Here is an 84675-nt window from a genome sequence, read left to right on the forward strand (position 1 = left end):
TGCTCCTCCGTCGGATATAACCTGAACTTGTAGGTTATCATTTCGCTTCCTGCCTCTCCATATGATAGCTATATTATAAAAACCTACCCACCCACCTCCCCTGCTGTATCCTACCTTTGAAAAAGTAGGAATTAGCAGCAACGTCTTCTTAAAGGTATATCTCTTGACAACGAGATGTGCCAGCTCATGAGCGATGACATATTTTAACACCTCTCCCTGTGCTCCTGAACCGTAAACTCTAAGAAATTAAACCTGTCTAAGATCCCTTTTAGCTCCTCGTTGAGCTCGGCAACCTCCCTTAAGGCATTTGAAAGGTTTTCTGGAAGCCTCCTAACGTCCTTGGTCACCTCCTCCCATAACAGACCTCTCCGCAAGTTGTAAGTGTGATAAACCTCTTTTTCAGCTTCCTTTTCAGCAACATCCCTGTCTAACTTAAATTTCTCAATAAACTCCTTCTTTTTCTCCTCAAACTCGCCCCTCCAGACGTCACTCATCCTTTTCATGAGAAGCAGGACGAGAATGAACTTGTAATCGGTTGCAGTCCTGATGATGTCCGCCGCCTTATCAACGAGGGCGTTAAGCTCCCCCCTCGAATCCAACGGCTTCTGAAATAACGTGCGTTGGGTCATCCAATCACCGCATAATAGGCAACCTTCATCATTTTCCTTTTTCACCCATAAATATGCCCTCTTCCCAAAGCCCAAGCCATTGCCTGGGATGCTTCAAGCGGAGCATAAAATTTCTTAAGACATTAGTATCATGTAGCATTTCTTACAAAAGTAGGTGACTTTATTAAGATGGTCTCCCACTTTATGGTGAGGTTTGAGGTGCGAGGATGAGGCTCAGGAAAGGGGTGCTCCCGTTCGCTGCGATCGTCGGGCAGGATCAAATGAAAAAGGCGTTGATATTTAACGCCATAAATCCGAGAATCGGAGGCGTCCTGATAAGGGGCGAGAAAGGCACTGCGAAATCAACTGCGGTGAGAGCACTGGCGGAACTCCTGCCAGAGATCGAGGTTGTGAAGGGCTGTCCGTTCAACTGCAACCCGCGAGACCCGACGGAGATGTGCGACGCCTGCTACGAGAGGTTTTTGCGAGGTGAGACGCTCGGGATTATGCGTCGTAAAATGACGGTCGTGGACCTCCCGCTGGGCGCCACCGAAGATAGGGTGGTCGGGACGCTGGACGTGGAGCGTGTGATCAAAGAGGGAATAAAAGCGCTGGAACCGGGCATTCTGGCGGCGGCGAACCGTGGGATTCTTTACATAGATGAGGTTAACCTGCTTGATGATCACGTTGCTGACGTTCTTTTGGATGCGGCGGCGCTCGGCGTGAACGTCGTGGAACGTGAAGGGATCTCCGTTGCACATCCTGCGAAGTTCATCCTCGTCGGCACAATGAACCCAGAAGAGGGCGAGCTCCGCCCGCAGCTCCTCGACAGGTTCGGGCTTCAGGTCGAGGTCGAGAGCATAGAAGACGTGGAGAAGCGTGTTGAGATCGCGAAAATCGCCGAGGAGTTCGAGCAGGACTCCGAGGGCTTCCGCCGGAAATACGAACGACAGCAGGGACTATTACGCTCGAAAATTCTGAAAGCGAAAGAATTGCTGAGCGACGTGAAGATAAGCGACGAGCTTTTACGCATAATCGCAGAGGCGTGCATCGAGCTTGGCGTGCGGACACATCGTGCGGAAATCACGACGGTGCGGACTGCGAAGACCATCGCCGCTTTTGAAGGACGGACTGAGGTTACGCTTGAGGACGTGGAGGAAGCCATGCAACTCGCACTCCCGCACCGCATGCGTAAAAAGCCCTTTGAGCCGCCGAGACTTGATGAAGAACGTCTTAAGGAGACGTTAAAACAGGCACAAGAAAAACATGACCACAAACATCAAAAGGCGGATGAGCCTGAAAAACGAGAACAACAGCAACAAGAGGAGGAAAGCGGAGGTGAGCACCATAAACATGAGCATGAGTCTCGGGAACAAAGTAGCGGACAGCCTACGGAGGAGTATTTGTTCGGCGTGGGCGAGCCTGTAGACACGAGCCAAATTTCTTTTAAGCGAAGGAAGCCGCCGCTCGGCGTGAAAAGTGGCAGGAAGCTTGAAACTTTCTCGACGAGGGGCAAATACGTCGGGTATCGCATCCCGAAACGCATGCCTCCGAGCATGAACGTCGCTCTTGACGCTACGATAAGAGCCGCTGCACCAAAGCAGAAAGAGCGTCGGGGCGGGAAAAACGCCATCTTGATAGAAATGGAAGATATAAGAGAGAAAGTTTTCAAGAGAAAGGCGTCCGCCGCCGTCGTCTTCGTGGTGGACGCCAGCGGCTCGATGGCAGCAATGCGAAGAATGGAGGCGGCGAAGGGTGCCGTGCTTTCGCTGCTGCTTGACTCCTATAAGAGCAGAGATCGGGTAGGGCTCGTAGCTTTCAGGGGCGCATCCGCAGAGGTTCTACTGCCGCTGTGTTCGAGCGTGGATCTTGCGTTGAAGCAGCTCGAGGAACTCCCGACTGGCGGGAGGACGCCCCTCGCCGCAGGTTTCGAACTTGGACTCCGCATGCTTGCCGCCGAAGGGCAGAAACACAACGCAGACGCAAAAATGCTTGTCCTCGTCTCCGACGGCAGAGCGAACGTTCCTTTATGGGGTGGCGATATATACGAGGAGCTGGCGACGCTCGCAGAGCTCGCCCATAAGGAGAATATTTACGTCGTCGTCATAGACACGGAGGCGGCTGAAGGGAGCTTGATGACCGTGGCAACGGAAATAGCTACGGCGGCGATGAATGGACAGCAGAACTTTAAGCTCGGCTATTGCCGCGAAATCGCCGAACTCTCAGGCGGCAGCTACTACTCGCTCTCACAGCTCTCCTCTGAGGAGATAAGCGGAATAATTTCTAACGAGATGTGGCGGCTTTAGATGCACTTCTATTTAGGAAGATGTTGCTACTACTCCCCTCCTTAAGGAGGCGGCAGCAGGGGAGATGGGTAGGAAAGTATTTATATACTTGCGTTCTATGAATATGTGACGAAGCTGTGGGTATAACCTGCGGTCAGGAGCTGCGTGCTCAGCTCGAAGGGGAGCGCCGCAGCAATCGGGCACACTCCCCAACCTCGTGCATCCGTCGGATGCCCCTTCAGTGAGGGGAGGAGGTCACGCAGCCGCCTCTAAAAACCGTCTTTTAACAAACTTCTTATCCAACGATGCTAAGAACCAGCCGGCCCTTGGTCCCGACGGCTTCCCTAAGAGCGCAATGTAAACCGCCCGGAAGGCGTCGGTGCCTTTTATCCCGGCGCCCTTCGCCGCTGCATAAATGGCGTCGTGCAGCTCCTCCGCCGTCATGCCCTCCTTGAGCATCGAAGCCAACGCCTGCAGCGCCGTTTTCTGCTCTTCGGTCAGCGTCTTCGCTTCCGGCGGCAGCGCCGTCTTCAGCTCGAACTTCATGCTCTCGGGCGCAAAACGTTGCAGCCAGCGCTCCGCATACCTCGCTTTCCTCGCAAACGCCTCTTTGTCCTTGACGGCGTAGCCGCTCCGCTCCGCCGCTGCCCTCACTAACGAAAGATTCACTTCCTCGGAGTGTGGACGCCGCCCCAGTTGGACGAGCATCACCATGTGCCTAAACGGAACCTCGTCCGCTGCAAATCTCCGCTCGTACTCATCAATTATGCTGAGAAGCCCTAGCGACGGGTCGAACTCGATGTGGCGCTCGGGTTTCGTCCTCAGAATCGCATACTTTAAAATTTCGGGCGGAACGACCTCCAGAATCTCTTTCACTGGGATATTGACGCCTGCAGAACTCGACATCTTCGCCAGCTGCCCCCCTAACTTCAGGATGATGTGCTCGAAGGGAATGGGGAACGGCGGCTCGTAGCCGTAGATTTCCTTGGAGATGCGGACGCCGGTGTCGTAGGAGCCGCCCGCCACCGCATGGTCCTTACCGAAAGGTTCAACCGTGACGCCTAAAATCTTCCAGCGTGCCGCCCAGTCCACACGCCACGTCAGCTTCCCGCCGCCCTTGAAAGAGGCGAAGCCGCCATGCCCACACTCGCACTCGTAAAACGCACCGTCAGCATCGAATCCCTTAACCTTCGTCGTCGTGAGGCGCCCGCAACTCTCGCATATCGGGTTGAACGGGCTCCAGTCCTCGGGAGACCGCCGCTTTGTAGCCTCATCGATTATCCTCTTTATATCAGCACGCTGCTCCAACGCCGTTTTTATTGCGTCGGCGTATGCGCCACGCTTGTAAAGCTCGTCCGCTCTGTAAAGCTTTATTTTTATACCAAGCTCCTCCAAAGATTCCAAAAACGGGTTAAGAAAATGCTCTGCGTAGTTTTTACAGCAACCTTCAGGGTCAGGAATCTCAGACAGCGGCTTCCCGATGTGCTTCTCATAGCCCTCTGGCAAAAATCGGTAACGGCGCCGCAGCGGGTCATAGGTGTCTCCCACGTATATCATTTCGGCATCTACGCCTTGCTTCAAAAGTGCATTACGAACGGCATCCGCTATTATTATTTCACGGAGGTTTCCGATGTGGATATGTCCCGAAGGTGTTATTCCCGTAGCTACGACGTGCTTTTTTGCGCTACGCCGCTTGAACACCTCCTCAGCTATTTCCTCCGCCCAATGTTTGGTAGTCTTCTCGCCGCTCATCACCGTCACCTGCTATTCGCCGCTATTGAAGAAAAGATTTTCTTGAGAGAAGCCGCAAGAGCCTCGACGCCCGCCCGCACTTCGGGCGAAACTTCGGCGCTGAAAGACGTGTTTTTGGGCTGTATTCCTACCACTATAACCTCACAGCCGTATTGCATCCTGATGTATTTTGCAAGCACATTTAAAGAGACGGTATGTGTTGAGGGCGTCCCTTCCATGATTTCGCCCTCTCCAATGACCCTCGCCTCGCCCGCATAGCCACTGAAATCTGCAGCGTCCACAAAAATAACATGCGATGGCTTTAGCTCCCTCAGAATACCAGTGAAGTTCTCAGGGGCGGCACCTACCGCAAAGCTCTTTACCTCGATTCCACACTCGAAACCCTTAAGGCGTTCGGCTACGAGCCGCCCAGCGGCATCGTCGCCCCGAAGCTCATTGCCCACGCCGAACACGACTACGCTGCGGGCGTTCTTTAGCCGCACCACTAACGTGCTTTCAAACTCAGAGCCTTCGCTCCCCACTGCAAGGAGATTATATGATAAAAATTAAGGGGTTGTCGGATTACAGCCCAATGGTGTAGCAAACTGCAAATCTATCACTCCCACCACCAACTAACGCCCCTTGAACTTCGGTTCTCTCCTCTCCAAGAATGCTTTTATACCCTCCTCCACGTCTTCAGTCTGGAAGCAAATGCTCTGCGCATGGACTTCATATTCCAAACCCGTCTTGATATCAGTGCCGAGCCCTTTGTTAATTGCGATTTTCGCAAGCCCGATAGCCACGGTTGGACCTTTTGCAAGGCGTAGCGCAAACGCTCTTGCTTCGTCCATGAGCTTGTCCTTCGGAACGACCTTATTCACCAAGCGTATCCTTTCTGCCTCCTTTGCGTCTATCATTTTGCCCGTAAATATCAGCTCTTTCGCCTTTCCGACTCCTACGATTCGGGGGAGGCGTTGCGTCCCGCCCATGTCGGGGACGAGCCCGACACGCACGTAAAACTCGCCGAACCCCGCATCTTCAGAAGCAATCCTGATATCGCACGCCAGCGTCAGGTCGCAACCTAAACCTAAAGCGTAGCCGTTAATCGCCGCAATTACAGGCTTCTCCATATCTTCAAGAGCGTTCAACGTGCCTTGCGCCCTTCTTATGAAGTCTCTTATCGCCGCTAAGCCCATTTTCTTGAACTCGTCGAGCATCGTGATGTCGATGCCCGAACTGAATGCGCGACCGGCGCCGGTTATGATTACGACTTTCACGTTGCGGTCAGAACGCACGTCGCTCACCGCAGCCGAAAGTTCCTCAAACATCTTCATGTTGAAGGCATTCAACGCTTTGGGGCGGTTCAGCGTGATCGTCGCCACCCCTTCATCATCTTTCTCCAGAAGAATCGTTTCCATGCTATCTCTTTTGATAATTATATTTTGTAAGATTATGGGAGGGCAAATAGTAGTGGCTGTGGGCGCCGTGATAAAAGACCGCCGTGGGAGAATTCTGCTCGTGAGGCACGTCCCCGAGCATAAAAGCTTCTGGTCCGGGAAGTGGATATGCCCCGGCGGGAGACTGAAATTGGGAGAAAGCATAGAGGATGGAATTTTGAGGGAAGTGGCAGAAGAAACGCACCTACATATAAAACTAACACGCCCTCTCATCCCGTTCGAGCGAATAGTCAAGGAGAATGACGAAACGAAGCTCCACGTCATTTATATAGATTATTTGGCGGAAGTTGTCGGCGGGGAGCTGAAGCCCGATGACGACGTTGGTGAGGCGCTTTGGGCGAGCAAAGAGGACATACTGCGGCTCTGGGACGAGCTTCATGAGGACACGAAAAAACTGCTGAAGATCGCGGGCGTTGTTGATTAGCACGGTGTTGCGTGTCGTGCTGCGGCATCATGCGGCGCCAGCGTATCCGACGAGCGGTGTAAAGCGGTCATCAGCCACGTGCGGCACTATAGCCTTCTCGTCAACCAACAAGCTCTATGGCGCCGGTTGGGCAGTGCTCAACGCATGCCCTGCAGAAAACTGGCGTTTTGAACGTCCGCTTGCACTTTTCAGGACTCACGAGCTTTATCACGCCGTCTTCAACACGAAGGACCACGGCGGCGTCGAACCTCGGACCCTTGCCTGCGGCGATTTCCTCGCTCGCCCTGTTCTCCTCGCAAACGACCACGCAGACGCCGCAACCTATACATCGCTCCTCCGTGATTATCAGCCCTGTTTCAGCCTTCTCGCCCGTCGGCAGCAACTCTTTTATCTTTTTGAGGTTCTCCGCAAACTCAGGCTTCAGCAACTCAGGGCAATCTTCGGGCCGCGCCTCCATCGAAGCGAGGGCGGCGGCAAAACCCATACAGATGTAACCACACTTCTTGCAGTTCGTCTTCGGCAGCAAGGTATAAATCTGAAACGGCGAAACCGGCATACTTCTCTTTTGGAAAGAATGTCAAAAAAACTTTGAGGAAATGACGAAAATCTGCAAGCTTGCCCGGTATAAGGACATAATTCCGGACTTTGACGGCTTCATGAAGGCAGCGCAACGAAAACTTCCGACGACAATACGAGTGAACACGCTCAAAACCACGACGAAAGAGGCGAAACGCAGGCTGCGGGAGAAAGGCATTGAGTTTCAGGAGTTTAGCTGGTATGCGCACGGGCTTCGTATTAAAGCCTCGATAAAAGCGCTCGCTTATGACTACCTCGTCGGGAACATCCACGGGCAAGAGGAAGTTTCGATGATTCCGCCGGTCGTCCTCGAGCCCAAAGCGGGCGAGCTTGTGCTGGACCTCTGTGCGGCGCCCGGCAACAAGACGACGCAAATCTCGCAAATCATGCAGAACAGGGGCTTCATCGTCGCTAACGATAAAAGTAGCGGCAAGGTCCCGGCGCTGCGCTGGAATTGCGAGCGGCTCGGCGTCGTGAACGTCGGAATCACGACGTTCGACGGCAGGAGTTTTCCCCTAAAAGTCAAATTCGACAAGATACTTGTTGATGCGCCTTGTTCTTGTGAGGGCAATGTGCGCAAGGACTGGAACGTCTTCGAGGGCGTGCCCCTCGGCGCGATTAAGAGCCTGAGTCGGCTGCAGAAGGGACTGATGCTGAGAGCCGTTCGTCTCTTAAAAAAAGGCGGCACGCTCGTGTATTCTACCTGCACTTTTGCGCCCGAAGAGAATGAAGAAGTCGTGGATTTCATCCTCAGCAGATTCGAGGGCCTGCGGCTGGAGCCCGTGAACGTCGCATTAAAACACGAGCATGGTGTGGAAGAGTGGCAAGGCAAGAAATTCAGCAGCGAAGTCCAGAAGTGCGCCCGCTTCTACCCGCATCTCAGCGACTCCGGTGGCTTCTTCGTGGCTAAGTTCAAGAAAGTGAGCTGAGAGCTCTGCCATCACACGTCACAAGTTGATATGAACAAATAACCACGTAACTTTGATTCATAATTTGGACTCTCCCAGCCTACACCTCGAATAAACGGACTCTTGTTAAGAGACTCCCCTGTGCATGAGGAGCGATTCTCCAAATTCAAATGCAACTCGTTCTTTATATTTCTCTCTTCTCTTCGTAGATTCCGGTGATTCTTTACCGTTTTACTTTGCTCTTCCACTATTCTCCTATGATTTGTATCGTTAGCCGTCTCGAGCGTGGTCCGTCGAGTTCCACGAAGAACACTCTTTGCCAAGTGCCGAGCTGTAGCTCACCATCGTTTATCGGTATAGCTTCACTGACGCCAAGGAGCATCGCCTGTATGTGCGCATGAGCGTTATCGTCAATTTCATCGTGCTTGTAGCCCGCACCTTTAGGCACGAGTTTTTGGAGCACGGAAAGCACGTCCTGCTTCAGCCGTCTCTCGTTCTCGTTTATCGCAACGGCAGCTGTTGTGTGCTTCGTGAACACAACGACAACGCCATTACGCACGCCGCTCCGCCGAACGACGCTTAAAATCTTTTCGGTCACATCCAAGATGTCCACAGGCGTCTCGCTCCGCACACCTATTTCTTCAACAAACACTTTCATGAATTCAAGTTGGGAAGGAAAAAAAATAGGAAGTTACCAGAACCTTGCGGTTTCTGTGAATCGGGCTTTGCCAGAGAGCATTTCCAAGAACATTTTTCTTGCAGCCTCGCTTGCCTTCAGCCCCTCTATAAGCATTTCACGACCCTTCACGTCGAAGGTCTTCGCCCGCATCTTCATGCCTAGCTCCAAATACTCGCCTATTTCCTCCTTGACGAGCCTGTCCCCCTCGCTAAGCGCCGCCTCGCTGACGTCGTCCTTTTCCAAGGCGTTCGCCACTGCCGTAGCTGCGTGCTCCCCGCCGACCATGCTCCAGTGTATGCCGGCGCCCGTCGCCGCAACAGTGTGCCCAGCGGCTTCACCTGCGAGTATCGCGCCGTTGTAGTGGGGTTTTGAGACAGTCCCAGGATAGAAAATCATGGACGGCTGCTCAAGGACGGTCTTCGCATTCTTCAGTTTCTCCGCCATTATTGGGTGGTGTTTGATCATGTAGCTGACCAGCTCCCGCAACGTCATCTTCATCTCCGCCATTTCGGAAAGCATGATGCCTGCCGCTACCGAGACCCCCTCTTTTTTCGGCGATATCCACATGTTTGCAGGATATTCCGGCGTTCCATAATAGCTCTCGAAAACATCCCCGATTTTCTCATCTATCTCCCTTTCAGGCATCGCCATGTGGAACGAATACTGAGCGGCGATTCTATCCAACTTTGTCTGAAGAAGTCCCAAGCGTCTTGCTACGAACGAGTAGAAGCCATCAGCGCCTATCACCACGCCCGCCTCAAGGTCTTCAGTCTTGCCTTTGGACTTTACAACCACGCCACGCACGAACCCCTCCTTTATTATTAGGTCGCTCACTCTGGTAAGCTCTCTCGTCTCAGCCCCTTTGTCGTGCGCCCACTCCACAAGCGCTTTATCAAAGCGGCTCCGCCACACGAACTTTCCTAAAGGCTCCTCGCTGAGAACCTTGACGTAATTGCCGGAGGGCGCGCAGAGAAAAGCACCCATAGCGTTCCTTTCAAAAGTCTCCTTAACTTTCTTGGGCAGGTCGAACCTCTCAAGTGTTATGCCCTGGACCACGCCGCCGCATGCTTTCTCTCTGTCAAACTTGAACTTCTCAAGGAGCAAAACGGAAAGCCCCTTCTCAGCAGTTATCCTCGCAGCGGTGGCGCCCGCAGGACCCCCGCCCACAACTATAACGTCATATCTCATGCCGACGCCTCCGCGGCTTCTACATCAGTCCCTAAGACTTCCTCAACTACCTCTATGGCGCCTTCCGGGCAGACGACCTCGCACGCATGGCATACCAAGCACAAATCCTTATCCGTAACCTTAGCAACGCTGCCTTCCACCACGAAACATCCACGGGAGCAGATTTTCACGCACAAGCCCTCGCCCTCGCATTTCTGCTCGTCTATCCTTATCTCCTTGGCTTTTATGGGGTAAGAAAGCCGTAGTCCCATACCAACCCCCAATCTTTCATAAAAATCGTTACATTTATAGTGTGCAGTTTTTTCTTCGCCGCCCGAAAATTGTTAAACATGAAGTTTATAGGCTCGCTCATAGGTAAAGACGCAAGCAAGGCTGAATATGGGATATTCGGGATTCCGTTTGACAAAAATTCGTTCATAAAGGGGGCTAAGGAGGGCGCTGCCGCCATACGTGCGGCGTCACACAGGCTTGAATCTTTTCTGTGGCGGCAGAAGCTTGAAGTTTCGATGGCACGTTTCTACGACTTTGGTGACGTGCGTGCTCTCAGCTACAAAAGATTGCATAAACGCCTGAACGCCCGCACAGGCAACTTTAAAGGACGTTTGATATTCTTAGGTGGCGACCACTCCGTGACGCTGCCCGTCGTGAAGAGTTTAACAGCGAAAACGGGAAAAGTGAAAGTAATCTCGTTCGATGCGCACGTCGACCTTCGGGATTCGTATCTGAAAAACAGGTTTTCAAATGCGTGCGTGATGCGACGTGTCGCCGAGGTCGTAGGCTTCGAAAACATCGCAGAGGTTGGCGTGCGTTCGTGTTCGCATGAGGAGTTCGGCATCATCCAGAGCGGCTCGTTGCACATTTACGGCGCTGATGTCACTAAAGGCGAAGGGCTCGGTCGTGTTGCTGAGGAACTTGCCGACTTCGCCGCTTCCGGCGGCATCGTGCACCTCTCTGTGGACATGGACGTGCTCGACCCGTGTTATGCGCCGGGCGTCGAAGACCCCGAACCCGAAGGACTTAGCGTCTCCGAACTGATTTATCTGATAAGGGAGATAATAAAAGCGGGGAATGTAGTTTCGTGTGATGTTGTAGAGGTGAATCCGAGGCTGGATGTAAATGAACTCACGAGCATCATCGCTGCGAAAATCGTCTTGGAAATCCTTGCATGCTTTTGGGAACGAGAGGCAGAAGGGTAGTTTTAACTATTATGAGTTGCTAAGCAGCAGGCTTAAGCGTGAGCTTGGAATCGCAAAGGCGGCTCGCAGCCGCGGCTACGACCTCGAAACCACGCCTGAGATAAAAGTAGCAAAAGACTTAGCCGAAAGAGTAGAGGCGCTCGTCGGGATAAGCGGCATAGCGGATAGAATAAGAGAGCTTGAGCGAGAGCATGGTAGAGAAGTTGCAGCGCTCAAAATTGGATTGGAAGTGGCTGAAGGTAAGTTTAAGAGGCATAGCTCCAAGATAGAGGCTGTCGAGGACGCCGTGCGGGTTGCGGTTGCTGTGCTCACCGAGGGCGTGGTTGCCGCTCCCATCGAGGGCATTTCAAGAGCTGCCGTAGGCAAAAACGACGATGGCACACAATACGTCCGAGTTTTTTATTCAGGCCCGATAAGGAGCGCCGGCGGCACCGCTCAGGCACTTTCTGTGCTCGTCGCCGACTACGTCCGCAGGGCGCTCGGTTTCTCGGAATACAAACCAAATGAGGAGGAAGTGGAGCGCTATGTCCTTGAAATTTCCATGTATCGCCGCTACAAAACGCTGCAATACACGCCGAGTGACGATGAAGTCCGCTTAATTGTCAGGAATTGCCCTGTCTGCATAGACGGCGAGCCGACCGAGGAGCAGGAAGTAGAGGGCTACAGAGACCTCAAAAGGGTCGAGACGAACAAGATAAGGGGAGGAATGGTGCTCGTCATCTCGGAGGGCATAGCGCTGAAGGCGCCGAAGCTGAAGAAGTATGTAGAGGCGCTCGGGATTGCGGGGTGGGGCTGGCTTGAAAAGATAAAGGGCAAAACAGGCGAGAGCGACGAGGCAAGCTTCTTGAAAGACATTATCGCAGGAAGACCGGTCTTAGCGCATCCCTCACGTAAGGGTGGCTTCCGCCTCCGCTACGGGCGTGCTCGCAACACGGGACTTGCAGCTATCGGCTTAAACCCCGCAACCATGGAGATTCTGGGCTTTACTGCTGTCGGCACGCAACTCAAAGTCGAACTTCCTGGGAAGGGCGCTTGCGTCGCCCCCGTGGACTCCATAGAGGGTCCGACGGTAAAAATAGGTGAAAGTGTAGTCCGTATAGACGGTGTCGAGGAAGCCTGCCACCTCAAGGACAAAATCACTGAGATTTTGGACTTAGGCGAGATTTTGATAGATTATGGCGATTTCCTCGAAAACAACCATGTTCTATTGCCCGCTGCCTACTCTCACGAGTGGTGGCTTGCGGAACTGGAAAGAGTCTCGAAGAAGGAGGCTTTACGTTTCAAGAGGAGGATGCCGACGCCCGAAGAGGCTGTTTTCCTCTCTGAGAGGTATGGAGTGCCTCTGCATCCGAAATACACGTTCCTCTGGGACGACCTTTCTCCTGAGGACAAAGCATTCTTCGCCGAGTTTATAGTCAAAAACGGGAATTTCAACGGCAAGAACTTACACATCCCTCATGAGAGGCGGGTAAAAAGGATATTAGAGGACTTGCTCGTCCCGCACAGGGTGAAAGATGGCATCATTTTTGTAGAGGACGCATTACCACTGCTGAAGTGCTTAAATATAGAGTCTGAAAACGGCAGGCTGAAAGCGAACTTAGCGTGGTTCGGCTCCTGCATAAACGTGAGGAACAAGGCGCCGACGAGGGTCGGAGCGCGAATGGGGCGTCCTGAAAAGTCTAAAGAGCGAAAGATGAAGCCAGCGCCGCATGTTCTCTTCCCACTTGGCGACTACGGCGGCGTCAACCGTTCGCTAAGAGAAGCTCTCGAAAAAAGCGAGAACGGGACGATTGTGGTTGAAATAGGGGCTTACCGCTGTTTAAAGTGCGGAGACGTTGCATTTTCGAGGGTTTGCGAGCGTTGCGGAGCTGCCACGAAGTTTGTGAGCAAGAAGCAACGCATTGACCTCGAAAGTATCGTAAGGCGAGCTTCTGAGCGCGTGGGTGTGCACATCGGCGATAACGAGAGAACCGAAATGAAGACCGTTAAGGGCGTCAAAGGCTTGATTTCAGAGGACAAGGCAGCGGAGCCTCTCGAAAAGGGTTTATTGCGGGCGAAGCACGGCGTCTTCGTCTTTAAGGACGGCACGATAAGATACGACCTCACGAACATGCCGCTCACACATTTCCTCCCGAGGGAAGTAGGGTTAGACGTCGAGACCGCCAAGGAACTAGGCTACACATACGATTATCTGGGAAGACCGCTGGAGAGCGATTGCCAGATTTTAGAGCTGAAGCAGCAGGACATCATCATTTCTGAGGACGCAGCTGAATACCTGTTGAAAGTCTCGAAGTTCGTGGACGAGCTTCTCGTGAAGTTCTACGGGCTCGAACCTTACTACAATGCGGAGAAGAAGGAGGACTTGATAGGGGCGCTCGTGATTGCGTTGGCGCCGCACACGTCTGCTGGCGTGCTCGCCCGCATCGTCGGCTTCACGAAGGCGCAGGTGTGCTACGCTCACCCATTTTTCCATGCAGCTAAGCGTCGTAACTGCCTGTATCCAAAAGAAAAGGTGCTAATTAAGGACAAAGAGGGCATCAAGCTTCTGGAAATTGAGAAGGTCGTTGAAAGCTACAAGCCTGACGAGATCGAGGTCCTTCACTACGACAGCAACGGTGGCGGGCGGCTCGTCTGGAGAAAGCCTAAGGACTTCGTCAAGCTGGAGGCGCCGGACAGGCTCGTGCGGGTGGAGACCGATTACGGGCGGCGCATCACCGTGACGCCCGATCACAAGTTTCTCGTCTTCGACGGAGAGCGGTTCGTCGAAGCTGAAGCCATGGACCTCTGCGTCGGCGACATCGTCCTCGCCGCCGCTAAAATCCCGACAGAAGACAGCGTTCACGAAATTCGCACGTTAGACGGCTTCCTGAAATCGAAGGATTGCGATGAGTACCGGGCGCACGGCTTGAAGTCCCTCATTCTGAAAAAGGTAAAAGCAAAAGGTATCAGCATTAGAAAGCTATGCGAATTCCTCAGAATTCCAACGTCCGCCATCTTCAAGGACTCCATTCCGCTGAGCGTTCTGCCGCAGCTTTCTGAAATTCTTGACCTGCGTCTCGAAGAGGCGGAGTTCAGAATCTCGCACCGCAAGAAGTTCATCGCAATACCCTCAAAAATTGAGCTTAGCGAGGAGTTGGGCTTCCTCGTCGGGATTTACCTCGCCAACGGGTTTGCGAGTTGCAATGGTGCGCTAAACCAAATTTCAATAGTGAACAAGGACGAAGAGCTTTTGAATTTCGTATCTGAGGTGTTTACGAGCGTTTTCGGCTACAAGCCCTCCATGCGGCGGCGGAGAGACGGCACTTACGTGCTCGTTGCTGGCGGAAAGCCGATTTACGAATTTTTCGTAAGCGTGCTTAGCGTGGGCAAGGGCGCACGGGACAAAAGAATTCCGTGGGCGGCGTTTAACAACCGGAAGTTCGCACTCGGCATTCTATCAGGATTCGTCTGCGGCGACGGGCATGTCGGCAAGGAGGTTTCAGTAACCTCAGTGAGCGAGGACCTCGTGAACGACCTCGTTTACCTCATGCTCACCCTGGGCGTGTTTCCGGGAATAAGCTACGAAACCCGCACGCCCACCGGCGAACCCTACCGAGAGCTCAAAGCCCGTATTTACAGCCGGGAGCTCGTAGAACAGCTGTTGAATCTCAGCTTGGTAGAAATCGGAAAAATTAAAGGGTTTAAAGCGATTCCCGAGCGACGAGGGGTCGTCCGTATGGAGGGAGCTGGCGACGCCATCCTCGTGCGTGTTCAAGGAATCGAGTGGGTCGAAAGCGGCTGCAAGCACGTTTATGACTTCGTGATCGATGGGAACAAGACGTTCGTTGGCGGTGTCGGCGGGCTGATAACCGTGGATTGCGATGGTGACGAGGACGCCGTCATGCTCCTGCTCGACGGCTTGCTGAATTTCTCCACGCATTTCCTCCCTGAGAAGCGAGGCGGCAAAATGGATGCTCCGCTTCTCCTCACGACTTGGATCAACCCCAAAGAAATAGACAAGGAGGCGCACAACGTCTCGATTTGCGAGAGGTATCCTTTGGAGTTTTACGAGGCGACGCTGCAGCTTAAAAGTCCGAAGGACGTGGACATTGAGATTGCGGCGGCAAAGCTCGAATGCGACGTCAGAGAGAGCGGCGCTTACGGCTTTTCGTTCACACATGACGTTTCCGATGTTCAGAATGCGCCGACGGTATCCCTTTACAGGAGCTTGGGGAGCATGAGTGAAAAGATGGAGGCGCAGCTGCGGCTTGCGAAAATGATAAGAGCTGTGGACGAAAGCGACGTCGCCGAACGCATCCTCATACATCATTTCATCCCCGACCTTAAGGGAAATTTGCGGGCGTTCGGCACGCAGGCGTTCCGCTGCACGCGGTGCAACGCCAAATACCGAAGACCGCCACTTGGCGGACGCTGCCGCAACTGCGGGAACAAGCTTGTGCCCACAGTCCACGCAGCGTCCGTCGCAAAATATCTGGACATGTCGCTCCACATCGCTAAAGAGTTCGCGGTCTCAGAATACACAAGGCAACGCCTCCTTCTCATTGAAAATGAAATCCGCTCGCTCCTTGATAACACGCAACGCTCGCTTTCAGAATTCGGAACAGGCGGACTGGAAAAGAAATAGTTTGCGGGCTCCAGCTATGGCGACGTAGCTGTAAGGGCATCGTAAACAACCCATGACTCCGCTTGACAAGCTTTAAATGACGAGACGACGCACTGCTTGCGGGCTGACATGAAGAGTGAACTACCCTCCCTATCGGAAGGGGCTTCCAGCGTTCAAGTAGGCTTTTCACCTATCTCCATGCTGGTTTGCGGGGTTCACAGCTCCGCCATTCCACAGTTATCATGGGAACTTCCCTGAAACTTGTGACGCTCCTCGAACGTTGCGACAAAGGCGTATTCGCCGACGACGAGATGATTTGCAGGAATCACGAGCCGTGCAGTAGTGCTCCAGCTGAAGTTTGCAAGAAGGACGAACGCGGAGACTCGAAGAGAACAGTGGCGCCGACAGGTTCACCAAGCTTGAGCCTGACCCTCGGGACGACAGATGCCGCCGCATTTCTCTTCATCCTGAATGTCGGCATGAAAACATCCCAGCCGCTGAGGACGATGTTCCACATGTCCAGCGTCCTGCTTTCGATGTCGTTTCTAAGGGGCTGCTACGGCGACGAGCAGCGGCGCGGCACGCTACGCAAGCGGAAGCCAAATTTAAACTAAAACGAAACGAGAAAACCATGCACGTGAGGATAGATGGCTCTTACGGCGAGGGTGGCGGTCAGATAGTAAGGACGGCGGTGGCGCTTTCTGCGGTCACGGGGAAGCCCGTTCGCATTGAGAAAATACGAGCGAATCGTCCGATTCCGGGGCTCGCAGCGCAGCATTTGAATGCGGTGGACACCGTCCGCCGAATATGCAACGCTGAAGTGAGGGGTTTGAAGCTGCGCTCTACTACGCTTGAGTTCTTACCCTCAAGGGTTGAGGGGGGGCGTCTTGAGATAAATATAGGGACGGCGGGCAGCATCACACTCCTCCTGCAATGCCTGATTCCCGCAGCGCTCTTCGCAGATGAGGCTACGAGCCTTAGAGTTGTAGGGGGGACGGACGTTGCGTGGTCGCCGCCCTTTGACTTCTACAAGAACGTTTTTTTGAAGGCGTTGCGAAAAATGAACTGCGAAGTTTCGCTGCGACTCCTACGACGTGGCTATTACCCAAAAGGCGGGGGGGTTGTCGAAGCGCACATTGAGCCGCTGAGCGGCGGGCTTAAGCGCTTCATCCTGACCGAGTTTGAGATGCGTAGCAACGAAGTCAAAGGAGTTTCGCACTGTGGCTCCTTGCCCAGGCACGTTGCGGAGCGGCAGGCGAGAGCCGCCGCTCGTGCCCTTGAGAGTCGTGGCTACGACGCCAGCATCGTAATCGAAACGGTAGAGACCCCATGCCCGGGGAGCGGCATCACTCTCTGGCAGGACTTTAAGGCAGGGGGCGCCCTCGGCGAGCGGGGAAAGCGGGCGGAAGCCGTCGGCGAGGAGGCTGCTGCTGCGATTCTAAGTGAGCTTGAGTCCAATGCCACCGTCGATGTTCATCTCGCGGACCAACTCGTGCCTTACATGGCGCTCGCCGCCGCCGACGGCGAGGTTTCGGAGATAAAAGTCAGAGAAGTGACAAAACACCTCGACACTAACATCTACATAACGCAGAAGTTCCTCGACGTGAAGTTTACCGTCGAAAAATTTAATGATACGTTCGTCGTGCGATGCGAGCCTTGAGATTAATGCGTGATCAACAGCAACTCCACCGCAGCTCGCCTCACGCTCGTAGTGGACAGCCAAATTAATTTTAACCGCTTTCAATCCTCCTTTTCATCTCCGCATATTTTATAAGAGTGATGAGCGCCTTAGCTCCTCGTTCGGGCGTGCTATACACAGGAACGCCCTCCTCTTCTAACTTAATTTTCTCTTTCAGCATAAGCTCGTGCGGGAAGCTCGTGCACATGATTAGTGGCTTCCCGTAACAGCGCCTCGCATCCACAATTTCCTCAGGCGGCAGCAAGAACGAGGGGTGGTACAAGTTGAAAATTATCAGGGCATCCACGCCGTCATCTGCTAAGACCGTCCTTACAACTTCCAGCCAGAGCCCCGCATCCCTGATGAACGCCATGTCCACTGGGTTCTCCCTTATCGTCAGTGGCGGCAGCAACCTTTTTAGCTTCTTTTCAGTAGCCTCAGAGAACCTCGCAAGCTGCAAGCCGCCGCTCGTGCACTCGTCCGTCAGTATTATGCCGGGGCCCGCCTGCGTCGAAATTATCGCAACCTTCCTGCCCTTCGGCAAGCAGTCCTGACACAACGAAAGTATCTTAGCAGCATCGAACAGCTCCTCGCAGCTATTAACCGTGACGACACCAGATTGGCGGAACGCAGCGTCGTAAAGCTTATATTCGCCCGCCATCGAGCCCGTGTGCGAGAGTGCCGCTCTCTCCACAGCTCTTGTTCGCCCTACCTTGTATGCAACGACAGGCTTCTTCTTTGCGACTCTTCTCGCTGCGTTCATCAGCTTCCTTGGCTCGTCTATGCCCTCAATATGCATAGCAATCGTATCCGTTTCATCGTCTTCCTCTAAATACTCTAAAATGTCGTAGAATTCCACATTGCATCTATTGCCAAGCCCCACAAGCTTGTTAAGCCCCACACCCTCGTTCATTGCCATGTAAGCAAAAATGTGGCAGACACCGCCGCTCTGCCCAACCATTGCGATACGCCCCTTCCGCAGCCCGTTGAAAACCGGCGAGAACGAGGCATTTATCACACCGACGTTGACGAATCCGAACGTATTCGGGCCTATAATCCTCATACCTGCCTCTTCTGCCAAGGCTGCAAGTTGCTCTTGTAGAAGCTCGCCGCCTGTGTCGACGTCACGCTCGGCGGCGCTCGCCTCTTTGAAGCCTCCTGTGATTATGACGGCGCCCTTGACGCCTTTCTCCGCACACTCACGAACTGCGGAAAGCACAGCGCTCGAGGGGACGACGACGATTGCGAGGTCCACGCTTCCTGGTATTTGCCTCACCGACTTGTAAGAGTTAATTCCTAAGATACGGCTGGCATGTGGGTTCACCACGTATATCTCCCCGTCAAATGCCTCCACCAAGCTTTTAACGCACTGGTGTCCCATCTTACGTTCATCAGGAGAGGCGCCGACCACGACCACCGAGCAGGGGTTGAAAACTTCATCAAGACTCATTGAAATCCCTATCTCTCCCATAATATTTCTGCTCTGCGTTTTACATGAAAATTAAATAACATCAGAGCGAAATTTTCTAAGGTGAAAAGATGCGTAACGTCGCCATAGTAGGGGCGGGGATAACGAAATTCGGCGTGCGGGAGGCGAGCTGGAAGGATCTCGTGCAGGAGGCAGGAAAAGCCGCATTCAAGGACGTGCCGAATCTTGATAAGAAAGAAGTGGATTCTCTCATCGTTGGGGCGGCGCAGCCCGAACGCTGGGCGTATCAGACGCATGTAGCGCCTCTTGTCGCCGAACTTCTTGGCTTGCGCCCGACGAGAGTCGTAGCGAGGACCGAAGTAGCTTGCGCCAGCGGGCAAGCTGCAATCAGGTATGCGTGGCTCGCGATCGCCACGGGGCTTAGCGATATCGCTTTCGTCATTGGCGTTGAAAAAATGACTTCCAAAAACATGGCTATAAGCCAGACGAGCATGATAAACGTCGCTAACCGAGAGTTCGATGGCCCCAGCGGAATGACGGCGCCGCCCTTCTTCGCAATGATCGCCCAGCGGCACATGCATGATTATGGCACGACAAGGGAGCAAATGGCGGTTGTTAGGGAGAAAAATTCCACTTACGGCTCCTATAACCCGTATGCGCAGTTCACGAAGCGATTTAGCGTCGACGCCGTGATAAATTCGAAAGTCGTTGCCCCGCCACTTTGTCTTTTCGATTGCTGCGGCATGACGGACGGCGCTGCCGCCGTCGTCCTTGCAGCTGAAGAAATAGCAAAAAAGCTCACAGACACGCCTGTCTGGATTATCGGCGGCACGCAGTGCGTCTTCGCCGCCGACACCGTCAACCAGATGGGCAACCTCAGCGAGTGGCCCGCCCTGAGGCGGGCGGCAAAAGAACTTTACAACATGCTCGGCATCGGACCTAGGGACATTGATTTCGCAGAGTTGCATGACTGCTTTACCATTAGCGAGATAATGGAGTATGAAGAGCTTGGTTTCTGCGAGAAAGGCGAAGGTGGAAAGTTCGTTGAGGAGGAGCGCAGCTACATCGGCGGTGACGTCGCCGTGAATCCCAGCGGCGGGCTCCTCAGCTTCGGGCACCCCCTCGGTGCCACAGGCGTCCGACAAGCTTGGGAGGTATTTACCCAGTTCAGGGGCAGCGTCCCCAAGGAAAGATACGTCGGCAGCAACGCCAGAATAGCCGTCACTCATAACCTGAGCGGGCTGGCATCCCTCCACCACATAATGGCTTACAGCATCGAGAAGCGGAAGGAAATAAAATTAGGGGGGTGAAACGATGGTCAAGTCGATACGCATACCCGCCACCATACCCTTCCCGCCACTCTTAGACCTCTGGGAGCAGCAGGACGAAAAAGGTCCGGATGCGACGAGAATTTACCAATTCTACAAGAATTTGGCGGAGGGGCGTTTCACGACTACGAAGTGCAAGGATTGTGGAAAGTTGTTATACCCACCTGTGGCGGTCTGCAGCGAGTGCTTGAGCGAAAATCTCGAGTGGGTGGATATTCCTAAGGTCGGGGAGGTTTATGCATTCACGGAGGTGCGGGCGGGCGCCCCCTTGCAGTTCCAGGACACGGTGCCGTTTATAATAGCCATAGTGAGGTTCGGCGATTATCCAAAGAATGGCATCCAAGTGAGTGGTATAATGTTCGACCTGAGTTCCGAGGAGGTAAAAATCGGCACGAAAGTAGAATGGGAGCCTCTTGAAATATTGGGACCTGGAGAGATGAGGAGATACTGGTATTGCTTCAAAAAGGCATGACGCCCCGTCTATGTCCTCATAGAACCCAGGAGATTTCGCCTCTCTATTTATCCTTTATTTGTAAAATAGTTTGCAAATCGTTTCTAATTTTTTATTCAAGCCTTTGAAACGTATTTTATCGTCAGGGTTTTTATTTCGAAGACATTCAAGCCGCAGTAAGTCTTATATATTGCCCTAACGCATGAAAAGATGTGAGGGGAGAGCATTGTTTGAATACATCAGTTTAATCAGCCTTGAATTGCTCGGCAAGATTTTCTTGGGCTTGCTCATAGTGTTCTTCACACTCCTTACCGTAATTCTACTTGCAGGCTATATTGCGCTTAGAACCGGGAGAATACTCTTTCCCAACTTCATATCTTTCATGATAGACTTGTTATACGAGCCCGCAAAACGGATAATTTCGTTCTTCAAAATAGATTCTGAGCTGGTTGATAGGATAAGCGTGGAGCTCAAGAACTGCATAAATTACGCAGATTTTGCGACAGTGCCAACGGAGGAGCGAGTTTTGCTGCTGCCGCAGTGCATGCGCTCGCTTGAGTGCCCTGCGAAGTTGAGTTCCGTGGACGGATTCCACTGCGTAGAATGCGGGCGATGCGAGATTGCGAGGATAAATGCAGCGTGCAAGAGGTTGGGAATAAGAGTATTCGTCGTGCCGGGCGGGACTTTTGCGAAGCGAGTGCTTATCTCAGCGAGACCAAGAGCGGTAGTGGGCGTCGCTTGTTACCCGAACCTCCATGAGGGCATGCTGAACGCAAAGCTCGCAGGCATACCGGCGCAGGGCGTCCCCTTAAAGAAGACAGGCTGCATCAATACCATTGTTGATTTTGACGAGCTGCTCATAAAATTGTTTGCGGGCACCGACGGCGAGGTTGAAAAGGCGGGGGAGGTAGCATGGCGCTGAACATCTATATCGTCCTGGGGCAAATATTCGTAACGCTGCTTTTCATATTCTTAGTTTTGGCGATTGCTGCCGCCGCCATCGGCGCATACATATACAAATACAAGCGGTTCCTGTTCCCGAAGCTTGCGTTCTCGCTGATAACGTTCTTTTACAGACCGCTGAAGACGCTTCTCGGCAGCCTGCGCATCAACCCGAACGTCGTGGACGAGGTGCAAATTACGCTGTTGAATCATGCTTACCGAGAAAAATATGCAGCAACGCCCTTCGAGCGGCGCATTCTGTTCCTGCCGCAATGTCTCCGCGATATAGACTGTCCGGCGATGACGAAGCCAGGCGAGGGTATTTTGTGCAGGCGGTGTGGACGGTGCAACATCGCTGAAATCATGGAGATCTGCGAGCGGCACGGAATTATGGTGAGTATAGCGCCCGGCGGCGAGTTCGTGAAGCGTGTTGTCAAAGACAGAAAGCCAGAGGCGGCGCTCGGCGTTGCGTGCCATAAGGACCTCCACGAGGTAATGAGATACGTGACGGCGAAGGGCATTCCGATGATCGGGGTGCTTCTCGCGAGGGCGGGCTGTATAATGACCGATGTCAACTGGGACAAAGTAAAAGAGGAACTCCTGTTGACTCCTGAGATGCTGGCTCAGAATCATGCTTAAGATAGAAGGCGACTGCACGGGCTGCGGCTACTGCGAGATGGTATGCCCGAGCGGAGCCATTACGGTGTGGGGGCGTGCTGAAATAGATGTGAAGAATTGCGTTGGATGTTTAAGATGCATGGGGGTATGCCCAACACGCTTGATATCCGCCGAGAATATGACATTATAGTTATAGGCGCGGGTATAGGCGGGCTGCTCGCCGCAGCGCTCCTCTGCAAGCATTTTAAAACGTTAGTTCTTGAGAAGTTGTCATTTTTAGGAGGGAGGTTTTCGAGCTTCAATTACAAAGGATACGAGCTTCCCACAGGAGCTCTACACGTAATACCCCACTCAAAAGGTGTTTTCGCAAGAGCCTTAAAAGCCATAGGTATTCATGGAAAAACATCGGAAGCATGGGCTGAGTTCCTCTGGGAAGACCGCCGCCATAGGGTTTCAAACTTGTTAACCGCATTCAAAACGTTTAAATCACATGAGGCAAGAGAGTCTTTCATAAAGGTTATTGCTTCAGCTTTTTTCGGCATCCACACGGAATACACGTCATTTGGCGAATTTTTAGGGAAGTTTAGAAATGAAGAACTTTACAAATGCTTTAAGGCGCTCATAGGTTTTTCGATGAGTGCTCCGCTCGAAAAAGTTTCCAAAAGTGAAGGGATGCGTTTCATAAGGAACATAGTGCTGCTGGGCAAGCCCCTCTTCCCTGAAAACGGATGTAAAGGAGTTGTTGAGAGGTTTAAGCAAGTAATTATTGAGAGCGGTGGAGAAATATTAACACAAGTCCCTGTAAATGGAATATTAGTTCAAAGCGGTGAGATTCGCGGCGTATCTGCAAGCATCGGCGACGAGCAGATGGAAATAAAGTGCAGATGCGTAGTCAGTAATGCAAGCCCGTCGGAGACGCTCAGGATGATGAGCGAGAAAGACGCAGTCTCGGAACTTTTGAGGCGTGCGGGCTCCGTCGAAGCTGCCGAAGGCATAACGATATGCGTCAGCAGCTCCGAAAAGCTTTTTAGGAGCTGCGAAGTTGTGCTCACACCTTCAGCAAGACGTATTTCTGGATTAATACAATACGAACAGCCACTGGCACCTAAGGGCAAATACTTGCTGCTGACGCATCAGGTGTTCAGGGGCGGCGACGTGCGGAAAGAAATAGAGCTTGGTGTCGAAGATTTGAAAGAGTTGCTGCCGCATTTTGAGGACAATTGCGAAATTCTTGGCGCGCACACCTTCAGGGACGACTGGCCTGTGAATTGGGCGATACAAGGCGAGGATTTCGATGTAAGGCTGCCAGTAAGAGGTCTTTACATGGTGGGAGACGGTTGCAAAGCCCGTGGCAGAATAATGACCGAAGGTATCGCTGCGGGCGTGCTGAAAGTCGTTAGGAGGGTGAAGAAGGACTTAGCTGGATAGGGGTCCCTCTAATCAATTCCCCTTGACAATTTCTATCTTATGTCCTCTTATGCACATCCTATGAGACCTTTTTACTATCGCCTTTAAGGAAATTACGCTCAAGTCAAGAGTTTTAGACATAGCGTTTATGGAATTCCGCCCGGCGGCGATTAAATCCATCACTGGCTTCTCTAAATATTCAAACTGTTTATCATCCATGTAAGCAACGTCCACTAGGTCCGCGAACTCCTTGAGGGAACACTGGAAATTCGTTACCACGTTGGAATAGGAAGTATGATACTCCATCACTGGCTTCTTCCCAGGCTCCGGCGCCCGCCAGCGGCTCTCCAGCAGCCCACACCTCATAAGAATGTGCAGCCCATCCTTCACATCCTCGCCAAGCTCCCGCCTCAGCTCCTCCTCAGTTTTCCAGCCGTTGCTTAATTCTTCAAATATCCTCCTGTATTCGGTGAACAGGAATATGCGCAGTAAGGGAACAAAGTCCGCAGGGTCGCTTATTATTCTCGTCCTCTTCACCATGTTTATATCTTCGTATTTAACAAAAATAAACTTTTTGCGTCCTACCTTCTCCATCGTCGTTATGTTTTTATAACCGCCCTTTAAACAAAGGAGTGGGTGGCAAGATGAAAATCAACGGCGTTGAAATCGAAGATACTTTTGCGGAGGCGTTTCCGATAAAGGTTGCACGGGTTTTGATAACTGCGGTGAATGAGAGGTGGGCGAGAGTCGCCGCCGCTGAAACCACAGGCTTCGGGACGTCTGTAATAATGTGCCCGGCGGAGGCCGGCGTCGAGCGGCTGGCGACGTCTGAGGAGACGCCCGACGGACGCCCGGGGATTTACATCCAGATATGCACGCCAAGCTTCAAAACGTTGGAGGAGCAGCTCCTCGCGAGGCTTGGGCAGTGCACGCTGACGTGCCCGACGACCACCGCCTTCAATGGCCTTCCCGACGCCGAAAAGCAGTTCAATGTGGGGTTCAAGCTTAAATTCTTTGGAGACGGCTTCGAGAGCGCCGAGGAAATTTACGGGCGTAAGATGTGGCGGGTGCCACTGATGGAAGGCGACTTCCTCGTGGAGGAGAATTTCGGCGCCTGCGACGGCGTCGCCGGTGGCAATTTTTTCATCCTCGCAAAGGAGCAGATGCCCGCACTCATAGCGGCAGAGAACGCAGTCGCCGCCATAGAGCGAGTTGAGGGCACAATCACGCCGTTCCCGGGCGGCATTGTCGCCTCGGGCTCGAAGGTCGGTTCCGCAAAATACAAATTCATGCGAGCTACGACGAACGAGAAGTTCTGCCCGACGCTTCGGGACAAAGTAGATGCCTCACAAATCCCTGAGGGCGTGAGCGGCGTTTACGAAATTGTGATTAACGGGATTAGCGAGGACGCTGTGCGAAAAGCGATGCGTGCCGGGATACTCGCAGCGGTCAAGGTGCCAGGCGTCGTGAAAATCACCGCCGGCAACTATGGCGGTAAGCTCGGAAAGTATCAAATACCTCTGCACGAGATCCTTTAATTTTAATTCCTTATTTTGCTGAATAACGAGCATGCTTGTGTTTTCAGGCGGGACGGGCACGCCGAAGCTCCTCATCGGCTTAAAAGACGTCTTTGACGAGTCTCAGCTGAGTGTCGTTGTAAATACGGCGGAAGATGTTTGGGTTTCTGGGAACCTCGTCTGTCCCGATGTAGATTCGGTGCTTTACGCCCTTTCGGGGAGGATAGATGAGGAGCGCTGGTGGGGCGTGAAAGATGATACCTTCACGACGCACGAAGTCCTGAGAAGGCTGGGCTACGAGGAAATGCTGAAGATAGGCGATACCGACCGTGCGACGCACATCTTGCGAAGCGAACTTTTACGGGCGGGAAGGTCTCTGACGGAGGCGACGCAAATACTGGCAGAAAGGTTGCGGGTGCGGGCAAAAGTCATCCCAATGACTGACGACAGGGTGGAAACGCTCATACGCACCACAGAAGGAAAAATGCACTTTCAGGAGTTTTGGGTTCTGCGACGGGGCGAGCCTGAGGTCTTAGGCGTCGAGTTTAAGGGTATGAACGAAGCAAAGCCGAGCGCTGCATTTTTAAGAGAGCTTCGCAAGGCGTTCGTCGTTCTAATAGGTCCGAGCAATCCGATAACGAGCATAGGTCCAATTTTACGACTACGTGGGATTAGAGAAGCACTGAAAAACAAGTTCGTCGTTGCAGTCTCCCCGATTATTGGGAAAAAGGCAATAAGCGGTCCTGCGGCGAAGTTGATGCGGGCGTGCGGCTATGAAGCCTCTGCGCTCGGCGTTCTCAGGTGCTATGCGGATTTTCTTGATGTTCTCGTCGTAGATGTCCGAGATGAGCTTGTCAGAGGCAAAAAAGAAGTGGACGGCGTGCGACTTCTGGCGGCGGATACCGTCATGAATGACGTAAAACGCTGCGAATGCCTCGCAGAATTCATATTAGACATCGTAGAGGCAGAGAGACTACTTCCCAAGAGGACTTGAAGCAACAATTCCCAAATTAAGCTATTTCCGTGCCGTTGTGTTCGCCGTGGATGGCGTTAAGTATGTTTTCGGGACGCCGCCCGTCAATTACGATTGTTTTAACTCTGCACCGTTCAATGATTTTCGCAGCTACGGGGTCAATGACCGAGTGCGAGCCTGCTTTCAGCCTCGTCTTCATGACGATCTCCGTAAGCTCTTCAGGCGTAAGACTTTTGAACTTCTTGGCGGTGGGTTGTGTCTTTGGATCAGCGTCGTAAACGCCATCCACCGAAGTCGCAAAGAGCAGGAGCTTTGCGCCTGCGAGTTCGGCGAGAATTGCGGCGACGGCGTCCGTTGTGTATCCAGGAGAGACGCCACCGAGCACGACGATTCGCTCCGGCGACGCAAGCGCCTCTTCGTAATCTCGAGGTGGCGTCTGCCGCACCTCCACATGCAACGAACGTAACGCCGCTATCAGAAGCATGGCGTTGAGTCTCGTGGCGGCAATCCCGACGAGGTCGCAGTAGGCGTCATCGGCGCCGAGCTTCCGCACGGTCTCGATGAAGCGACGGGCAAGCGTGCCTCCACCCGTAACTGCGTAGATTTTGGCAGTGTCCTCAGCCGCAGTTCTAACGACTTCTGCCGTGTTCCTCACGGTTACGGCGTCCTCAAAGAGAACGCCCCCGAGCGAGAGCACGATGACGTGCGACCGCAGCAGCTTCCTCACCTTTTTTCCTGTTAGAATGCTACTTTATAAGACTCTCGCAAGAAGACCACCGGTTTCAACCGGTGAGTGAATTACGATTTTCTTAGTCATAAACCATAAATACATGAATTTATTAAAAATGATAAACATGTCCCACACAGAAAAGCCATGTCAAAACTAACAAGAAAACATACAACATTCTCAAAATACTTACCAGACTTTCCAAAAGCCTCTACAATTCTGCCTCTACACAGTAAGATAATATTACTTTAACAACGGCAAATGCCTTCAATATGAATAAGCTTATCACCTTGTTAAGCATAACGAGGACTACAAACTACTTCCATATCAAGTTGCACATCAAGCAATGAAAGTTGTCGATAAAAGCATGTGCTTCTTCCACATTCTTGATGAGAAGAGAAAAAGGAACTACAATAGACCAATCTCTCTGCAAAAGACAGTTATTTGGTTTGTACTTTTCAAAGGGATATGTTCAAAGTTGATAGAAATAGAATAAGGCTTTCTCTTGGTAGAAACTTTGTTAAGGAGTTGATGTTAGGTTTTTAGAATTCAAACTCCCCCAATTCATAGTTGGTAAAAAGATAAAAGAGGTCAGCGTCTCCTCGATGAACGAGGAGCTAGCTTGCCCTCGCCCGTGCGTGCGTGGGTGCGTGGGGCGCCGTCCCGCTTCATCGAGCCATCGGGGTGGCTGTAAGACCGCACCCGCATCGGGCTGGAAAACTGGCGGACGCCGCTCCAGCCCATCGAGACAAATAACTAAAGATATATAAATAACTTCCGCCAATTCCTCCCCTGAAGGGGCTTCCTTGGCGGTGGGAGTGTGAAAAGATGGTAAGGGTGCTTGCAACGGGGACGTTCGACATCTTACATCCCGGACATATCTTCTATCTTGAGGAGGCGAAAAAGCTTGGCGACGAGCTTTATGTCATCGTCGCCCGTGACGTTAACGTTAAGAAGCGGGCACCTATCATCCCTGAAGAGCAGCGGCTTAAGATGGTAGCCTCTCTTAAGATTGTAAACAAGGCGGTGCTCGGCAGCGAAGAAGATATATTTGAGCCGCTTTATGAAATAAAACCGGATATTGTGGCTTTGGGCTACGACCAAAATTTTGATGAGCGTGAGCTTGAGAGGGAACTTAGGAGGAGGGGTTTTAACACGAAGGTGGTGCGGCTGGGTAAATGTAATTCATACCCCTTTTGCAGTAGTAAAGATATAATAGAAGAGATAATAAGACGTAGTGAAGGAGGTCTGAGAGGACGAAGAACGAAGATGTGAGCGCGGAGCAGGAAGAGAAGTTGATGAGGATTGGAGTTTCGCTGCCTTCGAACCTGTTGCGCCGCTTTGATGGTATAATAAAAGAGCGCGGCTACTCCTCAAGGTCTGAGGGCATAAGAGATGCGATTCGCAACTACATCGTCGAATACGAGTGGATGAGCGGCGAGAGCGGCGAGCGGGTCGGTGTCGTAACCTTTATTTATGACCATGAGCAAAGAGGGATAAACAGTGAGCTTGTGGATTTACAGCATCACTTTATCGATGTTATAAGGACCTCTCTGCACATCCATCTCGACGAGAGCAACTGTCTTGAGGTTGTCATTGTGGGCGGGGACGCAAAGCGGCTGCGCGAGCTGACCGAGAAAATTATGAGCCTAAAAGGCGTAAAGCACGTCAAGCTTACGACCACGCAGAAGGTTTGACTGCCCTGAACTGAGGAGGCAATAGCATGGGAGACTTAACAACACGCATGGAAGGGTTAGGGGACGTTTTCAAGAATGCTTTCAGGGGGACCACGACCGTCGGCATCGTCTGCGACGGCGGCGTCGTGCTCGCCAGTGAGAAAAGAGCGACCATTGGCTACTTTATAGCGTCGAAAGCCGCAAAGAAGATATACCAAATAGATGACAATGTCGGCATGACTACCGCCGGGCTCGTCGGCGACGCCCAGACGCTCGTCCGCATAGTCTCGGTGGAGGCGAAGCTCTACAAGATGCGACGGGGCGAGCCCATGACGATAAAAGCAATTACGACGCTCCTCGCCAACATCCTCAATGCGCAACGCCTGTTCCCTTTTTACACGCAACTCCTTGTCGGCGGCATCGACCACACAGGTCCGCGCATCTTCTCGTTAGACCCGCTCGGCGGCGCCATCGAAGAACGAGAGGCGGCGGTCACGGGCTCAGGCTCGCCCATCGCTTACGGCATCATCGAGGACCGTTATCACAAGGATATCTCCCTGGAAGAGGGAACAGAGCTTGCCGTGCGCGCACTGCACGGCGCAATAAAGCGGGACGTCGCCTCTGGCGATGATATAGAGGTTGTTGCGATAACGAAGGACAGATACAAGGAGCTGAGTAAGGAGGAAATAGACAGGATAAGACGGTCAGTTTCTTAATTAACGCCTGCTTGGCAGGCTTGGAGTGAGAGAATGCCAACAGCAGAACAGATGCTCGAAGAGTTCCGACAGAGAATCCTTGAACTTCTCCCCAACGACGTGAGCATAACGAGCGTGGATTTTGAGGGGCCTCAAATAGTCATATACACGGAGGAGCCGCAGAAGTTTGCGGAAAATGAAGAACTAGTAAGGAACATTGCTAAAGAGCTGAAGAAGCGAATAGCGATCCGTCCGAACCCGGAAATCCTGATGGAGCCGGAGAGGGCAGTAAAATACATTTATGATATAATCCCCGAAGACAGCGGCATTCGGGACATATACTTCGACTTCGATGCCTGCGAGGTCGTGATAGAGGCAGAGAAGCCCGGGCTCGTCATAGGACGGAAGGGCGCAACCCTCAGAGACATCACGAAGCGAATAGGCTGGCGTGTGAACGTCATAAGAGCGCCGCCAATACAATCCACGACGATAAAGAACATAAGACAGTTTCTGAGGGCAGAGGGTATCTTCCGCCGTGATTTCCTGAAGCGGGTAGGCAGGCACATTTTCAGGGAGAAGCTGTCGAGCGACGAGTGGGTGCGCGTTACAATGCTTGGCGGCTGCCGTGAGGTCGGGCGTTCCGCCTTCTTACTCTCCACGCCTGAGACCCGCATACTGATAGACTGCGGCGTCAACGTTTCGAGCAACGGCGAAATGCCGTATCTTTACGTGCCGGAAGTCTCCCCGTTAGACCAGTTGGACGCCGTCGTCATCACGCATGCCCATCTCGACCATTCGGGGCTGCTGCCCCTGCTTTTCAAGTATGGGTATGACGGTCCGGTTTACGTAACGCCACCCACCCGTGACCTAATGGTGCTCTTGCAGCTCGACTACATCGAAGTCTCAGCACGGGAGGGCAGGCGCCCACCTTACAAGTCGCAGATGATACGAGAGGCTTTGCGGCATACCATCCCTCTGAATTACGGCGACGTCACCGACATCGCCCCTGATGTCAAGCTCACATTTTTCAACGCCGGACATATTCTCGGTTCGGCGGTCGCCCATTTTCACATCGGCAGCGGTCTCTATAACGTCGTCTTCACCGGCGACATAAAATACGAGCGGACGCACCTTTTCGACCCGGCAGTCAATTGGTTCTCAAGGGTCGAAGCCCTTGTCATCGAAGCGACTTACGGCGGGAATAACGACTTCCAGCCGTCAAGGCGTGAGGCTGAAAGGAGGCTTCAAGAAGTAGTAAAAAGGACGCTCAGCCGTGGCGGTAAGGTCATAATCCCGGCATTTGCGGTCGGCAGGTCGCAAGAGGTCATGATTGTCCTGGAGGAGTCCATAAGGAATGAGATAATTGAGGAGGTGCCAGTTTACCTTGATGGGATGATCTGGGAGGCTACCGCTATCCATACGGCTTATCCCGAATACCTCAACAAGAATCTCAGGAATATGATTTTCCACAAGGGGCTAAATCCTTTCCTCTCAGACGTTTTCGTACAAGTCGATGACGCCGACAAGCGCAAAGAAGTCATAGAAAGCCCGGAGCCCTCGATTATACTTGCGACGTCAGGCATGCTGAATGGCGGTCCCGTGATAGAGTATCTAAAGGGTCTGGCTTATGATGAGCGGAACACTATGATTTTCGTGGGTTATCAAGCGGAGGGGACGCTGGGGCGGCGCATCCAGCGTGGCTGGAAGGAGGTGCAGTTCTCCACAGGCGAGGGGAAGACCGAGGTCGTAAAGATAAATATGGAAGTCATCACCGTGGACGGGTTCTCAGGGCACTCCGATCGTGAGCAGCTCCTCGAATACGTGCGCCGGATGAAACCGCAGCCCTCCAGAGTCGTATGCGTGCACGGCGAGAGCTCGAAATGCATAGAGCTCGCAAGCGCAATATACAAAAAGTTCGGTATCGACACGAGGGCGCCGATGAACTTGGAAACCCTAAGACTGATATGATAGGCAACGGAATAAGAACGCCTGAGGTTTTTGAATTTGGATTTAGCTTTTAGCAACTTTTTCCTTCAATAAGAACCGTTACGGCAGCAAACTCCTCTTGATTCCCATAAAGCAGGTCAGTATGCGTAAACCTTGCCGTAGGGTCTTTTCGTCATTGGTTTCAGCTTCAGGAAGTCCCCGCCAAGCACCTCATCCCTTTTAAATCCAAAAATTTCGCAGAAATCCCCAACATGCTTTTCAAGGAGTTTCCAGTCCTCTCGCTCCATGTCCACAATTCCGACTTCTTTGCCGAGCTGCCACTTCTCCACCTTACCTCTAATGAACATGATGCCGCCGTGCATGCCCGTTCCAATATATCTCGCACGGTGCGGCTTGTTGCCGAGGTTCAAGCCGAGGAGGACCACTCTACCGCCAGCCATATATTCGCCGAAGAAATCTTGGGCGGTGCCGCCGACGACGAGCACGGGAACCTTATCCTTATACTCCTTCATGTGGATTGCCGTCCTATAGCCGACGTCGTCCCTGATGAGGATTCTGCCGCCCCGCATGGACATTGCGACGACGTCGCCCGCCCGCCCATGAACGAGGATTTCGCCTCCGTCCATTGTGTTTCCGACGCCGTCCTGAGCGTTTCCGTGAACGACGATACGATGCCCGTCGAGGAAGGCGCCGAGATCGTTGCCCGGATGCCCATGGATTTCGATTTCGAGCCTTGGTCTTGGGTTCGGGAAGTAGAGTCTCGTCCCGAGGTAGCGCTGCCCGCACACACCCCGCAAAACGATTTTCCTGACTCCCTGCAGGGCGCAATACCGCATCAGGTCGTTTATTTCCTTATGAACCAATCTTGAGGCATCTATCTCAGCTATGTCGTCGCTAATATTTGCGTAGCTAAGGATGTCCTCGAGACGACGCACATTTCCGAGGAACATATCTCTGAGACCGCCTATGGAATATTCCATCACTCACCAGCCCCCTTTATGCCGAGAACCTCAAGCTCCCAATCCTCAAGCCCCACGCCCCGCAAATGCTCCCTGTTGCCCCTAAGGCTTTCAACGGTGTTTATGCCCATCCCACCAAGCATCTCCTTTATTTCGAAACTCCAGCCCCTCAGCAAGTTCACGAGCCTCTTAGAAGCGATTTCAGGGTTCAGCCTCCTTGAAAGATAAGGGTCTTGCGTGCAGATTCCCCAGTTGCACTTTCCTGTGTAGCACTTCTGGCAGAGAGTGCAGCCCATCGCCACGAGCGCGGGCGTGCCGATATAAACAGCGTCCGCCCCGAGCGCTATGGCTTTTACAACGTCGGCACTGCACCTGAAGCCGCCGGCGACGAGAATCGAACACTTATTTCTTATCCCCTCCTCTCTCAGCCTCCGGTCGACCGCCGCCAGTGCGAGCTCGATGGGAATTCCGACGTTGTCCCTGATGGTCTTCGGAGCTGCCCCGGTTCCGCCTCGCAGGCCGTCAATGGCGATTATATCGGCGCCGGCTCTGACCATCCCGCTTGCTATTGCGGCGACGTTGTGCACCGCCGCTATCTTAACGCTGACGGGCGTCTCGTAGTTTGTTGCTTCCTTTAAGGCGTAGATGAGCATGCTCAGGTCCTCGATGGAATAAATGTCGTGCTGCGGCGCCGGGGAAAGGGCGTCCGTGCCTTCAGGAATCATCCTCGTCACCGAAATCGGCAGCGTCACCTTCTCGCCCGGCAAATGCCCGCCTATTCCAGGCTTTGCGCCCTGCCCTATTTTGATTTCTACGACGGCGGCGCAGTTGAGGTATTCAGGGTCGACGCCAAATCTTCCGCTTGCGCACTGCACGATGGCGTTTTTGCCGTATTTCCGAAGCTCCTTCGGCAGACCGCCCTCGCCGGTATTGAACAGCGTTCCATACTCGCTTGCTGCCATCGCCAGCGACTTGAAAGCCTGATAGCTTATCGCCCCGTAGGACATAGCTGAGAATACCATCGGTGTCTCTATCATCACGTTCGGATATAGCTCAGTGGCTACCTCCACGTCCTCGTAGTCGCCGCCGTTGAATCTTAACTCCAACGCATCAGGCTTCCTGCCGAGGAACGTTCTTAACTCCATGGGCTCCCGCAGCGGGTCAATCGAAGGATTCGTAACCTGAGATGCATTCAGGACGATGTGGTCCCAGTAGATACGGTAGGGCTTGTCGTTGCCGCTCCCTGTCAGAATAACGCCGCCGGTCTCAGCCTGCTTCTTCAAGTCTTGGATGCGCTCTCTCGTCCAGTTAGCGTTCCGCCGGTACTCCCCGGGGTGCGGTCTTATGACCAACGCATCCGTCGGGCATAAAACGGCGCACCTCTGGCAGCCGACGCACTTCTTCTCGTCGGAAAATACCATATCGAGCTCTTTGTCGTATTTATGAACTTCGAAAGCGCACTGACGCTCGCAGACCCTGCATCTTATACAGCGGTCTTCTCGACGCTCCACGATGAACTCCGGGAGCATGTGACTGAACATCTCTTCTCCTCTGACCAGCTCCACCACTACACCCCCTCTTCAGCCTTCTTCCTCAGCTCCTTTTCCACGCCTTTCAGCCTGCCCACCACGGGCTCGCCGCCCATCGGCGTGAAGACTCTATCGAGGTTGGGACAGACCGCCCTAATAGCTGCTTCTTCCGACGAAACGAAAAGCAAATCGCCTTTCTCCCCTGCGGTTATGGGGCGGAGTCTTATCCTGTCAGTTATGCCGAACATCTCACCGTGATGAGCGACGATAATCGTCCAAGGTCCGTTTATCAATAACGGAGCGTAAACCATCCTCAACGTCATGTAGAGCTTCTTCCTTTTCTCGTCCATGATGTCGACGTGGTCCCACATCGGCGGCGCAAATATCTTCGCCACAATTTCGATCGGGAGGCGCTGCCTTCGCATCAGTAGGTCGACGGCGTAGGCCATGACCTCAGTGTCGGTAAGCAGCGTGCAATAATAGCCATACATCTCAAGATACCTCTTGTTCGTGCCGTAAGATGAAATTTCCCCGTTATGGACGACCGTCCAGTCGAGGATGCAGAACGGGTGGGCGCCGCCCCACCAGCCGGGCGTGTTCGTTGGGAACCTGCTGTGCGCCACCCAAATATACCCCCTATACTCCTTTTCAAGCATGAAATACTCGGCTATCTCCTCAGGGAAGCCGACGCCCTTGAACACGCCCATGTTCTTCCCCGACGAAAAGACGTAAGCGTTTTTTATCCTCGTATTTATGTGCATCACTTTCTTTACTACGTAGTCATCGTCGCTGAGCCTTTTTTCATCTCCTTTTTTATCCGGCGCCATGAAGTAACGCCACACGAGCGGCGGATTTATCACCGATGCCTCAGGATTCGTGGGCATTTCCTCGTCGCAAACAACGTCGAAGTTTGCTCCAAGGAATTTATCAACTTCACGCTTCGCATCTAAGTCCCAATCTTGAAACATTATGTGCAATGCGTAGTAATCTTTATGTTCAGGGTAAATTCCGTAGGCGGCAAAACCGGCTCCAAGCCCGTTTCCTCTGACCCTCATGTTCATCAAGGCATCTATAGCCATCCTTCCTCCAAATCTCTCTCCCTTCCTATTCATCACGCCAAACAAGCCGCAGGCTTGGTGCTCCTTATCGGGCAGAGTCTCACGCCTCATACGCCGCATACTCATATACCACCCCCAGCTTCACTTTATCCGCCAGCAAATCCCACCTTATTTCCTCAGACAAGTCAACATACCCGAAATCCTCCTTCAACAGCTTGTCCTTGAACCCAGTGACTTTAACGCCTTCTTTCATAAGTTTTAAGAATATTCCAGCCCTGTCAACCTTTCCTGCGAGGATGAATCCAGCTATTTCCCCATCTTTGAGCGCAAATTTCCTGTAAATCTTCCGCTCTTCGTCAAGCTTGTAGATCACCTCAAACTCATCGCTGTCATTCGGGACGTTCAGCCCGGCGCTCACAATATAGAAGTCAAAGAAATGCATTGCATTCATGCTCGTGGCGTGCGTGAGTTCACGGCGGACGCCGCACATGTTGAAGCCTGCGATTCTCCCGCCGACGTAGGCTGTTGGCCAGAGCAGCAGCACCCTGTTAGCTCCGAAAACAAAATCGTAGATCTCGGCACAGTCGCCACAGGCGTAAATGCCTTTGACGGACGTCTCCATATATTTGTCCACCACTATGCCCCTATTCACTTTGATGGGAGTATCTCTCACAACCTCAGTGTTGGGACGCACGCCAACCGCTAAAATAAGCAAGTCCGTTGGAAGTTCGCTCCCGTCCTTCAAAATTACTCTTTCAACCTCCTTCTCTCCAACAACCTTTGCGATCGTGTTCTGAAGGATAATCCCAACCCCATTTTCAGCAAACTTCTCCTGCACGAGTTTTGAGGTTATCGGGTCAACGACCGGCGCAAGAACTCTGTCGGCAAGCTCCACCACTATGACTTCGAGCCCTTTCCGTCTCAAAACTTCAGCCACCATCAGCCCGATGATACCGCCTCCGAGAATTAGCGATGTCTCAGCGCTCTTCAAAGTCTCCTTCACGCCGAGGGCGTCTTCGAGCTTTAGGAAGGTGAAAACGTTCTTTTGACCTGAAAGCCCCTCAATAGGAGGTATAAACGGCTTTCCGCCGGTTGCTATCAGTAGCTTGCCAAAGCCGACCCGCACCCCATCCTCCAGCAGGACCTCCCTTGAATTTATATCTATTCCTACGGCTTTAACGCCGAGATGCGTCTCGACGTTCATCTTTTGGTAAAAATCATGCGGGCGATAATAGATTTTGTCCAACTCTATCTTGCCATCCAGATAATACGGGATCAAAGCTCTGGAATAAGCATGATATTTCTCAGCGGCGATTACCGCCACGCTCGAAGCTTCATCCAGCTCTCTTATTGCCTCAACGCAGCCGATGCCACCTGCAGAGTTCCCTATGATGACGTAATCATATCTCATAAAGCTTTTCCTCCGCCTCAGTCTTAATCTCCACGTATTCCAGAGCGTTGTTTGGACATTTTTCCACGCATAACGGGAAATCCAAATCCGCACACAGATCGCATTTGAGAATCTTGCCGGTGAACGGGTTAATTCTGATGGCGCCGTAGGGGCAAGCCATTATGCAACTATAACAGGCGACGCATTTGCTCTCGTCATGGAGCACTCTGCCCGTTCTGTCCTTATATAAGGCGCCGCTGATGCATGCGAACATACATTCGGGCTCATCGCAATGCCTGCACTGCAGCGCAAAGCTTTCAGGGTAGCTTTCCTCAACGAGGAGTCTCGGCAAGGGCTTCTGTCCCTCGTAAAGGAAGGCTTTAATGATGTCTTTGGACGTAGAGTGCGCCACCGCACACCAAATCTCGCAAAGGTGACATCCCATACATACCTCGGGCTTTGCAACTATTCTCCACATTTTCCCGCCTCAATTCCCAGTTATTCGGGCAAGCAGCACGCCGGACATTACCTCCTTTATTGTCGGATATCACTTGCCGTTGGCAAGCCTCATATATAAGCTTACCTCATGCCTCCACATCATTAAATGCCAAGATGTCGGCAATTTGTTTCCTTCTGCTGAGCGGCGTCTAAATGGGCATTACAAAAAACTAAGCAAGAATGCTCACACCCATCAGGGTTGTGATGAATTGCGTGAGGACTAGGACGTGTCCACATAAGATTATAAATAGGGGGAACTATTTTTTATGCGTAGTGTAAGGGGAATTGTGGAGGAGTTGAAGGTGTTTGAGAGGAATAAGGTGCCGCCGCCTTTCGAGTTAAGATTCTGGCTTATATTCAGACGGCTTCGGGGAAGGGCTGCCGGAATTCTGTCAGAGCTCCATCCGGTTTCTAAAACCTCTGTCCGGAACTGGATAAAGAAAAGAAATTTGAAGAGAAGCTACCGGTTACGACAGAGAAAAACAAAGAAATCTGGTTGCCTTAGACGAAACAGTTGTTAAAGCGAATAAAAGGCGTACTATGTTTATTCTGCGGTGTGGAGAGGAATGAGTTGATTATGAGAGTTTATACAACACGGAATTATCTAACTAAAGTCTTTAAAGGAAGGGCTAGAATACTGCGAGAATAAGCCCGGATTATTATAGATAAGCATGGTTGATGGATGCTATGAGAAGTCTTGGTTGGGAATTTGAACATCAGTCCTTTCGGTGAGATTATGAAGCTCGGTAGAATCGGTGTTTTTCGCTGAAGCAGCGGATAAAGACGCTCTTTTCTCAATTAGCTGTTTTAATCCGTTAGAAACTGGAATGTGTTCTGTAAGTTTTTATGCTATACTATAATCGGTTGCGGTGGGCTTATGTTATGTGGACACGTCCAACTTAAGTGTTGCAAGCATATAAGTATAACGTTTTGAGCGTATCTGAAGCACGCCGAAGGTGGGTTTAGGCAAGTGTGAAGCACCATAGCCAGATACGCTCTGTTATACGCTGTCGGCGTGTTCATTTTTTGGCAGTTAATCAAAGTAAATGCCCTGAGGAAACACTATATTCCTCAAACATTGAGGGCACCTGATTATTTCTCCTGGTGGTAAGCCAACATGCAAGTTAAATTCCATTTGACAGTCATCGTAGGGACACTTTACGCCTAGATTATTCCCAAAAGGGTCTACATAAGGAAAAGGGAAAGTCTGCCCTGTTTTATAGAGTTCAAGGACTTCTCTTAAATAATTAAATGCCGGCTCGTGCTTTAAGCTTAAAGTAAGATAATTATTGATATATGGCATCGGAAAGTTAATTGGGACGTCATCACAAACAGCCCAAACATCAATTCCTCTTTGACATGCTATACCTATTTCATAAGCAATCCAATTCTGAGTATATCTCCATTCAGGGCCTCCTAAATCCTGACTCCTTACTAATTCTTCTCCTACTAAAAAGAATACAGCAATAGATTTATTTATAGCATCTTTTATTGTTTTCCACGCAGGTCTCTCAATTGTTTCAAATTCAGAGCGAAATGCTCTAATTCCTACTCGAGCACATACTCTATCAAATGCATCGCAGAATTCTGCATCTCTTTTTGTGTGTGAAACAAAAACCATCTTCATTTTTCACCACACCTCCTTTGTTTATTCCATAATCACTTTTTTATAAAAAAGTGTTTATAATAGCTTCACCCGCCCTCAAAACTTAACAGCTTCCAGCCACTTCTTCCCCACATCCAATTCCTTTAAAACGTTTTTCGCCTCTTCCCTCCTCTCCTGATGCTCTTTCAGGAAAGAACGCATAAGCTCTGCCGCCGCCTTTTTGCAAGCTGCGCAGGTGCGGCGTCCTGAGATGCACTCCTCGTAAATTTCAGCTACGTGCCGGTCGTCCTCGATAAGGTGGAACATCAGAAGCTCGTAAACTATGCACTCATCGGGAACGCCGCCAAGCTTCCGCTGCTCTTCCAGAGTCGCCCGCCCGCCGGTCTTTGCGTTCATTACCTTCGCAGCGGCGTCCCTCGGCGGCTCCGTCAGCGCTATGTAGCTCTCAGGCTTCGACGACGACATCTTCCCGCCGCCGAGCCCACGCATGAAGCGGTGGAACGTCGCTGCCGGCGGGTAAAAGCCGTAGCCGCCGAGCTCAATTTCTACCTCCCTGACCACACGCTCCACCACTTCGAAAGGCTCGCCGTAGACATCAACATGCATCTCGTAAGCTCGCTTCTCGCCGCCGAGCTTGCTCGTAACCTCCGTGAGCGCAGAGGCGGCGTCCTCCGTCTTCGCCCTGACCCTCACACATTCATCCCCATTTTTGACGAGCTCGACGGTGAAGAGCCGCACCCTTGAGGCAACGTCTCTCGTTAATCGGATATGCGGGTCTTGGTCGAAACCAACAGGAATTACCGTTGGCTTTGGTCCGCCGAACGTTGCGAGTTGCGGCTGCAGGATGTCGGCGCTCTGCATGAGCACGCTGACGCACTTCGAGACGTTGACGTCGCTGGAGAAGCCGTAAACTGCGCTCAGCTCTCCGATGTTAGCCTCGCAACCCAGTTCGAAGGCGAGGTCTTGTAGCAACCTGTTTTCAGACTGGAAGTAAATGAAGCCCCTGTGCGGGTCGAAGCCGAGGGCGATCAGGCTGAGTATATATTCGAAGACGCCAATCTTCTTGCACTCACGCCAAGATATGCGGCGAACGGCATGCGCTTCCATGTCGGCAATGCTGACGAACGCCGCAGCGCCCATCCGCTGGTGCCAGATGATTTCGTCCATGACCATTTTCCCGCCAAGGTGCAGTTTTCCTGAAGGCATAAAGCCGCTCATCACCGCAAACGGACGGCGCCGCTCCATCGCCTCCAAAATAAGCTCGTAGTCCCGATGCCCCATTACAATGCGGCGACGCATGTAAAGATGTGGCTCCTTAACTCTCGGCAGAAGCCCCTCGAACCTCGATATTCCAAACTCCGTGAACACTTTTGAGTAATCGATGACGGCTGAGCCCCAGGGGTCGAACCTCGGCTGCTCCGGCATTCTCTACCCCCTCACCACTTTTATCTCGTATTCTTGTATAACAGGGTTTGCAAGCAATCGCCTGCACATCTCCTCCGCTTGTTTCACCGCTTCTGCCTCGTCACCGCAATCCATTTCTATTCTGAAGGTCTTCATCACACCTACTGATTGCACGTTCTTGAAGCCCAACAGCGTAAGTGCCTTCTTCGTGTTCTCCCCCTCCGGGTCCGTAACCCCTCTTTTCAACTTTATCGTCACGTCCACAAGCATCCTTCTACTTTTACTCCGGAAATTTAATAGGGGATTGCTTTGTTCAAAAACGTCATACTTGAAAAGGCGGAGGGCATTGCGAAAATAACAATAAACCGCCCTGAGTCGAGGAACGCCCTCGACATCGAGACGAGGAAAGAGCTGCTTGTGGCGCTTGACGATGTTGAAAAGGATGAAAGCGTGCGAGCGGTCGTCATCACGGGCGCTGGCAATAAAACGTTCGTCTCCGGCGCCGACATAAAAGTGCTGTCCGAAATGAGCTTTAAACAGATCATGGAGTTTTCGGAGTCGTCACTCGGCGGTCAGACGCTCTACAAGCGCATCGAGGATTTCAGCAAGCCCGTGATTGCAGCGATCAACGGCTTCTGCCTCGGTGGCGGGCTGGAGCTTGCGATGGCGTGCGACTTCCGGATAGCAGCGGAAAATGCGAAGTTTGGGCAGCCGGAGGTAAATTTGGGAATAATGCCGGGCGCTGGCGGCACACAACGCCTCCCTCGGCTCGTTGGACCTGGGATGGCAAAGCTGCTATGCTTCACTGGCAATATCATAGACGCAAAAGAAGCTGAACGTGTAGGGCTCGTTGAGAAGGTCGTGCCGACCGAAAAGCTCGAAGAAGTGGCAATGGGACTCGCAAAAACGATAGCAAGTAAAAGCCCGCTGGCATTACGTCTCATAAAGCGTGCGATTAACGTGGCGATGAACACGCCGCTCGATGCCGGGCTGCGGTTCGAGTCGCAGGCGCTCGGCGTCTGCTTTGCTTCCGAGGACAGGGCTGAGGGCATGAAGGCGTTCCTTGAGAAGCGAAAGCCTGAGTTTAGGGGGAGGTGAGCATGTGGAGATTGAGAAGATAGCCGTAATAGGTTTTGGAGTGATGGGGCGGGAGATTACGAGACTCTGCGCCCAGCATGGCTTCAAGGTCGTCGCCCGTGACATCAGCGATGAGATTCTAAAAGCTGGCATGAAGGAGATAAAGAGCGGGCGCTGGGGTCTCGAAAAAACTGTCGAGAAGGGCAAGATGACGAGGGAAGAGGCAGAAGCGGCTCTCAGCCGTATAGAAGTGACGACCGACCTCAAATACACATGTAATGATGCCGATTACGTCATAGAGGCGGTGCCCGAGAGCTTAGAACTGAAGAAGAAGGTTTTTGCCGAGCTTGACGAGATATGCCCTGAGCATACGATTCTGGCGTCAAACACGTCCTCGCTGCCCGTCACGCAAATTGCAGCGGCGACAAAACGTCCCGAAAAGGTCATCGGCATGCACTTCTTCCAGCCCGTCGTTGTTATGAAGCTTCTTGAGATAGTTAGGGGGTTATTGACTTCCGATGAGACATTGGAAGTCTCGAAGAGGCTCGCCGAACAGCTCGGGCGTGTGATTGCCGTTGTCAAAGATATGGGCACCGGCTTCCCGTCCATCAGACTCAGCCACGCTCTCGCCGTGGAAGCCATCAGAATCGTGGAGGAGGGGGTTGCAACCCCGAAGGACGTGGACATCATCCTGAAATACGGTTACAATCATCCTATGGGGCAGTTTGAGTTCACAGATTGGATTGGACTGGAGCTGCGAGCAAAGGTCTGGGAGGAAATGTATAAACTAACTGGCGACTCTAAATGGCGAACGCCGCCGCTCATGCGCCAGCTCATCACCGCCGGCTTTAAAGGCGACCCCAAACGCTGGAAAGGTAGTCGAGGCGGCTTCTACGAATACTTCGGACAGCAACGCTCAACTTAACGCCGAGTTACTGCGCCGCCGGCGTCCAAAGTTTCCCTTTTTTTTCCACCTTACCGTGATGCAGCATGTTTTCGAGGACTTCTTCGAGCGTGTTCTGCGAAATATAGATGTCGAAGGCATCCCGCAGCCGCTCTTTTATTTGTTCGATAGTCTTTCCCTCACCTAAGACCTTCGGGATGAGTGTGAAGAGGTCTTCGTGGATGCTCCACGGGTAAATCACCCATTTCCACTCTTTTAAGACCTCGCCGTAGTAGTCAGGAGTTATAGAGGAGCTTGTCTTGTGCTGCATCGTGGCGGTTCGCACCTCTTTTGCATTCAAACTGCGACGGCAGTGCTCTAAGAGTATGCGGAGGCTGTCGCCGGTGTCGGTGATATCATCGGTTATCAATACGTTCTTACCCTCGACGCGGCGGGCGGCGTTTTCGTCGAGCCAGCATCTAAGCTCCGCTCGCCCCTCGGTGGCGGCGACGCCCCAGTGCTCTACCTTCACGCTGAACAACTCCTTTATGAGAAAAAAGTCGCAAAGTGCCCGCCCAAGGAACCAGCCGCCTCGAGCAACGGCGATCACAACATCCGGTCTGAAGCCCGACGCTCTTATCTTCAGGAAAACGTCCTTGCAAAGCTCGTATGCATATTGCCAGTCCACGAAGATGCACTTGAGGCTCTCCATCACTTCTCCTCTCTCCGTTTCCGTTTCGTTTTAAATAAAGACGGCAGATGTATGACGTATTTGCCGTCCTCTTTTATCCCCATGATTATCCCCTCTTTTCTGAACAACGCCTCAAGGTTCAGCACATAGACGCCGGGCTTTAAAATCCGTATGCTTTCGATGTCGAGTTGCAAGTTTTGCGCCTGAGCCTCTAATGCCTCATCAGCCTCGGTTCCAGCTTCTTGCCCCTCCCCAATGCCAGTTATTACCTTTATTCTCTCCGCAAGTTTTTGCGCGGCGGCACTCCGCACGTAGAAGAACGTTTTACTGCCACATGTGGGGCAACCTTGGAGCATATCCTCGCTCAACTCATGAAATACTTTCCCGCACCTCGTGCACTTGTGCGGCATTTTAAACTATTGAAATTATTGCCCTTATTAGGTCTTTGTCTTTTTTTATAGTCTTCATCATGTTCGCCGGTCCAACGATGGTGAGCCTCGTCCGCCGCCGCAGCCTCAAGAAGCCTCTTTTCAGCGGATAACTCCCTATTTCTATGCCCGTGAAGTCCTCACTTATCTCGGACATCGTCATCTCTATGAGTTTCATCTGCTCCTCCGGCGTGAGTCCGCCTTCTAAAACGACGATGTTTCCGAGCTTCACCCCGTCAAGGATGAACCGTATTTTTTCCATAGAAGTCATTGATGCCACTCGCTCCTCGGATATCAGGTCCAGCTTTATGTTCCTCTCTTCTCCGCTCCCGCTCATACGCATCACCTAAAGCAACGGGCCATCTCCTCATACAGCTTTTCCATATTCTCGCCCTTAAGCGCAGAAATCGGCACGACGACGTGCTGCGGGAACGCATTTTTTATTCTCGCCGGCACCGCGTTTTCCAAGTCCATTTTATTCGCTACGATGATGAAGGGGATGTCACGAGCCTCGAGATTCCCAATGATGACGATGTTCGCCTGCGTGAATGGGTCTTCCGTGGCGTCCATAACGAGGAGGACGCCGTCGAGGTCATCGAGCCATTTTATGGCCTCGATGACGCCCTCTGTCGCTTCTTTCGCCCTTTTCTTCGCTTCTTCTTCGCTAAGTCCGTAGGGTATGAAATCGTGGAAATCGATTTTCGTTGCGAGCCCGGGCGTATCCACGATGTCCACTTTGAGCTTTGCGCCTTTTGCGGTAATGAGAATGCCCTCCTTGCGGTAAGCTCGTCGCGTCTCGTGTGGAATCTCAGAGACAACTCCCATCTCTTCATGGTCTAAGAAGTCGTGGAGTATTCTGTTTGCCAGTGTCGTCTTCCCAGCATTTGGTGCCCCGTATATTCCAATCTTCGTATTCCTCCTCCTCAGAAGCCTTTTCAGTAAAAGTAAAAAACCCCTCCTCAACCTCATGCCACCATATCTATGGGATACTCTTTAATATTACTATTTCTCAACTGACTAACGGGTGTAGGGGCTGACAAAGAAAAAAAGCAGAGCGGAAAATGCCGCAGAACGCAAGAAGGGCGGAGTGAACGAGGCGATAGGCGAGATTGGTGGAGAGGTTATCAGGGTCCGCATCCCGAACCCGGAGCGGCGGGAGGTTCTTGGTATTGTTGAGACGATGCTCGGAGCGAATCATATGATCGTTCGGTGCATGGACGGCGTTAAGCGGATGGTGAGAATACCGGGGAAGATGCGAAAGCGTGTCTGGATACACGTCGGCGATGTCGTCATTGTCGTGCCTTGGGAGTTTCAGGACGAGAAAGCAGACGTCGTTTGGAAATATACGAGACCACAGGTGGCATGGCTGGAGAGGAAGGGCTATTTGAAATAGAGGAGTGGCTGAGGTGGGAGCGGAAGCGGGCGAGAACCCGCAGGAGAACGCAAGAGGATAGAAAGGTCGAGGAGTATGTTTTTGACATCCCAACGCTCGAATGCCTCTACAAGCTTGCGAAACGGCGCATCATAACGGCGATGGGCGGACCCGTGAGCACGGGCAAAGAAGCCAACGTCTTCCATGCCCTCTCTGACAAAAACGTCACTGGGATGAAAGAAATCGCCGTGAAAATTTACAAAATCGAGACGAGCACGTTCGACGCCATGCACGAATACATCATTGGCGACCCCCGCTTCGAAAATATAAAGAAGAACAAGCGTAGCATGGTCTTTGCATGGACGAAGAAGGAGTTTCGTAACTTGAAGCGGGCGGCGGACGCCGGCGTGCGAGTCCCGAAGCCGGTTGCCGCCGACAGAAACGTCCTCGTCATGGAGTTCATCGGCGTGGACGGCGTGCCCGAGCCGCTGTTGCGGGAGGTCGCCAACGACATCGACAAAGCTGACGCCAAACGCATTTTCAAAGATTTGGTCTCTTACATGCGGCTCCTGTATAACGGTGCAAGGCTTGTCCACGCCGACCTCAGCGAGTTCAACATCATGGCTGAAGGCTACATTGAATGCGAGAACATACGCCCGGTGCTCATAGACTTCGGACAAGCGGTGCTCCTGAGCCATCCGAACGCCGAAGCCTTCTTAAGGCGAGATGTAAGAAACGTTGCCACGTTTTTTAAAAAGTTGAGCGTGCAATGTTCTGAGGATGAGATTTTGAGGCTGGTGGAGAATGGAGGACGAAAAGAGACGGGACGAGGCAGATAAGAACGAGGTAGTTGTGGATGAGGCTGAGGCGGTTGAGAACGAGGAATGGGCGGTCTCTGAGCACTACGTCCGGATACCGCAAGACAGAATAGGAGTGCTCATCGGAAAAGGCGGCAGCACGAAGGCTGAGCTCGAAAGTAGAACGTCGAGTAGAATAGAGGTGGACAGCAGGGACGGGAGCGTCGTGATCCGGACGAGGGACCCATTGATGGCGTTGCGCGTCGTCGACGTCGTGCGCGCAATAGCTCGTGGCTTCTCTCCCGAAAAGGCGTTCGCCTTACTTGACGACGATGCCCGCATCCTCGATATAATAAGCTTGTCCTACCTCTCCGAAAACGCTTTACGGCGAGTAAAAGGCAGAATTATTGGAAGAGGCGGGCGGACCCGCCAGCACATCGAGGAGCTGACGGGCACGAAAATTTCAGTTTACGGCAAGACCACCAGCATCATCGGTTACCCCGAGCAGGTGAGGGTGGCGAGGGCTGCCGTCGAGATGCTCGTCAATGGGACGCCGCACGGTGCCGTATATTCTTATCTTGAGCGGAAAAGACGAGAGTTACGGGAAAGCTATTTTTAGATTGATAATTCCTTTATAATCATGGCAAATGTTACAAGTATCTTAGGTGTTGAGGGCAGAAATCTCTTTGAAATTAGGGACGATGAGATAAGAAGGGTCTGGCTAAAACATTACGATGAGGGAGTTAGAGGGCATATAGACTGTCCTAAAGTGCCTTTGAATACTTTGTTAGAAAATTCAGCTAAAAAATATCCTAACAAGACTTCTTTGGACTTTTTTGGTAAGAAGATAAGTTATGAAGAGCTGGATGAGATGGCAGACAAAGTTGCCTCTTTTCTCAAGTCGGAGGATGTAAGGAAAGGTGACAGGGTTGTAGTAGATTTACCAAATACACCGCACTACGTAGCATGTTATTTCGGCATTCTTAAAGCCGGAGGCATCGTTGTGCAGTGCAATCCGATGTATACTGAGAGAGAATTGCGGTATTTAGTTGAGAACAGCGAGGTAGACGTAGTTTTTGCTGTGGAGCTCGTATATCCAAGAATCAGACCTTTACTCGATGAAGGATTGATACGGAAAGTTGTCGTTTGTAAGATAGAGGATTTCCTCCCCTTTCCTTTAAATGTGCTTTATCCGCTTAGAAAGCAAAAGGTCAGCATTGACGAAAAGGATGTTGTTTACTGGAAGGACGTTATGAAATTCAGTCCTACGGACGAAACTATTGAAATAAACCCCAAGGAGGATGTAGCTGCCTTCCAATATACAGGTGGGACAACAGGCTTGCCCAAAGCAGTAATGCTTACGCATTATAATTTGGTCGCAAATGCATATCAGAACGCCGAATGGGTCAACGACGTTTCTTCAGACGACGTGTTCTTGGGCGCGCTCCCCTATTTCCACGTCTATGGAATGACCACGAGTTTGAACACCCCCATACTTTTGGGCTGTAAGATCGTTTTGATTCCTGACCCAAGAGACATACGAAGGATATTAAAAGCGATCCAAAAGCATAAAGTGACGATATTTTGCGGGGTGCCGACGCTGTTTAATGCCATAAACACGCACCCTGACGTTAGCAAATATGACTTAAGCTCGGTGCGGGTCTGCATTAGCGGCGCCGCCCCCCTGCCTATTGAGGTTAAAAGGGAGTTTGAAAAAATAACCGGTGGAAAGCTCGTAGAAGGTTATGGCCTATCCGAAACTTCGCCGGTAACACACGCAAATCCTGTTTACGGGGTTAACAAGGAGGGAAGCATAGGAATACCCTTCCCCAATACTCTGAGCGTCGTTGTTGACGATGATGGTGTAATCTTGCCTGCTGGAGAGAGCGGAGAGCTGGCAATCAAAGGTCCGCAGGTCATGAAAGGCTATTACAAGATGGAAGAAGAGACGAAGAATGTGTTGATAAATGGATGGCTTCTGACAGGGGATATTGCGAAATTTGATGAAGATGGCTACTTCTACATCGTTGATAGAAAAAAGGATATGATACTCGCTGGCGGCTATAGCATATACCCAAGGGAAGTTGAAGAGGTCTTGTATGAGCATCCGGCAGTGTGCGAGGCGGCGGTGGTGGGCGTGCCCGACCCGTATAGGGGGGAGACTGTAAAAGCGTTTGTAGTGCTTAAGGAGGAATTTAAGGGCAAGGTTTGCGATAAGGACATAATAGACTTTTGTAAGGAATGTCTTGCCGCCTACAAAGTTCCGAGAGTGGTGGAATTCAGGGAGGAACTCCCAAAATCTGCCGTCGGGAAGGTTCTGCGACGTGTCTTAAAAGAGGAGGAATTGAGGAAAGCTTGCGAGCCCGCTGAAGGGGAGTAACTATTTTCTAACCTTTAAAAAGCTGGCGGTAGAGAACCACCGACCTGCAATGCCCTGCCTTGAACATAATATCTTTGCATCGTTTAGGAAGTAGGATGACTGTTGTTGCGAAGCTGTTGGGCTGAGGAGGCAGCGGGAGCGGATGCCTTAAGCTAAAATATCCCACTTCCGAACGACAGGGTTAGAAGTGGAGTTGAGAATGCCAATACGGTTTTCTGCTGAGGTGCATATTAGCAACGCTGACGCCCCAACACTCATCCATATGTTTAGCAGGGCGTATGCCCGAGGGGGAGCTGCTCCTTTCCGAAGGATGCTCCTCAATGGTTACAGGGGTTACTTTAGCATGTGTTCTGAGAGCGGACCCGGCGGGATTCGAACCCGCGATCCCCGGCTTAGAAGGCCGGTGCTTTATCCATGCTAAGCCACGGGCCCTTACACTAATATTTGTCGGTTTAAAAAAGGATGAGCAACTCAACTAAGCCGATGCATTGTGCGGTGCTGTAGTAGTGAGGGGGGGCGACAAACGCCACTACCAAACGTTCAGGATGAACCAGTCCACGATGCGGTCGAGGAAGTTGTAGCTGAAGTTGAACCGCACGAACGGGCGGCGGTAGCGGTGATTGCGTGTTGAGTTCCAGAATACTATCTTGTGCAATCCTGTGCTGTTAAGAAGTTCTAAGAAGAAACATGCCCACAGCGAGTAATACCGGCACCTCCAGATGTCAGGCGGGCGGAGCGGACGGCACTCCTCGGCGCCGAAAACCTGCCCGTAAACTACGTGTCCGTTTTTGAGACGTATCGGTCTTATCATCAGCGGATATGAAATTTTCTTGCGTGTGTCTCTTGAGAGAACTTTCCACTCTCCCATCCCTCTGTTCTGATGCCGCATCCTGAACACGAGCCTTGTGATGCTATTCTGGTGATCGCCTTGTGAGTCGTTGCTCAGTATCAAAGAGAGAAGCGTTGGACACACGAGGCTGCCAAGCCACCGCACCTTGCAGCTCCCCTTCATATCCCGCCGTATGTGCGCTCTATGCCACCGCCGCTCGAACCATATAGGATAAAGTTCTTCTTCCCAATAGTCACCACGCAACTTTATCTCCTGACGACGCTCTGCACAAATGTGAGCGAACCACGGCTTCACGCCCACGAAGTATATGCGCTTGTCTCTGAGCAGCGGGTGCTTCGCTATGACCATGTCCCGCAACATAATTAGATTCTCCTTCGCCCCCAAATACTCAATGATGCGTCCTTGCTCCTTTAACGCCTTCCTGTAAAGTCGTTCTCTCGGCGCTCTGAGGGAAGCTTTCTCCTCCTTTATCTGAGCGGGATACCTCTTTATTGCCTCTTTTATGAGGCGCTGCATCTTCCGCATCAACCGGCGACGTTCGTGTCTTGTCTCCTTTATCCTCTCCTTCTCCTTCCTTATTTCATCCTCCAGCTCCGAAAGCTCACCTATTAGCTTGAAAACGACTTTGCCCTCGGGGTGGAGCGGCTGGAACATGACCTCCTCATTGCCGGGCTTTGGCAAATACACGACCTTCTTGAAAAGCTCACCCACTGCTCGCCTCGCCTTCGCTTCTGCGTCTTTCTTCAGCCTTTTTATCTCCTGCTTTATCTCCCAGACGCTCAAGTACCGCTCAGGCCATCGCACCTCGACCAGCCGCCTATACGGCCAGTAGTCAGCTTTCGCCGCTTCGAGCTCGGCTCTTCTCAGGTTCAAAAGCGTCGGCTCCCTCAGGAACCTTTTCAAGGCCTTTAGTCTTCTGATCTTTGCCTTCCGCCACTTCGCCTCCTCCCAGAGCTCGAAAATCTTCTCGTCGTTGTATGGCGGCTTCGATTGGATGACGTGGTTGAGCGCTGCTGCCACCACAACGGTGTTCGAGCCCCAGATGGTGTCTTCCATCCGCCAGAAGCCGCCGTTGAGGTGGAATGCGAAATGCCCTAAGAGGGTGTAATTCGTATACGCAACGGACGTAACGTGTTCAAGCGTGGGCACGTGGTAGTCAGTGCCACATTCACATTCTAACCTATCATGCTGGTTATACAGGGGGGCGCAAATGACCGCCCTCTCCCCCTTCGATCGGGGGTATTGCCCGAGCGTGGCGAATACGCCGACGCTGCCATCCAGCCAGTGGAGCCACGGGAGTATCGTTCTATTCTTCCTACCGACATGCCTGTGGAAGAAACCACAGAGCTTCTCCCTGGGATGCTTGTTGATGATCTCGTCAAAGGTGTTGAAAACTGCAATGTCTATCTGCTCACACCTCACCGGTATTTCGTCAGGGGGATTGTAACCGCTACAAGGCGACAACCTCAACTCCTTATACATCCAATCCTCGTATCCCTTTACGAGCTGCATCCCTATTTCTCCACCAACATATTTTTACTCATTATTTATTAACATTTCGCTCATCTTAAAGGGAAAGCACGACGCTCTTGCGAAGTCTTAAGGCGCTAAACGCATCGCCACGCAGACGAGCGACCCGTATGAGCTAAGCACGTGGGAAAAAACGACGCATGGAAAGTAAAGCATAACGCAAATTTACATACACGTCGAACAAATGAATAGCAGATGAAAGCAGTAATCCGCAGCTCAGAGGTAAAAGGGGAGGTGTTTGCGCCGCCGTCTAAGAGTTATACGCATCGAGCGATAGCGGTTGCTGCGTTCTCTGAGAGATGTGAAATTCTTTTTCCACTGCTCTCCGGCGATACGAGAGCAACAATAAACGCTGCTGCTGCGTTCGGTGCCGCCTTGGAGCTTAAAGGCTCAGATAAGCTTGTCGTCCGTGGCACGCAGCCGAAGACGCCCGACGACGTGGTAAACGCTGAAAATTCTGGAACGACGCTTAGGATATTCACGGCTGTAGCCGCTCTCTGCGACGGGATAACCGTTTTGACTGGAGATGCGTCGCTGCGGCGCCGCCCGAACTTGCCGCTGTTAAAATCGCTAAACGAGCTCGGTGCCAAAGCGCTCTCGACGAAGGGCGACGGCACCGCTCCTTTAATAGTCAAAGGTAGGCTTAAAGGCGGATGCACCGAAATAGATGCAAGTATCAGTTCGCAGTTCGTCTCCGCCCTCCTCATTGCGGCGCCGCTCGCTGAAAACCCTGTGAAAATCATCGTCAGCAGGCTAAGTTCTGAGCCCTATGTGAACATCACGCTTGACATCTTGAAAAGGGCAGGCGTAGCCGTGCGCCGTAAAAAGCACGAAAGAAAAGAAATATTCGAGGTCGAGCCGCAGAGCTACGACCTTCGCCGCTTCACGGTGCCAGGTGATTTCTCTTCCGCCGCCTTCATACTTGCGGCTGCCGTCGTGAGCTCGGCAAAAGGCAGCGTTGGTGAGGTCTACGTTAAGAACCTGTTCCCGTCGGCGCAAGGCGACGTGAAAATTTTGGATATCTTAAAAAAGATGGGCGCAGACGTCCAATGGGACGAGGAAAAGGGTGTCGTGTGCATAAAGGGCGTGGGACGGCTGAGAGGCGTCAGAGTGGATGCAAGGGATATTCCGGATTTAGTGCCAACGGTTGCGGTTTTAGGCACTGTCGCCGAGGGCATTACTGAAATAACAAACGCCGCGCACCTGCGGCATAAGGAGACGGACAGGCTAAAAGCAACAGCGGAGGAACTTTCAAAGCTGGGCGCAAAGATAAAAGAGAAGGAAGACGGGCTGGTCATTGAGGGTAGCACTCATGCGGCGCTTCACGGCACCGTCGTTGATTCAAGAGGCGACCATAGAATCGCAATGGCGTTAGCCATCGCAGGACTCGCCGCCGACGGCGTTACTGTAATTGAAGGCGCCGAATGCGTTTCTATTTCTTATCCTTCGTTCTTTGAGGAGTTGAAAAAATTAGGAGTAGAATTAGAGCTGTTAGGATGATGAGAAGTTAGGAATTTCCGAAATGCGATTCTTCAGCTCTGAGATGACTTTACCGACCTTATCTGTCACCTTATACTTCCGCAAGGCTTTGCCTTTCGACTTCGGCTCGTAGGATATTTCATAAGCACTCTCCAAGAAACCGCACTCCTCCAGCGTTAAGAGATGGTATGAAACAAGCCGCCGGTCCTCCTGTATCCTATTGCTTATCTCGCTTATGTGTAAAGAATCGTTCATCAGGAGCTCTATGATTTTATACCTAATAGGATGCAGCAGCACATGCGCATCCCTCAACAGCTCCTCTGTATCCATATTATTTTTCTTTCAAACCCTTTATTCCTATATATACCTTTCTAATTTGTAAATGTTTTGAGCTGCAGGCGCCTTAATATTCCACCTCAAAGGGTAGTCCGCTCACACTCCGCTTCTCTATGTCGACGCTGTATTTGGGCTCCTTAAAGACGAGCTGCGAAGAATCCCAATCTATGTCGTGGCGGAAGAACGGCATGTATTTGATGTCTCGGTAGTGCCCGACGAAGTGGAAGAAGAGCAGGTGCGCAAAGCTCTCGGCGTCCCGCCGCCCTAAAATCCTCTTGTAGTACTTGCATAGTTCGACGGTGCTCATCTCACGCAACGCCTCCATGTAAGGGCGAATATTCTTCATGCAAAACTCCTTCGTGAAGCCACGCTCTGCAAATCTCGCATTTATCTCGTCGGCAGGCAGCACTGGCGTCTTCCCTATATGCCCAAGCCGCCACCACGGGCACAGCAGCAATAGGTCAGTCCGCCCGTTCCAGTTGTAGGGGAATGGCACTAATGCCTGATCGAAGCTCGTGTCGCATTGTATCCATTTCCTGTCTATGTAGGCGTCCACTGAGAAATGAATCGTCCAGCTTTGCTTTTTTGCCATTTCCTTGAAAATTTCCTCAGGAATTACGACCCTTATCAATTTTATTTTCGTCTTGTCGAGGCTGTATCTTGCGGGAATTCCGATGGAGCGCAGCAGCGCAATTTGTAAGCTCGCTTTGTTAAAGCAGTTCCCGCCGCCTTCTTCCAAAGTTTCAAGGGCGGACTTTGGCGGCTCCATCTCGAACTTTATCTTGTCAATCATGTAGTAGAAAATCATCATCGCCGCTTCTCTCGGATTTCTGGCGCCCTCCGTTATTTTTAGGGCTTCCTCCTTAATCCGGGGGTGATGAGCCTCGCAGAGCGGCGTCGGCGCAAGGAACGGCTGAAGCTCAGGGTCTTTTGGAACCTCCCACGGCACTTCCGGAATCTCAGGAACCTTAAACTCCTTAGTAGCCATCTCACGCACCTCCTAATATTTTCTCATCCAAAGGATAAGTGCCATATTTGCGTGCGGCGTTCACCATTGCCGCTATGTTCTCGTCAGGCGTCTCAAGGGAGAGCTCGCAACCGGGCGCTAGGATGAAGCCACCTCCCGGCGCCGCCTTTCTGATGGCGTCGAGACATTCCGCCTCCACCTCTTCGGGCGTGCCATAGAGCAACGTTCTTGTTTGGTCGACGCCACCTATTACCGGAGTCATGCGTCCATATTTGCGTTTCGCAAATGCGATGTCGTATTTAGAGCCCCGGTCCCAGAAGTTAATGCCGACGAAGGAATACAAAGGCGCTAGGATTTCAAGGAACGGTTCTCTGCCGCAGACGTGCCCCATGAGAACCATGAAATGCTTCACGCCCTCGATGAGCTTGAGGTCGTAGGGCGTGCCGAACTCCATGTATTGCTCAAGTGTGTAAATATCGCGAGTCGCCCTCGTGCAGACCATATAACAGACGCAGATGCCGTTGTCATACAACGCCTTCGCCATTTCTATCATTGATTCCGTGAGAACCCTTAACGCTCGGTGCAGGAGGTCCGGCGCCCTTATCATGTCTATCGAAACCCGGTCCAAGCCGCCGATCCACGATGCCAACGTTATTGGGCTCACGAGGAATCCTATTACAGGCACTGTTGACTCCACTTTATCAATGATGATGTCCTGCGCCTCCAGAACTAAAGGAATCCTTCCAGCTTCCTCCCACCACTCTGATGCAGAAATCTTGTCAATCTTCTCCCAGTCTTCAGGCTTTTTGACAGCATATTCGACGGTATAGGGCGTGGAAGTCTTCACGAACTTTGTTTTCGTGCCCCACGCCTCTGCAGCCATCGCAATATCCGACATCGGACACAAGAAATCAACGCCGAACTTTTCGTAAAAAACGAGCTGCCCTTTTGCGATAAGTTTCGCATCCAGCGCATATTTGTCAACAGCGACGCCCGCCATCCTCGCACCGATGGTCAGTGGTAAGCAGCCCACTGGCACCCTGTCAGGCTCGTCTAAGCCCATTGCCAGCATTACTCTATCCGCAGAGGTCATCTTCTCCTTTTTCACCTTCATATTCATCCCTTCACATATTTCCCATACTTCTCGGCGGCACGCACTACCGCCTTTATATTCTCAGGCGGCGCGATCGCAGGTAGCTCGCAGCCCGCAGAAAGTATGAACCTGCCTCCGGGCGCCGCATTCTTTATAGCATCGGCAGCCTCCCGCTCAACGTCCTCAGGCGTCCCCATAAGCAGCGTGCGGTTCTGGTCAACGCCGCCTATCACCGTAACCTCATATTCATTTTTCACGTCCTTTAGGCTGAATTTCGTGCCCCTGTCCCACCAGTTCACGCCCACTATTGGGTATTTCCTAATTATAAGGCTAAGTAATGGCTCGACGCCGCAGACGTGGGCGACGATGGGCACTTTACGCTTGACGGCGTGGCTTAACACCTCTAAGTCGTAAGGCATGCCAAACTCCGCATACTGCTCCTCCTTGAAGAGCTCCCGGCTCGCTCGTGTGCAGACGAGCATGAAGTGCGTCACGCCTGCGTCTATTGAGGTCTCAATCCTTGCTTTCACGGCATCGGTCAGCGTCCTCAATCCTTTATGCAGCAAATCTGGATTTTTCTTCATGTCCACTACGACTCTTGAAAGGTCAGCAACCCAGCTCGCAAGCGTCAGCGGGCTTATGATGAAGCCCATTATCGGCACGCCTCTCAGACGCTCAGAGATTATTTCAACAGCGCCGAGATAGACACCACGGCGCCCAGCTCTTTTCGGGTCCGGCACCTCAATCTTTTCCCAGTCTTCAGCAGTCTTGACTGCATACTCCTCAGTCACGGGAAGTGTAAGTCCCTCATGGAACTTCGTCTTCGTGCCGAAGGCTTCCGCCGTCATACACACGTTCGTGCCCGGCGTGACGACGTCCGGCTTGTATTTTTCGAAGAAAGCAAGCTGCCCTCTTGCAAGCTTTTCGGCGTCTTTGGCATATTCCCGCATTCCCACGTTTATCTCCCTTGCGCAAATCATTAACGCCATGAACATCACTGGGACTCTATCGGGCTCCTCACCACGCAGCGCCGCCTCGAAACGCTCCATAGGCGTCATTTCAGACATACTATTGTTTTCAACGCCTCCTAATTTAAGTATTATTGCTTAAAAAAGGAAGAGAAAATTTTAAGTATTTTTGTTTGTAAATCGAGATAGGCGATATCATGGCGAGGGATGAGATATTTGATGGTTTGGCGAAAGCTGTTTTGCTCGGCGACGACACCGTCGCTGAGGAGCTTACAAGAAAGGCGCTTTCTGAGGGCATTGCTCCTTACGAAATCATAGAGAAAGGCTTGTCCGAGGGCATGCGAGAGGTCGGGCGCAAGTATGAAGAGCGAGAGTATGCGCTTCCTGAGCTCATGCTCGCCGCCGAGGCTTTTTACACTGCGTTGAAAATTCTCGAGCCGGAGCTTAAGAAGGAGCGGAGGGAGAGGAAGACGCTCGGCAAGGTAGTTATCGGCGTCGTGCAGTTCGACGTGCACGACATCGGGAAAACGATTGTGCGGACGATGCTCGAAGCCAGTGGCTTTGAATGTGTGGACCTCGGCAGGGACGTGCCGACTGAGGATTTCGTGCAGACGGTGAGGGATGAGCATCCGGACATTTTAGGGCTTAGCGCCCTAATGACGACGACAATGCCGGAGCAGCAGAGAGTCATCGAAGCACTAAAAGAGGCAGGGCTCCGGGACAGCGTTAAGGTTATGGTCGGCGGCGCCCCGGTGTCGAGAGAGTGGGCAGAGCGTATTGGAGCGGACGGATATGGCGAAGACGCCATTGATGCCGTTGTTGAGGCTAAAAAGCTTTTGGGCATCAGTGATTAATCTTTAGGTTGTTACAGAGTGCTGCATGCCCTTGTGCCTCTAAAGTTTACGTTTTGTGATGTCCTTTATGTTGGTTATATTTTCTTTAGTGGCTGAGATTTTTGCTTTTATGCGTTTAAGGCTTGGCAAGGCGTGCTGAGCTTGTGGTTGCAGTTGTAGGGCTTGCGGTGGTGCGGGCGAGGCGAGGAGGTTTGCGAAGATGCTGTTGCACATGAATGCGATGCCCTCGTGCCGTTCCTCGTCTTTTTTCGCTCGAACGACGATGAAACCGTGTTCGTTTCGGATTTCCACGTTTTCTCCGTCCTTCACGCCGATTTGTCTCATATCAGCGGCGTCCATTAGAATCTCGGCGGAGAGCGATGCGTAAGCGTCGCCGAGCTTCTCGTGCGCATGCTCCGCTTGGAAGATGCTGCGGTACGTTACTATCGTTATTTCAATTTCGGGCGGCTTTATGAATTCGGAAATTCGCATTTTGCCTCCCCTCTTTTGTTTTGATTCACTTAATTTAACCTCTTTTCATTACAACATCGGATGCCCCCTGCCGCCGGTTCCGATGCATTTTTAAATTACAATTTCGTATCCTTATAAATTCATTTTAAATTAATGCTATTTTTTAAAGTCAGGAACAAAAAAAGCTTCTAAACAGCTTTAATTTTCAAGCAGACCACTCTTATTTCCCTGATCATTGAGATGGGAGCGTAAATCTTTTATAATTCCTCAAAGACCCAAAAGACTGTCAAGAAGGGGGAGGTGAGCATGTGAAAAAGCTGATACCAGTGCTGGTAGCAGTAATTTTAGTGGCGTTAGCAGCGCCGTGCGCCGCCGCCCAATCTGATGCAGACGCTCCTACTATGGATTATGGACCTGATTTCGGAGTAACAGCCACTTACATCAAAATGGGCGTTGACAGCCATGGATATCTTGCCGACTATTCTCTCGGCTACGGTCTCCAGTATCCCGTTGGCATTGAGCATGAGCACCTTGCGGTGGGCTGGTGGGGCGAAGGCTACTTCGTCGGTTATTACGACTCTGGAAGCATTCTTCATGAGTGCTATGCATACGCTGATGGAATTAACGGTCTGAACTTTGTCTCAGAGACGAATCTGAGCACAGCCGACGAGTACAAAGTAAGAGATGTCGCCACCACCTCAGACGGGCGCATACAGCTGACGCATGAGTTCACGCTGCCGAAGGACAAGAAGTTCGTCATCTTGGAAGTAACCTTGGAAAACACAGGCTCTGACACGGTCACGGGCTTGAAATACAAGCGTATCGTGGACTGGGACCTTGACCGTAGCCCATTTCCAGACTATTGGGATTATTTGGAGGACAGCGACGGCAAGCCGATAATGCTGGTCTGGGATGGTGATGGCTATCCATATGCAGCCGTTGCAACATCTTCAAGCACGCCCGCAGACGTCCACGACGCAAATGCGTGGGACGACCTTTTTTATTACTATACTTCCATCGATGATCCAGACCCTGACGGTACTTACATGGATGGCAACGCATTGTTCGAGTGGAACGACATAACGCTGAATCCTGGGGACTCTGTGAGCTTCAGGATTTACTACATCTTCGGCGATTCGAAGGACGAGGTGTTGAGCGGCTACAACGAGCTAGAGGCTCCAGTCCCGGCGCCGGAGTTCCCGACAGTGGTGCTGCCGGTGGCGATGACGATATTCGGCGCAGCGCTGCTAATATTTAGAAGAGGGGAGGGTTTTGAGGGCTAAATGAACATGCTCTCTACCTCCTTTTTCTTTTCATCTTTGTGGTGGGAAAAGGCCTACTTAAGAAATTTTACATTTTTGCTGCTACGAGTCGTGTAAGGGCGCTCAGCTCGTCGAAATGAGAATTTCGGAACATTTTGGATTTGTTTCAAATGGTGTGAAGAAAAATATCAGATGTTGAAAAAGAGCCTCTCTTTGGAGTCAAAATATGATGAGGACAAATCACATTTCTTTTATTTGGGATGGCGTCATTCTGCGTCGGAAAAATTTAAATAGAACCTCAGTGAATGCACGGGGGGAGAGGAATGGTAAAAAAAGTGTTCGTGGCGGCAGCAGCGGCGCTCCTGCTCGTAATCTTCATAACGCCTGCAGTCGCAGAGTGGCATGGCGGGAAGGCGCTGGTTCTGTATAAGAGGTGGTGCCCATCAAAGGACGGCTGGGTGCAATACAGTTATAAAAACAGCCCTTTCTGGAGTAAGTTCCGTAATGAACTTGAGGAGCAGGGCTGGACTGTGGATTATGCGAGGCATGTGAATGCATCACTGCTGAGCAATTACGATGCACTTTTCGTGCTGACGCCCGTTAAGAACATTCCAGACGAAGAGGCGCAAGCCATCATAGACTGGGTGAAAAGCGGCGGGCAACTCGTTATTACGCAGAACGGCACCGGGACATATGCTAATGAGATAACCACAGAGTTTGGAATAGAGTTCGACGGCCTACCACCTTTACCTATACACACAATCAACAAGTTTGCAAGCCATCCTGTGACGACGACGCCTAACTCATTGAGTAAAGTGGTCGGGATAACCGCTCGTAAAATAAAAGTTTCCGGCTCTTCAAAGGAGATAGGTTGGTTTAAGGTGGGGCCATTTAAATACTGTCTATTAGCGGTCAACGACACCGCCGGAAAAGGTGTTGTAGTGGCGATAGGCGATGAGTGGATGTGGAGCAACTGCTGTTTCGACTCAGCCGACAACGAGGAGCTTCTGGACAACATCCTTGCATATTTCTGGCAGACATGCTCCGTCCCTGAATACTCAACGCCGCTGCTCCCGTCATTGCTGACGCTTAGCGCAGTATTTCTGCTGCTTAGAAGGAGGAGCAATTCCTAATTTTTCCCTATTTTTTGCCCCGTGAAAGTCAATTATTTTTGTGCGCCACAAAAGCTAAATATCAGAATGCTAATGTAGTAGCGGTTGAAGCTGATAATCTGCGTTGACCGGGACAACGACGTTGGTGAGCGAGTCGGCGTGCGGACGCCGGTAATAGGGCGAGATGCTTGCTTAGAGGTGGCTACGCAGCTTGGGCTCTCGGACCCTGAGGACTCCGACGTTAACGCCATTTTCGAGGGCGTGCGACTTTACGACGAGTTGAAAGCGGAGGGCGAAGCTGTCGAACTCGTGCTGCTCGCCGGTGACAGGAGCATCGGACGGAAATCTGACGAGAAGATAAGCAGGGAGCTGGATGAAGTGCTGACGGCGGTGGATGCGAGTAGTGCGGTCTTTGTAAGCGACGGCGCCGAGGACGAGTGGCTCCTCCCGATAATACAGTCGAGGGTGAAGGTAGATTTCATAAAAAGGGTAGTGGTTAAGCAAAGCCAGAACCTCGAAAGCACGTTCTATATCGTAAAAAGGGTATTTGAGGACCCGAAGTTCGCTCGTTCCATGGTTTTGCCGCTTAGCTTAATTTTCTTTGCTCTTTCGATATCGATACTCATAGGGCGCACGGAACTTGCCGCCGGCATCATACTCCTCCTCCTCGGCATTTACTTGCTTTTCAAGGGCTTGGGATTGGAAAACGTCCTCGAAGACTTCTCAAAAACGCTTCGGCAGTCATTTTACGGCGGAAAGATAACTTTCGTGACCTATGTCGGCGCAATAATCCTTGCAATCGTGGGCATGACGCAAGGGGTCGCAAGCTGCGTCGAGTATTACAGAGACGCTCCCGCCGGCGAATTTGAATTTCTCGTCATGCTGATGCTTTTCATTAAAATCTCGGTGTGGTGGTACGTCGCCGCCGCACTCTCGTCGGGCGTCGGCAGAATCATAAACGCTTACATCGAAGGCAGCGGACTGAGACATCTCGAAGTCATGTTTTTCGTGATTTCCGCCGGGCTCATGCTTTGGGGTGGGAGCGAGTGCGTCATCCTGCTCAATGCCGGAAGCGTGGTGAGCGGCGTGCAAGTCCTGCTCTTCTCAATATTCGGCGGCGTCGTAATTTCGCTCATCGGCATCTGGACCTCCGCATATATGAAGCTCAGAACTAAAGTCGAGGTTAAGGGGGAGGAGGGATGAAAGGCAAGAAGAAGGTGGGTATTGCCGACACCACATTTGCGAGATATGACATGGGCGCCGCTGCCATTGACGAACTGAGAAAACATGCGTCCGTCGAGATTGAAAGATACACGGTGCCCGGCATCAAGGATTTACCGGTTGCCGCCAAGATTCTCTTTGAGCGTGGTTGCGACATCGTAATGGCGCTCGGCATGCCCGGACCGACGCCGCTCGACAAGACGTGTGCGCACGAGGCGTCTCTCGGGCTGATATTTACACAGATACTTGTATCAAAGCACATTATTGAGGTTTTCGTGCATGAGGACGAAGCAAAGGACGAAAGGGAGCTGGCGATGCTCGCAGACCGCCGCACAAGAGAGCATGCGCAGAACGTAATAAAGCTGCTTTTTAAGCCTGAAATGCTAAGAAAGGAGGCAGGCATGGGGATGCGACAAGGCTTTGAAGATGCAGGTCCTTTAAGGCTATGAGGTGTTGGGATGGCAGGAGAGGAGATACGGTTGGCGTTTGTGGTTTCCGAGTTCCACCGCGACATCACCTACCAGATGGAAATACTCGGTAGGGAGCACGCAGAATTCCTCGGTGCGAGCGTCAAACGGGTTCTTAAGGTGCCGGGCGTCTTCGATATGCCGCTCGCTGTGAAGATGCTGTTGATGGACGAGGACGTGGATGCTGTTGTGACGCTGGGTTGCGTCATCGAGGGTGCGACGGAGCACGACGAAATCGTGGCGCAGCACGCCGCCCGCAAGCTTATGGATTTGTCTCTGGAGTTTGAGAAGCCGGTGACGCTTGGGGTCTCAGGACCAGGTGAAACAAGGCTCGAAGCGCAGGAACGAGTGGAATATGCGAAGCGTGCTGTGGAAGCGGCAGTGAAAATGGTGAAGCGGTTACGAGCCGCCCGTCGTAGAGGCGTCGGCTAACCACGCTGCCGCAACACAACGCTACCGCAGAAGTTTTATGTCATTCTGATAACGTGGTGCGGGAAATGATAGAAGTGCTGACGAACCCGGACAAATTTTTTGAGGAAAGGTTGAAAAGAGAGGAAAATTTAAAGACGCCAGCGTTTATCGTTTTGCTGAGCGGAATGACCAGCGGGGCTATTGCTTTTCTGTCGAGCCTCATGACTGTAGGGATTCTTGGCGGAACGCTCCCGCCTGAGGCGCAAGGTTTTATCTCAGTCATGCTTGTTGGTAGCGCTGTCGGTGCCCTCGTTTTTGCATTTATTATCTGGCTCGTCGTTGCCGCCATTCTCTTCGGCATTTCTGCACTCTTCAACGGTGAAGGCTCGTTCAAACGCACCCTCGAATTCATCGGCTACGGCTACATCCCTCTCGTAATCGGCGGCATCATAAGCGCAGCCCTCACGTATCATTTTTTCTCAACCGTGGAGCTTCCAACAGTCACAAGCCCTGAGGAAGTGGCAGACGCCATTGCAGCCCTGATGGCAAGCCCGATGATGCAACTCTCGTCAGTAATCGGTATGCTCTTCCTGTTGTGGGCCGCAAACCTCTGGGTCTTCGGGCTGAAGCATGCGAGAAAGCTTTCGATACGGGACGCCCTGATAACGGTCGCGATTCCAGTAGCAGTTTACGTTCTGTATTCGGTGTGGAAGCTGGCGACCCTGTGCAGCACACTCTGACGGGGGTAGTTTAATGCTGGCTGCGGGCGGTGTTCTTGGCAACAGCGGCTCGTGCAACAGTAACGGCTTAGGTAAAAGTTTCGGTTGCTCAGTTTTCAACAACAGCTGCTCAGTTTTCAACAACAGCTCAAACCTCAGCACGTGGCGCCGCACGTTCGCTATGCTTTCCTTCTTGCTTTTAGTCGTGGTGGCATGGGGCATGACGGGCTGCGCACATGCCGAAGATGCGCAGAAATCAGCAATCATGGTCACAGATTACTGGGTAAGCCCGGAGGTTCTCATGCAGGGCGACATCGGCACGGTGACCGTGACGGTGAAGAACATGGAGATGGCAAGGAGCGTGTATTTGAAGGAGGTCTGCATGCTCAGCCGTGAAATCGAAGTCTTGAGCAAGCCCTTCCTGAACGTCGGGCGGCTGGGACCCGGAGAGAGCATAACCTTCACGTTCACCGTCCGCGCTACATGCCCCGACGGCATCTATTACCCCAAGATTTTAGTGGAGACGGAAGAAGCTGAGACCGTGAGATATTCGATACCGGTGCAGGTGGACAGCACTCCGCTAACCATAAGTGTCGAGAACGTCCCAGAGGATATCTTTGTGGGAAAGCGCACGGAAATCAAGCTTGCTGTCGGAAATCCGAGACTGAATGCTGCTACGGGCGTGCGTGTCGTTGCCGAAAGCGAGAACATTGTTCCTTCAGAGGTCTTTATAGGGGAGTTGCCGCCCGATGAAGCAGGGGTTATTTCTTTCAACTTCACGCCTCAAATGATGGGCGTTTGCGTTCTGAATTTCAGGTTGGAATTTAGAAACGGCGACAACTCGCATTCGATGGTGTTGAACGTCCCCTTGAACGTGGCGGAGAGCAAAAAGGGCGTGGAGCTCGTCCTCACGGGGATAGAGGTGGAAGCGACGGGTGCTAACTCCTTTAAAATCACAGGCGACATCAATAACGCAGGCTTAGAGGCGGCGAGAAGCGTGGTCATGCGAGTCGGCACGGCGGAAGGCGTCGAAGGCGTGCATCCCTACAAAGCCTATTTCGTGGGGCTGCTCAATCCTGACGACTTCAGCAGCTTCGAGCTGCACGTGAAAGCGACGGGAAGCGTCTCGGAGGTGCCGCTCGTCATAGAATATAAAGATGAGGATGGCAACCTGTTTTCTAAAATCGAATATGTCTCGATTGGACAGCGGGCGGTGCCGACGGCAAGCTCGGAAGGGACACACGCATTAATGGTCGTTGTGCTCGTAGCAGTCGCAAGCGTGGTCGCCGGCGCCATTGCATACTCGTGGAAGAGAAAATGAAGCCGCTAGTTTTCCTTTTCACAACGAATCAATATCGTGCCGAACGCGCTGCCGCTCGAGCGCACTTCTCCACGCCGCCCTCGCAGCTTCAAGCGGCATGTCCACAAGCTCCCCACTCCCGTTCCGTATTAAAATCACGGGCTCGCTCCGCAGCACGCCAAGCTCCCTGAAATAGACATTCTCCCGCCTCAAGATGTCCTCAAACTCGCTTTGCTTCTCAGGACGCACCTCGACGAGCCACCTCGTATTTGACTCTGAGAAAAGCTTAAAGTCGCTGCGTTCCATGCGGAGCGGCGAGACGTCGAGCTCGACGCCCAAACAACCGCCAAACAGCATCTCGCACGCAGCTACTGCAAGCCCGCCCTCGGAAACGTCGTGGCAGCTCTCCACGAGTCCCTCCAAAATTAAACGCCTTAAAACTCCAATCCTCTTACGCAGCGTCTCGGGATTCGTCCTCGGCACGACGCCGCATTTCTCGCCACGCTCGAACCGCACGCCCCTGAGCCTGTAATACTCGCTGCCGCCAAGCTCCTTTTTCGTCTCGCCTATGATGTAAATAACGTTTCTTGCACGCTTTGCATCCACGGAAACGCACTTCCGCACATCCTCTACGATTCCAATGCCGAGAACGGTCGGCGTCGGCGGTATTGGGCGGTCAAGCGCGACGAACTCATTGTAAAAGCTCACGTTGCCGGATACGAAAGGCAGGCGCAACGCACGGGCAACGTAGCCTAAGCCGCGGCAGCACTCGTAGAAGTCGCCCATCCTGTCCGGCTTTTCAGGATTCCCGAAGTTCAGGCAGTCAGCCAGCGAATGCGGCAACGCTCCCACCGCTACCAAGTTCCTGCAAACCTCGTCAACCGCAGAGGCGGCGCCCCAGAAAGGATTTATTCTCGTGTAAGCGGGGTTGACGTCCGCGGTAATTGCGAGCCCTCTCCATGACTCCTCCAAAGGTTTGATCACGACGGCATCACCGTGCGTCTCCTTCCCGATTATGCCGTGCAACGGCTTTATTATCGTCGAAGCCCTGACGTCGTGGTCGTATTGTCTTACTACGTGCTCTCTTGACGCAATATTCGGCGACGCCAGCAAGCTCAAAAGAATCTCGGTGTAATCTTTAGGCTCCTTGAGCTTCGGATCTTGCTCCATGCGTTTGATTTCGTCTTGCCTGAACTCACAATGCCGCTCGTAAACGACACTGCCCACTAAAAAGTCTGTTTCCATCTCAAAAACTTTCACGTCCTTGTAGAAGAGCCTTATGACTTTTTCCTTGATGGTCTCGCCGACGACTGTTAAAGGCACGTCCCACTTCTCAAAAAAGCTTGAGAGCTCCTCCAGATTCTCAGGAGCGACAGCAAGCATGAAACGCTCCTGTGACTCTGAGACCCAAATCTCCCAAGGCTTCAAACTCGCCTCCTTCAGAGGTACTCTGTCAAGAAAGACGACGGCGCCGCAATTCCCGGCGGCGCACATCTCAGAGACGACGCACGAAAGCCCGCCGCCGCCTAAGTCCTTCATTCCATTTATCAGCCCTGCGGCGTTTGCGTCGAGAATCGCGTGCATGAGCGGCTCCTTCATTATCGGGTCGCCGAGTTGAACGGCGCTCCGCAGCGCCTCGTCGCCTGTGAGCTCCGTAGAGGCGAATGTGACGCCGTGGATGCCATCACGCCCCGTTCGCCCGCCGACGAGCACTAAAAGCTCGCCGGGGCGTGCGACGCTCCGCCGCACGTTTTTCTTGCTTGCGACGCCCACGCAGCCGACGTTCACGAGGCAGTTGCCCATGTAGCCCTCGTCGAAGAAAAGCATACCTGCGCACGTTGGAATCCCGATGCGGTTCCCGTAGTCTCGGATGCCGGCGACGACGCCGTCAAAGAGGAACCTCGGGTGCTTGACGCCCTCCGGGAGCTTTTCGTAATCGTAGTCCAGGGGACCGAAAAAAAGAGCGTCTATCAGCGCTACAGGCTGTGCGCCCATGCAGACGACGTCTCTGATGATGCCGCCGACGCCGGTGGCGGCACCACCGTAGGGTTCGAGCGCCGAAGGATGGTTGTGGCTCTCGAAGCCCACAACGTAGACGTGCTCGTCGTCGAACGCCACGACGCCGGCGTCCTCCACGACGACTAAGACATTCTGCGGCGCCTCTATACCGAAGATGAATTTTTTGAGGATGAGCTTCGAGCTTTTGTAGCAGCAGTGCTCGCTCCACGCCTGTGCTATGCTCTGAAGTTCTACGTCCGTTGGATTCCTACCCTTCGCCAAGAAGTGCTCCTTAATCCTACGCATCTCATCTAAATTCAACGCAAGTGCCAGCTCTTCGTTTATTTTCATGAGGGCAGCGTCGGTTGCATCACATACGTTAACCCTGTAAACTTCAGGACAGCTTTCAAGTCTCGCGTAAAGGTTCATCCTCTTAGTTTTTATTTACCCTCAATAAATATCACGGTGCGATGGTGAGCGTGAGAGCGGTGGCGGCTGCCGCCTGCGTGGCGGCGGCAGAGACGCTTTACGAGAGAGTGAGGAAAGGCGACGTCACGAAGAACGACGCCATGTTTTTAGTTAAAAACCCGCATTTGCTGTTCAGAATTGCTGACGAGCTTCGAAGGGCGGCGTGCGGCGACGTCGTCACCTACATAGTGAATCGTAACATCAATTTCACGAACGTCTGCATCGGGAGCTGCAAGTTCTGCGCTTTCAGACGCAAGACGGGTGAGGGTTACCTCTTGGGCATTGAAGAGATCATAAATAAGATAGCGGAAGCGGTTGAGCGTGGCGCCGTCGAAGTCTGCATTCAAGGCGGGCTGCACCCCGACTTCTGCATTGAAGACTATTGCGAAATTCTTGAACGCATAAAAGAGAATTTCGACGTGCACATTCACGCATTCTCGCCGATGGAAATTAAGCACGCTGCCGACAATTCCAAACTCGGCATCGAGGACGTTTTAGAGGAGTTAAAGGCGGCAGGGCTCGACTCTATGCCAGGAACTGCTGCTGAAATCCTCGTTGATGAGGTGCGTCATGAAATCTGCCCTAAGAAGCTGAGGACTGAGGAGTGGGTTAAAATAATAAAGGCGGCACATCGCATCGGCATCCCAACAACGGCAACGATGATGTTCGGGCACGTCGAGACCGCCGCACACAGAATCGAGCACTTGTTCCTAATAAGAAGGATTCAGCAGGAAACTAAAGGTTTCACGGAGTTCATACCTCTGCCTTTCATGCCGAAGAACAACGAGCTCGGAAGAATGATTGGCGGGCGGGCGCCCTCGTTCTTCGAGTGCGCAGTCGTCCACGCCCTTGCCCGCGTCGTCCTCCATGGACTTTGTGACAATATTCAGGCGTCGTGGGTGAAGCTCACGCCCAAAGGCGCCAAGAAGATGCTCGATTTCGGCGCTAACGACTTGGGAGGCACCTTAATGGAAGAGAACATATCTAAGGCGGCGGGGGCGACCTCTGGCGAATACATGAGTCCTGAGGCGCTTGAGCGTCTGATAAGAGAGGCTGGAAGAATTCCGAGAAAAAGGAATACCCTTTATGAACTATTATAGCTTAACATAGTAAAAGGGTCAAGGTGAAGGAGCGATGGCACGGTTCCCAGAGGCTGAGCGTCGGCTGCTGCATGTGAAGATTTGCATGAACTGCAACGCACGAAACGCTATGAGGGCGAAACGGTGCAGGAAGTGCCATTCTAAAGATTTGAGGGTGAAATCTGTTAAGGGAGGAAAGAGGTGAGCTACTCCATGGCTAAAGCCATGAGCTTCATGCCTCTCAGCTCAGACTCTTTGAGGGCAACCTGCCCAGAGCCTGAGCCTCACGACGGGGCTGGCTCACCTCGGCCCCTACCCAGAGCATATAGCTCTGAGCTCGCTGGGAATAGGATAGATGAGGAGGTATTTAAAACTATCGGCGATTCGGCTCATGGTTTGAACCATGAGCTCTCTCGCCGAAATCTTGTAAGAGGTAAGGGGCATGTTGGAAGACCTTAGAGAGGTAATTTTGGAACATATTAGGAATGGGAAGGACCCGCTGGACGTCATCATTGGGCAGAGAGATGCGAAGCGCAAGATAATATCGTCGCTGCTCGCCGGGCATCACATCCTAATCGAAGGTTACCCCGGCGTTGGGAAGACGACGCTCGCAAAACACATCGCAGAGCTGCTACCCGAAATCGAGGTGGTGAAAGGCTGCCCTTACCACTGTGACCCTAAGGAGCCAGTATGTCCGCTATGTCGTGCAATGAAGGAGCGTGGCGAGACTCTGGAAACCGAAAAAATAAGTGGGATAAAACGCTTCGTCCGCATCCAAGGCTCGCCAGATCTAACGGCAGAAGACTTACTCGGCGACATCGACCCAACGAAAGCCTTTAAATACGGACCACAGGACTATCGGGCGTTCACGCCCGGGAAGCTGTTGAAGGGAAACAGGGGCATAGTCTTCTTCGACGAGCTGAACAGGGTGCCTGAGAAGCTGCAGAACGCCCTGCTCCAAGTCTTAGAGGAAGGGATTGCGACCATTGGACCCTACGATGTGGACTACCCGTCGAACTTCATCATGATCGCGACGATGAATCCGAGAGAGCGGGCGGGCGTCGAGGAGCTTTCAGACGTGCTCTTGGACAGGTTCGACGTCACGAAGATGGGGTATCCTGAAACTGAAGAGGAAGATAAGGAGATAATTTTGAGGAATGCGAAACAGTTGGAGAGCGTTGAGGTTCCGGGGAAGGTGCTTGATGCGATAGTAAAGCTCGTGCGAGCCACGAGAGAGCCGCCGTGGAGCGAGGAGCTTGAGCAGGGCGCCTCCGCAAGAGCCGCCATTTCCCTTTATGAGAAGGTGCAAGCGGCGGCACTCCTCGACGGGCGGAACGTTGCTACGCTCGACGACGTGCGTGAGATGGCATTCTCTTCAGTCGTCGGGCGGATAAAGCCGGCAGCGGGCTCCAAATACTACGACGACCCTGAGGGGCTTTTGAGGGAGATTGTGGATAGCATGTTGAGCGAACTTGTGTGAGTTTGAGGGCTAAGAAAATGCCGTTGGGTACCGTTATTGGAATTTCAGGGAAGGGAGGCACTGGGAAAACATTGGTTGCGGCGCTCCTGATAAGGGAACTAAGCAAGGAGTTCCCAGACGCCAGCATCTTAGCAATAGACGCCGACCCCGACTCCAACCTCCCGGATGCGCTCGGCGTGAGCATCGCGGCGAGCGTCGGCGAAATGCGAGAGGCGTTGCTGGAGGAAGAGAGCGTTACCGGCGACAAGCGCCGAGAATTCGAGGGCAAAATCATGGAAATAATTTACGAGGGCGATCATTACGACCTGCTGGTCATGGGGCGCCCTGAGGGTCCGGGCTGCTACTGCCCGGTCAATCACATCATTAGAATGGTCATAGACACGCTTTCAAAGAATTATGACTACACGGTCATTGACTGCGAAGCAGGGCTCGAACACCTCAGCCGCCGCACGACGAGAGACGTGGACATCATGCTCGTCATCACGGACGCAACCGTCAAAGGGATATTGACGGCGCTCCGCATCAGAAAACTAACTGATGAGATTGACATAGCCATCAAGAGGATAATAAACGTGGCGAACAGAATTCCCGAAGGGCTTGAAGCGAAGGTAAGGGAGGAAGCGAGGAAGCACGGCATCGAACTCCACGAAATCATACCTTACGACCCAAAGGTCGCGGAGTTTGACCTCCTCGGAAAACCCGTCGTCGCCCTCCCTGAAGACTCCTCGGCATCCGTCGCCGTTAGGAAAATCATGAAAATGATCGTGGGGGCGACGTAGCGCGCGGGGAGCGGTGTGCAGTTTAAGCAGCTTATCGTTCTGTATACTTACTGCGCTACACCCAGTTTGTCCCATGCGCCCCAAAGTTAGCCACGACGCCCCGCTCGCTGGGCGGTGGGCAGGTCCTTCCCCCAGAAGCTCCTTGCTTAGCGACTTTTCTGAATCTTTGAGGTAAACGGTGGCGACCAGCACTGCCACTCCCCGCTCGCTTTTCCGTTTTTACGAGGCATTCATTGCCGTTCTCGGCGAGCCGCTGCTCTACATATTTCTTCGCCCTGAGCCCCGCTGCATACTCCTCACTCCTCTTCTCTTCGGCGTGAATTTCAGGAGAGTCCACGTCAGCAAAATAACCGATCTCTACGTCGGGCGTATCGCATCAACGACCTTAATAACCTTAGTTCGATAACGGTAACGCGGCTCCATGTCCATGCCTTAACTCATGGTAGCTCCTTAGTTTGTGCAGCAGGGTAAAGAGATTTCTGCTGCCCGCCAACTTATAAACATGAAACAAGGGATGAGCAGCGCCGACGTCGCAGCGGTTGTCAGCGAGCTTCAGTGGCTCAAAGGTGCAAGAATCGAAAAGGCATACCAGCACAGCCCTACCGAGATTCGGTTGCGGCTCCACCATAAGGAAAAAGGCTCGTTGGACTTAATCATCGAGGCTGGTAGACGCTTTCATCTTACGAAGTATCCAAAGCCCTCGCCGAAGTTCCCGTCGAACTTCGCAATGTTCCTGCGCAAGCACATCGGCGGCGGACGCATCTCTGCGATTCGCCAGCACGACTTCGACAGAATAATTCTCATTGACGTTGAGACTTGGGCTGAGGGCGAGAGGAAGACTCTGACGCTCGTCGCCGAGCTTTTGCCGAAGGGCAACATCGTGCTTCTTGACGAGGACCGCTGCATACTCCTGCCGCTGAAGACCGTCGAGTTCTCAGCACGAGCGCTCAAGCGGGGCAAGCGTTACGAATTCCCGCCTCCGAGACCGAGCCCGCTGGGCATCGACGAGGCGACGCTAAAAGAAGTTCTTAAGGCATCAAAGAAGGACGTCGTCAGGGCGCTCGCCACGCAGCTCAACCTCGGTGGCATCTTTGCCGAAGAAGTTTGCCTGCGGGCAGGGATTGAAAAGAACACGAACGCAGCAAGCCTCAGTGATGAGCAAGTTAAGACGCTGCACGCCGTCATCGTTCAACTTTTCTCGCCGCTCCTGCGCAATGAACTTAAGCCGCACGTCGTTCTCGCCGCCATGAAGGGGGAAAAATACGAAGCTGTCCTGCCGTTCGAGCTGCGAGTTTATGAGAACAATCGCAAAATACCATTTGAAAGCTTCAACGAGGCGCTTGATGAGTTTTTCACCGTTGCCACCGTGGAGACGGTGCGTGGCGAGCTTGAGGGCTTGAAAAGTGAGAAGCTGGAGAAATACCAAAGAATCTTAGGGGAGCAAGAGCGAGCGTTGAAAGAGCTTGAAGCTGGCGAAGCGGCATGTATCGAAAAAGCAGAAGCTCTTTACACGCACTACGCCGACGTTGAGGCTGTGCTTGCCGCCGGCGCATCGGCGACCGCAAATGTCAAAACCGACAGAAAAGCACGACGGGCGGAAATAACGCTGAATGGCTTTGCGTTAGAGCTTGAGCTTGGCGAGTTTTTTGATACATTTTTAAAGGGCGGGCTGACACCGCCGCAAGTCCATAAAGTCGTGCAGCGGAGCGCTCAGCGGTATTACGAGGAGGCGAAGACGCTACGGCGAAAGAAAGAGGGCGTCAAAAAGGCAATTCTGGAAGTTCGTGCAAAAATGGAACGGCTGGAAGAGGAATTGGAGCAGGAGTTGCTTAAAACCAAGGCGGCGGAGCTCTACCCGCAACGCAGAGTGAAACGCCGAGAGCGCTGGTTCGAGCGCTATCGCTGGTTCAGAACGTCGGACGGCTTCCTCTGCGTCGGTGGTAGGGACGCCACGACGAACGAAGAACTGGTGAAGCGACACATGGAAAACGACGACCTCTTCTTCCACACCGAGACGCCGGGCGCTCCTGTTGTGCTTCTGAAAACCGAGGGGCGTCCCGTGCCAGAACGTTCGTTACACGAAGCGGCGCAGTTCGCCGCCGCATACTCCTCGCTGTGGAAACACGGCTTCGCAGAAGCTGACTGTTATAGTGTCGCCGCCACGCAGGTAAGCAAAACACCAGAAAGCGGCGAATACATCAAGAAGGGCAGCTTCATCGTCAGAGGACGCCGTCGCTACTTCAAAGTGCCGCTCCGCCTCGCCGTCGGCATCGAAATCAACGAGGAGACGTGGCTCGTCGCAGGTCCGCCGCAAGCCGTGAAACGCCATGCGAAATACCTCGTGGAAATCGTGCCTGGCGACTGCGAGAAGGCAGAACTTGCAAAGAAAATATCTGAAATATTCATGGAGAAGGCGAGTGCCGTCGAAAAACGCCTCATGCGCAAAATCGCAGCGCCCGGCGAAATAGCGAAAGTGCTGCCGCCCGGGGACTCAAGAATCATGTTCGCGGAAACTAAAGAGGAAGAAGGGTGAGCTTGTCCAAAGAAAGGGTAAGACTTAAATAATATAAGTTAAAAGGTAAGCGGTGGTGTTGAGGATGGTGAAATGCGAGATTTGTGCCTACGACGACGAGGGGAATGAGTTGGAGGGTTCTGGTGACATACCCCATGAGCCCTACGTCACAGTGACGCCCGATGGTAAGGAGCATTATTTCTGCTCACATGGATGTCAGAGAACGTTTGAAATCGGCATAGCAAAACTGAAAAAGGTGCGAGTCGGCGAGGAGAGTGCGCTGCCGGAGGATGAGATAGAAAAGAGACGAAACATCATAGCAGGCGGAAAAGGCTCCTCCTACGGCACGCTCGAGGACACTACTCAATAATTCCTTTTTCTTTTTACCATGTTTTTTAAGTTTGAGCAACGTATTTATGAAAAGGGCCCGTGGTCTAGGTGGTTATGACGCCGCCCTCACACGGCGGAGGTCATGCGTTCGAGTCGCATCGGGCCCATCTCTATCAAAAACTCCAGATGCCCGTCGCTGAGTTTGAAGAGGAAAGAAGGAACATGGTGCGGTTGTTGCGCTCCTACGGGGCAGCGAGCGAGCGCGTTCTGCGTGCCATGGAAAAAGTGCCTCGCCATTTGTTCGTGCCTGAACATCTTCAGGACAAGGCGTATGCAGACTATCCGCTGCCGATTGGAGAGGGGCAGACGATAAGTGCGCCGCACATGGTTGCGAAGATGTGCGACCTGCTCGACCTGAAAAAAGGCGAGAAGGTTTTAGAAGTCGGAGCCGGCTCCGGCTACCACGCCGCTGTCATTGCGGAGCTCGTCGGCGAAACGGGACACGTCTTCACCATAGAGCGGATAAGGACGCTGGCTGAGACCGCCCGCCACAACCTTGAGCGTGCGGGCTACAAGAACGTCACCGTCATCGTCGGCGACGGCACGCTCGGCTACCCGCCGGCGGCGCCCTACGACAAGGTTTGCGTGACGTGCGCAGCGCCCGACGTCCCGCCGCCGCTCTTGGAGCAGTTGAAGACCGGTGGTAAGATGGTCATTCCCATCGGCAAATACGCATATGAGCAGCAACTCTACCTCGTAGAGAAAAAGAACGGCGTGCTCGTGCACAGGAAGTGTAGCGTCGTCTTCGTCCCTCTTATCGGGGAATACGGCTTCCCAGAAGCCTAAGCCTTAAACCTTCCTGCGCTTCTTGATGTAAAACCACAATGCCGTGATTCGTGCTTCTTCCCACCCCAGTTCTTCTAGGTATTGCGTGAGGAAGTCCACATGCTCACAAGCCCTGTTCGTCCATCTTGTGATAGAATCCTCACTTACTCCAAGATCCCTAGCAGTCTTCCTGAAGCTGTACCCCTCGGAGATTTGCCAGAACGCCTTTATGACGGTGTCTTTAGGAGTTCGTAGCTTGAAGAACGGCGTTCCCCGAAGCACCGAGAACGTCCTGCCACAGGTCTTGCACCTGAGGAGGTAGGTGCGTTGCGTGCCGTATGGTGCATGTAAGACCAAATTACCCCCGCCGAAAACGCCGAAGTCCGGGCACTTAGGATTAGGGCAGGAATATTTTTCCAAATTCGGTTTTTCTCCCTCCACCAGCTATTCTCCTTCTTCTGAACAGCTGTTCATTGCTTTTGGATTATAAATAGCTTCCCATCGCTGATTATTAGCTATCACAGTTAATTTTTGAACACCCCTACCGTGCGTGCTACTTGGACAACCCAACTAAACAATATTTAAGCAACCCCAACTAAATACAAGCAGGACACTAAATGCAATAAGGAGTAACCCTTGACAGTTTCAAACACTGCTCGGAAGGAACAAGTTGCCCAAGAGCGGGCTGTCGGAATTGAAGTGCTCTCAGTTCTTATAACCTTCGTTCTTTGCTGCGGCATTGCTTATTACTTCCGCCGGGCGCTCTACGTAGAAGCGTTTCACACACACCTCTTCTACGTGCCCATTGTGCTTGCGGCGGTCTGGTGGCGCTGGAAAGGCATGGGCATCGCCGTCGCCTCCGCCATCTTCCTGCTCGGCTTGCATTTCACTTACGGCGTTGTGCCTAATGTCTTCTTGCTGGACGTCTTCAGAAGCATCATCTTCCTCACGGTCGCTGCGGTCACGGCGTCGCTCAGCGAGCGGCTCGAAATGCTCAATAAGCAGCTCAAAAAGCTTGCTGAAGAGCGGATGGCTGGGCTCAACGCCCTTTACGATGCGAGCATGAAAGTCGTTAATGGCGTGAGCATGAGGGAAACACTTGATGCCGCTTTGAACACCGTTTGCGAGATGATGAGCCTCGAGCATGCGTCCATACGGTTGCTCGACAGAGAACAAAACGAGTTGATCACCGCAGCGACAAGGGGATTTGGCAAGGAGTATTGGGAGCTGCGCCGCCGCATAAAGCTCAGCGAGAACAAGTATGACCTGAGCTGCAGAACGGCGCTCGACGGGAAGATTCACTATATCAAAGACCTGCGGACCCTGAACTTCCCTGAAGAGGTTGAGAGACACGTTATCAACAGGTATGGGCTGAAATCCTACCTCACAGTTCCGATAAAGCTGCAGGACGAGACTATCGGCGTGCTTTGCATCGCAACCACGGAGTATAAGGAGTTCAGCAAGTTCGAGCTGCGGTTGCTCTCTGCGTTCGCAGACCTCGCATCTCATACCATTGCATGGACGGCGCTCCTCGAAGAGCTGGAGGCGTCAAAGGCGAATTATCAAGAACTTTTCGATAATGCCTCCGAACCCTTTATCGTGCTCGATAAAGCTGGACGCTTCTTAGAGGTTAATAGGAGGACTTTGGAGGTGTTCGGATACTCGAAGGAAGACTTTTTAGAGAAGGCGGTGCTCGACTTCGTCCTTGAGGAGGACCGCAAAACAGCGTCAGAAATCTTTTCGAAAGCGCTAAAGGGCGAAGATGTCACAAGCATCCTGAAGTTCAAAGGAAGGGACAGGACCCTCGTGCTGGAAGTAGCGGCGAGCTGCGTGCGCCGACCCGGCGGGCTGCAACACGACGACAGCGACACTGTCATAATCATTGCAAGGGATGTCACCGAGAAAAAGGCGTTAGAGGCAGAGCTTAAGAAGGCGTATGAGTCGCTGAAGCAAGCATACACTCGAGAGCTTGAGCTTGAAGCGTTGAAATCGAACCTCATAACAATAGCGATGCATGAAATAGCCACTCCGCTCACGATAATCAAGGGCAACGTCGAGCTGCTATTAAGCAACTCGTTTGGCACGCTGAACGCTGAGCAGGAAGGACGCCTCCACAGCATCGAAAGGGCGCTGCAACGCCTCACGAGGCTTGTAAACGACCTTCGAACAGTTGCTGTAATCAGAAATGGTGGGCTGCGCCTTGCCATTGAGGAGTGTGATGTCAGGGCGCTCGTGGCGGACGCTGTCGAAGCCGTCAGACCGCTGCTGAAACAGGGACAGCAGTTAGATGCGACGGCACCCGAAATATTGTTGAGATGCGACGCTGAAAAGGTCGTGCATGCCCTCTACTGCCTGCTCGAGAACGCTATGAAGTTCACTGAGGAGGATGGTTTGATAAAGATAACCGCTGAGGATAAAGGGGACGCTGTTGAGTTTTGCGTCGCCGACAGCGGCGTCGGCATCCCAAAGGATGATCTCCCAAAAATATTCGAAGCATTTTATGAAACTGGAAGCGGCAATGCCAACGGCTACCTACGTCACAAAAGGGGCATGGGGATTGGGCTTTTCGTCGTGCGGAGCGTCGTGGAGGCACATGGCGGACGCGTATGGGCTGAGAGCGAAGTGGGCAGGGGCAGCCGTTTCTTCTTCACGCTGCCAAAATGAAAAAAGCAACACTGCATCGCGAGCTACTCCGCGGCTAAAGCCGGGAGCTTCACGTTAAGCCTCTCCACTCCGACCCCTTTAGGAGCACCGCTCCGGTTCCGAGTTGGAGTTTCACGACAGGCTGGCTCACCGCAGCCTCGTTAAAAAGAACATGGACAAACAAGTTTTAATTTAGCGGCGCTTCGGTTCAAACCATAAGCTTTCTCGCCGAAATCTTGTAAGCTTTGGCTTCACACCCCGCGCACTCGTAGAACTGCCCCTTTTTAAAAAGACGCTGATATCGCTTCTTCTCACGTGCGACCCTATTTCACACTGCTTGCAACTTTTTCGAAGCCACGCTGCACATCTTCGTGGAGCCCGGCAAGAGCTCCTCAAGAACGCCACCGTAGTCGATGAACACGGCGGCGGTGACGTGCCTGAATTTGGTTACAAAAACTCCCACAGAAAGCCAACAGGGGTTGGATGAATTCGGTATAATATCTAGGGCATATTTATTCCCGTGCCTCGCGGATACAGCCATGAGAACACCTGTGTCCACCTCATGAACTATATCATTTTGTCTTCTGTCTATCATTTTGTCTTCTATCCTAAGTAGGTTCCGCCCAGCCTGTTTCTTTCTAACGTATCCGCGCACACTGGTTGCACTTCGCAAACAACACTTGGTCCTATTTCCTTTTCTTAGCCCTCAGCAGATACGCAGCAGCCACTGCAACACTTGCAAGTAACACTTCAAAGCCTGGTGGCGTCGGGCTTGGCGTTGGTGTCCCAGTCGGGCTCGGCGAAGGCATCGGCGTTTCTACCAGCATCGGGGTTTCCAGCGGCGTTGCTGGTGGCACGCCCGTAAGCTCTATGGTAGCCTCATCACTTTTTCCACCTTCTTCCTCTGCTTTTATCCTGTATATCCCTGGAACCGCGTTACTCGTGTCTATTCTTGCGCCGAACCTACCGCCCTCCACGCTCACCACGGTACTTGGCAGCTCCGTAGGTCCAGAAATGCATGTTATTGCAACGAGCGTCCCGTTCTCTCTGTTCGTCGTGCCGCTTATCGTGATGGGCGTTCCCACTTCGACGCTCCCGACAGCTTCTATCTTCAGGTAAGGTGCGGAGACCACGAAGACCGTCACAGCAAACTTGTCGTCGCTACCCTTTGCGTAGAACGTCGCCTCACTGATGTAATCAAAAAGCTGCGCAGGACTCCTGCCCAGCAGCTCGTCGAGCTCGCTGTTGTTGTTTTCATTGTAACATTCCAGCAACGCTGAGAGGAGCTGCCCCTCTCTGGTGCTGCCGTAGCGGCGGTCGCAGCTGGGAATAGTCGCCACGGCGGTGTAAACGCCACTGCTGGCGTTTTTCGGGATGTTTATGCTAATTTCGAACTCGTTGTTACAAGAGACCTCTGAGGATGCCACATACAAGCCACCTTCCACGCCCATCGGCAGCGTCTCGAAGCCGTTTGGTCCTATGATGACGATGTCCACGCTGTCAGCGCCGTATGCAACGCCCTTCACAAAGTAGTTGTCGCCCTTAGCGACTTCGCATTTCGATTCAGTTATTGCGACCCAGGGCTCTATTAGCCGCACGGTAGCCGCCCCGGCGACGTCCAGCTCCGAATACACCTCCTCGACGTCGTCACCCTTCCCAATGTCCTCGACGTGGCAATCCACGTATGCCTTCACAACGTAGCTCCTCGCAGTTTTTCCTTTCGTGTCCCAATAGACTTCAAAGACGCCGCCGTCCGCCAGAGGCACGTCGTCAAGCTCCAAAATGTTGTCAATCACGATGTCCACGTCCCTGCCACCGCTCGCCTCGCCTCGAATTCTCACGAGCTCGCCGACGATGCCTATTTCTGGCACTTCCAAGCTCACAAATGCATGTTTAACCTCTATATCTAATTTTGCCGTTTCACCATCCTCGCCGAACTCGCCGTCGCCGTCGAGGTCTGCCTCCACGCAAACCGAATATGTTTGACTCTTGTTAAACTGCAGCGCAAACTCATAAACACCACTTTCATCAGTGACCGCAGCGAAACCGCCCTTCCAGAACGGGCTTGCGCTCATACTGCACGCTCGCTTCAACTCTAAGCCAAAGGGGTTGTCGTAGGCGGGAGTCATTAAAACAGTTTCGGGGTGCGTGACGTTGCACCTGAACGCAACTTCGGGCAGCGCCCGCACGACGAACCGAATACTTTCACCCTCCGCCACCGTCATCCTTCCAGCAGTAATTTCCAGCCAGCGAATTGTCAAATTCACAACGTTTGACGTGAGGCTCAAGCCTCGGGACATGCTGCTTATCGTCTCAGCCCAGAGTTCGTGCGTGCCAGCTTCCCACCCCTTTGTGCTTATCTTAAGGCTTGAAAGGTTGCTCACGGCGGTCGTCTTCAGCGTCTCCCTAATGCCATCGGGCGTCTCGTGCCGCACCCTCACGACGTCGTCCTCAGGCATCTGAAACTCTACGTCGAAACGTAAAAGAGCGCTGACAGCCACCTCCTTTACCTTTCGTCCCTGCTTGTCAACGACCTTTATTTCCAGTAGCGGGGAGTGGACTTCCACATGTTTTTTAAGGGTCGTGCCATTCTCAAGCGTGCACCTCAGCTCGTAGCTGCCAGCCTCCACGTTTACTTTCGTGACGGCGTATCCGCCGGCACTCGCCTCGACGGAAAGAACTTTTTCGGCGTTCTTATAAAGCTTCAGCTCGCTGCCCGGCTTTAACCCGGTAACGTTTAAAACCTCTCCGACATACAGAGTGTCCAGCTTTTCGGGGGCGCTCGCTCTTTCAGGAGACGCCGCCATGGCATTGCTAAGGAGAAGCACTGTAAATAAAACACCCAATATTGTTATCCTCATTCTACCTCGCCCCTCCCCCTCTCTTTAAGGCTAATAGTGCCCGGGAGGCATCAGCCTTGCGTAAATAGCACTTCATCCCGAACATATAAAAGATATACCCCGTCTCCCCTTATCTCATGAAAAAGAAATCAACAGCAACACTTTCTTAAACCCCAGAGCATATTGGCGCTGCTCTGCAAACAATCCCCACGAGCAAGCACAGCTTCCACTTCCTATTTCCGTCGTATTTAAATCGGAACAATAAAGATATAGTGAGGGGATGAAAATGAGTGAGGCGGATGTTATAAAAAAGTGTGTCGAGCTTCTTGACAAAATAATTGAGGATATGACGGTTCCGAGAAATATACGACGAGCGGCGACACAGGTTAAAAACGAACTTCTAAGTGGGAAGGAGTCGCTGGCAGTCCGAGCGACCTCTGCGATCTCGACGCTTGAGGAGCTGACGAACGACCCGAACATGCCGCTGCACGCCCGGACGACCATCTGGAGCATAGTGAGCCAGTTAGAGACGGTGGCTGTTGAGAAATAAAATAAGATGATAACTTTGGCGATAGCTGGGAAGCCAAACTCTGGGAAATCTACGTTTTTTAAAGCGAGCACGCTGATTGACGTAGAAATTGCGCCGTATCCCTTCACGACGGTTTCGCCAAACGTTGGCATCACGCACGTCCGCACGAAATGCGTCTGTAAGGAGCTCCTCGGCGAGTTCTGCGGGAATTGCGTTCGGGGTGAGCGGTTCATCCCCGTAGAGCTGATAGACGTCGCCGGGCTCGTCAAGGACGCCCACAAGGGGCGGGGCTTGGGCAACGAGTTTCTTGACAACCTGCGGCGGGCGGAATCGATAATTCACGTCGTCGACGCCTCCGGGAGCACGGATGCCGACGGAAATATCGTGAACATCGGCAGTCATGACCCGGTCGAGGATGTCGCCTTTTTTGAAGAAGAAATACGAATGTGGGTCTTTGGGATAATTCAGCGCAACTGGCGGAAGGTTCAGCGGCGGATCGAGCTTGAAGGGGCAAAAGCGGAGAGACTGCTGACCGAGCAGCTTGCGGGCGTCGGCATTACCGAGACGCAGATGAAGGCGGCGTTGTCCAAGACTATGAAGACCGCCAACGGCGACGTCAAAAATTGGGACGACGACGCCCTAAAGACGCTTGCGACGCACGTCGTCGAGGAGAGCAAGAAGATGCTAATAGCCGCAAATAAAATGGACATCGCACCTAAAGAGTTTTTAGAGAGGCTTAAGGCGCTCGATCGCATTGTAATTCCGTGCAGTGCGGAGATGGAGCTCGCACTGCGGACGGCGGCAAAGAACAACATCATAAAATACCTCGCTGGCGACTCGGATTTTGAAATCATAGCAGATGTTACTAATGCACAAAGGGCGGCGCTCGAAAGAATGCGGAGGCTGCTGCGGGAATTCGGGAGCAGTGGCGTCCAAGAATGCATAAACAGGGCAGTCTTCGACCTCCTCGACCACATCGTCGTTTATCCCGTTGAGGATGAGAACAAGCTCTGCGACTCCGTAGGTAGAACGCTTCCGGACGCCTTCCTCATGAAGCGTGGCAGCACAGCCAGAGACCTTGCATTCGCAGTCCATACCGAAATCGGACAAAGTTTCTTGTATGCGGTAGACGCAAGGACAAAACGCAGGCTCAGCGCCGACTACGCCCTGAAAAACAACGACGTGATTAAAATTGTCCATACAAGGTAACTCAGCCCCTAATAGCAATTCTTCTTAAGAAGAAGCAAGTGCTCACAGTGCATATCAGGATGGTGACGAAGATGACGACGAACGTGAGTTCTGAGATGATAAGGGCGTCCTGCATGCCTCTGGGAAAATGGTCTGCGAAGCTGAGGACAAGCGTCGCAAGAACCGCTGCCGCCAAGCCCCGGGGGAGCATGAAGCTCATCACCGCCGCATCCGCCCAGAGGTTGGTCCGCACGGTGCATACTAAGACCGAGATAATACGAGCGGCAAGTAATGTCAAGGAAATAAGGATGCCGTAAATTATGATGTCGGATTGCGACACTGAGCATATTGCGCCGAGATAGACGAAGAAGAACGCTCGTATAAAAAATGAAATTTCGGAGTGAAATGCGCGCATCGTTTCGTCAAAGCGCAATATTTCCCGCTCGTGCCTCAGAATATAAGCAATGCTCTCTTCGTTGCCGAGTGTCAGACCGAAGAGCAATGCGCTAACAGGGCCGCTCCCGCCGAGGCTCTCAACGATGCTGAACACGATGAACGCTGCAGCGAGCGTGAGCATGTAGGAGAACGGAAGTTCCCGCACCTTGTCAAGCACAAAGTACCAGAGGACGCCGGCGATAATCCCTATCATCCCGCCGACCGAAAACTTACTGATCGCATCTGCTATTATCGCAGACGGCAGAGGCTGCGGCGTGGCGAGCGACTCAAGAAGGGCTAACGCCGTTACTATCGCCAAAATCTCAGCGACCGTCGCCTCTAACCTCAGGACGGTGGCTGTCCGCTCTTTCAATCCCAGCCGCTTCACCACTGAAAACACGACAAGCGGCGTCGGATTTCCGACAATTGCGCCGAAGAGCAGCCCGTATAAAAGCTCCCAGCCCAAAAAGTGGACAGCAGCGAGCGCCACCGCAAACATGGAAAGCAAGAAACAGACGACCGCCAATAATATCGCATGAGCGCCGCCTTTTAACGCTTCGTATAAGTTCGTGTCCAAGCCGCCATCCACGAGAATTATGAGCAGCGCCACTTGCGAAAATATCGGGGCGAGCGGCATGAGCACCGCAGGCTCTATGACCCTTAAGTAAGAGCCAAGAAAAAGCCCGAAGATGAGGAGGAAGAGCGGGTCGGCGATGCCAGTCCTTAGGAAAAGGTAATTGACCACGAAGCCCAACACTATGATTATGCCCACCAAGAACAATATGAGCGAGGGGTCGGTAAGCTCCATACGTCAAGATTGTCGTCAATAAAAAAGTTTTTGGATGTTGTTGTCGGGCGAGCTGCCGCTGTTGCGGTGCGTTCGGGAGCGCTAGGGTGTTTTAGCGGCAGGCTTCGGCGTGCTCATGCGGCGCTACGCCCACTCGAAGCTCTTAGCTCTCAGTGCGTCCCCATAAATCTTGGCGAGTTTCAAGGCTCTGAGCATGGTGCTCCGCCGCTCAGCTTCGCGCTGCTGGAACGTCCTTATCGCCCGTAGCAAATCTATTTTGCGGAACTCCGGCCAGTAAGGGGCGCAGAAGTAGGCGGCGCACTCATTGCCGAGCGCCTGCCACGGTATGAAGTTGCTGAGCCGCAATTCACCGCCCGTTCTGATTATGAGGTCAACACCGCCGTTGCCGCCGCGGTCTCCGGCGGCGCCGCAGCAATCTGAGCCGATGCAGAGGTGCCTCGAAATTACGTTTTCGTCGATGTCCTCGACGCTCAGCTCGCCCCTTTTCACCTTTTCGGCGATGTAGCGTGCCGCCTCCACGATTTCTCGGCGTCCACTGTATGCGATTGCAATGTTCAGCGTGAAGTTCGTGTATTCGGCGGTGGAAGACTCCGCCCTTTTTATCGCTTGTTGCAGGTCCTCAGGGAGCAACTTTAGCTCTCCCACAGCCCTAACTTTTATCTTCTTCTCGTGTATGCGTTCGTTCTGGCAGACTTCCTCAAACTTCTCCTTTATCAGGCGGAAAAGCTCCTTTTTCTCCTCCTCGCTCCTGTTGAAGTTCTCGATTGAGAACGTGTAGAGGGTAAGCTGCCTCACCCCCAAATCAAAACACCAATCTATCACTTTGTTGGTAACCTCAGCGCCGTAGTAGTGTCCCTTGTGACGAGCTTCGCCTATCTTTTCGGCGTATCTTCTATTGCCGTCCATTATTATTGCGACGTGTTCAGGAATCTTCCCCTCTTTTATTTCCTCCTCAAGAAGCCGCTCGTAGCTGGCATAAACACGGGCTTGGAGCGCATCATGTAGCCGACTTGTGAGAAATACAAACCTCTCTAAGAACGGCACTCTGAACACGAATCTCGGGATGAGCCTCATGAAGAAAGACTTTAACGGCACACCTTAACATTCTCCGTCCCTCTTTAAAACTTTGTGGTCGTGTAGCGCTTTCGGATAACCTTTTCTCGTGACCTCCTCCCTCCATTGAGGGCATCCGCCGGATGCTTGAGGTTGGGGAGTGTGGTTCAGAACGAACCGCTCCCCTTCGAGCTGGGTCACGACAGCTCCTACCATGAGCATATAGCCCATGGCTCGTTTCAGTAGGTTCTTGGCTCCGTTCACATCCGCATTAACCTGATAGCCGCAGTCCTCGCAGATGAAAACTCCTTGGGAAGGTCTTTCCGTTCGCAGCGAGCCGCAGCGTGAACACTGCTTCGATGTGTTGTGCTCCGGAACTTCTATGACTAGGATGCCTCTCTCCAACGCCTTATACTTGATGTACTCCTTCAGGCGGTAGAACGGCATCGAATTCACCTTCCCGTTCTTCACCTTCCTCCCCTTGCCCTTGCTGTTGTTCCTGACCCCGTTTAGGTCGCCTATGGCGATTATTGCGTTGACCCTCCCAGCCTCGTCAACAATGTCCTTTGCTATCTTGTGAAGCTCATCATTCACCGTCCTTCGCTCCTTGTCTCCTATCTTCTTTATCGCCCTCTGCTTCTTCTCCCTTCCGAGCTTGCGCCTCAGCCAGAAATACTTTCCTCTAACCGCCCTCACTTTTCTGCCGTAGAACTTCGGTTTGCCGCGGTGCCGTGCCACCGACACGGCTACCCATCTCGCTCCCACGTCTATCGCTATGATGGATGCGTATTCTTTCTTCAGCTCGACATCCTTCTTGACCGTGACATGAAGGTAGAATTCTCCACCCTTCCTGACAAGTAGAGACTCACATACTTCACACTCCTCGAAATTGAAAGGTTGATGAGCAAGTGCGACTTTTACGCCCCCTCTCACACCTTTTACCCTTATCCTCGCCCAGTATTTGGCTATTTTAGTGTCCCTTCTTTGAATATCTATCAAATCTTTTCTTATTGGAACGCTTTTCATCCGCTTCGCTTTCTTGTATAGCCACTTCGCATCTTGCTTGTATGCTGAATATACACCTCTGTCTTCTCCCGTCTCAAGCCAGAGCTGGAAGTGATTATACTCCTTGTCGAGCAACTCCCTCTTCCGCCTCGTCAAGCCTACGAGCTTGCACCTGACCGTCTTCCTTACTTCCACCAAATTTTTAATAGAACTTTCTTACTTAGAAAACTTTCCCACCCGCCTCCCCTGCCGCCTCTTAAGGAGGGGATTAGCGGCAACATCGTCCTAAATCAATAGAACGAACTGCCTGCACAACAACCCGGCAAATTTCCTTCTTAGTTGAAAAACATGTCGGATTCATTTCTTATTCGAACTGTTTCCATCCCTGCATCACGCATCAAAGCCGCCTCTTGCCTCCCTCAGGCGAGACAGATGCAGCTCCTTTTCAATTTGTTCTTGGTGTTCTAAGTCGCCCGCCGTACCCTTAAAGCGCTGCGAGAGCGAGATGCAAGCGTCCTTGCGCCCGTAGCATATCAGCACGTCGCCGGGCTCGATTACGGTGTCCCCATTTGGTGCGCCAATGAACTTCTCCACGTCGCCGACCTTTCTGTATATTGCCAGAACCAAAACACCCTCCAAATCAAGCTTCAGGTCCCGCAGCTGCCGCCTGCTCATCCAGCTGTCGGACTTCACTGTAATTCTTGAGATGGTGTAGCCATGCCCCAGTCCGAGCAGCTGCTCATAGTCGTAGATCCGCAACGACGTCCACCTGTCCAGCGTCCACACTATCAGCCCCCTCGTCGCCCGATACACATATTCGGAGCTTGCCAAGACCCAAATGGCGAGCAGCCCTGCGGAGAGGATCAAAAGGCGGAGGGCAGCAGCTTCTCCTGTCTGCCCGACAAACGTGAGTATGAGAGTGGCAACGGTTGAGGTGATGCCGACGCTACCGAGAAGCATCAGGATGCGGACGACACGCCGCCTTACCGGGTGGGAGACTATAAACTCGGATTCAGAAGTCGTAAAGCCCACGCCTGAGAATGCGGACTGCGCCTGGAAAGCGGCAACATCCCGAGAAAGTCCAGTGAGTTCGAGCGCTATCGCCCCTATTCTCACGACCACTACTGACAAAACAATCACGGTCAGCAGCCCAAAAAGCGCTATCATTTCATTCCTCCTTTATGCAACACGCATCACTTGCCGGCATTTAAATTTCAACCGCAATTCCTAAAATTTCATTCGCGCCCCTGAAAACGTCCCTTGCGATGAGGGCGCAGCCCATTGCCGCACCGTATCTGGTTACGGAGCGAACCTTCCTTTTTAAGTACCATTCCACGGTGGCTCTGAAATCCTCACGCTCGCCGACGGCGCCCGTCGTGAAAAACTCAAAGCTATTAACGAACTCGGAAACGAGCACGCTCATTGCGCTCAACTCCATGGCGACGAACAGCGCTAGCGTCCGCATCGCCAACGCCTTGTCAGCTACGAAATGCGGTCTCGCAAACACGCCTCCTTTAGAAAAAGCCTCGTTCGCCGTCATTTTTCCGGAGTCGACAGCTCTGATGAGCCGTAGGTCCAAAGGTCCCTGTTTCGTGCCGGGGGCGAAAATGCAAGCGTCGAGAGCGCCCATAATACGGCTATTTGCAACTGCTACCGTTACGGTGTTCGAACTTACATCTGAGAACACGAAGTTCTCAAAGCCGCTTTTATAAATGAAGTAGGCGACACCGACCTTCTCAGGCGAGGCTCCGTGTGAAAAGAATTTCATCCTCTCATCTATTTCCGAGCGGGCGTGTATTCCGGGGATTAAGATTGCGGGGATCTTCGCCCGTTTTATGGCGTCAAAAACCCTCGTGCCACCGCCGACGAAAGTGCCGGCGCCACCCTCCAAAGAACCTCTGCCCTTAACGTCGCTCAGCCATCGTATCGTGGAGAATGCATCACCCATGGAATATGTCACAGCCACGAGCTTCCAATCATCCAGTTTCACGCCAAGCTCCGCTTCCACAGTGCTCAGAATTTCAGCGCCGCTCAATTTTGCTGCCGCCTCCCTGCGAAGCTCGAAAATTTTAGCTCCAGCTTCAAGCCTCTTAACATCTCCTTCCTCCACAACCTCAGGAATGCACGCGAACCGTATTGCGGCAGTTCCGTGGTCGATACCGACAAACATCGTTACCCATTGGCATGCGTGCAGAAAAATTGAGCGCCTTCCAAGTCGTGTCGTGAGCAGCAGCTAAACTTCTGCGACAGCAATGCAAATTGATTGCAAAGCAGGGCATTTTCATCTTCTCAGCTTACACAGCTCGCCTTAGTTTACTGCTGTGTTGCGTCGAGCTTTAGATGTTTGAAGCTAAAGGAAGTTCTAAGCGTCTCTTCGAACTCAGGGCGTTCGGCGAAGAAGAGGTGGCTTTCGCAGCGGCAGTCGCTGGCGCCGAAACGCTCGACGTGGGGGAAGCGTCCGTTTAGGAATTGCGCAACGTCGCACTCCGGGGCGTCGAGGAGGAGGACCGCCTCGACGCTCACGCCGTCGGCGTTCAGGAAATGGTCGATGTGCCAGCGCAGCTTCTTC

85 protein-coding genes and 2 tRNA genes are annotated in these 84675 nt (G+C 52.5%); 45 read left to right on the forward strand and 42 right to left on the reverse strand.

What is annotated here, in order from left to right; translation table 11 throughout:
- Together ACXJJA_RS03395 and ACXJJA_RS03400 are read right to left on the reverse strand one after the other, a co-directional pair.
- Positions 1-210: hypothetical protein (locus tag ACXJJA_RS03395; RefSeq protein ID WP_456486822.1), on the reverse strand; the 210-nt coding region annotated here is incomplete at its 3' end.
- Positions 204-629: a type I restriction-modification system subunit M N-terminal domain-containing protein gene (locus ACXJJA_RS03400; RefSeq protein ID WP_456486823.1), complete on the reverse strand. Its 426-nt coding sequence runs from the start codon at positions 627-629 to the stop codon at positions 204-206. The genes ACXJJA_RS03400 and ACXJJA_RS03395, both read right to left, overlap by 7 nt.
- Before the next feature lie 206 nt (positions 630-835).
- Between ACXJJA_RS03400 and ACXJJA_RS03405 the strand changes: the two genes are divergently transcribed.
- Positions 836-2914 (forward strand): putative cobaltochelatase, encoded by a 2079-nt coding sequence (locus ACXJJA_RS03405; protein ID WP_456486824.1) that lies wholly within the window; start codon positions 836-838, stop codon positions 2912-2914.
- A gap of 234 nt (positions 2915-3148) precedes the next feature.
- Here the strand turns inward: ACXJJA_RS03405 and lysS are convergent, their stop codons facing one another.
- The 3 genes from lysS to ACXJJA_RS03420 all read right to left on the reverse strand — a co-directional run bounded on the left by lysS (position 3149) and on the right by ACXJJA_RS03420 (position 6042).
- On the reverse strand, positions 3149-4645 hold the full coding sequence (gene lysS / locus ACXJJA_RS03410) for a lysine--tRNA ligase (RefSeq protein ID WP_456486904.1): 1497 nt from the start codon (positions 4643-4645) through the stop codon (positions 3149-3151).
- A gap of 5 nt (positions 4646-4650) precedes the next feature.
- A complete protein-coding gene (gene hycI, locus ACXJJA_RS03415) occupies positions 4651-5166 on the reverse strand; it encodes a hydrogenase maturation peptidase HycI (RefSeq protein ID WP_456486825.1) in 516 nt (171 codons plus the stop codon).
- A 90-nt stretch (positions 5167-5256) separates the two neighbouring features.
- On the reverse strand, positions 5257-6042 hold the full coding sequence (locus ACXJJA_RS03420; RefSeq protein ID WP_456486826.1) for an enoyl-CoA hydratase/isomerase family protein: 786 nt from the start codon (positions 6040-6042) through the stop codon (positions 5257-5259).
- Between the two features lie 34 nt (positions 6043-6076).
- Here ACXJJA_RS03420 and ACXJJA_RS03425 point away from each other — a divergent pair, with 34 nt between their 5' ends.
- Entirely contained in the window at positions 6077-6505 is a 429-nt protein-coding gene (locus ACXJJA_RS03425) for an NUDIX domain-containing protein (protein WP_456486827.1), read from the forward strand.
- A gap of 100 nt (positions 6506-6605) precedes the next feature.
- On the opposite strand, the gene ACXJJA_RS03430 is transcribed toward ACXJJA_RS03425, so the two are convergent.
- A complete protein-coding gene (locus ACXJJA_RS03430) occupies positions 6606-7061 on the reverse strand; it encodes a (Fe-S)-binding protein (protein WP_456486828.1) in 456 nt (151 codons plus the stop codon).
- Between the two features lie 40 nt (positions 7062-7101).
- On the opposite strand from ACXJJA_RS03430, the gene ACXJJA_RS03435 reads away from it, so the two are divergent.
- Positions 7102-8010 (forward strand): NOL1/NOP2/sun family putative RNA methylase, encoded by a 909-nt coding sequence (locus ACXJJA_RS03435; protein ID WP_456486829.1) that lies wholly within the window; start codon positions 7102-7104, stop codon positions 8008-8010.
- Positions 8011-8236: 226 nt separating this feature from the next.
- Here ACXJJA_RS03435 and ACXJJA_RS03440 read toward each other — a convergent pair whose 3' ends face one another.
- From ACXJJA_RS03440 to ACXJJA_RS03450, 3 genes are read right to left on the reverse strand one after another with little or no spacing between them, the layout of a single operon-like run.
- Complete coding sequence (locus ACXJJA_RS03440) at positions 8237-8647, reverse strand: secondary thiamine-phosphate synthase enzyme YjbQ (protein WP_456486830.1); 411 nt, start codon at positions 8645-8647, stop codon at positions 8237-8239.
- A gap of 33 nt (positions 8648-8680) precedes the next feature.
- A complete protein-coding gene (locus ACXJJA_RS03445; protein WP_456486831.1) occupies positions 8681-9856 on the reverse strand; it encodes an NAD(P)/FAD-dependent oxidoreductase in 1176 nt (391 codons plus the stop codon).
- Positions 9853-10107 (reverse strand): ATP-binding protein, encoded by a 255-nt coding sequence (locus ACXJJA_RS03450; protein WP_456486832.1) that lies wholly within the window; start codon positions 10105-10107, stop codon positions 9853-9855. Before ACXJJA_RS03450 ends, ACXJJA_RS03445 begins: the two co-directional genes overlap by 4 nt.
- A 78-nt stretch (positions 10108-10185) precedes the next feature.
- On the opposite strand from ACXJJA_RS03450, the gene speB reads away from it, so the two are divergent.
- The 4 genes from speB to rtcA all read left to right on the forward strand — a co-directional run bounded on the left by speB (position 10186) and on the right by rtcA (position 17315).
- The gene (speB, locus tag ACXJJA_RS03455; RefSeq protein WP_456486833.1) at positions 10186-11052 is read left to right on the forward strand and encodes an agmatinase; all 867 of its coding nucleotides are present in this window, start codon (positions 10186-10188) and stop codon (positions 11050-11052) included.
- Positions 10973-15676: a DNA polymerase II large subunit gene (polC, locus tag ACXJJA_RS03460; protein WP_456486834.1), complete on the forward strand. Its 4704-nt coding sequence runs from the start codon at positions 10973-10975 to the stop codon at positions 15674-15676. Before speB ends, polC begins: the two co-directional genes overlap by 80 nt.
- Positions 15677-15897: 221 nt before the next feature.
- Positions 15898-16269: a hypothetical protein gene (locus ACXJJA_RS03465; RefSeq protein ID WP_456486835.1), complete on the forward strand. Its 372-nt coding sequence runs from the start codon at positions 15898-15900 to the stop codon at positions 16267-16269.
- 17 nt (positions 16270-16286) lie between these two features.
- Positions 16287-17315, forward strand: a complete 1029-nt coding sequence (rtcA, locus tag ACXJJA_RS03470) for an RNA 3'-terminal phosphate cyclase (protein WP_456486836.1) — start codon at positions 16287-16289, stop codon at positions 17313-17315.
- 70 nt (positions 17316-17385) lie between these two features.
- Here the strand turns inward: rtcA and ACXJJA_RS03475 are convergent, their stop codons facing one another.
- Positions 17386-18804 (reverse strand): acetate--CoA ligase family protein, encoded by a 1419-nt coding sequence (locus tag ACXJJA_RS03475; RefSeq protein WP_456486837.1) that lies wholly within the window; start codon positions 18802-18804, stop codon positions 17386-17388.
- A gap of 68 nt (positions 18805-18872) precedes the next feature.
- On the opposite strand from ACXJJA_RS03475, the gene ACXJJA_RS03480 reads away from it, so the two are divergent.
- The 6 genes from ACXJJA_RS03480 (at position 18873) to ACXJJA_RS03505 (ending at position 23529) form a co-directional block, all read left to right on the forward strand.
- Positions 18873-20072, forward strand: coding sequence for a thiolase C-terminal domain-containing protein (locus ACXJJA_RS03480; RefSeq protein ID WP_456486838.1), 1200 nt, complete (start codon positions 18873-18875; stop codon positions 20070-20072).
- 4 nt (positions 20073-20076) lie between these two features.
- Positions 20077-20562, forward strand: coding sequence for a Zn-ribbon domain-containing OB-fold protein (locus ACXJJA_RS03485; protein ID WP_456486839.1), 486 nt, complete (start codon positions 20077-20079; stop codon positions 20560-20562).
- Positions 20563-20743: 181 nt separating this feature from the next.
- Positions 20744-21463 (forward strand): DUF116 domain-containing protein, encoded by a 720-nt coding sequence (locus ACXJJA_RS03490; protein WP_456486840.1) that lies wholly within the window; start codon positions 20744-20746, stop codon positions 21461-21463.
- Entirely contained in the window at positions 21454-22122 is a 669-nt protein-coding gene (locus tag ACXJJA_RS03495) for a DUF116 domain-containing protein (RefSeq protein ID WP_456486841.1), read from the forward strand. Before ACXJJA_RS03490 ends, ACXJJA_RS03495 begins: the two co-directional genes overlap by 10 nt.
- On the forward strand, positions 22115-22291 hold the full coding sequence (locus ACXJJA_RS03500; RefSeq protein WP_456486842.1) for a 4Fe-4S binding protein: 177 nt from the start codon (positions 22115-22117) through the stop codon (positions 22289-22291). Before ACXJJA_RS03495 ends, ACXJJA_RS03500 begins: the two co-directional genes overlap by 8 nt.
- Entirely contained in the window at positions 22237-23529 is a 1293-nt protein-coding gene (locus ACXJJA_RS03505; protein WP_456486843.1) for an NAD(P)-binding protein, read from the forward strand. Before ACXJJA_RS03500 ends, ACXJJA_RS03505 begins: the two co-directional genes overlap by 55 nt.
- Positions 23530-23541: 12 nt before the next feature.
- On the opposite strand, the gene ACXJJA_RS03510 is transcribed toward ACXJJA_RS03505, so the two are convergent.
- Positions 23542-24048, reverse strand: a complete 507-nt coding sequence (locus ACXJJA_RS03510; protein ID WP_456486844.1) for an ArsR family transcriptional regulator — start codon at positions 24046-24048, stop codon at positions 23542-23544.
- A gap of 104 nt (positions 24049-24152) precedes the next feature.
- Between ACXJJA_RS03510 and fhcD the strand changes: the two genes are divergently transcribed.
- Entirely contained in the window at positions 24153-25046 is an 894-nt protein-coding gene (gene fhcD / locus ACXJJA_RS03515) for a formylmethanofuran--tetrahydromethanopterin N-formyltransferase (RefSeq protein WP_456486845.1), read from the forward strand.
- Between the two features lie 31 nt (positions 25047-25077).
- Positions 25078-26019, forward strand: coding sequence for a 2-phospho-L-lactate transferase (cofD, locus tag ACXJJA_RS03520; RefSeq protein ID WP_456486846.1), 942 nt, complete (start codon positions 25078-25080; stop codon positions 26017-26019).
- A 16-nt stretch (positions 26020-26035) separates the two neighbouring features.
- Here the strand turns inward: cofD and pyrH are convergent, their stop codons facing one another.
- Entirely contained in the window at positions 26036-26725 is a 690-nt protein-coding gene (pyrH, locus tag ACXJJA_RS03525; protein WP_456486847.1) for a UMP kinase, read from the reverse strand.
- Positions 26726-27553: 828 nt separating this feature from the next.
- Between pyrH and ACXJJA_RS03530 the strand changes: the two genes are divergently transcribed.
- From ACXJJA_RS03530 to ACXJJA_RS03545, 4 genes are read left to right on the forward strand one after another with little or no spacing between them, the layout of a single operon-like run.
- Positions 27554-28000, forward strand: coding sequence for an FAD synthase family protein (locus tag ACXJJA_RS03530; protein WP_456486848.1), 447 nt, complete (start codon positions 27554-27556; stop codon positions 27998-28000).
- A complete protein-coding gene (gene nikR / locus ACXJJA_RS03535) occupies positions 27997-28422 on the forward strand; it encodes a nickel-responsive transcriptional regulator NikR (RefSeq protein WP_456486849.1) in 426 nt (141 codons plus the stop codon). Before ACXJJA_RS03530 ends, nikR begins: the two co-directional genes overlap by 4 nt.
- A 47-nt stretch (positions 28423-28469) precedes the next feature.
- Positions 28470-29117, forward strand: a complete 648-nt coding sequence (psmB, locus tag ACXJJA_RS03540; protein WP_456486850.1) for an archaeal proteasome endopeptidase complex subunit beta — start codon at positions 28470-28472, stop codon at positions 29115-29117.
- Between the two features lie 33 nt (positions 29118-29150).
- Positions 29151-31064 (forward strand): beta-CASP ribonuclease aCPSF1, encoded by a 1914-nt coding sequence (locus ACXJJA_RS03545; protein WP_456486851.1) that lies wholly within the window; start codon positions 29151-29153, stop codon positions 31062-31064.
- A 116-nt stretch (positions 31065-31180) separates the two neighbouring features.
- Here the strand turns inward: ACXJJA_RS03545 and ACXJJA_RS03550 are convergent, their stop codons facing one another.
- The 8 genes from ACXJJA_RS03550 to purS form a co-directional block, all read right to left on the reverse strand.
- Positions 31181-32023: a GltB/FmdC/FwdC-like GXGXG domain-containing protein gene (locus ACXJJA_RS03550; protein ID WP_456486852.1), complete on the reverse strand. Its 843-nt coding sequence runs from the start codon at positions 32021-32023 to the stop codon at positions 31181-31183.
- Complete coding sequence (locus ACXJJA_RS03555) at positions 32023-33543, reverse strand: glutamate synthase-related protein (protein ID WP_456486905.1); 1521 nt, start codon at positions 33541-33543, stop codon at positions 32023-32025. The genes ACXJJA_RS03550 and ACXJJA_RS03555 overlap by 1 nt, the downstream gene beginning before the upstream one ends.
- A gap of 26 nt (positions 33544-33569) precedes the next feature.
- Complete coding sequence (locus tag ACXJJA_RS03560; RefSeq protein WP_456486906.1) at positions 33570-34709, reverse strand: class II glutamine amidotransferase; 1140 nt, start codon at positions 34707-34709, stop codon at positions 33570-33572.
- Positions 34690-36000 carry an NAD(P)/FAD-dependent oxidoreductase gene (locus ACXJJA_RS03565; protein ID WP_456486853.1) on the reverse strand — a complete coding sequence of 437 codons (1311 nt, stop codon included), beginning with the start codon at positions 35998-36000 and terminating at the stop codon, positions 34690-34692. The genes ACXJJA_RS03560 and ACXJJA_RS03565 overlap by 20 nt, the downstream gene beginning before the upstream one ends.
- On the reverse strand, positions 35990-36457 hold the full coding sequence (locus tag ACXJJA_RS03570) for a 4Fe-4S dicluster domain-containing protein (RefSeq protein WP_456486854.1): 468 nt from the start codon (positions 36455-36457) through the stop codon (positions 35990-35992). The genes ACXJJA_RS03565 and ACXJJA_RS03570 overlap by 11 nt, the downstream gene beginning before the upstream one ends.
- 1053 nt (positions 36458-37510) lie before the next feature.
- A complete protein-coding gene (locus ACXJJA_RS03575) occupies positions 37511-38104 on the reverse strand; it encodes a toll/interleukin-1 receptor domain-containing protein (protein WP_456486855.1) in 594 nt (197 codons plus the stop codon).
- Positions 38105-38179: 75 nt separating this feature from the next.
- Positions 38180-39508, reverse strand: a complete 1329-nt coding sequence (locus ACXJJA_RS03580) for a tryptophan--tRNA ligase (protein WP_456486856.1) — start codon at positions 39506-39508, stop codon at positions 38180-38182.
- A gap of 3 nt (positions 39509-39511) precedes the next feature.
- Positions 39512-39757: a phosphoribosylformylglycinamidine synthase subunit PurS gene (gene purS / locus ACXJJA_RS03585; RefSeq protein ID WP_456486857.1), complete on the reverse strand. Its 246-nt coding sequence runs from the start codon at positions 39755-39757 to the stop codon at positions 39512-39514.
- A 39-nt stretch (positions 39758-39796) separates the two neighbouring features.
- Here purS and ACXJJA_RS03590 point away from each other — a divergent pair, with 39 nt between their 5' ends.
- Together ACXJJA_RS03590 and ACXJJA_RS03595 are read left to right on the forward strand one after the other, a co-directional pair.
- Complete coding sequence (locus tag ACXJJA_RS03590; protein WP_456486858.1) at positions 39797-40585, forward strand: enoyl-CoA hydratase/isomerase family protein; 789 nt, start codon at positions 39797-39799, stop codon at positions 40583-40585.
- Between the two features lie 4 nt (positions 40586-40589).
- The gene (locus ACXJJA_RS03595) at positions 40590-41489 is read left to right on the forward strand and encodes a 3-hydroxyacyl-CoA dehydrogenase family protein (protein WP_456486859.1); all 900 of its coding nucleotides are present in this window, start codon (positions 40590-40592) and stop codon (positions 41487-41489) included.
- A gap of 7 nt (positions 41490-41496) precedes the next feature.
- On the opposite strand, the gene ACXJJA_RS03600 is transcribed toward ACXJJA_RS03595, so the two are convergent.
- The 4 genes from ACXJJA_RS03600 to ACXJJA_RS03615 are packed head-to-tail and all read right to left on the reverse strand — an operon-like array spanning position 41497 to position 43535.
- A complete protein-coding gene (locus tag ACXJJA_RS03600; protein ID WP_456486860.1) occupies positions 41497-42159 on the reverse strand; it encodes a phosphoribosyltransferase in 663 nt (220 codons plus the stop codon).
- Positions 42159-42548: a Zn-ribbon domain-containing protein gene (locus tag ACXJJA_RS03605; RefSeq protein ID WP_456486861.1), complete on the reverse strand. Its 390-nt coding sequence runs from the start codon at positions 42546-42548 to the stop codon at positions 42159-42161. The genes ACXJJA_RS03600 and ACXJJA_RS03605 overlap by 1 nt, the downstream gene beginning before the upstream one ends.
- Position 42549: 1 nt before the next feature.
- Complete coding sequence (locus ACXJJA_RS03610) at positions 42550-42903, reverse strand: OapB/ArvB family protein (protein WP_456486862.1); 354 nt, start codon at positions 42901-42903, stop codon at positions 42550-42552.
- Between the two features lie 5 nt (positions 42904-42908).
- The gene (locus ACXJJA_RS03615) at positions 42909-43535 is read right to left on the reverse strand and encodes an Era-like GTP-binding protein (RefSeq protein ID WP_456486863.1); all 627 of its coding nucleotides are present in this window, start codon (positions 43533-43535) and stop codon (positions 42909-42911) included.
- A 118-nt stretch (positions 43536-43653) separates the two neighbouring features.
- On the opposite strand from ACXJJA_RS03615, the gene eif1A reads away from it, so the two are divergent.
- Genes eif1A through ACXJJA_RS03635 form a run of 4 tightly spaced genes read left to right on the forward strand, consistent with a single transcriptional unit; the run spans position 43654 to position 47115 of the window.
- A complete protein-coding gene (gene eif1A, locus ACXJJA_RS03620; protein WP_456486864.1) occupies positions 43654-43959 on the forward strand; it encodes a translation initiation factor eIF-1A in 306 nt (101 codons plus the stop codon).
- Complete coding sequence (locus ACXJJA_RS03625) at positions 43929-44777, forward strand: serine protein kinase RIO (protein WP_456486865.1); 849 nt, start codon at positions 43929-43931, stop codon at positions 44775-44777. The genes eif1A and ACXJJA_RS03625 overlap by 31 nt, the downstream gene beginning before the upstream one ends.
- Positions 44743-45354 (forward strand): KH domain-containing protein, encoded by a 612-nt coding sequence (locus ACXJJA_RS03630; protein WP_456486866.1) that lies wholly within the window; start codon positions 44743-44745, stop codon positions 45352-45354. Before ACXJJA_RS03625 ends, ACXJJA_RS03630 begins: the two co-directional genes overlap by 35 nt.
- A 21-nt stretch (positions 45355-45375) precedes the next feature.
- On the forward strand, positions 45376-47115 hold the full coding sequence (locus ACXJJA_RS03635; protein WP_456486867.1) for a long-chain-fatty-acid--CoA ligase: 1740 nt from the start codon (positions 45376-45378) through the stop codon (positions 47113-47115).
- Positions 47116-47472: 357 nt separating this feature from the next.
- On the opposite strand, the gene ACXJJA_RS03640 is transcribed toward ACXJJA_RS03635, so the two are convergent.
- Positions 47473-47547, reverse strand: a tRNA-Arg gene (locus ACXJJA_RS03640).
- A gap of 97 nt (positions 47548-47644) precedes the next feature.
- Positions 47645-49477 carry a hypothetical protein gene (locus tag ACXJJA_RS03645; protein WP_456486868.1) on the reverse strand — a complete coding sequence of 611 codons (1833 nt, stop codon included), beginning with the start codon at positions 49475-49477 and terminating at the stop codon, positions 47645-47647.
- Positions 49478-49690: 213 nt separating this feature from the next.
- Here ACXJJA_RS03645 and aroA point away from each other — a divergent pair, with 213 nt between their 5' ends.
- On the forward strand, positions 49691-50995 hold the full coding sequence (gene aroA / locus ACXJJA_RS03650) for a 3-phosphoshikimate 1-carboxyvinyltransferase (protein WP_456486869.1): 1305 nt from the start codon (positions 49691-49693) through the stop codon (positions 50993-50995).
- Here aroA and ACXJJA_RS03655 read toward each other — a convergent pair.
- The 4 genes from ACXJJA_RS03655 to ACXJJA_RS03670 all read right to left on the reverse strand — a co-directional run bounded on the left by ACXJJA_RS03655 (position 50987) and on the right by ACXJJA_RS03670 (position 54437).
- Positions 50987-51304 carry an ArsR family transcriptional regulator gene (locus ACXJJA_RS03655; protein ID WP_456486870.1) on the reverse strand — a complete coding sequence of 106 codons (318 nt, stop codon included), beginning with the start codon at positions 51302-51304 and terminating at the stop codon, positions 50987-50989. The two genes, aroA and ACXJJA_RS03655, sit on opposite strands and share 9 nt — an antisense overlap.
- Positions 51305-51377: 73 nt before the next feature.
- The gene (locus ACXJJA_RS03660) at positions 51378-52298 is read right to left on the reverse strand and encodes a transglutaminase domain-containing protein (RefSeq protein ID WP_456486871.1); all 921 of its coding nucleotides are present in this window, start codon (positions 52296-52298) and stop codon (positions 51378-51380) included.
- 1 nt (position 52299) lies between these two features.
- Complete coding sequence (locus ACXJJA_RS03665; protein WP_456486872.1) at positions 52300-53391, reverse strand: uroporphyrinogen decarboxylase family protein; 1092 nt, start codon at positions 53389-53391, stop codon at positions 52300-52302.
- A 2-nt stretch (positions 53392-53393) separates the two neighbouring features.
- Positions 53394-54437 carry a uroporphyrinogen decarboxylase family protein gene (locus tag ACXJJA_RS03670; protein ID WP_456486873.1) on the reverse strand — a complete coding sequence of 348 codons (1044 nt, stop codon included), beginning with the start codon at positions 54435-54437 and terminating at the stop codon, positions 53394-53396.
- Positions 54438-54535: 98 nt separating this feature from the next.
- Between ACXJJA_RS03670 and ACXJJA_RS03675 the strand changes: the two genes are divergently transcribed.
- Complete coding sequence (locus tag ACXJJA_RS03675; protein ID WP_456486874.1) at positions 54536-55192, forward strand: corrinoid protein; 657 nt, start codon at positions 54536-54538, stop codon at positions 55190-55192.
- Positions 55193-55231: 39 nt separating this feature from the next.
- Here ACXJJA_RS03675 and ACXJJA_RS03680 read toward each other — a convergent pair whose 3' ends face one another.
- Positions 55232-55663: a molybdopterin dinucleotide binding domain-containing protein gene (locus ACXJJA_RS03680; protein WP_456486875.1), complete on the reverse strand. Its 432-nt coding sequence runs from the start codon at positions 55661-55663 to the stop codon at positions 55232-55234.
- Positions 55664-55950: 287 nt separating this feature from the next.
- On the opposite strand from ACXJJA_RS03680, the gene ACXJJA_RS03685 reads away from it, so the two are divergent.
- The 7 genes from ACXJJA_RS03685 (at position 55951) to ACXJJA_RS03715 (ending at position 62155) form a co-directional block, all read left to right on the forward strand.
- The gene (locus ACXJJA_RS03685; protein WP_456486876.1) at positions 55951-56925 is read left to right on the forward strand and encodes a hypothetical protein; all 975 of its coding nucleotides are present in this window, start codon (positions 55951-55953) and stop codon (positions 56923-56925) included.
- A 302-nt stretch (positions 56926-57227) separates the two neighbouring features.
- A complete protein-coding gene (locus ACXJJA_RS03690) occupies positions 57228-58037 on the forward strand; it encodes a DUF4350 domain-containing protein (RefSeq protein WP_456486877.1) in 810 nt (269 codons plus the stop codon).
- Between the two features lie 84 nt (positions 58038-58121).
- Positions 58122-59219 carry a DUF373 family protein gene (locus ACXJJA_RS03695; protein ID WP_456486878.1) on the forward strand — a complete coding sequence of 366 codons (1098 nt, stop codon included), beginning with the start codon at positions 58122-58124 and terminating at the stop codon, positions 59217-59219.
- Positions 59216-59686 (forward strand): riboflavin synthase, encoded by a 471-nt coding sequence (ribC, locus tag ACXJJA_RS03700; RefSeq protein WP_456486879.1) that lies wholly within the window; start codon positions 59216-59218, stop codon positions 59684-59686. The genes ACXJJA_RS03695 and ribC overlap by 4 nt, the downstream gene beginning before the upstream one ends.
- Before the next feature lie 9 nt (positions 59687-59695).
- Positions 59696-60136, forward strand: a complete 441-nt coding sequence (ribH, locus tag ACXJJA_RS03705; protein WP_456486880.1) for a 6,7-dimethyl-8-ribityllumazine synthase — start codon at positions 59696-59698, stop codon at positions 60134-60136.
- A 65-nt stretch (positions 60137-60201) separates the two neighbouring features.
- Entirely contained in the window at positions 60202-60855 is a 654-nt protein-coding gene (locus ACXJJA_RS03710; protein ID WP_456486881.1) for a YIP1 family protein, read from the forward strand.
- A gap of 13 nt (positions 60856-60868) precedes the next feature.
- The gene (locus ACXJJA_RS03715) at positions 60869-62155 is read left to right on the forward strand and encodes a COG1361 S-layer family protein (RefSeq protein ID WP_456486882.1); all 1287 of its coding nucleotides are present in this window, start codon (positions 60869-60871) and stop codon (positions 62153-62155) included.
- 18 nt (positions 62156-62173) lie between these two features.
- On the opposite strand, the gene purL is transcribed toward ACXJJA_RS03715, so the two are convergent.
- Positions 62174-64561: a phosphoribosylformylglycinamidine synthase subunit PurL gene (purL, locus tag ACXJJA_RS03720; protein ID WP_456486883.1), complete on the reverse strand. Its 2388-nt coding sequence runs from the start codon at positions 64559-64561 to the stop codon at positions 62174-62176.
- Positions 64562-64602: 41 nt separating this feature from the next.
- Between purL and cofH the strand changes: the two genes are divergently transcribed.
- The 4 genes from cofH (at position 64603) to ACXJJA_RS03740 (ending at position 67938) form a co-directional block, all read left to right on the forward strand.
- The gene (gene cofH, locus ACXJJA_RS03725) at positions 64603-65700 is read left to right on the forward strand and encodes a 5-amino-6-(D-ribitylamino)uracil--L-tyrosine 4-hydroxyphenyl transferase CofH (RefSeq protein ID WP_456486884.1); all 1098 of its coding nucleotides are present in this window, start codon (positions 64603-64605) and stop codon (positions 65698-65700) included.
- A 34-nt stretch (positions 65701-65734) separates the two neighbouring features.
- Positions 65735-65884 (forward strand): 50S ribosomal protein L40e, encoded by a 150-nt coding sequence (locus ACXJJA_RS03730; protein ID WP_456486885.1) that lies wholly within the window; start codon positions 65735-65737, stop codon positions 65882-65884.
- Positions 65885-66121: 237 nt separating this feature from the next.
- On the forward strand, positions 66122-67159 hold the full coding sequence (locus ACXJJA_RS03735) for an AAA family ATPase (protein ID WP_456486886.1): 1038 nt from the start codon (positions 66122-66124) through the stop codon (positions 67157-67159).
- A gap of 17 nt (positions 67160-67176) precedes the next feature.
- On the forward strand, positions 67177-67938 hold the full coding sequence (locus ACXJJA_RS03740; RefSeq protein ID WP_456486887.1) for an ATP-binding protein: 762 nt from the start codon (positions 67177-67179) through the stop codon (positions 67936-67938).
- 55 nt (positions 67939-67993) lie between these two features.
- On the opposite strand, the gene ACXJJA_RS03745 is transcribed toward ACXJJA_RS03740, so the two are convergent.
- Positions 67994-68275, reverse strand: a complete 282-nt coding sequence (locus ACXJJA_RS03745; protein ID WP_456486888.1) for a hypothetical protein — start codon at positions 68273-68275, stop codon at positions 67994-67996.
- Between the two features lie 165 nt (positions 68276-68440).
- On the opposite strand from ACXJJA_RS03745, the gene rqcH reads away from it, so the two are divergent.
- From rqcH to ACXJJA_RS03765, 4 genes are all read left to right on the forward strand, one after another.
- Entirely contained in the window at positions 68441-70471 is a 2031-nt protein-coding gene (gene rqcH, locus ACXJJA_RS03750; RefSeq protein ID WP_456486889.1) for a ribosome rescue protein RqcH, read from the forward strand.
- A gap of 52 nt (positions 70472-70523) precedes the next feature.
- Positions 70524-70820 carry a hypothetical protein gene (locus ACXJJA_RS03755; protein ID WP_456486890.1) on the forward strand — a complete coding sequence of 99 codons (297 nt, stop codon included), beginning with the start codon at positions 70524-70526 and terminating at the stop codon, positions 70818-70820.
- A 53-nt stretch (positions 70821-70873) separates the two neighbouring features.
- Positions 70874-70947 (forward strand) — tRNA-Val (locus tag ACXJJA_RS03760).
- Positions 70948-70966: 19 nt separating this feature from the next.
- Positions 70967-71626, forward strand: a complete 660-nt coding sequence (locus ACXJJA_RS03765) for a protein-L-isoaspartate O-methyltransferase (protein WP_456486891.1) — start codon at positions 70967-70969, stop codon at positions 71624-71626.
- Between the two features lie 3 nt (positions 71627-71629).
- Here the strand turns inward: ACXJJA_RS03765 and ACXJJA_RS03770 are convergent, their stop codons facing one another.
- Positions 71630-72046, reverse strand: a complete 417-nt coding sequence (locus tag ACXJJA_RS03770) for a transposase (protein ID WP_456486892.1) — start codon at positions 72044-72046, stop codon at positions 71630-71632.
- Positions 72047-72241: 195 nt separating this feature from the next.
- Between ACXJJA_RS03770 and ACXJJA_RS03775 the strand changes: the two genes are divergently transcribed.
- Positions 72242-74269 (forward strand): sensor histidine kinase, encoded by a 2028-nt coding sequence (locus ACXJJA_RS03775; RefSeq protein WP_456486893.1) that lies wholly within the window; start codon positions 72242-72244, stop codon positions 74267-74269.
- Positions 74270-74576: 307 nt separating this feature from the next.
- Here the strand turns inward: ACXJJA_RS03775 and ACXJJA_RS03780 are convergent, their stop codons facing one another.
- Complete coding sequence (locus ACXJJA_RS03780) at positions 74577-74843, reverse strand: hypothetical protein (protein ID WP_456486894.1); 267 nt, start codon at positions 74841-74843, stop codon at positions 74577-74579.
- 91 nt (positions 74844-74934) lie between these two features.
- Complete coding sequence (locus ACXJJA_RS03785; protein ID WP_456486895.1) at positions 74935-77109, reverse strand: hypothetical protein; 2175 nt, start codon at positions 77107-77109, stop codon at positions 74935-74937.
- A gap of 259 nt (positions 77110-77368) precedes the next feature.
- Between ACXJJA_RS03785 and ACXJJA_RS03790 the strand changes: the two genes are divergently transcribed.
- Together ACXJJA_RS03790 and ACXJJA_RS03795 are read left to right on the forward strand one after the other, a co-directional pair.
- Complete coding sequence (locus tag ACXJJA_RS03790; protein ID WP_456486896.1) at positions 77369-77638, forward strand: stationary phase-response protein; 270 nt, start codon at positions 77369-77371, stop codon at positions 77636-77638.
- Between the two features lie 6 nt (positions 77639-77644).
- Positions 77645-78826 (forward strand): redox-regulated ATPase YchF, encoded by a 1182-nt coding sequence (locus ACXJJA_RS03795; protein ID WP_456486897.1) that lies wholly within the window; start codon positions 77645-77647, stop codon positions 78824-78826.
- A gap of 1 nt (position 78827) precedes the next feature.
- On the opposite strand, the gene ACXJJA_RS03800 is transcribed toward ACXJJA_RS03795, so the two are convergent.
- From ACXJJA_RS03800 to ACXJJA_RS03825, 6 genes are all read right to left on the reverse strand, one after another.
- Entirely contained in the window at positions 78828-80048 is a 1221-nt protein-coding gene (locus ACXJJA_RS03800) for a cation:proton antiporter domain-containing protein (protein ID WP_456486898.1), read from the reverse strand.
- A 123-nt stretch (positions 80049-80171) separates the two neighbouring features.
- Positions 80172-81143, reverse strand: coding sequence for a polyprenyl diphosphate synthase (gene uppS / locus ACXJJA_RS03805; protein WP_456486899.1), 972 nt, complete (start codon positions 81141-81143; stop codon positions 80172-80174).
- A 3-nt stretch (positions 81144-81146) separates the two neighbouring features.
- Positions 81147-82301: an RNA-guided endonuclease InsQ/TnpB family protein gene (locus tag ACXJJA_RS03810; protein WP_456486900.1), complete on the reverse strand. Its 1155-nt coding sequence runs from the start codon at positions 82299-82301 to the stop codon at positions 81147-81149.
- 195 nt (positions 82302-82496) lie between these two features.
- Positions 82497-83273, reverse strand: coding sequence for a TrkA C-terminal domain-containing protein (locus ACXJJA_RS03815; protein ID WP_456486901.1), 777 nt, complete (start codon positions 83271-83273; stop codon positions 82497-82499).
- A gap of 40 nt (positions 83274-83313) precedes the next feature.
- A complete protein-coding gene (locus tag ACXJJA_RS03820; protein ID WP_456486902.1) occupies positions 83314-84276 on the reverse strand; it encodes a methanogenesis marker 12 protein in 963 nt (320 codons plus the stop codon).
- 143 nt (positions 84277-84419) lie between these two features.
- Positions 84420-84675: DUF123 domain-containing protein (locus ACXJJA_RS03825; protein WP_456486903.1), on the reverse strand; the 256-nt coding region annotated here is incomplete at its 5' end.

The sequence above is a fragment of the Candidatus Alkanophaga liquidiphilum genome (assembly GCF_053996935.1).

What these genes read in the sequence shown, in the direction of transcription:
- ACXJJA_RS03625 (WP_456486865.1), top strand. Translation starts at nt 43,929, where the DNA reads ATGGCTGGAGAGGAAGGGCTATTTGAAATAGAGGAGTGGCTGAGGTGG.
- ACXJJA_RS03485 (WP_456486839.1), top strand. Translation starts at nt 20,077, where the DNA reads ATGGTCAAGTCGATACGCATACCCGCCACCATACCCTTCCCGCCACTC.
- ACXJJA_RS03715 (WP_456486882.1), top strand. Translation starts at nt 60,869, where the DNA reads ATGCTGGCTGCGGGCGGTGTTCTTGGCAACAGCGGCTCGTGCAACAGT.
- ACXJJA_RS03435 (WP_456486829.1), top strand. Translation starts at nt 7,102, where the DNA reads ATGACGAAAATCTGCAAGCTTGCCCGGTATAAGGACATAATTCCGGAC.
- ACXJJA_RS03450 (WP_456486832.1), bottom strand. Translation starts at nt 10,107, where the DNA reads ATGGGACTACGGCTTTCTTACCCCATAAAAGCCAAGGAGATAAGGATA.
- ACXJJA_RS03430 (WP_456486828.1), bottom strand. Translation starts at nt 7,061, where the DNA reads ATGCCGGTTTCGCCGTTTCAGATTTATACCTTGCTGCCGAAGACGAAC.
- purS (WP_456486857.1), bottom strand. Translation starts at nt 39,757, where the DNA reads ATGCTTGTGGACGTGACGATAAAGTTGAAAAGAGGGGTTACGGACCCG.
- ACXJJA_RS03730 (WP_456486885.1), top strand. Translation starts at nt 65,735, where the DNA reads ATGGCACGGTTCCCAGAGGCTGAGCGTCGGCTGCTGCATGTGAAGATT.
- ACXJJA_RS03655 (WP_456486870.1), bottom strand. Translation starts at nt 51,304, where the DNA reads ATGGATACAGAGGAGCTGTTGAGGGATGCGCATGTGCTGCTGCATCCT.
- ACXJJA_RS03740 (WP_456486887.1), top strand. Translation starts at nt 67,177, where the DNA reads ATGCCGTTGGGTACCGTTATTGGAATTTCAGGGAAGGGAGGCACTGGG.
- ACXJJA_RS03615 (WP_456486863.1), bottom strand. Translation starts at nt 43,535, where the DNA reads ATGAGGTTGAGGAGGGGTTTTTTACTTTTACTGAAAAGGCTTCTGAGG.
- ACXJJA_RS03560 (WP_456486906.1), bottom strand. Translation starts at nt 34,709, where the DNA reads ATGCGGCGTATGAGGCGTGAGACTCTGCCCGATAAGGAGCACCAAGCC.
- ACXJJA_RS03765 (WP_456486891.1), top strand. Translation starts at nt 70,967, where the DNA reads ATGCCCGTCGCTGAGTTTGAAGAGGAAAGAAGGAACATGGTGCGGTTG.
- ACXJJA_RS03510 (WP_456486844.1), bottom strand. Translation starts at nt 24,048, where the DNA reads ATGGTGAAGAGGACGAGAATAATAAGCGACCCTGCGGACTTTGTTCCC.
- rtcA (WP_456486836.1), top strand. Translation starts at nt 16,287, where the DNA reads ATGCACGTGAGGATAGATGGCTCTTACGGCGAGGGTGGCGGTCAGATA.
- ACXJJA_RS03665 (WP_456486872.1), bottom strand. Translation starts at nt 53,391, where the DNA reads ATGAAGGTGAAAAAGGAGAAGATGACCTCTGCGGATAGAGTAATGCTG.
- ACXJJA_RS03645 (WP_456486868.1), bottom strand. Translation starts at nt 49,477, where the DNA reads ATGCAGCTCGTAAAGGGATACGAGGATTGGATGTATAAGGAGTTGAGG.
- psmB (WP_456486850.1), top strand. Translation starts at nt 28,470, where the DNA reads ATGGAAGGGTTAGGGGACGTTTTCAAGAATGCTTTCAGGGGGACCACG.
- ribC (WP_456486879.1), top strand. Translation starts at nt 59,216, where the DNA reads ATGAAAGGCAAGAAGAAGGTGGGTATTGCCGACACCACATTTGCGAGA.
- ACXJJA_RS03780 (WP_456486894.1), bottom strand. Translation starts at nt 74,843, where the DNA reads ATGATAGACAGAAGACAAAATGATATAGTTCATGAGGTGGACACAGGT.
- cofD (WP_456486846.1), top strand. Translation starts at nt 25,078, where the DNA reads ATGCTTGTGTTTTCAGGCGGGACGGGCACGCCGAAGCTCCTCATCGGC.
- ACXJJA_RS03605 (WP_456486861.1), bottom strand. Translation starts at nt 42,548, where the DNA reads ATGCCGCACAAGTGCACGAGGTGCGGGAAAGTATTTCATGAGTTGAGC.
- ACXJJA_RS03475 (WP_456486837.1), bottom strand. Translation starts at nt 18,804, where the DNA reads ATGGGAGAGATAGGGATTTCAATGAGTCTTGATGAAGTTTTCAACCCC.
- ACXJJA_RS03610 (WP_456486862.1), bottom strand. Translation starts at nt 42,903, where the DNA reads ATGAGCGGGAGCGGAGAAGAGAGGAACATAAAGCTGGACCTGATATCC.
- ACXJJA_RS03420 (WP_456486826.1), bottom strand. Translation starts at nt 6,042, where the DNA reads ATGGAAACGATTCTTCTGGAGAAAGATGATGAAGGGGTGGCGACGATC.
- ribH (WP_456486880.1), top strand. Translation starts at nt 59,696, where the DNA reads ATGGCAGGAGAGGAGATACGGTTGGCGTTTGTGGTTTCCGAGTTCCAC.
- rqcH (WP_456486889.1), top strand. Translation starts at nt 68,441, where the DNA reads ATGAAACAAGGGATGAGCAGCGCCGACGTCGCAGCGGTTGTCAGCGAG.
- ACXJJA_RS03545 (WP_456486851.1), top strand. Translation starts at nt 29,151, where the DNA reads ATGCCAACAGCAGAACAGATGCTCGAAGAGTTCCGACAGAGAATCCTT.
- ACXJJA_RS03710 (WP_456486881.1), top strand. Translation starts at nt 60,202, where the DNA reads ATGATAGAAGTGCTGACGAACCCGGACAAATTTTTTGAGGAAAGGTTG.
- ACXJJA_RS03565 (WP_456486853.1), bottom strand. Translation starts at nt 36,000, where the DNA reads ATGAGATATGATTACGTCATCATAGGGAACTCTGCAGGTGGCATCGGC.
- ACXJJA_RS03690 (WP_456486877.1), top strand. Translation starts at nt 57,228, where the DNA reads ATGGTAAAAAAAGTGTTCGTGGCGGCAGCAGCGGCGCTCCTGCTCGTA.
- speB (WP_456486833.1), top strand. Translation starts at nt 10,186, where the DNA reads ATGAAGTTTATAGGCTCGCTCATAGGTAAAGACGCAAGCAAGGCTGAA.
- ACXJJA_RS03480 (WP_456486838.1), top strand. Translation starts at nt 18,873, where the DNA reads ATGCGTAACGTCGCCATAGTAGGGGCGGGGATAACGAAATTCGGCGTG.
- ACXJJA_RS03580 (WP_456486856.1), bottom strand. Translation starts at nt 39,508, where the DNA reads ATGCCGGAGCAGCCGAGGTTCGACCCCTGGGGCTCAGCCGTCATCGAT.
- ACXJJA_RS03630 (WP_456486866.1), top strand. Translation starts at nt 44,743, where the DNA reads ATGGAGGACGAAAAGAGACGGGACGAGGCAGATAAGAACGAGGTAGTT.
- ACXJJA_RS03400 (WP_456486823.1), bottom strand. Translation starts at nt 629, where the DNA reads ATGACCCAACGCACGTTATTTCAGAAGCCGTTGGATTCGAGGGGGGAG.
- ACXJJA_RS03820 (WP_456486902.1), bottom strand. Translation starts at nt 84,276, where the DNA reads ATGTTTGTCGGTATCGACCACGGAACTGCCGCAATACGGTTCGCGTGC.
- lysS (WP_456486904.1), bottom strand. Translation starts at nt 4,645, where the DNA reads ATGAGCGGCGAGAAGACTACCAAACATTGGGCGGAGGAAATAGCTGAG.
- ACXJJA_RS03550 (WP_456486852.1), bottom strand. Translation starts at nt 32,023, where the DNA reads ATGGAATATTCCATAGGCGGTCTCAGAGATATGTTCCTCGGAAATGTG.
- ACXJJA_RS03800 (WP_456486898.1), bottom strand. Translation starts at nt 80,048, where the DNA reads ATGGAGCTTACCGACCCCTCGCTCATATTGTTCTTGGTGGGCATAATC.
- ACXJJA_RS03735 (WP_456486886.1), top strand. Translation starts at nt 66,122, where the DNA reads ATGTTGGAAGACCTTAGAGAGGTAATTTTGGAACATATTAGGAATGGG.
- ACXJJA_RS03790 (WP_456486896.1), top strand. Translation starts at nt 77,369, where the DNA reads ATGAAAATGAGTGAGGCGGATGTTATAAAAAAGTGTGTCGAGCTTCTT.
- ACXJJA_RS03670 (WP_456486873.1), bottom strand. Translation starts at nt 54,437, where the DNA reads ATGTCTGAAATGACGCCTATGGAGCGTTTCGAGGCGGCGCTGCGTGGT.
- ACXJJA_RS03530 (WP_456486848.1), top strand. Translation starts at nt 27,554, where the DNA reads ATGGTAAGGGTGCTTGCAACGGGGACGTTCGACATCTTACATCCCGGA.
- ACXJJA_RS03680 (WP_456486875.1), bottom strand. Translation starts at nt 55,663, where the DNA reads ATGCGAATTTCCGAATTCATAAAGCCGCCCGAAATTGAAATAACGATA.
- polC (WP_456486834.1), top strand. Translation starts at nt 10,973, where the DNA reads ATGAACTCACGAGCATCATCGCTGCGAAAATCGTCTTGGAAATCCTTG.
- ACXJJA_RS03425 (WP_456486827.1), top strand. Translation starts at nt 6,077, where the DNA reads ATGGGAGGGCAAATAGTAGTGGCTGTGGGCGCCGTGATAAAAGACCGC.
- aroA (WP_456486869.1), top strand. Translation starts at nt 49,691, where the DNA reads ATGAAAGCAGTAATCCGCAGCTCAGAGGTAAAAGGGGAGGTGTTTGCG.
- ACXJJA_RS03445 (WP_456486831.1), bottom strand. Translation starts at nt 9,856, where the DNA reads ATGAGATATGACGTTATAGTTGTGGGCGGGGGTCCTGCGGGCGCCACC.
- ACXJJA_RS03570 (WP_456486854.1), bottom strand. Translation starts at nt 36,457, where the DNA reads ATGTGGAGAATAGTTGCAAAGCCCGAGGTATGTATGGGATGTCACCTT.
- ACXJJA_RS03505 (WP_456486843.1), top strand. Translation starts at nt 22,237, where the DNA reads ATGCATGGGGGTATGCCCAACACGCTTGATATCCGCCGAGAATATGAC.
- ACXJJA_RS03500 (WP_456486842.1), top strand. Translation starts at nt 22,115, where the DNA reads ATGCTTAAGATAGAAGGCGACTGCACGGGCTGCGGCTACTGCGAGATG.
- ACXJJA_RS03405 (WP_456486824.1), top strand. Translation starts at nt 836, where the DNA reads ATGAGGCTCAGGAAAGGGGTGCTCCCGTTCGCTGCGATCGTCGGGCAG.
- ACXJJA_RS03785 (WP_456486895.1), bottom strand. Translation starts at nt 77,109, where the DNA reads ATGAGGATAACAATATTGGGTGTTTTATTTACAGTGCTTCTCCTTAGC.
- ACXJJA_RS03600 (WP_456486860.1), bottom strand. Translation starts at nt 42,159, where the DNA reads ATGGAGAGCCTCAAGTGCATCTTCGTGGACTGGCAATATGCATACGAG.
- ACXJJA_RS03675 (WP_456486874.1), top strand. Translation starts at nt 54,536, where the DNA reads ATGGCGAGGGATGAGATATTTGATGGTTTGGCGAAAGCTGTTTTGCTC.
- cofH (WP_456486884.1), top strand. Translation starts at nt 64,603, where the DNA reads ATGGTGAGCGTGAGAGCGGTGGCGGCTGCCGCCTGCGTGGCGGCGGCA.
- fhcD (WP_456486845.1), top strand. Translation starts at nt 24,153, where the DNA reads ATGAAAATCAACGGCGTTGAAATCGAAGATACTTTTGCGGAGGCGTTT.
- ACXJJA_RS03575 (WP_456486855.1), bottom strand. Translation starts at nt 38,104, where the DNA reads ATGAAGATGGTTTTTGTTTCACACACAAAAAGAGATGCAGAATTCTGC.
- ACXJJA_RS03440 (WP_456486830.1), bottom strand. Translation starts at nt 8,647, where the DNA reads ATGAAAGTGTTTGTTGAAGAAATAGGTGTGCGGAGCGAGACGCCTGTG.
- purL (WP_456486883.1), bottom strand. Translation starts at nt 64,561, where the DNA reads ATGAACCTTTACGCGAGACTTGAAAGCTGTCCTGAAGTTTACAGGGTT.
- ACXJJA_RS03495 (WP_456486841.1), top strand. Translation starts at nt 21,454, where the DNA reads ATGGCGCTGAACATCTATATCGTCCTGGGGCAAATATTCGTAACGCTG.
- ACXJJA_RS03490 (WP_456486840.1), top strand. Translation starts at nt 20,744, where the DNA reads ATGAAAAGATGTGAGGGGAGAGCATTGTTTGAATACATCAGTTTAATC.
- ACXJJA_RS03815 (WP_456486901.1), bottom strand. Translation starts at nt 83,273, where the DNA reads ATGATAGCGCTTTTTGGGCTGCTGACCGTGATTGTTTTGTCAGTAGTG.
- ACXJJA_RS03660 (WP_456486871.1), bottom strand. Translation starts at nt 52,298, where the DNA reads ATGGCTACTAAGGAGTTTAAGGTTCCTGAGATTCCGGAAGTGCCGTGG.
- ACXJJA_RS03555 (WP_456486905.1), bottom strand. Translation starts at nt 33,543, where the DNA reads ATGTTCAGTCACATGCTCCCGGAGTTCATCGTGGAGCGTCGAGAAGAC.
- ACXJJA_RS03795 (WP_456486897.1), top strand. Translation starts at nt 77,645, where the DNA reads ATGATAACTTTGGCGATAGCTGGGAAGCCAAACTCTGGGAAATCTACG.
- ACXJJA_RS03635 (WP_456486867.1), top strand. Translation starts at nt 45,376, where the DNA reads ATGGCAAATGTTACAAGTATCTTAGGTGTTGAGGGCAGAAATCTCTTT.
- ACXJJA_RS03465 (WP_456486835.1), top strand. Translation starts at nt 15,898, where the DNA reads ATGGGAACTTCCCTGAAACTTGTGACGCTCCTCGAACGTTGCGACAAA.